Raw genomic sequence first — 115,343 nt, 5'->3', positions numbered from 1 at the left:
AGGAAGTCATCGGATCCTGAAAAATCATACCGATCTCTTTACCACGAATCTTCTGCATTTGCTTTTCAGTCTTACCGATCAAATCTTGTCCATCAAATAAAATTTGTCCACGTTTATATTCTCCTGGCGGCGTTGGAACTAGCTTCATTACCGCTTGTGAAGTTACACTTTTACCGGAACCGGATTCCCCAACAATCGCTAGAGTTTCACCTTTATCTACATGGAAGCTAACACCACGGATCGCTTGTACTTCTCCACCGTGTGTTTTGAATGATATCGCTAGATCTTTTACCTCTAAAAGGCGCTCCATCTTGTCACCCTCTCATTTCCTCGTCAATTATGATAATGATTCTCACCAAGTTGTAAGCAATAAGTATTATTTTATCTAGTTCTAAGGGTTCTAGTCAAGATTTTTCTGAAAAAGATATGGTCAGCAGCAGCCTTATGTACTAGTTCTGTTTAATGCGAGCTCTATTCTTCACTAACAACCACAATATTGGCGGAAGCAGCAAAAGAACTAACAGTAGAGACCATCCGATATCTCCAAGGGATACCAAGTTGTCATTCAATAGTCGATAATACGCATAAAGAGAATAGGGAAGAACTACTAGTACTGCTGTAACTACCCCTGGTGCATATACCTTTAAATATATCGTCTGTCCTAGATGAGTAAATACATGTAAGAAAAATACCGCAAGCACTGCCAGGTACAATAAATAATTAGAAAAGAAAACTGCAATACAAGTTACCGTCACTATCAAAATATACACGAATAATACGTCCATTGCAAAATTACGTGTAGTCATTTGTAACATCGAATGATATGTCTTGCGCATAAACGAAGGAATTGCAGCCTCTAACTTGGTTCTATACTTTGCACCCCATGCTTCAATCGTTAATATTTCTTCAAAATCATGAAACATAAATAGGATCGGCAACAGCCACAGCAAACTTACGATATCTATATGTACACTTAGCCACTCAAGCATGTGAATCCTCTCCCTTCTCCTACTCAGCCTCCTTACCTTCTTATGTTGTGATCTTGCTGAAAATGTCCTAACCCATGAAACGGTCCCAACCTTCCAGCAGATTATCATGTGCCCACTGGAAATGGCCTTGGCTATCGTATTTACGCGAATAACACTCAATGAAATAAATTAAATCGATATATAAGTCGTAGAGCTTTTTGCGTGCACATTCATTAGGGCTATCAAAGCTGTCCCCATAACCTCTACAGAAATACTCAGAATTCTCAATATAGCGAAAATAATATTCCATAAGGTGATCGCCCCATAACGCCCGTTCCCAATCGATTAAAGCAACAATGCTTCCCTCTCGTACAAACACATTCCCATCCCATAGATCCCAGTGAACTAAACGTGGCTCAGTCACCACATCCATCACATGTATACGGCTGTTGATCTCCGCCTCAATCGTTTCTAAAGGAATGGGCATCTTTGCATCTAATCGCCGAGCATCATCAAGGAGGTTGCCAATTAAATTTTGAAAGGTTTCCCGCCAAGAAGTCCCCTTTATCTTCGAGGATACATTAAATAATCCGAAATGATCCCCTTGAATTTCATTAATAATCCGGCTATAACGACCTAATTCTTCCTCAATACAACTTCTTTGCTGCGGACTAAGCTCTTCCTTAATTTCATTATAGGGCTGGCCGATTATTTTCTCCATGAAAAAAAAGTCACTCGATATTAAATTTCTGCTGTTATCATAAGCGTATACCTCAGGCACAGGTACCGTTCCTTTAGACTTCATTAGCTGCATTGCCGCAACCTCTGTAGCCATGATATCGTGCTCGTAACTTAGCGTGTCTGTCTCATCAGATGGCGATATCTTAAGAATCGTAGCCCTGCCATCTGACAATAGAAGGTCATAAGCTGCGTTGAAATAACCTCCCGTCAATTCCGTACTTTGAATGATTTTCACATGGCTTCCAAAAGCAGCACCCACCAGGATGTCCTGCTGCTCAACCGTCAATTTTGTTTTAGTCTGACTTTCCAAGACTTCACCACCATACAGAGTTAAGTAAAAATGCAAAAATCCAACCTTTTAAAAGCCCAGGATTTATTGTATTAGATACAAGAAATATAAACAATCCTTCTCCATTGGAATGAAAATTGTTAAAATTAGAAATAACACGTATCATTAGCTGCTTTTCATGAAAGAGAGGAAACTATTATTATGATCATAAAACCTAGAACACGTGGCTTTATATGTACAACCGCACATCCGCAAGGCTGCGCTCGTCAAGTCGAGCGGCAAATTGAGTATATTAAGGCACAACCCGAGATCAAAGGACCACAGAAGGTGCTAGTCATTGGCGCATCCACAGGCTACGGCCTCGCCTCACGGATTACAGCCGCCTTTGGGGCTGGAGCCAGCACAGTAGGCGTATATCGGCCGAGCAGCAGCAATGGAACCCGTACAGCCTCTGCTGGGTGGTACAATTCTGCAGCCTTCGAACAACTTGCGGAGTCTGCTGGCCTGCAATCCTACAGCGTTACCGGAGATGCATACTCCAAAGAGACCAAAGAAAAAACTATCCAGCTGATCCGCAGCGAATTAGGACAAGTCGATTTGGTCATCTACAGTGTTGCTTCTGGGCGCCGTACAGATCCGGAGACAGGTGAAGTATATAACTCTGTTCTCAAACCTATTGGCGACACCTTTACCAACAAAACTGTAAATTTTCACACCGGTGAGGTAAGTCAAATCTCCATTGAACCCGCGACCGATAAGGAAGTTCATGATACCGTACGGGTGATGGGCGGTGATGATTGGCAGCTATGGATAGAAGCACTCCAGCAAGCCGGAGTATTAGCAGATCACGCAACCACTATTGCTTATTCGTATATCGGATCAGAGCTTACTCAAGCGGTATATCGCCAGGGAACCATTGGACTTGCTAAAGACCATCTTGAAGCTACGGCGAGAACACTTAACGAAGCGTTATCTGTTACTCACGGTAGAGCTTATGTAGCGGTCACAAAAGGTCTTGTCACACAGTCCAGCTCGGCGATTCCTGTAGTGCCCCTCTATATTTCCGCCCTTTACAAAGTCATGAAAGAGCACAGTCTTCATGAAGGTTGTATTGAGCAGACCTATCGGTTGTTTGCTGAACATCTCTATGCAGCGAAAGGAACTCCTGTGGATGAAGAAGGTCGTATCCGTATAGATGATTGGGAATTGTCTCCGGCAGTCCAGCAAGAAGTTATCGAAATCTGGGACCAGCTTACTTCAGACAATATCTACGACCTAACGGATCTGCATAGCTATAAACAGGAATTCTTCCAGCTATTTGGCTTCGAGACTGAAGGTGTAGATTACGAAGCTGATACTGATCCAGACGTAACTGTTATAAATCTGCGTTAAAATTTATCGTGTTTTTGGATTATCTTCTGCCTGAGGATAAGGGTTGTTCGAGAGCATACATTTCCTCTTCCAGAGATATCATCTTTTGCTCAATCATTTTTCGTGCATCTGCCAACGCTTGATTGTAAATATAAGGCGAAAGTTCTTTGAGCATAAAATCGAGAAGGTTCTCGCTGGCTAATTGACCAATTTCGTTAGACAGCTCTGTATCAAAATATTCTTGAATACTGGCTGTAATCTGAAGCTTATGTTCTCTCGGTATTTTTAACGGCTGCATGGTAATCCTCCAATCTAATTAGATACAGGAAAATGACGTGCTTTCGCACGTCATTTTTTACACCTATAACCTTCATTCACTGCTGCCTTTGAAACGGTTCCAACCCTCAGTCAAGTTATCGTGCGTCCAACGGACATAACCTTCGTCTGCATATTTGCGTGAATAACATTCAATAGCAAGAATAAGATCAAGATAAAGATCATAAAGCTTCTTCCGCTGAATCTCGTTTGGACTGTCGTAGGTTGTTCCGTACCCCTTATAGAAACTGGCAGAATTCTCAAAATGCCTAAAATAATACTCCATCAGCACATCGCCCCACAGGGCTCTCTCCCAGTCAATCAGCGATACGATGACTCCATCCTTCACAAATACATTCCCATTCCATAAATCCCAATGCACCAGTCGTGGCTCGGTTACAGCATCTAATGCAGGGAGATACTTGGAAACCTCCTGCATAATCTCTTCATAGGACGCAGGGAGCTGTGCATTCAGCCTCTTGGCATCAGCAAGTACACTTTCCATCAGGCATGAAAAGGTCTCTCTCCACGAGGCTCTTGGCTCCTCTGAATCCGTTCCAAAAATGCCAAAACGTTCTCCGCGTATCTCATTGATTATGCAATTGTAACGCCCCAGCTCAGTTTCGATAGCCTCTCTCTCCGGAAGTGAAAGACTCTCCTTCACATCACTGTAGGGCTGGCCCTCCACCTTCTCCATAAAGAAATACGGAATAGGAATGAGCAGCAGACTTTCATCATAATGGTAGACGGCAGGCACGGGCACGACACCCTTATCTGCAACCATTCGGAGAGCTTCCACTTCAGTTCGCATAATGTTCTTCTCGTAACTTAACGTATCTGTCTCTACAGCAGGGGCAACCTTTAGAATGACAGATTTCCCAGTGCTAAGTTCCAAATCATAGGCTGTATTAAAAAAGCCTCCGGTAAGTTCTGAACTAAGGTTAACTGCAGTTTCTGAACCGAAAACCGCTTTCACCAAAATATCCAGCTGTTCATCATTTAATTTAACTTTCGTGAAGCTCTCCATTTCGTTTAAACCCACCACATTTCTGTCAGTGGCTCCTCAATCAATACTTGTTGAAGGTTACTTACAGCTTTGGAGAAACCTTCTTCAATAGACATCAGCCCATCTTCATGCTCGATACTAACCACATAGTCATACCCAACCAAACGAAGTGCACTAATAATGTCAGCCCAAGTCTTAAGATCATGTCCAAAACCGACAGAACGGAACTGCCAAGCACGGTCAAGCATCTTGGTATACGACTGCATATCAGTTAATCCGTGCATGTTGACATTCACAGGATCAATAACGGTATCCTTCGCATGGAAGTGATGGATTGCACCTTGGCGTCCCAAAATATGAATCGCTTGCACAGGATCAATTCCTTGCCACCACATGTGACTCGGATCAAGGTTCGCACCGATCACTTCACCTGCTGCTTCTCTCAGCCGCAGCAAAGTACCTGGTGTGTGTACAGAGAATCCGCCATGCAGCTCAAGACCTACCTTTACATCGTGCTGAGCGGCAAAGGCACCCCATTCTTTCCAATAAGGAATAACCTTGTTCTCCCATTGCCAGTCCAGAATTTCTTGATAATCATTTGGCCATGGAGCTACAGGCCAGTTCGGATATTTAGCACCCTCATGATCTCCAGGACATCCAGAGAAGGTATTCACAACCGGAACCCCTAGCTTCTGCGCCAATTTGACCGAGTTTACGAAATCCTCATGATCCTTTTGAGCAAGTTCTTTTTGCGGGTGCAATGGGTTACCGTGGCAGCTCAAAGCACTGATTGTAAGTCCGCGAGATTCCACAGCATGTTTGAATTCTTGTAAGGCTGTTTCATTCTCCAGCAGCATTTTAGGGTCGCAGTGGCTGTTGCCAGGATTGCCTCCCGTACCGATTTCTACCGCCTTTAGCCCTTTGGATACTACATAATCAAGAGCATCCTCCAGCTTACGACCTCCAAACAAGACCATAAATACTCCAAGTTTCATTGTAGGCCACCTCCTCTTGGAAATAGTTTACTTATTATTTACCGTAGATATCAAAATTCTTCACCACTTGATTACTCTCAGCAGCTTCAAAAATAACTTCAATCAAATTCTGTACCCGCATAACCTCAGCGTTCTTAACGATAGGTTCTGCAGTACCCTCAATGACAGCAGCGAAATTATCATAAAAGCTAGAGCTTAACTCCGACGGCTGAGGTAATTCCTCAGTGATCGTTGCCCCCTCCGATGGAGGTGCCATAGTTTTAGTTAGTCCTACACCTGCACGAATCGGCTTCGGTTCGATTTTTTCACCTGCGTTATTTCTTGTAACCAATCTTCCGGTTAATGACCAGTCTTCAATAATTCCAGTGCCTTCGATACCCTTCACATACCATCTTGGCAATGTAATAAAGTTAGTCGTCCCAACCTCTACGATCGCTTTAATTCCATTCTCAAATTGCAGAATAGCTTCAAAGCCGTCATCGACATCGTTTCCTAAAATAAAGCTTAGACTACTGCTCACACTGGTGATTTTGCTATCAATCATGAATAATAGCTGGTCCAATAAGTGAACGCCCCAATCCAGCAGCATCCCTCCGCCTTGTGCCTTAACATGACGCCAGTCTCCAGGAATTCCGTTCGCTCCATGCACGCGGGATTCGATCTGGAATAGGGATCCAATCGTCTCCTCATCGTACATTTTTTTGATGGTTAAAAAATCTTCATCCCAACGTCTGTTCTGATGCACCATAAACACACGTCCAGCTTCATCAGCGGCTGCCAGTATTTCTTGAAATTCAACCTTCGATAGAGTAACTGGCTTCTCACAAATGACATGTTTGCCAGCTTGTAATGCACGAATCGCAATTTCTTTGTGCACATCGTTCGGTGTGGCAATTAGAATAATTTCGACCGAAGAATCTGCCAATACTTCTTCATAACTTTGGTACGCCTTGTAGCCAGCGTCGTTGGAATTGGTACGACGTGCTTCAAGCACATCGTACGTTCCAACTACGATTAAGGTAGAGGTCTCTTTTATCAATCCTGCGTGATAACTTCCCATTCCTCCAAAACCAACAATGACTACAGAATGTCTGTTTGAACTCATGAACTTCACACCTGCTTCTCGTTTAGTTATCTGATGTTCCGTCAAAATACACAGCACGACCTGTACGGGAAGATTCGTAAATAGCCTCCAAAATTTGGGTAACGACAAGGGCTTGTTCAGGTTTAACTACTGGTTCTTTATCTTCCCTAACTGCCTCAAGCCACAAGCGAGCTTCACGATCGGATTCACTCTCTTGTCCTCCGTTAAAGAAAGCTACTCCCCCTGCGGACAAGTCAATTTTAGTCTCGTATAGACGGCCACCACGGTCACCATTTAAGCGTAACCCGTCCTTCATATCTGCGCCACCCTCTGTACCTGCGAGGAGCGTCTTCGCTTCTCCAAATTCCGATACATTAAGAGCCCAGCTTGATTCCAGTACAATTGTAGCACCATTTTCCATGGTAATAAATCCAAATGCTGAATCTTCTACTTTAAATTGTTCAGGGTCCCATGGACCAAAGGCATTTCCGCCGTTTTTACGGTTACCTAGCTTATGAAAAGTCGAGCCCATAACACTACGCGGTTTATAATTGTCCATCATCCATAATGTTAGATCAAGCGCATGCGTACCGATATCGATCAGTGGACCCCCACCTTGCTTTTCTTCATCCAGGAATACGCCCCATGTAGGAACCGCACGACGACGTACTGCGATCGCTTTTGCATAATAGATTTCACCAAGCTCACCGTTTTCGCAAACGTCTTTAAGGTATTCACTATCCGCACGATAACGGTTTTGATAAGCTACAGACAATTTCATGCCTGTACGTTTAGCAGCCTCTAACATTTCCTGTGCTTGAGCTGTAGTCTTCGCCATAGGCTTCTCACACATTACATGATTGCCAGCTTCCAATGCTGCGATTGTGATCACGGAGTGACTGTCATTCGGTGTACATACATGCACGATATCGAATCCTCCGGCTTTCAAAAGCTCTTGATAATCTGTATATACAGCCGCGCCTTCAGCACCATAGGTTTTTGCTGCTTCCTGTGCACGTTCTTCGACGATATCACAGAAGGCTACCATTTCAGCATCTGCTTGACGTGACAAACTTGGCATATGTTTTCCATTAGCAATTCCACCGCAACCGACAATAGCAATTCTCAACTTTTTAGACATGAACATTTCCCCCTTGATTAGCGTATGCTTTTACCCATTTCAAACTATCTTCTACACTTTCTAATGGTGAACGGCTGCAATAATCCTGCTCCACTACCGCCCACTCTACCTTTGCCTGTACAGCCGCATCAAGAATTGCTGTAAGGTTTACTTCTCCTTCGCCTAGAACAACCGTTTCTGGTGAACCATCCTCATGTTTCTTCAAATCTTTCAGATGGATGATCGGCAACCGGCCAGCGTATTTGTTGATATATTCTACGGCATCATAACCTGCGTGATGTACCCAGCATGTATCCATTTCAACTTGCAGCAAATCAGCTGGCACTTCTTCAAACAAACCGTCAAACGCTGTACGGTCACCATATCGATCAGTTAGCTCAAAGTCATGATTATGGTACAAAAGAACCGCTCCACGCGCCTTGCACTTTTCTCCAATGATCTTCAGATTCGCAGCAACTTCTTCATAGTTACGTTGTTCTTCTGACAGATACGGCACAATCAGATTATGATTTCCAATCTCTAGGTTGTACGCAATCTCTGCCTCTGTATCATTTAACAACGCGTCATAGGGACGGTGTGCGCCCAGCGCAACTAATCCTAGTTCATCAAGCAGTTGTTTGACTTCTGCTGCGCTACGGCCGAAGTAATGGAAAAACTCCACGCCTTTATAACCAAGGGCTGCCACTTTACGCAGTGTCCCTTCAAAATCCTGTTCCAGTTCTTCTCTGAGCGTATACAATTGCAGGCCTATCTTCAGCATTTTCGAATCACTCCAATTGGATTTAAAGTTAGCTTTCTGTAGTGATAATCACTTGAACAATAATGCTGTAACAGAATTGACTAATCTGATTCTCATCAGTTTCCTTAAACTGTCATTCTTGTAAGCACAGCTAATACCGACTGTTTCTAGCGTTGATGGTCGATTTCTTTCTTTATTGCTTAGCTACATAGTAATATGAAAGCGTATATATTAAAATGAAGAATATGATTAAAACATGAACAATCTGCTTATCATTTCAATACACCTAGGAGGACCTATGACTCATTCTGCTACCTGTCACGTATTATCAGCCGGATTTTCTTTTCATCGCAAGCCTTTTCATATGTCTCAAAGTCAAGGGAACCAGAACTTTCTTATACGTCTGCAAACGGAAGGAAGAAGCCGTGCATTGATCGATGGTGTGATGTCACCTGTGGAAAGCGGGGATATTATGTTATTCGCTCCAAATGATCCTTACTATTTGATCATAGATAAAGAAGAGTACCCTGTAGGCAAGCCACGAATTGAAAGCGGAGATTATCATATTTTTTGTGGGGGAACATGGATTGATGAATGGTGGCAACGTTCACAAAGACCCACTCGCCTAAGTGTGCCGCTTAGTGAGAATTTTCTTGGCTTGTTTCGCCAGTTAATTCTGGAGCACCGTCGACTTTCCGACTTCTCTCCAGAAATATCTGCCTGCTATCTGCAAATTCTATGTATGGAAATCGACCGGCTAATTACAGACCAGCCAGCAATTACTCCAAAAGGTTATTTGGCATACCGAATGAAGCAATATGTTGAGGAGCACGCAACCGTACCCTTTCTATTGGAGGATGTAGCAGGTTTTGTGGGTATATCCGTCTCGCGAGCCGTTCATTTATTTAAAGAAGCCTTTGGGACCAGTATTATTAAATATGTAAACGATGTCCGACTGGAAATGGCCAGAGAACGGATAACCTTCAGTCCCATGCCGCTGGAGCAAGTAGCAGAAACTTGTGGTTTTGCGAACTATACCTATTTTCACCGCGTCTTCCGAAGCCGTTTTGGTATGTCACCAAGAGAATATCGTGTGCACAGCAGAGAACAGGTGTAAATGAAGAAACATGAGAATGAAATTATTCTTTTACAGCCGAAATGATCAGGAACATCGGTCTACGCTCCTCATCCTTCATCCATGGATCATTACTCATTTCTTCTAAAGGCTTTGGTTCTTTAACCGCTTTAATAGTAAAGCCAGCTTCAATCAGGTCATTAAAGTAGGTGGAAATCGTGCGATGGTATTTAATCACATTTTCTGTTAAGAATTTAGTTTCACGAAGTCCTTCTGATTGATAATGATCTACGGGCCAATGCAGGTGGTTACCTTGTTCATCGGTATACCAGTCTTGCTCTTCCCGTGAAGTAAAGATAGGATGCTCCACTGAAAAAATAAAACTCCCACCAGGCTTAAGAAACGCATGGACTTTGCGGCAGATGGCTGTAAAAGATTCAATATAGTGGAAAGCCAATGAACTGAGGACCACATCAAATTGCTCGCTCGTAAAATCAATGTCCTCAATCGGCAGCTGGATATAAGTTATAGCAGGATCGTTCGTTTTTTCACGCGCCTGTTGCAGCATTTTTTCAGAGATATCCACACCTATAACTGAACTCGCCTGCTGCTCACGGGCATATAGGCAATGCCAGCCGAAGCCGCAGCCTAGATCAAGCACACTTTTATTATGTAAGTCTGGAAGAAGTGCCTTTAATACATGCCATTCTCCTGCTGCTGCAAGCCCTCCGATAGATCGAGGCATTTGTTGGTAAGCTGAGAAGAAATTCGAATCGTCATATTTATTTTGTTTCATCTGGGATACATCTCCTATATATTATTTCTTCAATTACTATACGCTGAGCGACGTCCTCTTATCAAATAGCCAATAAAAAAGGAGCATCATCTTGGAAGATCTGCCCCTTATATCTATTCTTATTCAATTGTTCCTGCTTGCTTGGTGTTAACCGTACATGCTGTGAAATGGCTCCATAATCACTATTCGATCTACGACTCTGTGCTGCGCACCAGGCTCCGGAGCGCTCTGCCTTACGCAAGGCTTTTTGTGTCTTGGTTCGTGCCATGTGACACCACTCTCCTATTCATGGGTGAATGATTATTGATCTTACATCTATAAGACAACTTCATTTTAACATATTCCAGACTATGAGCGAAGCAAGAATTCCGTTACACTTAGAGCAAAGCTAGTATTCTATCTTATCTAAATAGATGCGGAGGTTTAAAGGATGAATTACCAGGTTTTGTATGAAGGTGCTTTTGCTATGTTAAAGGTCCAACTAAATCCCGGTGAAAGCGTAAAGGCTGAAATGGGCGCAATGGTCGCGATGTCACCTAACGTAGAATTAAAAGGAACCGTGGATGGTGGTTTAATGCGCGGTCTCGGGAGAATGCTGAGCGGTGAGAAATTCTTCTTTCAAGAACTTAGAGCGACCCGTGGTCAAAGTGAGGTATTGCTGTCACCTGGCTCACTCGGCGATATTCAGGCGATAGAATTAGACGGATCGTATAAACTGTTAGTTCAAAAAGACGGATTTCTCGCCGGAACTGAAGGCATTCAAGTAAATACCAAAATGCAGAATTTAACCAGAGGGCTCTTCTCCGGTGAAGGCTTCTTCATTGTAGAAATCAGTGGCAGAGGAACGGTGTTCCTGTCTTCCTTCGGTGCTATCCATGCGATTAATTTAGGACCTGGTGAAGAAATGATTATCGATAACGGACACCTCGTAGCATGGCCAGATTATATGGACTATAAGGTAGAAAAGGCAGCCTCTGGCTGGCTAAACAGCATAACCAGTGGTGAAGCACTTGTGTGCCGCTTTCGTGGAGAAGGTGTAATTCTCGTTCAGAGCCGTAACCCTGGCAGCTTCGGAACGTGGATCAAATCCTTTGTACCTACTCGAAGCTAGACTTCCTAAAACGCAGTAATCAAAAAAGACACAGGCTTGGACCCTGTGTCTTTAGGTTAGAAAGCGATCTTACGAGACTGCTTTATCTGCTTCTGCTTTTGCTTTTTTGCAGCCTGTACGTTTACATGTTCCATAAGTACCCTTGAAATCAAGGCGATGATCCGTGACGTTAAAGCCATATTCACGTTCCACTCTTCTCTCCAGCTCCACAAGCCAGTCGTCCTTAATTTCCTCCAACCGACCGCATACGCTGCATATCAAATGATGATGCATATGCGAATGATCGTTCCCGCGCAAATCGTAACGGGCAACTCCGTCTCCGAAGTTCATCTTCTCTACAATGTGTAGCTCACATAAAAGCTCAAGTGTACGGTATACCGTTGCCAGGCCCAGATGTGGATAGCTGTTCTTAACAAGCATATATACTTCTTCTACGCTTAGATGATCCTTCTCATTGTCGAGCAGAACGTTCACTATAGCTTCACGCTGAGGCGTTAATTTATATTTTTGCGCCGCAAACAATTGACTGATATTTGATATTTGATCCATTTGGTCTCCTACCTTCCCGGAACGATTTAACATCCGTACCCTCTGAGACGCTCCTATTTATGCAGTTTGGACAAACCATAAATAGTAATCGTTACGATATAATCATAACAAAATTAACCACGAATGAAAAGAGCCTGACATCATTATATCATTTCATGCCACTTATCCAAAGTACTACACCCCAATCTGGCCCATATTTCTATTAAAATCTACTTTTTCGTGAAATAATACAGATTAGACCGCAACCTTTCCATAATTTACAACGTTAAAGGAGTGACAAAGGCTAAGGAGCCTATCCATACAACGAGGTGAAAAGACATGAACATGAAAAAAAGCACACTAGCAGCGATCACAACCGTAGCCATTTTCTCCTTTTCTTTGGGTGGTCAGATGTTTGCAGCTGGGAACACCTTTAAGGATATTGATAACATAAACGGCAAAGAAAAAATCATTTCTTTAAAAAATCAAGGGTTAATTAAAGGTGTCAGCGAATCTCAATTTCTCCCTGGCTCTAAGGTAACTACAGCCCAAGGGATTCAGTTTATCTCCGGCGGTCTCCAGCTTAGCCTCGCGGCCATTGATTTTAACAAAGCTCCTGTTGCCAGCGGCTTGTTCACAAAAGTAAAAGACAAAGCCTGGTACGCTGAAGCCTTTATCAATGCTTATTACAATGAAGTTAAGCTTCCTAAAGACATTGATCCTAACCTCATTATGACCAAAGAGCAATTCACTAACTATCTAGTGCAAGCGATCGAAGGCGTTGGCAATCTGCCGATGATCAATATCGTTCCAGTAGATATCGCTGATGAAGCTTCTCTGACTCCTGCGTATCAAGGCAGTATTCAGCGCTCCCTGAAATACAAGATCAATAGCCTGGATGCTAACGGAAAGTTTAATCCAAAAAGCGAACTCACCCGCGCCGAAGCAGCGATTATGCTCTACAACGCTTTGGAATTTCTGAAAACTGGAGTATAAGCCAAATTTCAGATACTCTTCTCATTTGAATAATCTACACATGAAAAAGCAGCTCCGGATGATTCCCGAGCCGCTTTTTCGTGTATATTGTCTTTCTACTCTTCTTCACCATTCAGTCTGTTCAGAAATTGCAGAGCCCGGGGATTCTTCGGATGCTCCAGCACTTCTTGCGGAGTCCCTTGCTCTAAGATATGACCACCATCCATCAAAATGATCCGGTCCGCTACATCGGCGGCAAATTTCATCTCGTGGGTCACAATCACCATAGTCATACCTTCTGCCGCTAATTGTTTGATAACCTTAAGCACTTCCCCTACCAGCTCAGGATCGAGCGCCGAAGTGGGCTCATCAAACAATAACACTTCTGGATCTACTGCCATAGCCCGGGCGATGGCCACTCTCTGCTGCTGTCCACCTGACAGCTGATGTGGATAGTTATCAGCTTTATCTGCCAAACCCACCTTAGCCAGCAGCTGAAGCCCCCGCTTGCGCGCTTCTTCCTTGGATCGTTTCAGGACAGTTACCTGTCCCTCCATCACATTGCCAAGCGCAGTCATATGCGGAAATAAATTATACGATTGAAAGACCATCCCTGTTTTCTGACGAAGGGCCAATACGGAATTCTGAGGAATTTTCTTATGATCTGTAAAATTGATGGTGATATCACTGAGCGACAGGCTGCCTTGATCCGGGATTTCCAACAGATTAAAACAGCGCAGCAGTGTAGTCTTCCCGGAGCCAGATGGCCCAATAATGACAAGTACCTTTCCATGCTCCATTTTCAGATCAATACCCTTTAACACTTGGAGTGCGCCGAAGGATTTATGCAAATTAATGATTTCAATCACAAGTATCTCTCCTTTAGGTCGCAGAGTAACGATCGAGTCGTTTCTCCAAGTAATTTTGCAGCGCCGACAGCACAGAACAGAACACTAAATAAAACAATCCTGCTTCGGAGTATACCAGCAGAGGCTCATAAGTGGTAGAGGCTACCTGCTGTGCGGTTCTAAACATCTCCGTATAGGTGATGATCGCTGCAAGCGAAGTATCTTTAACCAAGCTAATAAAGGAATTGGATAACGGCGGTACAGAAACGCGCGCAGCTTGTGGCAGAATTACGCGGCGCAGAGCCTGCCCACGAGTCATCCCGACTGAGAAGGCAGCTTCCCATTGGCCTTTATGTATCGACAGGATAGCAGCGCGTACGATTTCCGATGAATAAGCCCCTACGCTAAGAGTAAATCCAATGGTGGCGGCAATGAAGGGGTCGAGTACAATACCAACAGCCGGCAAACCATAAAATATAATAAATAGCTGCACTAACAATGGGGTTCCTCGAATAACCCACACATAAAAACGGGCGATTAGCTTCGGAATTACCCACGGTGAAAGACGTGCCAGCGCGGTTAGGATCGCCAAAATCAATCCAAGCACAAAGGAAAGTAGCGCCAACGGAATGGTAAAAGCCACCCCGGCTTTTAGCAGGGGTAGCAGTGTGTCTAAGAAAATTTGTATTTTGCGGTCATCCATTATTCAGACATCCTTTTTAGCTTCCAGGCTTAATTAGCCTTGCTAGCCTTGTATTATTTTGAAACGTCAGCTCCAAAGTATTTCTCGGAAATTTTCAAGTACGTTCCATCACTCTTCATCTCTGTAATCGCATCACTGACCGCTTTCACCAGCTCATCATTGCCTTTCAGGAATACTGCGGCACTTTGTGATCCTTCAGGAATCTCATCAACCACTTTAATTTTTGCATCTGGTTTTTGTTTTTTTAGATCCAGATAAGACAAGCCATCATTCACAGTTGCATCAATACGTCCCGAAGTCAGCAGATCCATCGCTTGATTGAAACCGTCCGTAGCTACGATTTCAGCATCGTTCTCACGAGCGATGTCGGATAAGTTACTTGTCAGGGATTGTCCGGCTTTTTTACCCTTAAGATCGGCAAAGGTCTTAATATCCTCATTGTCTTCGCTCACGATCAATACTGCTTTGGATACGATATAGGGTTCAGAGAAATCATATTTCACTTTGCGATCTTCGTTAATGGAAACTTCATTAAAGATTACATCAAACCGTTTCGCATCCATTCCAGCGAAAATACCATCCCACTGAGTTTCAAAAAATTCAGCTTTAACACCTAAACGTTTTGCTACTTCTTCAGCAATTTCCACGTCAAAACCAGTCAATTTCCCCGCAGTGTCATGATAAGTAAAAGGCGCATAAGTCCCTTCTGTACCTATCCGCAATTTGCCGCTGGCTTTCACAGCCTCCAAACTGTTTTGCGCTGAAGATGCTGCTCCACCATTCGTTCCAGCTGTAGGTTCAGCAGCCGTATTGGTATTCGAATTATTGCCGCAAGCCGCTATAAGGACCACGGTTAACGCCAATATAATAGTTAAACTCCATTTTTTCATTATTAAATCCCCTCTCTCTACCCGGATTTTTTCCGGTAAATTGAATAGTACACTGCCATCACATGATCGTCAATACTTTTTTCCGATTATATACATCGGAATTATAATATTAACTAGATTCCTACCTATATCTTACCCAATCTTGGATTAATCCTTCACTTCTTTCTCTCTTTACTTCTCAGAAAGATATGGTATATTTATTAACAAATTAATATGGACCTGTTATTTCACTAGGGGAGTCGGCCGACTGAGACGGAGCTTCAAGCTCCGGACCCTTGGAACCTGATCTGGATCATACCAGCGGAGGGAAGTGGAGCAGAATTTTCATCAAGCATGTTAAGTGTTATTATGCAGAATGAACTTTTTGACCCATTCATTTCCTCTGGAAATGGATGGGTTTTTATTTGTTTAGGCGCTCCACAAAAATTTTAGGAGGTTTGATCATCACGACCATTTTATCTATTCAAGGCCTAACCTACTCTTTTCCGGAATCTGAGCAACCCCCTGTATTCGCAGATCTATCCATGGATATCAGGCAAGGGGAATTCGTCTCCGTAGTAGGTGCTAGCGGATGCGGGAAAAGTACATTTTTCAAAACGATTGCCGGTTTACTCGAACCTACTCACGGAAAAATAAAACTCTCTACGCACCCGTCAACCGCTAGTCGTTTAGGTCAGATCGCTTATATGCCTCAGCAGGATTTATTGCTGCCTTGGAGGACAGTGCTCGACAACTGCCTTTTGCCTTGGGAGATCAAGCCCAGATTCAATAAACAAGAAACGATCACTCAGATTCGGGAAATGTTGACCCGCTTCGGCTTAGCAGATGTAGAGAAGGCTTATCCCCATGAACTTTCGGGTGGAATGAAACAGCGAGTCGCATTTCTGCGCACCTTAGTGGCTGGAGGCGGAAGTGGTCTTATGCTGCTGGATGAGCCCTTTGGCGCTCTCGATGCCATGACCAAACGCGAGATACACCGTTGGCTGTTGGAGTTATGGGGTGAATTGAATCAGACGATTATGCTCATCACTCATGATCTGGAGGAAGCACTATTGCTCAGTGACCGGATTTATTTATTATCTGGCGGTGCGCACAGCGAATTACAGGAGATCGTTGTGGATTTACCAAGGCCAAGACATTATAAGATGAACTACGAACCCCGGTTTATAGCACTGCGTGCAGAGCTGGAGCGGAGATTACATGCGACCTATACCTTTTAAAAAACATCTAGACAACTATGGTCCCTTCCTTCTTCTGGTACTGCTCATTCTTGTAATCTGGGAGTCAGCTGTTCGCCTTCACATGATTCCAGCCTTTATTCTCCCTGCACCTTCCTCTATTGGAATCGCATTGATCGAGCACAGGCAATTATTATTTGGACAGCATTTATTGGCGACGTTACAGGAGATACTGGTGGGTTTTGTCCTTTCTGTTATTTGTGGTGTATTGCTGGGCACTGGAATGTTCCTGTATCGCCCCATAGAAAAGGCCATCTATCCCTTTCTTATCATTAGCCAGACGATCCCATTAATTGCGCTATCCCCCATTTTTATTATGTGGTTCGGATATTCGCTGTGGAGCAAAGTGGCTGTGGTGTTTTTGACGGCTTTTTTTCCAGTCGTAGTGAGTACATATGATGGACTTCGTACAAGTGGCCAGACTTACAAGGACTTATTATTAACATTTGGTGCAAACCGCTGGCAGCTGCTTGTCAAAACCCAAATTCCACTGGCGTTGCCTGCTTTTTTCTCTGGCTTAAAGCTGTCCATTGTATACTGCGTCATCGGAGCTACTATCGGGGAATGGCTCGGCGGCAGTAAAGGACTCGGTTACTTCAGCCGCAGAATGGCCGGAAATATGCAGAGCGATGAAATGTTCGCGGCTGTATTTCTGCTGTCCGCGCTTGGTGTGGTGCTTTTTCTGGCGATAGCTTTACTCGAACAATTATTTTTAAAGAAAAGAGGATCAAACCAATGAATCATTTAAAATCCCCACAACGAGGACTTATTTCTGTATTTCTAGTATGCACACTTTTGCTCTTAAGCAGCTGCGGGAAGGCAGACAAGATAAATAACAACTCCCAAACCGATCCCTCCAATACCGAAAATAAGCAGTCACACAAGCTGACGATTATGCTTGATTGGTATCCCAATGCCGTTCATTCCTTTCTATACGCTGCGCAACAGCAAGGTTTTTTCCAAGAGGAAGGTTTGGATGTCGAGATCAAAATGCCTGCAGACAGCAATGATTCCCTAAAGCTTGTTGCAGCGAATCAAATTGATCTAGCGCTCAGTTATCAGCCTCAGGTACTTATGGCACGCGGCGAGAAAATCCCTGTACGTTCGATTGCAGCAATCGTGCGGCATCCACTGAATCATCTGATGGTTCCTCAGGCTGGCAGTATTCATAGTCCAAAAGAGCTCGCGGGAAAACAAATCGGCTATTCCTCCATTCCGCTCTATGAAGCGATGATTCGGACAATGATCCAGAGTGATGGAGGCGATCCTTCATCCGCCAAGCTGATTGACGTAGGTTTTGACCTCATCCCTGCGATCTCTACTGGACAAGTAGACGCAATAATGGGCGGGTTCATCAACCATGAACAACTAATCCTTGAAAAAGAGGGACATCCGGTCACTTCGCTTAATCCAACGGATTACGGAGTGCCTGACTATTATGAGCTTGTGCTGGTGGCCAGCGAACAAGGATTGCAAAATTCTGAAGCCTACTTTAAAAAATTTCTAAATGCCATTACAAAAGGACAGGAATTTGTGGAGCAGAATCCTGAACAAGCCCTGGATTTACTGGTTGCACATGAAGATGCAACTTCACCGCTCGACAAGGAGATTGAGAAAAAAAGTCTTGAGATTCTGCTGCCGCTGATGAATGCTGGCGATCAATCTTTTGGATATCAAGACCCGACATCTTGGGAAAAGGTTCAGCAGTGGTTATCCACCAACAATCTTCTACCAGAGGATATTAAAGCACAGGAAGCTTTTATCAATCTGTAATGTTTAGTTAGTTGTTCATACAAGCTTGAGGAGGAATTATGATGAGTTATTTAGCCAAAGTACGGGAATCCAACCCGTTGATCCACAACATCACTAATATTGTGGTAGCCAATTTCTCAGCCAACGGTCTGTTGGCGCTTGGCGCCTCTCCCTTTATGGCGGATGCCCACGAAGAAGTGATCGACATCGCCGCTATGTCGTCTGCTGTAGTTCTAAATATCGGCACACTCAATGATTACGCCATTCAATCTATGTTGCTTGCTGGTAAATCCGCTAATAAACACAGGGTTCCCCTAGTGCTTGACCCGGTAGGTGCAGGCGCAACTTCTTATCGGACCGCTGTCACTCAAAAGCTAGTGAATGAGATGCAAATCACCGCACTGCGGGGGAATGTGGCTGAAGTCGCTAATGTCATTGGAGAGAGTTGGTCCATTAAAGGGGTGGATGCTGGCGAAGGTGAAGGCGATGTAGTCCTTTTGGCTGAAGCTGCTGCGAGGAAGTTAAGCTGTGTGGTCATCATAACTGGAAAAGACGATGTGATCACGAATGGAAAAAACACCTATATTGCTAGCAACGGTCACCCTATTCTCACGAAGGTTACAGGAACTGGCTGCTTGCTCAGCGCTGTTGTGGGGGCATTTCTCGCGGTAAGTGGCGGTGACTCGTTGGAGGCCGCAGTGGAAGCCCTCTCCTTCTATGGAGTAGCAGCTGAAATCGCCGCTGAACTAACAACTGGTCAAGGGCCGGGAAGCTTTCAGGTTGAGTTTCTAAATCAACTGACATGGGTCACACCAGAAGTCTTCCTAGAAAGATCCAGCATCAAACAGCTCAGTTAATGACCCTCAAAGGAGTGAATTCGATGATTATATCCAAAGCTCTAACCATTGCCGGCTCCGATAGCGGCGGTGGTGCTGGCATTCAGGCCGATCTAAAAACCTTTCAGGAGCTTTCTGTCTACGGCATGTCCGTCCTCACAGCTGTGACAGCGCAGAATACGCTTGGTGTCCAAGGGGTTTATCCAGTGACTCTGGACGCCATAATTCAGCAGCTTGATTCTATAGGACTTGACCTGCAACCAGATGCCGTAAAGACCGGGATGTTATTTAACAGTGACATCATCCGCATTGTGGCAGATAAAATTAAGTATTACGGCTGGTCTAATCTTGTAATTGATCCTGTGATGGTCGCTAAAGGAGGGTCCACACTGCTGCTGCAGGAGGCGGTTCAATCCTTAATCAGCCATCTGCTGCCCTTAGCATTGGTGACGACACCCAATATTCCCGAAGCCGAAATGATCACAAAGATGACGATCTCCACCATCGAAGAACGCAAAAAAGCAGCCAAAATCATTCATGGCATGGGCTCCAAATATGTAGTGCTAAAAGGGGGACATGATACCTCGACCACAGCCGTAACCGATCTTCTATATGATGGCGACGAATATACCTTATTGGAGAGTAGCCGGATTCAGACCAGACATACGCATGGTACAGGCTGCACCTATTCAGCAGCAGTCACCGCCGAGCTAGCCAAAGGCAAATCCGTAGCAGAGGCCATTCAAACTGCCAAAGCATTTATACAAGCGGCGATCGAGGACGAGCTGAGCATAGGGGCTGGGCATGGACCAACCAATCATTTTGCTTATCAGAACAGACTGCGAGGGATAAACAGTGCAACGAATGAACAGTGAACATCTGCGAGATCTATTAAAAGTCTATTTCATTATGGGCAGCGTAAATTGCCGTAAAGCTCCAGTTAAGGTGCTGCAGGAAGCGGTTGCTGGGGGCATAACCATGTTTCAATTCCGTGAAAAGGGTACCGGTTCCTTAAGCGATAAGGCTCGACTTAATCTTGGGAGACGACTTCAAAAGATTTGTCATGCCAATGGCGTGCCCTTTATCGTGAATGACGACATTGATTTAGCGATCGCGCTTGATGCGGACGGAATTCATGTAGGACAGGAGGATACACCTGCATTGGCAATCCGCCAGCTACTTGGAGAGAATAAAATCATTGGTGTATCCGCTCACTCTTTCGTTGAAGCTCAGCAAGCGATTGCCGATGGAGCCGACTATCTGGGCGTGGGTCCCATTTATCCTACGTCATCCAAGGAGGATGCCAAAGCTGTTCAAGGCACTGCGATTATTGAAGAACTAAGAAATAAAGGCATTACCATCCCTTTGGTTGGCATTGGGGGAATCACGCTGCAAAATGTTGCACCTGTATTAGCAGCCGGTGCGGATGGGATCTCTGTTATCTCAGCGATTACCGGAGCTGTAGACATTACCCCAACTGCCAGAGGCTTTGTTGACAAAGTTAGTTTAAGCGGGACATAAGCTCATTCAGCTCTTCACTGCTTAAATGCCGCCATTGTCCTAGCTCCAAGCCGTCTAATGTAATATTCATAATTCTTATGCGCTCCAGCTTTAGTACTCTATATCCTAACTCCTTGCTCATTCTGCGTATTTGCAGATTAAGACCTTGAGTTAGGATAATTCTAAACTGACATTCTGTGATCCGATAGACCTCACAAGGTTTCGTTGTGATTCCAAGAATGTTCACGCCGCTAGACATCGCTTGTAAGAATTCTGATGTAACCGGTTTGTCTACATTAACTACATATTCTTTTTCATGCCCATTCTCGGAACGCATCATTTTATTTACGATCTCTCCATCGTTGGTTAACAAAATGAGGCCTTCCGAGTTTTTATCTAATCTGCCGATCGCAAAGATCCGTGAAGGATACCCTACAAAATCAATAATGTTCCCAACTACATGTGGGGCTGCTGTACAGGTAATGCCTATCGGCTTATTCAAAGCGAGATACACTGGCTCCCCTTTACTGCTTGTTATCGGCTCCCCATCGATCCATACGATATCCTCTGGCTCTATAAGAATGTTCGCATCACAGACGATACCATTCACAGCGATTCGACCTGCAGCAATTAATCGTTTGGTTTCCCTTCTGGAACAAAAGCCTGTTTCGCTTATATATTTATCGATTCTCACTGCTGATCCTACTTTCTCTCTATATACTTACATCTGGTCATAAAAAAACACCTGATTTTAACGATCAAAATCAGATGTTAACCTTCAGGAATAACCCAGTTTATTGGAGCTATTTGGTGCTTCCGCTTTTTTTCACGTTACTGCCCTTGCTTCCACTTGCACCTTTAGCACCTGGAGCCGTCGTTGGGTCACCTTTAGCAGGTTTAACTGGTTTTGCTGTTTTGTTCCAGCGTGTCCAGCCTTTACTCCCCGTACCTCTGCCTGTGCCGCCACCTTTACTTTTTGCACCCATTATATCACTCCGTCAGTCATTCAGAATTCGTATAGTTTATACACTTTACCTATCTTACCACACTCTCAACCTTTCTGTTTAAGTAATAACAAAAGCTTCATCTAACTAGCCACCGTTTAGAATTTAGCATCTTTATTCATTTCATGAATATCAAAGCTATCCTCATGTATTTCGATGGCGATGACGGTGTCCTTTTTTTCAAAAAATTGCACATGCCCTAACCGCTTGTCCTCCAGCTCTATCCATCCATCATCGCTTAATTTATTAAAATAGCTGTCAGGCCGATAAAGACCTTGTTCTCCCCCTATATTATCCAACTCGTACTTTGCTCCAATTTTTATATTAGGGTTATTTGAATTTGTTATCACTTCGATTTCTTTGGCATTCTTCGGAATTGGAATTTCAGCATTTATAGATGACACTCCATACTCTTGAGCTGACGATGTACAACCGCTTGTAAACAGGATTAATGGTAACCAAATAAAAGCTAATAAATATTTATTCAAAGGTATCCTCTCCTTTCATAACTTATTTTACCAAATGTAAAATTAAAATAAAAACACCCCACCAAAGACTAAGCTTTGATGAGGTGTCTATTCACATCAGCTTTGCAGCTCATGCATGGACTTATTTCGGTTGAATATAACCTTCTGCTTTCAGAAGCTCAGCGATCAACACAGCACCGCCAGCTGCTCCGCGCAGCGTGTTATGGGAGAGACCTACGAATTTGTAATCATAGAGGGCATCTTCGCGAAGTCTGCCCGTCGATACGCCCATTCCGTTCTCAATATCACGATCCAGCTTGGTCTGTGGACGATTGTCCTCTTCAAAATAGGTAATGAACTGTTTAGGTGCGCTAGGCAGTTCAAGCTCCTGAGGACGTCCTTTAAAGCTCTTCCAGAGATTCAGAATCTCTTCTTTGGACGGTTTTTTCTCAAAAGAAACAAATACAGCAGCCATATGTCCATCCGCTACAGGCACACGGATACACTGCGAAGTAATCGTTGGCGCTTCACTCTTTACGATACCCTCTTCTTCAACGCTTCCCCAGATCCGCAAAGGCTCTTGCTCACTCTTCTCTTCTTCGCCACCGATGTAAGGAATCACGTTATCCAGCATTTCTGGCCAGTCCGCAAAAGTCTTTCCTGCACCAGAAATAGCTTGGTAGGTAGTGACCACCACTTTAGATGGATTGAAGTCTTTGAGCGCATGAAGTGCAGGCACATAACTTTGAATGGAGCAGTTAGGTTTAACTGCAATGAACCCTGTCTCTGTTCCCAGACGTTTTCTTTGCTGTGCAATAACCTCAAGATGCTCCGGATTAATCTCAGGAATGACCATAGGCACGTCAGGCGTCCAGCGATGCGCTGAGTTATTGGAGATTACTGGCGTTCCGGTGCGAGCATAAGCCTCTTCGAGCGCTTTAATCTCATCTTTTTTCATGTCAACAGCACAAAAGATCAAATCTACATCCGCAGCTACTTCCTCTACCTTAGAAGCGTCTTGGACCATAATATTCTTTACGTTCTCAGGCATTGGAGTAGATAACTTCCATCTGCCCTTGGCCGATTCTTCATACGTTTTTCCAGCAGATCTAGCACTGGCAGCAATCGCAGTTACTTCAAACCAAGGATGATTCTCTAGAAGGGCAATAAAACGTTGTCCTACCATACCTGTGCCGCCAACTATGCCGGCTCTTAGCTTTCTTGACATCAGAAAATACACTTCCTTTTGATTAACTGTCCTATTGTGAATAATAGGCCGATAATTAATGATATACGGCGCGGGAACATTTGGCGAGTGTTAACATCAAAATAACATTAAAAATTTTATTTTTAGCAGATTATATTGAATTTCATTAGTGCGAATAAAAGAAATAGCTGCACTCAGTACAATTATAAGTATATTTTCTGCTTAGACAACTCTTTAACTGCATTCTCTACAACTATTTCCCCGAAAAATAATGGAAATGCCCTCTAAGCGAACTTTTAGATGTAAGAAATGCAACTAAATCGCATCTGCCGAGCATTTTATAGCATATAGTTGTAGGAAATACATCTATTTGCGATTGGTGAGTATAAACAGCAATTGGCGATTAGCAATCAGCGATTAGCGATCAGCGATTAGCTATTCACGTTTACAAGCTGCTTCTGCCAACTAATCGTTTCTTACCCACGCTCATTTAAACCAACCTTTTTCCTTAAATCGAGTGATTGCCTCGATGCGGTTACCTACATCCAGCTTATCTAGTATAACAGAGATGTAATTCCGGACTGTACCCGTGGTAATGTACAATTGGCTGGCGATCTCTTTTGTATTTTTGCCGTCGGCAATGAGTCCAAGTACTTCCTTCTCCCGCTGAGTCAGAGGATTCACTTCACCGCTGTAGGCTTCATCCATTAGCTCCGGTGCATACATGCGTCGGCCTGCCATCACATTACGTATCGAAAGTGCCAGTTCTTCGCTAGGACTGTCTTTCAGCAAATAAGCATGAACTCCCGCCTTGAGCGCACGTTCGAAATATCCCGCACGGGCAAAGGTGGTTAATATCATCGTTTTGCAGCCGCTATTCTTCAGCGCTTCCGCAGCGTCGAGACCACTCATCGCTGGCATTTCAATATCCATAATACAGATATCCGGCTTATGCTGCTGAACCATCGCTACAGCTTCTTCCCCGTTGCTTGCCCGGCCCACTACCTTCATATCCTCTTCTAAATCCAACAAAGATGCCAGCGCTCCAAGGAGCATCCGCTGATCCTCAGCGATTACAATCTTAATCATTATAAGGTTACCTCCTGTTCCGGATGCTTAAATGCATTAGGGACCTTAATCACGATCGTAGTTCCCCCATCTTGCACGATATCCATACAGCCATTCACAAATTCAAGACGTTCCCGCATGCCTTGCAGCCCATGTCCTTTAAAATAAAGATCATTGCCCGGGATGCCGGTTCCATCATCTTTCACTTTAATGATCAGATCTGTACGCGTAGGTTCGATGATAATTGAGCAGGACTGTGCATTACTATGCTTCACAACATTTGTGACAGCTTCCTTAATACACATGCTGAGCACATTCTCCGTAATCAATGAAGTGTTAGAAAGTTTAGGATTGCCTTGCAAAACATAATCGATCTCCGCAGCCGCAAGAAACTGCTGAATATGAACGAGCTCGTCTTCAAGGCGAATGCCACGCATTCGCGTAATCATCTCCCGGACCTCTTTCAGTGCACTTCTCGCCGTCTGGCGTACATCATTGATCTCGGCTTTTGCTTGCGTCGGATTACTGTCGATAAGCTTTCCTGCCAAATCACTTTTCAGACCAATTAACGAAAGCTTCTGACCTAATGTATCGTGTAGATCACGTGAAATCCGCTGGCGTTCCTCGAGCTTAACCAATTCAGAGATTCGCTTATTAGCATCCTCCAATTGGTCTTGCAGCTTCCCTTGATTATTGCGGTTATAGGTACTGATTGGCAGCAGGATCACTGCAATCATACTGACAAGCACAAACGGAAGCTGGCTGATAAATACGGGATTACGCGACAGCAGCTCATAATTGATCGTAATAATCGTAGTCAGCAAATGAATGGAGTATAGGGTGAAAAACCCTACTCGATTCTGGATATTCCCAATAAAAAAGGCTAAAAAAAGCGCAAAATACATATATCCAAACAACAACGTCATCGTTATAGAGACAAGTATCTGCACGCTCGTCCAAAAATAAACTAACCAACCCTTGGAGACAAAAGAAAGCACATAACAAACAAAAAACACAGCGATCATCAAGATTCCCGAAACTACCTGGTAGGGAGAGGAGGACCGAAAGATGAAATAAAACGGTAGAATATAAAATACGACCCATACATAAGGGCTAAGACCTGTACTTTTATGAAAAATATGATGCCACTTCTGCATGTTCGCTCTCCTTTTTGCCATATGCCACTCACCCTATTCTAGCATAAATCCGGTAAAATCCGGTGAACCACAACGATAAAGAGAAAAAAGATTAGAGCGCGAATGAGTTCTCCGGCTCTAACCTTCCATTTTGCTGCTATTTGATTACAATGTGGACCATTATTCTCCCTGGAGTCTGGGCTTATGAACTTGCAGGACCTCGCCTGCTGTTTTAGGTTTATTTAATATGGACTTCATCTCTTTGAAACTGATGAAACGTTTATTTTCCTCATCCCAAAGACGGAAGTGAAGAGCCTTCAAGCTGGTACCAATCGTAATCGTTGTTGCTTTTTGTAGCGGTGGAGTCGCGTTATGCGCTTTTTCCAAATTATAGTTTGGCACCTTTGGACTTAAATGATGCACATGGTGGAAGCCGATGTTGCCCGTAATCCATTGCAGCACCTTCGGCAGCTTATAATATGAGCTGCCTTCAACCGCGGCCATCACATAACTCCATTCGGATTCATTCTCGAAATAAGAGTCTTCAAACTGATGTTGGACGTAGAACAACCATATGCCGAGAAACCCTGATACAAATGCTACAGGCAGCTGCACCATAAGAAATGCCTGCCAGCCAATAGCCCATATCAGCAAGCCATAAAGGGCTGCGATTGAAATATTCGTCAAATAGGTATTCATCCGCTCTTTGCGTCTAGCACCTTTAACATTAAAACGATACTGAATCATAAAAACAGCAATCGGTCCAAGACCAAACATCACGATGGGATTGCGGTAAATCCGGTAATATAGACGTTTCCAGAAGGAAGCTGCTGCGTATTCATCGACCGTCATAATCCAAATATCGCCGATCCCTCTTTTATCGAGATTACTGGAGCTGGCGTGGTGAATGGAATGACTATGTTTCCACTGCCGATAAGGAACCAGTGTCAGTACACCTGTGATCGTTCCGATAATATCATTCGCTTTACGATTCTTAAAAAACGATCCATGTGTGCAATCATGAAAAATAATAAAAGTTCGAATTACAAATCCTGCTGCAGGAATAGCTAACAGAAGGGTGAGCCAATAGGAAACGGATAAAGAGAAATAAGCTCCGCCCCATAACAGCACAAGTGGTCCTAAAGTATTGATGAGCTGTCTTATACTTGCGTTGCGGTCATTTTTCTCGTAAGGGGCTACACTCTTTTTAAGGCTGGAGAGCTGTGATGTCTGTTTTGTAGTCATCTATATCGTTTCCTCCTTGATGTGTCCGGCTAAGGATCTTTTCATCTACTCTAAGTATAGGCGATGAAGTATCATCCTATAAGTCATAAACATCAAGTAGAGAGTATGACAAATGTCATACTCTCATTCTAATCAATTTCCGTCAGCATTGCAGCCAACATCCATCTTCCTTCACTTCATATTGACCTTTGATCTCACCAATTCCATTAAGGATTAACGAATCTTTATTAAAAGTTGGAGGTTCATCTAATACTAAGTGCAGTTTATTAATATTTCGAAGGTCAGCTTTATAGTAGCTAATCACTGGCTTTTCCAGAAAATACTCCGCATCATTGATTTGGATTCGTAAATTATTCTTATGAATACATTTCTCATCTCCACCAATAATACCCATAGGATTAAAACCCGTAGATTTTATATCTCCTTCAATATACAGGTGGTACCCTTCAAGGCTGATAAAATCAATGAATTCCTTCTCCCTGATTGTTTTGACCGATTGCATAATTTCTTCCGTTTCTTTGCTGATGGATATCTCCTCGAAGGGAATGATGACTTGATCCACAAATTGCTTAAAAAACGCATATAAACTTAACTCCGACTTCATAAACTCTTCTTTCCAATCGGTGCGAAGCTCATCCAGCAGCAAACATATAAACAGTCCAGAACCATAGCAGCTTCTTCTAATATTTGCCGATGATTCAAGTTCATCTATTAAATACGAACTGAACTTCTGCAATACCTCCTCATTAGGAAGTGTGGATTTCTCGGCATAGGCATTTAATTCAACATACCAAGCGGGTCCTTCCAGCGTTTCAATAAGATATTCATTTAGCACGTACTCCCCGAGCAGCTGTTCTCTTTGTTGACGTAAGGCAATAAATCTGTACATTGCTTGATTACGCTCTTCAATAGTAGCTGCCATTACACTAAGATATAAATGATGTCTTTCTTGAATCCGCAATTCCATATTTTCGAGGGATAAAGGGTAGGTAATCATCAATAATTCATCTGCATAACGTTCATCTCCCATCAGGAATTGATAACCGTGAAATAATTCGTGTACACAAATGGCGTACAAGTCTTCGAATTCTTCATGTAATTCCAGATTAACGATGGCTGTAGGGTGATCCTCATATAAAATGATTGTATCTCCTGAGAATTCATTACTCCAAGGAAGCAAATGTGGATGATATCCTACCGTTTTAAATTTGGGATGATTGTACAGATACACGTTATCCTTATTATAAAATGCAAAAGAAACAGCCTCGAATCCTTTCCAATATTTCTGCAGCTTGTGGTTCGTTAAACACTTAACAATCATCTCCAAATGAAATTCCATCCCTTACCTCCTTGTTAATGGATCTGCTTAGTATGCTCTTCTCGGTATTCTGTTGGCGTTTGACCACTAGCCTTTTTAAAAACCTGTGTAAAATAACGCGGGTCCTGATAACCGACGAGAGGAGCTATCTGATACACTTTTACGTTGCTGCTCTGCAAAATATACTTCGCCCTCTCCATCCGGCAGTGTGTAACATACTCCAAAAAGGTATAGCCCGTTATTTGTTTATATAAAGTACAGAAATGACTGATACTGAGATCAGCCAGCTCCGCTACTTCCTCAATACTCAAATCTTTATGGTAATTACTCTCAATATAACGTTTCGCTTTCTCGATGGCGCTACGCGTATCCTCGCGATTCACAGGCTTGTTCCCTTGCTCCAATCGCACACCAAATTCTTCTTTCAGAGCAGAGATCACTTCATTTAAAGTGCCAAGATTGTGCATCTTGCTAAGCAATCCATGTAAAGACCAATCTGAATTTATATTCAAATACTCATAATTTCTGTACAACACAACGATCATTTCAACAAGAAGACGTTCAGCCATATCCTTAGGAACAGCTTGTGACTCAATAAATAAAGCAAGCTCATCAAATAAAGACCACATCCGGTCTCTATTTAAGGTACGTATACTTTCAATCAACGCGGTTTCCAGCTCTTTTGGGTATTTCACCTCTTTACTGCTAGGGAACGATATCTCTTCATCAATAAAGACCCCGGCAAGACCCGAATAGAACCGTTGATATAAGGCCTTCGCAGCCAGAGGGTAAACCGTACTTAATTGATCAATGCCTTGTGTGGTGCGGCTGATGCCTACGGAACAAGACTGCTTGGAGTATCTCTTGATCCCCGCTATCAAATGTTCACCAAGTTCTCTCCTGCTGGCGCTTAAAGATCCAGGGAACAGTAGTATCCACTCTCCATTATGAAACGGGAAAACCGTCAGCACTCCATGTTCCAGTGACCATTCTTCCACAATATTGCGGATTGCAAACAGCCATAGCCGTTTTTCTTCTACACTCCATTGATTGCTCAGTGTGGAGTAATCATCTAACTGGACAACAGCCATGAAATATCCGCTCTCCAGTTCACTGTTCTCCAGCCATTTCAGATGCTCAAGCGGCCTTGCATTTCCCAAAGTGATTTCTGCAAACAGACGTTCACGTGCAAGCAGTGACAGCATCTGCACAGAATGAATCAGCTGATCATTTTGCTTCTGTTCATCCAGCTTGGTTCTCGCGCGGTTTAACATTTCAACCAGTTCATCATGATCGATCGGCTTCAATAAATAATCAAAAGCGCCTTGACGTAATGCTTCTCTTGCATATTCGAACTCTCCGTACCCGCTTATAAAAATAAACACCAGCTTCGGATTTTTAGACAATACTTCCTTCATCAACGTAATCCCGTCAATTACGGGCATGCGAATATCACTAATCACGATATGTGGTGAAGTGTCTTCTATTAAGCGAAGAGCTAATTCTCCATTTCGTGCCTCTCCCACAATCTCCATCTGAAGATCATTCCATGGAATGGCTGCTTTTAAGCTACGAAGAATAATCGGCTCATCATCCACGATTATTACTTTATATTTCTCTTGTAACTCATCCATTCCCTGCACCTCCAGGATCATTGTACACTTGAGCTTTGGATCAAATTCCAATATTGAATGGAGGATGCCTGCACTTGCTTTAACGCTTGCTCAGCAGACATTTCTCCATTAATCATCTGTTCTATAACACTCAGGAACGTTTTTTTCACTTCTGGTGACAATACATTATCATAAGGGACAAAGCTCTTGCGGTTAACTTCCATCATATTCATGACTTGCGCGAATACGGGTCCTGTCTTCTCAGGATCAAAGGCGATGCGCATGGACGGAATTCTCAACCCTTCATATACAATCCGTGTCTGAACCTCCTGGGTGTAAAAAGCTTTCATGAGATCGAGCGCAGCCTCCCGCTTCGCTCCGCTTAGTTCGGAGGAAAGGCCGATGCCAAATGTATAACCGCCGGCTATCGAAGGTTGTTCCCCCTTCTTCAATGTGGGAAAAGGAATAACACCTACTTCATTTTGAAAATCCGTAGGAGCAGCTGCGCCGGCAAATAAATTGATATCCCAGTTTCCGTTTAGATACATCGCAGCCTTGCCGCTCGTAAATAGTCCCACCGCATTTTCTGTGGATAACACATTCGATTTCGTGCTGAAGGCACCTTCTTTAATCCATTGCTCCAAGTGCTGAAAAGCCTTTAAATAGGCCTCATTCTGAAAGCTGGCTTGATCTTCACCAGTAATTAGCTTCTCGATCAAGTCGGCGCCGGCATAACGATCCATTAAATAATGTGCAAAAATCCCTGCGGGCCAACGATCCTCGTTGCCAAGTGCAAATGGAATATACCCAGCCGACTTCAGCTTTAGTATGGCTGCATCAAGCTCTTGCAGCGTTTCTGGCGGCTTCAAACCCAGCTTTTCGAATATGGTTTTATTAAAATATAAGGGTTCAGCATTCCCTTCAATAGGCAAGCCATAAATATGGTTGTCAAAGGTCCAGAGATCCAGATCCTTGAATTGATTGGTCAGCGCATTCTCCCTGACGAAATCAGTCAGATCAATCAGGCGCTTAGAGCGCACATATGGCTCAATTTCCGCTCCACCGAACAAAACAAACATATCTGGCGGGGTGCCAGTAACCATCTCGTTCTTCAGCTTTTGATCACGGTGCAACGTCTGATCTAAACCTTCAAAGTTAACTTTCACATTTGGATGTTCTGATTGATATTTGTCCACGATATCTTCATAAATAGTCAACAGTGGCCGATCATGCTCTTTAATCCAGAAATGACGGAAAGTTAATGTGATTTTTTCTGGTGAATCATCTTCAATGGGTTCTTGCTTTCCTAAAGTTATAAATAAAACAGCACCCGAAATCAGCACTAGATATAACCACATCCAGCCCCATTTCAATAACCATTTTTTGATAACAATCTCCCCCTTCTTTCCGCACGGTCGATTACGGCAGTATTTTTGGTATTCGGATTCGGATGGTTGAACCAAAGCCGGGGGAAGAACACACTAGTATGCCGTATGGACTGCCGAATCGAATATTCAAGCGTTCATGCACATTTTTAAGCCCCACGCCGCTATCACTGTATTTCTTCTGAGCACTTCCCTCGTTATCCCAAAGACTCATCATCTTGGCAAGGTCAAAGCCGGGGCCGTTATCTTTTACGATAATGATCATATCCGTGCCCATTTCATAGGCCGTAATCTCAATGATCCCTGGGTCCTCCATCTGCTCAATCGCATGATACAGCGCATTCTCTACAATCGGCTGAACGATCAGCTTTTGTGTCATGAACGTCTTAAGACCATCCGAAAGATCTATGATATACGAGAATTTATCTTCGAAACGAAACTTCTGGATATCCAAATAATGACGGACATGCTCGAACTCCATATGCAGCGGAATCAGCTCCTGATTCTGACTGATGCTGATTCGCAGCAGCTTGCCGAGTGAGATGACCATTTTGCTAATATCTTTATTGCCTTGCAGCACTGCCATCGAATTAATCGATTCAAGTGAATTATAAATAAAATGAGGGTTAATCTGCGCCATTAGCGCTTGCATTTCTGCTTCCTTCTTACGTCCCTGCTCAGTCTCCACCTGCACAAGCAGCTCATTGATCTGCGTGCTCATCCGATTAAAGCCATCAATCAGCAAATCACTTTCATCATCAGCACGATAGGGTGTAGTGATCGGCGTAAATATCCCCTGCTTCACCCGCTTCATCCCGTTAACCGCACTATTAATACTATGAACGAGCCTCCGTACGAAATAGCGGTCGAACAAAATGGCGGACAACAGCGAAACAGTACTTAAAATAATCGCAATATTTCGGATGGATACAGATTCTGACGAGATTAGATTCATAGGTGTAATGGCTACTAAATACCAGGCTGCATTATGAGAAGGTAGGAAGGTTATAAGTGATTTTTCCCCCTGATAGTTGTCGATGTAATAGTCATGTTCTTTAGCATAATCATTTTGTAAAAAGGGGAAATCTGTGCGTTGTCCAATATGTTCACCGGATTTATTAAAAACAATATTTCCTAGCTTGTTGACCAGCAAAATATCTCCCTTCTTGAGGGTTGCTGCTTCCCAGAAAATCTGATCCAATAAATCAGGTTTTACATTAACAACCAGATATCCGATATCTTCGAGAGAATATGAATCTTTGATTACTCTTGCTTGTACAAGTACCGGATTGCCGGAGATCTCCGAGCCATTTTCTCCCGGTCCTGACCACACGGGCCGCCCTTCGGCGCCCTCCATCGCGTCAAACCAGCTTTGTCTCTTCAAGTCCTCAAAGGACATCGATGCATTGTATTGATAAATTAAACGATCTTTACTATAAAAACTAAATGAAGTAATCATCGGATGATCAATAAGATAACTGCTAAGCTCCTGCTTTCGATCATAAGTGATTACAAAGTTCTTCTGCTTCAGTGATTGCTGAACAACCGGCTGCGTAATTTTTGAATTCGTGATCGAGGTGATTTCACTAAGCGCGAATTTAAGCTTTCGATCCGTTTCAAGCAGTGAAATCCAGTAGAAGTTGCTTGATTTTTTCTCCATTGCATTAGAAAAATTAACGTAAGTGACGATCCCCATCAGAATAACCGGAATAAAGACGAGAAGAATAATAGCGAACAAGATTTTACGGCGGAGTTTCATGATATTCCCCTTCCCCCTGCTGTCTCTGTCCTCTAGTATTCTTCACAAAACCGCCTATTCCCTGTAAAGATCAAAAAGTAAGATCAGCTCTTAATAGCTCCAGAAGTAAGTCCAGCAATCACCCAGCGGCTAAATAACAGGAATACAATCAGCAGTGGCAAGGTTGCCGTAAATGTTGCTGACATGATCATTCCGTAGTCTAGACCATCGCGATTGGAGAACAGCTGCTGGAGCGCAATTTGAATTGTGAAATGCTCTTGATTCTTCAGTACCACTAAAGGCCAGAAGAAGTCATTCCAAACGGTCATAAAATTCAGTATACCTAGTGTAGCCATAGCTGGAGTAATGACCGGGATAGCGATGTTCCAGAAGATCCGGAAATGTCCGCCGCCATCGATCCGACCTGCTTCAATCAATTCCGTATGTACAGCTGTAGTGATATACTGCCGCATCCAGAAGATCCCGAAGGCATTAACCATCGCTGGGACAATAAGTGCCTTGAAAGAGTCAATCCAGTGGAGCTTGGCCATAATTACGTAAGTAGGTAATACACCAAGCTGCTGAGGCACAAATAATGTAGCAATTACAAAGTAGAACAGAACATTTTTAAACGGAAATTCATATTTGGCAAAGGCATAACCTGCCAGTGTACAGAAAAACACGACCGATATTGTAACCATAGAAGAGACAAATAAAGAGTTGCCCAAGGCTTGAAAGAAGTCCGTTTTGTCCAGTACCCGCTGGAAATTCTCAAAAAACTGGTCTCCAACCGTAAGTAAAGGTGGCACATGGAATACTGCGCCTCTGTCATTAGTGCCAACTACAAACATCCAATAAAAAGGAAAGATGGACACGAGCGCACCAACAATCAGCAGCAGATAAAATCCTAACTTGCCGATGATCCCTAGATCATCCGGATCTTTTTTAAATACACGCAGCGTACTCACGCTTTACCCCCTCCCGTATCTCCACCCATGCGATTTGAGACCAGCATATTGAGGACAGAGAAAATAATCGTGACCAGGAACAGCAAGACTGCCGTAGCTGCTGCCGTACCAAAAAATCCGTTGCGGAATGCTTCGCTATACAAATAAGTAACCATAGTGATTCCTTCCTGACGTGTAGATCCAGTTCCCGCTTGGCCCAAAAATACATAAGGCTCAGTGAACAGCTGCAAGGCACCTATAGTTGAAAGCAAGGTAACAAATACAATGAATGGCTTCAATAGCGGTAACGTTATAAAGGTTAGCTGTTGTCTTCTGTTCGCACCGTCAATACGTGCCGCTTCATATAGATCCGTAGGGATACTTTGCAAGCCTGATAGAAAAATAATGGCATTATACCCCGTCCAGCGCCACATAACCATCGTAGAAATGGCGATTTTAACGCCCCACCAGCCAGAGTTGAAGGCCATACTATCCAGTCCCAAGCCGTTTAGAATCCAGTTGATCATTCCGTTGTTGCCAAACAGTGTACTGAACACGAGCGTAACCGCAACGATAGACGTAATATTAGGCATAAAAAATAAAACCCGGAACGTCTTCTTAAAGCGAGTCATCGCTGAATTCAGCAAAACAGCAATCAATAGAGCTAGTAATATCTGTGGAACAGTACCCATAAGCCCCATAATTAAAGTGTTGCTAAAAGAAATCCAGAAAGTCGGATCACTTGTGACCAGATCATAGTTTTTCCACCCTACAAATTTCATAGGATTCAGGGCATCCCATTTAAAGAACGAGAGATAGATCGTGAAAAAGATCGGATATAGTCCAAATATCGAGAACAGAATAAAAAAGGGCGAAATAAATGTGTACGCAGTGATGCGGCTCCTTCTTTGTTCAGTTAAAAAGCGGCGCTTGCTCTCGGCATGCGGACTTGAAATAACAGGTTGTGCCATGTCACACCTCCAGGTAATCTAACGTGTAAATCCGAATTCACAGAGAATGTTTCACTCTATGAATCCGGACCTTCTAGAAATTAAATTTCATAAGCTTGAAATCTTAGCTGCGTTCAGCCAATGTTTTCGCTTGTTTTACTGCTTCGTTCCATTCTTTGGTCGGATCTGCTTTTTTCTCCAACACATTTTTCAAGGCGTTTTTGAAGAAAGTATCGGTTTGGTCATGAAGCGGACCGTAGTATACAGGTTTTACCCGGTTTGCTGCTTTACCGAATTCTACAGCGGTTTGTTGTCCACCGAAGAAATCATCTTTGAAATCTACGAATGCAGGATCTTCATACAGTGCAGGAATGGAAGGCATAAGTCCTTTAGTTTTGAACGATTCCAGTTGGTTTTCCTTGTTATCCATCCATGCGATAAAGTCATAAGCTTCTTTCGAGTGTTTGCCTTCTTTTGGCAGCGTCAGGAACGAGCCACCCCAGTTACCAGCACCTTCAGGGAGCTGAGCAATTTTCCATTTCCCAGAGGAGTCTGGAGCATTACTCTTAACATTTCCTGCCATCCAAGCTGGTCCCATAACTACTGCAAATGAACCGTCGTTCATACCTTGACCCCATTCAGGAGACCAGAGCATAACATTGCTGATCCAGCCTTCTTGAATACCTTTAACCGTGAAATCATAAGCTTTTTTGACTTGCGGATTGGTATCTCCAATAAAGCTGCCATCAGCTTTGCTGAAATAGATTTCATCAGCAGATTGGTCACGCAAAGCATTAAAGGTAAGATCCGTAAGGTCTACAAATGGTTTGCCTGTTTTTTCTTTGAAAGCTTTGGCAACAGCTGCGAACTTATCCCAAGTATCAATAGCAGCGCCGAATCCTTCGGAATCACTTGGCAGTCCAGCCTCTTCAGCCAAATCTGTGCGGTAATATACGACCGTTGGGCCGATATCTGTTGGAAGACCCAGCTGGAAGCTGCCATCTACGGAAGATGCTTGTTTCCATTTCCAATCCAGATAGTTGGCTTGAATATCTTTGGCACCCAGATCATTCAGGTTATAGAACTTGTCCTGAGCGTTGATGAAACGTTCCATGAAACCGATTTCAAGTTGGAAAATATCAGGTGCACCCGATCCGGCCGACAAAGCAGTGGTCAAATTATTATGGTGAGCGGTTTGGTCACCGGTATTTTGCACTTTGATCGTAATGTTTGGATGTTCCTTAGTGTACTCCTTCGCTAAATCCTCGTAGTTCACGTTGCCCAGCGTCCAGAAAGAAAGTTCGATTTTCTCAGCCGGTTCTGTTCCCTCATCTTTAGTGGGTTCACTAGTGCTTGCTGCGTTGTTACCTGTATTTTTGTTCGATGTGTTGTTGTTCTCGGCGTTGTTGCCTCCGCATGCTGCCAGTGAACCTACGAGCATGATAGCGACTAACGATAGCGCCAAGTGTTTTACTTTATTCATTCCCCTGTACCCCTTTCAAAGGTTTCTCTTACAAGAATTAGTGTACAGGGTTTAAATTCTTTTTTTGAGGAGGTAAACTTCCGATTTATGGTGGAAATAATTACGAAACGCAGAAAAGCTCAAACAAATATTTCGTACAGGCCTATACCTGCTAAGGAGGGAGTATAGAATTTTGTCCAATTATGTTCCTCACAGGATACATGTACTTCATCTTAAATTGGATTTCTTGTGCTTCCGCAGGTATACTATTTTTATTTCTTACTTCATTACATGATCAAAGGAGTTATTCCCCATGCCAATTAATCGCCCGCTGCTAACCGACAGCGATTTCCAAGAAGCCGTTGACCGCAAATTACCTGTTCGTGTATTTCAGGACGATCATTTAGTAAATTCAGGAGCTACCGTTGTCCGCTTCACTGATTTTGATGTTGTTATTCAATCTAGAGTTAGTGATCTGACTTACTACTCTCGCAAGAGCTGCGAATTTTTTGAGGTCAGACCCTAAAGAAAGCCGGAATGCAATGATCTCTAAGATCATCGCGTTCCGGCTTTCTTTAACAAACATAGGTTATAGCTTTCATACTTAATTTTTGTTGTAGGTGCTGTACACTTTCATTTTCTCATTCAGAACTTCCTGGAAACTCATTCTCTTCTTGTCTGCTTTCCCTTGCTTGGGATTGACCACGGGTTGAGGTCTAAAAAACTGATGATTGTAAGCCATAAGATTATGTACGATCACATTCATTGGATTTCAACCTCCTTCCGTGATGTTCCTGAATTTTGCATTTCTGCTTAATTACTTACGGCTTATTTACCCAGCTTCGCCAAAATTTAAACAGTTTTATCAGATTCATATTAAAAAATGAAAAAGTGCACTCTTTACAATATGCTAAATACATCTTTGTAAATCACGTATGTCTTTCCACGAAATAAGTTTAATCTCCTCATTGATAATCAATTGCTTAATTTCAATATCATTTAGAAGACGATATTCCAATTCTCTTTCTGTATAACATTTCGTCATTGCTATTAATTGATCTGTTATTTTAGATGGATGTATAGTTAACTGTGTTATTCCAGGTTTTAAATTCTTTAACAATTCAGTTAATCTCATTTTCATTTTGCTATATTCCGCAGCAGGGTAAAAACAGTAAGGAAGAGAAATTATATCATCGATTAAGAAAATCCCCCTTTCTTTTGCTGAAAAAATTCTTTTTTGAAACAATCTCAACTGATCATTATTAAAAAAGGGTTGTTCTAATATCCTAATAGGTAAATTAAAGGGTAAGCGGTACTTTTCACACAAATCAAATATTATTTCTAAAAAATCTCGCCCAGTGTATAACCCCATAATACTCCCCCCATGACTATCCAGATGAGTTGGATCAATGTCTTGTACGATTGCACTTTGGATTTGCGATTCTAACTCTATTCTAATCTCGTCATCAGCAGCGTTTCTTTCCAGAAGAGTGGCATCTTGATGAAAATACCCTTCATCAGTAATTAAGCTACTCAAGATTTTTTCTTTGAATACTGGTTGATACGGATATTTCTCGCCGCTCGTTAGCGTTAGATGAATTCCAATATTCTTTATTCCTTTCCAATTAATTATCTTCATAGCGTCACTTGATTCTGTGCAAGGCATCATAATAGATGTAGATGTTATAGCTTTTCCTTCAAATAAGTTAACAATAGCTTCATTAGTTCCTTTAGTTATTCCGAAATCGTCGGCATTAATTATTAACAGACGGTCGTCAGCCGCAAAGCCTAATTTTCGAATCATAAACCTTCCCCCTATTACTGAATGATTTAACAAAAAGAAAATAAAAAATAAGGACGTAGACACCGTGAAGTGTTTGCGTCCTTATTGTGAATAGTGTGTTAAACCAATTATTCGCACCTTAGAGCAGTGGAAACCTTGAATCTAGCGCTGAGACGGGAACCTTGCTTTCCCCTTCGTTTCATTACTATGATCAATCCGACCGCGCATCAGTTCAAGCAAATATTCGGGATCTGAGTTCGTATGCAGCATTTGGAGTGCAGTTTTTGGTGCAAAACCTTCAGCCACACTATGTGAAATCAAGGCTTGCAGTGGATTAAAATAACCTCGAACATTCAGCAGCCCTATAGGCTTCTGATGAATACCAATCTGCATCCAGCACAGAATTTCAAACAGCTCATCAAAGGTTCCAAGACCTCCCGGCAAAGCAATAAAAGCATCCGCCATACCGCTCATTACCGCCTTACGTTCATGCATACTGGAGACCTCAATCAAATTCGTCAATCCGGAGTGTCTGATTTCATCTTGAAAAAGATCCACTGGCATAATTCCTACAGCTTCGCCGCCATTCGCAAGTACCCCGTCCGCAACCTGTCCCATAAGGCCATTCCGCGAACCTCCATAGACCAACCTACAGCCTTGTGCCGCTATATGATAACCTAATTCCCTAGCCATTTCCGTATATTCAGAGTTAAGACCTGGATTCGATCCGGCAAACACACATATTGTAAAAGCCATTCCTATCACTCCAGACTGGTTATTATGGTGCAATTGAGATTAATTCACTTATTGTACCTCAGAATATTAATATAAGTGTTAAATGAAAATCATCTTTTTGTCTGTAATGTTAATTGGTACAGCGTACTATTCCAATCCGCAGAAAGACCTAGAGCTTTAGCCAAAGCTGCTGCTGGAACTAGCGAAGTATAGCTTACTTTAATGGATTCTGCTGACGGTAATGAAATTTTCTTTCCAGCTTTCGTCAACGTCAGTTCCCCCTCCAAAGAGAGGGTATATCCCAGACTTTCTGTTACATCCCTAATCGGTACTTTTACACTACCATCCTTAAAAATAGCGGACTGTACGGAGTCAATTTTTTGACCATCTACAATTACAGTAACAGGCTTTAAAATAGGAGATATAGCAAAAGGACGTGAATCAACAGCACTAATTCCGAGTTGACCAAACATATTCGTTCCCCAAGCCACAGCTGTACCATCCTTCAGGACTGCATACTTACTATTCTCACCCTTGGCAAAAGAAACAGGATCACTTAGTCCTTTTATTAACTTAGGCTGCGTAAAAACCAAACGGTTGTCGGTTGTAGGTTGGGTACTCCAAGTCCACACGGTGCCATCTTTTTTAACAGCTACAAAGTTGCCTAAATCCAGCGTAAGTTTCGAGATCGATTTTACGGCTGTAATCTTTTGCAGACCTTGTAGTGAGGTACCAGCTTTCCATACCCAGTATTCTCCTTTTTTATTGGCAACAAGGTTGAACCCGTTTTTCGTCTGGACAGATACAATATCCGTAAGACCTGGCATCTTGCTCATCGTGACTTCGTTATAATTATTGCTGTCAATTGTTCCCCAGACGCTCCCGCTCTCGGTTAAAGCCAGTATACTGCGATCGCTCATGGAAACAGACTTCACATGGTATAAATCCTTAACTGGGGTCGGTTTCTTCATCACGTTCGTGTTCTCTGTTTGCGGGATAGCACTCCAAATCCACAGGGTACCGTTAGTTCGAATGGCGGCATGATAAATACTGCTTCCGATCCACTTCACTTCGCTTAAACCCTGTACCTTAGTGGCAGCAGGCAGCTCTGTATAGCCCACATCTGAAGCTTCTGGAGGATTCCACTGGAGAAGGCTTCCATCGTTTCTCAAAGCTAATGCACTATGCAATCCTGACGTTATACTAACCACATCTGTCATTCCAGAGATCCCTTGAGGAAGCAGAACCTTGTGTTGTTTAGCACTTGCCCCATTGCCAGCTTCTGCAACACTCTTATCCCGATAATCTCCCCAAGCCTTAACCGTGCCGTCTTCGTTCAGCGCTACATAGTACGCTTCGCCGATCGCCAGCTGTTTCGTATGTTCAAGCCCAGCTATTTTATGGGGAGTAATCGTCCAACCCTCAGGCCCGGCGGCACCATTAGCAAATTGACCAAAAACATTACTCCCCCATGACCAAACAGTTCCATCAGTTCTCACTGCGAAGGAGCTTCCACCCCAGAAACCTGGCGAAGCAACAATCTCCTTAATCCCACTCAACTTCGCAGGTGATGGAGCTGCACTTATAACTTGAGGGACAGACAATGCAGTCACCAGAGTTGAACAAACCAACAAACTAAGCAGCCTTAGCTTCCTTGCAAATAAGTGCATCTTGATTTTCCCTTCTTATGATATTATTGTAATTATTATTTCTATTACACTAAGACGCTATAAAGCTGACAAAAGTTGTACTTTATCTTAAATCCCGGGATTCAGATTGGTTTGAATTATGATATAATTACGCTGCCTTAGATCTGCTCTTATTCAACCGCAATACCGGAACCAAATGATCATGGAGGGAAATCATGCTTAAATTTATAGGTATTATGATGCTTTTCAGATTAGTGGGCAACCCTTTTCTGGCTTTATTCATCCTGCTTGTTATCTTGTATTTCTTAGATCGGAGATACGTAGGGATCTTCCCTAGTATTACAAAGCCCTTCAAACGAGTGCGGCAAATCTCCAAGCTGCGCACAACGGTATCTTTGAATCCAAATGATGTTTCTGCTAAATTTGATTTAGCCCGGAATCTGTCAGAACGTAAAAAGTATAAGGAAGCCAAAGATATTCTGCTACAGATCGAAGACCGTTACGAACAGTCTGCCGAATATTGGGTAGAGCTGGGTCATGTGAATCTTAAGCTGGGCGCTTTGGAAGAAGGCGAAGATCAGATGCTTCGTGGTCTAGAAATCAACCGAAAGGCCCAATATGGTCAGCCATATCTTCGGTTAGCGGAAACCTTTCGCCATACAGATCACGATAAAGCGTTGCATTACGTTACTCAATTTCAAGAGATTCAGTCTTCCTCTAGTGAAGCCTATTATTTAGCCGGCTCCATGTACAAAGCACTGGGCAGAACCGAGGATGCTAAACGTGCTTTCGACGAATCCACCGCCATCTACCGTTCGCTACCCAAATATAAAAAACGGCAAGAACGCGGCTGGGTGTTACGCAGTTTTTTTGCCAAGATGAAATAACCTTTGCACTTATATTTCAACCAAAAAACCTCTAGCCGCCTATTTATTTAGGCGAACACTAGAGGTTTTTTGCTGTGTAGAGTGATTACATGTTTACATCTTGTTTAGTGGGTTCTCCACTTTGTTTGACCGCAAATGGCCACCAGTTCCCACGGCCGAAGATCCGTACCATAACAGGGACAAAAAATGGCAAGAAGATTAGCGCATACAAGGCCAACCCTACGAGCACCACTGTTGCAATCTGCATCATCGACAATACGCCTGAAGGATACATCGATGCGAAGGTGCCGCCCAAAATAACTACCGCTGAAAGAATGACTGTTCCCATATTGCGCATGGCATGCAGGATCGCTTCTCGAACATCCCATGTTTTATATTCGTTAAAGCGGGCCATTAAGAAAATACTATAATCTACACCAAGTGCAATCAGCATAACAAAGCTGAAGAATGGCGTTGTCCAGGTAATCCCTTCAAAGTGCAGAAGGTGAACGAATATAGCCTCTGTAACACCCAATGCCGAAAAATAAGTAATCAAAAGAGAAATAATAAGGTAAATCGGCATTACGATTGAACGAAGCAGCAACACCAAGATGATGAAGATCCCACCCAGCATTAAGATTACTGTACGTGTGTAGTCTTCGTTGGAAATATTACGCAAATCGTTCTGACTGCTTGTAACCCCGCTGATTGCAGACTCCGCATTTTCCAGCTTCGTTCCTTTCACTGCACGATCTACTGCTGCTTGAATATCATCAACACTGTCGATAGCTTCTGAACTATATGGATTCTCAGTGAATACCACATCCAGCGTCATCACCTTACGGTCATCAGACAAGTAGGTATCGAATACCTGCTCTATGCCTTCAGCTTCAAGAGCCTCAGCCGGTACAAAGAATCCACTCAGCTCATCATCCTTAGCCGCTTGAATCTGATTCAAATAATCTTGTGCGGAACCCAGCCCACTGGTAATTTGTTTCAAGCCGTTTGCACTGTCGCTTAATCCAGTAGTTAAGGCTCCTATCTGCCCTGTTAATTGACCAAAACCATCCGCAAGCTGCTGCTGTCCACCTTGCAATTGATCTAGGCCACTAGTAATGGATGGAATTTTATCTACGATCTGTCCTTGGCCTGTTGCGGCCTGCTCCAGCCCAGATTGCAGCTGACCGATGCCCGCAACGAGCTTAGCTAAACCTTGTGCGAGTGCGCTTTGCCCTGCCGAAGCTTTGGCATAACCAGCATTCGCCTCGTTTAAGCCTGCTGCTGCTCCTTTAAGCTGCTCTGAGATCTGCCCGAGACCCGCCGCCAGCTGCGCTGCCCCAGTACCACTCTGCGTTACGGTGCCTTTAATCGTCAGGTAATTAACATCCTGCAGAATTTCCGGATAACTGCTCTCAAGACCCGTAAAAGAACCATCCAGTCCCTTCAATGCTTCTGCCACACCTTGCAGCTGCTGCGGAAGCTGCCCAAGCCCTTGATCTAACGCAGTTAAACCGCTGCCGATTTTTTTATAGCCCTCCAGCAGCTTCGTATTGGCATCCGCAAGCTGCTTAGCACTAGCAGCTGCCTGTTGAAGTCCTGCTTTGATCTCTCCTGCACCTGCTGAGCCGGTTTTTATTCCGTTCTCAATACGTGCCAGCCCATCACCTAACGCGACGATACCATCTTTCAGCTCTGCTGTGCCTTCCGTCAGCTTAGCGCTGCCTTGAGCAGCCTCTGTAAGCTTAGGTGCATTTTCACTCAGCTGTTTACTTGCTTCAGACAATCCCGTTTGAATCTTGGTCAGTCCCTCACTGGTCTGATCCAGACCGTCAGATAAAGTCCCCACCTGATTCGGGATTAAAAAATCACTGATCAGCTCTCCCGTTGGACGAGACATGCTGCGCACCGATTTTACGCTGTCCACTTTTTCCAGCTCGCGGCTGATTTTTTCTGCAAGTCCAAGATATTCTGAAGTATCCATCCGGTCATCATTTTTGATTACGATCTTGCCAGGCATGGATTCACCCGGCCCGAAACTATCCGAAATGATGTTAAATCCTTTTACCGAGGCATATTCTGAGCCAATTTCCTCCAAGCTGTTGAAGGACAGCTTTCCGCTATAGGTAACAAGGAACGGAGCTACGATTACTGCAACAATTAGCAGCGCGGCCCATGGTCTTTTTAAGGAAAAAGAACCTGCTGCTCCCCAAATACGGCTCTCACTGTGCTCCAGCTTGCCGCGTGAAGGCCAGAAGAGCTTTTTGCCAAGTACCGCCATAAAGAATGGAACAATGGTTACAAGCGCCAGCAGCATAACCGCAATCCCCACGGCAACGGCTACCGCCGAGCGATACAGAATGAATTTGGATAATCCAATCGCTACAAAACCTACGAATACCGCAAGTCCGGAATAGAACACCGTCCCACCAGCCTTACGATAGGTTGCAATAATAGCACTTTTGGTATCTTCTGCTGTCATCATTTCTTCTTTAAAACGACTGATCAATAGGATACAATAATCCGTACCAATCCCGAACATGACCGCAACCATAAAGATTTGAGTAAACGTAGATAATGGAAAATCATAACGGTCTACCAAAAAAGCCACAACAGACTGAGAAACAATATAGCTGAGTCCTACGGTCAGTAGCGGAACAAACGGTGCCACGAACGAACGGAACACCACGAACAGGATAAGTAAAATAAATACTACCGTAATATATTCCGATTTCTTAAGCCCGGCTTCCGAGCTAGCAATCATATCCTCAGTAATCAAACCCTCACTGGTTAAATAATGATCCGCCTTAACATCTGAGAGTAATTCATCCACTTTATCAGGAAGTGCGGTGACAGACTCTCCTCCGCCCTTTATAGACAACGCCACCATTATCGTCTTGCCATCCTTGGCAATCAACGTATCCTTAAGTTCACTTTGTGAAAAAGGATCGGTGATGGAACCAATCTGCAGCGTCTCCTTATTCGCAGCCAACTTCTCAACACCCTGCTGGATACTGGCTGTTTCATCGGCTCCGATTCCCTCAGGATTATTGAATACAAGAGCTACCTGATGCAGTGTCTCTCCGCCCTTGTCATTCGCCGCTTCCTTTAAGATCTCTGCCGCTCTAGAAGAGGAATAGCCATCAGGTACAGTAACCTGCCCCTTCTCACGTACAAGATCAGAGAACGAAGGGGCCGTCATGACCAAAACTACGGCCACAGCGAGCCAGATTGCGATAACCGCCCATCTTGCTTTTAGAATCGTCTTCATGGATTCTTCCCTCCATCATCATTCTGAATTAAATTCGCCAGCTTCTCGAACATCATGACGAACATTTCAATATCCTTCTCTTCAAAATGAAACAAATACGGGGAAATCACTTCATGTACCTGCGTCTCCGCTGCTTCAAAAACTCTTTTCCCGTGCTCAGACATCGATAAATACACCTGGCGGCGATCATTCTCGTCACGAGTTCGCTCGATAATACCCGCATGCACCAATCTGTTGATGATTGCTGTAATGGAGCTTTTACCCACGCAAAAAGATTCAGCAAGATATGTAGACGTACATTGTTCCTGAGCATTAATCAACCGAAGAATTTGATACTGATCATTTGTTGTCTCCGCAGCAATACTATCTTTAATTCTTGCTGCTACTTGTCTGGTCACAATCAAATAAGCATCCATGTAGCGATTGATCCAATGTTGCACTTCGTTATCCAAAGCTTCCTACCTCCAAAATATAGTTCAACTGTCGAACAGTTTCATTGTCAAACTATAATACCTGCCTTTATAAAAGTCAATTGGCTTTTTTTCGGGCATTTAAAGGCGAAATGCACAAAAAAACAGGCCGAGATTTCTCTCGACCTGCCATTTTATGACCTCCAAAGACTTTTTAGTCCTCATCCTCGGTCTCTTCAACTTCGTATACACATCTTAACATTTCAATTCCGGCTTCATTCTCTCCTAAGCTGTACACCATGAACCCTAGACTGCGATAAAAATCTGCGGCGATTTCATCCTCAGTCTCAGCTACCAGATAACGCGGCTGACGAGTAGCGAGCAGCTCCAGAATCATCCCCCGTGCATAACCTTTCCCTCTATTCTCTGGCAAGACGGCAATATGCCGAATGTCCAAAGAACCGTCTTCGGTTTCTTCGAAGCCTACAAGACCAAGCAGGAGTTCTTCTTCTTCCCAGCCATATAACTTCAGCCCGGCTTGTTCGTTGTACTCAGACGAAGTCTGCTCCAAAGCGTTGGGGTCATCAATGACCGCATACGTCAACAGCTCGTTCACCGCAGGCGAACCAATAAGGGATTTAAGATCTACCAACATTGTTCACATTCCTCCTTCTCTGTTGCTTCTGTACCCGATTCGAAACATACCGTAGTAACCTGTCCATATCCCTAACATGTTTAACAATAAATCATCAATATCAAAGCTTCCCACATGCAGCAGCATTTGCAGAGACTCCAAAAGCAGGATGCAAGGAACAGCATATAAAGAGATTCTTATCCAAGAAATTGGCCGTGTCTTTGCAAGTGGAATTAGTATACCAAATGGAATAAACACAACAACATTTCCAAGCAGATTCACAAACCGGCTGATCAGCGATAACCCGTTATTCATGTCGAAATAAAGTGACACCGTACGTAATGGGATCAAATTGTACTGAAGCGGGCCACCTGTATGAATCTCACGCCCAAAACCGATGAACATCCAATAGATAACAGTAGCACTATACAGAGTCAGCCCTATCCGTGTCAATGCTCTCAGCTTCCGTAAACTGCTAGATTCTCTAGATCTACGAACGATCAATTGCCCGGTTTAACTTCTATAATTTCAATGCTTCCATCTTTTTTACCCACAATAGCCATAGCTGCAATTTCGATAAATAGGCCGTGTTCTACAACTCCCGGAATACTTTGGATGGCCAGTGCCAGCTTCGGTGCGGACTCAATCGCTTCGAACCGGCAGTCTGCGATGTAATTGCCGTTATCTGTCTTGTACAGCTCTTCTCCACTACGACGCAATTCAGGATTGCAACCCAGCTTGGCAAGTTCAGCCACAGTCCATTCCCATGCAAAAGGAACAATTTCTACAGGCAGCGGGAATTTGCCGAGTGTATTTACCACTTTACTCTCATCGGCGATAACGATCATACGAGTACTGTTACTCGCAACAATCTTCTCCCGAAGCAGCGCGCCGCCGCCGCCTTTAATAAGCTGTAGACTACTATCCAGCTCGTCCGCTCCGTCAATGGTCAGGTCCAGACTATCAATATCTCCAAAAGCTACGATTGGAATCCCAAGTTCACGCGCCTGTTCTTCGGAAGCACGGGAGGTTGCTACAGCGGTAATCTTTAGACCTTCACTGACGCGCTCACCAAGCTTGTTGATCGCCCAATAGGCAGTAGATCCAGTGCCAAGGCCGATCTTCATGCCATCTTTTACAAATTCCACTGCTTTTTCCGCGGCTAATTGTTTAACATTGATACTCATTTTATTACCCCCATGTTATCCGTTATAATGATCTATGATGATGTTGAAATCACCTATTGTTCAGGAGGATTCCGGATGAGAACCGAAAACCAAATTCAATCTAAAATCAACGAATTGACACTGCAGCGCAGATCTCTGGAATCAAGATTAGCTTCATTAACAGAAGACAGTCCACAGCAAGATAACCTACAAACTCAGCTCACTAGAGTAGAAGATATGATCATGATGCTGGAATGGGTGCTTAATGCACCCGTAGGGAGATATCATGCCTAAGTGCTGACTGGCATCCATTATTTTACCAATCAATGTGCCGCGGTAGCTGTGTTTAACATAAAACGCGATTGCTTCCGGCTGTTTGATTCTTTTTTATATCCAAATTTGTATTATGCTTTGCGCAGAGCAAAAAATCAATATCTTTCAACCTACTCTATGTATATTGTAAATTCACTGCATCCTCTAGATTGAGAACCATCTCTTTTTCTGTGTGATTAGCCGTCCTGTGTAAGTAGGCTTTATGCTCAGAATACGCATTCAAAGGCATTGGCCTACTAATCTTGTCAAGCATATTACGCTCAACATCGGCCAGTAAGTAATCACCTTTACCCGCAGCAACTCTGCACAGAATAATCATAGCTACAGGCTTGTTCCCAACAACCGCTCCATTCGACCGCGCAAATACAGTGTATTGAAATAACGGAATGGCCTCAGGTTCTTCAACACCAGCTGCACTAGATTGGTCAAAGATAGAATACATAAGGGAAGGATCACTTGATGCAGTACCGAGTTTCTTCTGATTAGACACCAACTTGCTGTTCTGGTAGGCAAGGAATCCCGCTGCTGCCAGCACAAGCACAAGTAAAATAAGCAATATCGCATACATCATCCCATCCCCACCCCCCACTCCAAAATAACAATTCCGGTTATATATTATCATGGAGGGAGGCCTAAGCCAATCTTATATTATCTGAAATTCAGCGCATACAGGTAATACTGGTTCTATAAAGTTATTTTGAAATATTCAAAATAACAGTTGAAACTTTGATTTGCATGTCTCATAATGTAAATATGAATGTTGCTTGTCAATCCATATGGAAATCAAGGGAGGAAATTTAAAATGAAGTTTTTCTTGGATACCGGAAACATTGAAGAAATCAAACGTATTACTCGCCTGGGACTAGTGGATGGCGTAACGACTAACCCTTCGCTGATCGCTAAAGAAGGAAGATTGTTCAAGGATGTTATCAAAGAAATCGTTGCAATCGTTCCAGGACCTGTAAGCGCAGAAGTAATCGGACTTACAGCAGAAGAAATGCTTAAAGAAGCATACGAAATTGCTGAATGGGCTCCAAACGTTGTAATTAAACTCCCTATGACTGAAGATGGCTTGGAAGCTTGTTATGAGCTTACTAAAAAAGGCATCAAAACTAACGTTACACTAGTATTCTCCGCGGCTCAAGGGTTGATGGCTGCTAAAGCAGGCGCAACTTATATCTCTCCTTTCGTAGGTCGTCTGGATGATATCGGTGTTGATGGAATGAAGCTGATCAAGGATCTGAAGACTATCCTGACTAACTACAACTTGAAATCCGAGATCATTGCAGCAAGTATCCGCAACATTGCACATGTTGAGCAAGCAGCTATTGCTGGTGCTCACATCGCTACAATCCCAGGCTCACTTCTGCCAACCCTCTGGAAGCACCCGCTGACAGATAACGGTATTGAACGTTTCTTGAAGGATTGGGAATCCGTTCCACAAGCATAAGAATATCTTTTATTCTTTTATCAAGAGGGCTATCCCACAAGCTGCGGCAACGCAGCTTAGGGATAGCCCTTTTTTCCATCCAGAGACATTGCAGAGGTTTGGCGAACACGTTTCGGCCAGATCGGAGGAATTATCTTCTCTGTATCTTTAACGCCTGGTTCTCCCTTTTCCCCCTTACTCGGAGTTACCGCAAATAAGGTCAGCAATCCACCAATTGCCCCTACTGTAGCCATCAACGCGAACAATACCCAATGCCCACTGCTTAACAGCAGCGATACCACCGGCGGTCCCAACGCTACCCCTATAAACCTCATACTACTATAAAGAGCGGTTATCGTGCCGCTGTTCTCCTTCTCAATCCCCTCCGTGATTAAAGCGTCCATACAAGGAAGTACAATCCCGATTCCAACACAGCCTAAACCCATAAATCCTACTAAAAAATAAATGCCTTTGTTGAATCCCGCACAAATCATGGCCGCAGTCAGTAACACCATTCCTCCAAAGCCCAGCCATTTCATTAGCGTTTTATTCTGACCAATGATCTTTCCTGTGCCGTAGGAGGACAGACATAAGAGGGCAAGCGGTATCGCCAGCACAAACCCCTTCGTCGCCCCGTGCATTTTATATTTAGTTTCCAGCATTTCTGATAAATAGAATTGGACACCAAAGGTCACAAACATACAAATGCCGCCTATGGCAAAAATAGCATACAGCCAACGCCCTTTTTTACGTAAAACACTCACAATTCCAGCTAAAAACGCTCGGATTTCCTGTTTCTCAGGTTCATCCTTCGCTTCGGGCTTTCGGACGAGAAATAAAACTAACAAAAATGAAATTAGACATAGAATGGGAATCGCAATAAAAGGAGCAAACCAGAGCCATATCCCAAGATAGGCACCAAGAATTGGACTGAGTACTTTACCAAACGTATTGGAGGTCTCAATGATTCCCAGACTTTTGCTCACATCCTCTTCTTCCTTGAACAAATCGCCTACAAAGGGTATTACAATTGGAAAAGCACCCGCTGCACCAATTCCTTGCAACAGACGCCCCGCTAAGATCACCCAATAAGCGCTAACCCCCTTCATAAACCAAGCAGCTACCACGCAGACGGCACCACCAATTGCGGCAATGATTAAACTAGGAAGAATAACCTTCTTTCGCCCAAAACGGTCTGACAGATAACCTGCAATAGGGATCATTACAATTGCCATCAATCCATACACGGTAATCAGCATACTGACTTGAAAAGCACTAATGCCTAGTTCTTTGGAGATCTGCGGCAGAATAGGCAGCAGCATGGAGTTACCGAGGGTCATTATTAGTGGGATTGATGCTAAGGCAAGCAGATCCCATTTTCTTTCCTTCATGAACTGACCACCTTTGTCATTGTGTACAACATTCTTTATTGTGGTTTGTTCGCCCTTCTTTATTCATGAAAACAAAAAAACCGTCCCTCCGCTGCTGCGAAAAGGACGATCTTAAAATGAAGAGATCTATGGTTACAGCGATCCGGCGCTTAAAGATGCCACATTAGCGGACGGAATAAAATGACTAGGTTCACCCAGGCTAAAAATATGCAGTAAGTGCATAGCCCGAGTGCAAGCCGTATAAAACAATTTGCGTTCACTTTCTCTGCCATATTGTTCAGCCGAGCCATCAAAGATGACGACCGCATCAAACTCCACACCTTTTGCTAAATAAGCAGGCAGAACCAGTGTCCCCTTCTGAAAATTCGGCGTTTCCTTTGTAACAAGTCTTACCGGCAGGCTACGATTCAGTTCAGCATGAACCCTTGCGCTTTCCTCCGCTGTTTTGCAGATGACAGCTACATAATGATATCCCTCAGAATGCAGCTTCCGGATATCCTGTTCTACAGCATTCAGAAGCTCCTTCTCGCTGGATACCACACTTAGCTGGGGTTCTTCTCCCCGCCGATTAAACGGTACGATTCGTTCTCCTCCAGGGATCATTGACCGCGTAAACTCCACGATCTCATAAGTTGAACGGTAGCTTTGGGTTAACGAGATCACTTCTGTGTTTTCTTCACCATATATACTTACGAGACTAGACAAATCCCCCAGTACCTCACCTTGTGCATAAATGGCCTGGTTCAGGTCGCCTAATACGGTCATTTTTGCTCTTGGAAATAAACGGCGCATGAACTCTAATTGGAATGGAGAGTAGTCTTGTACTTCATCTACAATCACATGGCGGATCAGTGTGTTGGTCCGGAAGCCTTGGCTTAACTCCTTCAGATAAAGGAATGGCGTAGCGTCTTCATAAGCAAGCTCGTTCACTCCAATAGATTCCAATGTCTGCTCACAGATATCATCCCACACCTCTGGTAAAGGATAATCACCATTGAGGCGCTCCATAAGTTCGCGATCTGTAAATAACGTGCTGTACAAGCCCTTAACGTCCACAAATCGACCCCGTTTAGTCCAACCACGCAGTGGTTTGAGCCGCTGGCTGACTACATAACGAGATAACACTTCTTTTTCGGTATCAAAATCGTCAAAGCTATCCTGCGAAGCTTTCTTCTTCCGGCGCAACATCTGATACGCACGGTGATAATCGCTGGAATCCAGCAGCTCGATCTGATCTTCAACCCACTGTGCATTTCTTTCCTCATGGGTAAAATCTGCGATCTTCTTAAGCAGCCAGCGGATCATCAAATCCACACGATTCGCAAGCTTTATGGCAGGATCGTACGCGTAGAATTGGCGTTCCATTTCTTCTTTACTGACCACTGCTTTCCCTTGAAACATTAAAGGTTTAAAAAGCATGCCCTCCTGTTCCAGCAACGTAGCATATCGCCGAATCACATCTAGGAAAGGTACAGACGATTTATAGGCAATGCCTTCTCTGCGTATAGCCACCTCAGGACCATCAGGAGCATTTAGTAGACTTTCGGTCTGACAAAAGACATCTTCGAGCTGGAATTCATGGCCAAGACGATGTTCCAAATACATTTGAAACGTTGTTTGCTGCATATTTTCTTCGCCTAGCTCCGGGAGCACTGTAGATACATAGCTGTTAAACAGCGGATTCGGTGAGAACAGCAGCATTTGATCTGCTGATAATACTTCACGGTATTTATATAGAAGATAAGCTACCCGCTGCAATGCAGCAGACGTTTTCCCGCTTCCCGCTGCTCCTTGCACAACTAGCATCCTGCTTTTGTCGTTGCGGATTATCGCATTTTGCTCTTTCTGAATTGTAGCAACAATACTTTTCATCCGATCGTCAGCGCTATGACTTAGCACCTGCTGCAGCAGCTCATCCCCGATCGTAACCCCAGTGTCAAACATAACTTCAATTACACCGTCAGCAATAACAAACTGGCGTTTAAGGTTCATTGTTCCGGAGACTAATCCTCCAGGTGTTTCATAAGCAGCGGGACCAGGGGCTCCGTCATAATACAGACTGGAAATAGGCGCGCGCCAGTCATAAATCAAAAAGGTACCATCATCCTCCATCAATGATCCAATTCCTAGATAAATCTTTTCCAGCCCGCCAGTTGGTTCCTCGGTGAAATCAATTCGGCCAAAGTAAGGAGAGACAACCAGCTTTTTATATTTTTTCAGCGCTTTGCTTGATTGCAAATGATGACGTTCCCGTTCATTTAGGATTTGGGACTGTTGGCGAAGACTTGTTGAGGTTTCTCCCAAATCATCCGGGCTACTGAAGTTTACGGTTACCTCTTCCCAGAAGTCTTTCCGCATATCCACTACATCACTGCGATGAAGTCCAAGCTCCTCTGATAAATGGCGAATATGGGCTGACAGAAGTTTGGTTACTCCGTCAACCCGTTGCTGTTCCTCTTTCCACTGACTTTCATTGTTATCCACTACATTTCATCCCCTTTTGGAAGGTTGACATTCCATTTGAATCGTGATATGATAAATTTGCATATTTATGTTTTTAAATGCATGTTTATTCGATATCTTTTCATTTTAGCAATTACAAGTTGAGATTTCAAGTATTCTCTTAAATAGATGATCCGGTCCCTAAGGAACCGGATTTTTTTACTGTTACAAAGCTTATATGTTGCTCTTCACAAGGTTATGTTTAGGCTTCGTGCACAGATTCTTTCTCCTCTGCTATACGATTCATCTGATCGGCCACTTTATCTAAGCGCTCCAATTGATATCCGTAATCATAAATCGCCGCTGCCACAACATATAAACGCAGCTGACCTATTTTCTCTGCATTATACCCCAAAATCGCGGTATTCAGAAAATCATCATTGTCTTCTCCCAAGGGTTCGGAATCATTGGCATTGGGCTTTAATTTGTCTTCAAACTTAAGTAAGATGTGCTGATGATATTTGATTAAATGTTCCAAATGATTATCAAATAGAGCATCTGTATGTTCGGTCCGATCCGCCTGGAAATAATGCCGATCTACAGCCTCGAGAACATCGTAACCTTTTTGCAAAGAAGCTAACAGGTTCTTATACACAACCATTTGTCTAGTCTGGCTATACTTGGCCCGTTTTAACTGCTTCTGCTCCTCCTCAAACAATGCATACTTATCCGCCAACGATTTTATGGATGAATGTAAGGCATTTTTTTCATCACGAAATACACTTTCCTTCATCTCATGAGAAACCGCTGTTCTCAGCAATAAAGAGAGGCTTGAAAAAACATTCTCAATTTGCTTAATGTATTGCTTACGAGGTTTTGGAGGAACGACAATAATATTGATTAGAAATGCAGAAACAATACCTGTCAAAGTTAATAAAAAGCGATTAAGTGCGAATTGCCATTCACCCGAAGCCTCCATCACTGTTATTACAGTAACTAACGTAAGACTTATCGTATCCGCCCGGTTGATTTTCATACTGATCATAATGACTAGAATACAGACCAAACCGACTGCTATTGGGCTATTGGATAACAGCATCCCTCCGAGTAAAGCCAGAACGGCCCCCATTGTACTAGTCGTGAGCTGGTCAAGAAAATAACGCCAAGAGCGATAAATAGAGGGCTGCATAGCGAAAATCGCCGCAATCCCTGCACCCACGGCAGAAGGAAATTGAAGCATTACAGCTAAATACAGGGCTAGCGTAACGGCCAAACCTGTTTTAAATATGCGAGCTCCTAAAGCCAAACCTATCCCTCCTAAAAATTAGCCCACGCTACAATATGAACATCAGCGAACCCTCGTACTTCTAATTACCCCAGCCTGGAGTTGATGAATTTTAAGAACATTTAAGCTCTCACTCATGTTTCTTTCAGCTTTCAGGGAATACTAATCCGAGTAGTGCCTATCACATAACATACGAGGTGAGTGAATGAATAACCATATCAAAAGATTAATGACTTTCACAACCGTTATTTTTCTCAGCCTGTCTCCAGCTCTTGCGCCAATTGGAAGTGCTTCTGCTGAGAAAGTAACCCCCACAGCCACCGCACCTGGTGCCCACCCTTCAGAGAAAGGTCACGGTCACCATCCAGGAAAAGACGGAAAGGTTAGGGCTGGTGGACATTTCATTATTTTTGAAACGGCTAAACTGCTGGAAATGGATCGTACAGAGCTAATCAATAGCCTGAAAGCAGGCAAAACGCTCCCGCAGCTTGCTCTTGAGAAAAAAGGCTGGACGGAAGATCAATATATTCAGAAGCTCTGCGAATCGGCAAACCAACGGCTGGATCAAGCCATCACCGAAGGACGTCTGACAAAAGACGAAGCCCAAAAGCTTAAAGCAGGACTTCCTGCGATGCTGAAGCAAAAAATAAGCAAAATGGGACAATTCCAGGATCGCAAAACATCTGAACAACATGTGACGACCCCTTAACCAATCTTCTTCCACATAAAGACGGATATCTTCATGCGCTATGAAAGATATCCGTTTTTGTATCTATCCTAATTCGTACGCGAGCTCTTGTAGATTTGAAATAAACAAATGGACAACATCAGCCAAGCGCCACTAGCCATATATCCCCCAATAACGTCACTCGGATAATGAACACCCAAATAGATACGACTCCAGCCAATCCCCACGGTCATGAATACAGCGAACATTATTAATAAGACCCGTTCATGCCTCCGCCGCAGATGACGCCACAGTATAAAGGCAATAACGCCGTACAAAGAGAAGGCTGCCATTGAGTGCCCGCTCGGAAAACTATAACCAATCTCTTCGACAATACGATGTAAATTCGGACGTTCTCTGTGAAAACATAACTTCATTATTGTATTCAAGAGCTGCGAGCCTAATCCAACCCATAGGAACAAGATTAATTCAAACCGGTGTTTCAGCAAAAAATAGAGCAGTGCCATGGTAACGATAGATATGCCAATAGCGATCTTAGAGGAACCAATTAGAGATAAACCTTTGGCGAATGAGGTCAACCCCGGTGATTCCGCTGATTGTACCCAATCAATAATATAGTTATCAAAGGTTGATACCTTATTCATACTTACAAGGACAGCTATAACGGCGAAACACGCAGCAAAACCTAAAAAAAAGCGAAAAGCTCTAGACCAGTTCTGATAATAAAGCATAAATACCTCCATGTCTATTCTGGTGACTGTTGATCTCATTTCCAGTGAGGGACTAACCCATGTTATAATTATTGAGAGAAAAAAATTCACAGAAGATGGAGTGCTGCCAAAGTGGAGAGTTTAAAATTGCAAGAACGATTGTTGAACCAGTTCATTTCCACAAAGGTGCCTGTGACGATTTTTACGACGAATGGTGTGAAAATGCAAGGGCTCGTAACCTCGTACGATGCTTTCACAATCACTTTACAAGGTCAAGGTGATGGCAGGCAAAATGTGCTATTCAAATCTGCAGTATCCACTATTGTACCTCTTAAGCCCGTTTCGCTCAAATAGTCTTCTCCCTCATTCACCTCATCAACCAGATAATCACAGGCTTTTATTTTCAAAAAAAAGGGAACACCGGACTTTATATCCGGTGTTCCCTTTAGCATTTCCCAAGATCACTTATTCACTCTTCAAGCGGAGTAACTTTATGCAGGAACAATTACGGGCTTCACACATACCGGTTTGGATACTTCAGCTGTATTTCCAGTAAATTCGAGTCGGCCACTAGCCGCTTCTATTGAAAATACAACCAGGTTATTCGCATCACGATTCGCTACTATAAGATAAGCTCCATCTGGTGTCAATGCGAAGTGACGTGGATGTCCTCCACGAGTAGATACATATTCAAGATGTGTAAGCTTAGCAGAAGCATTATCCACCGCATACACGGCAATATTATCAGCCCCACGGTTTGAAGCGTACAGATATTTCCCATCCTTGGAAATAGCGATTTCAGCGCATGTATTTTCTTCGTCAAAATCATCAGGCAGTGTCGGCACTGTATCTACAGTGTGCAGAGTGCCTGCGGCACTGTCATATGTAAACGATGTAATGGTGGAATCCACCTCGTTAATTACATAAGCAGACTTTCCGTCTGGATGGAAAGTGAAGTGGCGTGGTCCCGCTCCTGGATGCAACGCCGTATCACCATGTACCTCTAGTTTGTTGGTTTCTCTATTGATTCTATAGGCCCGAATTAAATCAAGCCCAAGATCAGATACAAACACATACTGCCCGTCCGGACTGAAAATAGCGGAATGGGGATGAGGGCGGTCCTGCCGTTCAGGATGTTGGCCATGACCTGAATGTACGGCCACATCAACTAATTGATCTGCAGCTTTATCTTCATTTAATTTGATCAAGCCAACACTTCCACCATGATAACTACATACAACCACGTATTCATCATTCAAATCTCTATTGATATGGCAGGTGGTTGTTTGACGATTGCCAGAGGCAGGCATGGAGGGAATGCGTTTCAGTTCACTCAATTTCCCATCCTTTAGATCAATAGCAAAGGAAATAACCTCGCCTTCTTTTCCACCCTCACCATTCGGTTTTTCTCCTATAGCGTATAGACGTTTCTCTGCGGCATCTACATTAACAAAGGTAGGATTAGTTAAGCCCTGCACCGAATCCAGCAGCTTTAGCGTACCACCTGCAGCTCCATCGAATTCAAACACCTGCACTCCGCTTTCTGCGGCACTTGCATAAGAACCTGTAAACAGCAATAACTTATTCTGCTCATTCATCTCTATATTCCTCCTCAAAGTATTGCTACTTCACACTCATTAGATGTGATCATCTATATAATCTACAATTTTTAAACGTTAATTACAAACGATAAAGTTAGAAATGTACGAAACAATTCAAAAATGGGTCTTTCCAACGATTAACTGTTGTGATATAATGAAAGCGCTAACATTAGTCTTTTATTCCGTATAAAGGGGGAACATGAATGAGTAGCATCCTGCTGGAAGCCAGAAATGTGTACGAGGACTTCGAGGTGGAGACAGACATTCTGTTCTTTAAGGTCGGGGACCATGATTTGGTCATTTTTCACGGCAGAAACTATAACATAAAAAAGAGAATGACTGCCGAGCAATTAAATCGATTGTTGTCCAATTCAAGTTATTATCATGTGTACGGTGGCTGTTATGTCAACCTGAACAAGATCAGCTCTATCGCAGATGACTGCATTTATTTCGGTGAAATGGGCCTGTATGCTAAAAACGTACGTGTCCCAAGACGAAAACAAGAAAGCATTCGTCATCTTCTGAAAGGACTGAAGTAGACATCTTATTCCCATTAGCCGGAAGGGCATGTTACTGATGCCATTTCCGGCTTTTTGCTTTTTATTAATAGAAACTTAAAAAGATCCTGCCTTTTTTTATACTTTCTTAAGGTTTAGGATTAGGATTTCTGTTAAAGTTGTAAATAGACAAGCAACACCTATATTGAAGGGAGTCATTACTAATAATGGACAAAAAAGATCTGAATGGAAATGAGAACTTAGAAAACAACGGAACCACGGAAGAAGATTTGAACACTTCCGAGATTATCAATGAAGAGGTTGAAGTAGCGCAAGCAGCTGCTGAGGAACCTGTGAATACAACAAAAGCAGACAGTATTCCAGTAATGAACAAAGTCGGTGCGAACAACGCTACGCCACCTACACCTCCGACTGCTCCTAGAAGCAATAAAGCTTGGATGATTGCCTCTATCGTATTAGCTGCAGCACTAATCATTGTTCTGGTCGTCCAAAAAGACGACAGCAAAAAAGCTGTTGCAACAGTAAACGGAACAAAAATCACAAAAGAACAACTTTATGATAAATTGATCGAAGCAGGCGGAGAAAGCACGCTGCAATCTATGATTACTACTGAGCTTGTTGATCAAGAGGCTAAAAAAGCCAACGTAACTGTTACAGATGAAGACATCAACACTGAACTTGAAGATCTTAAAGCACAATTCGGCGGAGAGGCTGCCTTTAATGCTGCTTTGTCCCAAAGCTCAATGACTGTAGACGACTTGAAAAAGCAAATGCCGCTGCAAGTAAAGCTGCGTAAAATCCTTGAGCCACAAGTCACTGTAACGGATGATGAAATCAAAGAATACTATGACACAAATAAAGCTACTTTCAGTGAAGAAGAACAAGTTCGCGCTTCCCACATTCTCGTTGAGACTAAAGAAGAAGCAGATGCAATTCTGAAACAATTGAAAGAAGGCGCAGATTTCGCTACTCTTGCCAAGGAAAAATCCTCTGATACGGGTTCCAAGGATAATGGCGGAGATCTAGACTTCTTCAAACGTGGCGATATGGTAGCTGAATTCTCTGATGTAGCCTTTAAGCTAAAAGTTGGTGAAACCAGTGATGCTGTGAAATCCGATTATGGTTATCACATCATTAAAGTAACCGACCATAAAGATGCTAAAGACTATACACTGGAAGAAAAGAAAGATGAAATTCGTAAAACTCTAGTTTCGCAAAAGGTTTCCACTCTGTCCTCCACTTGGTTGTCAGAAACAACTGAAAAAGCAAAAATTACGAACACACTTACTGACGCTAAAGAAGATGCAGCTGCAACAGCTGAGCCAACTGCAAGCGCAGCAGCAGGAAATGAATCTACTAAATAATTGTGCCCGTCAAAAAGCAGGACAAGCGTTAATAAACGCTGTCCTGCTTTTTTTATTTCTATGCTCAGGCCTTTGATTAAGCCTTAATGGCCTTTTTTACGGATTTGTTTATCGTGGTTCTCCCCCCACTCTTTCGCCTGCGCTGTGGCAATTGAAATCGCCCGCCCCTCCTCATAACCATCTTCGAGGAGCGCATTCGCAATATCGATTGCCTTATTGCGAACAGGTGCTGTGAAGTTCTTTAATGATTCTGGATAATCCTCTTTGTTCCATGGCATACAAAAAACCTCCTTAACCAGTCTATATACATACTTAGCCTGGTTAAGGAGGTTTCAAACGCTTATCTCACTTATTTAAAGACTTTAACACGATCTTCAACCGGTTGGAATTGTTTCTCACCAGCAGGAGTAACGGTTTTACCAAATGGCAATTGAGCAATCAATTTCCATTCTTGCGGGATCCCCCATGCTTCTTTTACTTCATCATCAATCAGTGGATTATAATGCTGCAAGGATGCACCTACACCTGCTTCAGAAAGTGCTGTCCATACTACAAATTGCAGAATACCAGAGGATTGGTTAGCCCAAATTGGGAAGTTCTCAGCATATAGAGCGAAGTTCTCTTGCAGGCTCTTCACTACCGTTTGATCTTCGAAGAATAGTACGGAACCGTAACCTGCTTTGAAAGACGCTAATTTTTGCGCTGTTCCTTCAAATTGTTCGGCAGGAACGATTTTACGCAATGTTTCTGTAGTGATATCCCATAGCTTATCATGTTGTTCACCAAGAAGAACAACGGCTCTTGAGCTTTGAGAGTTGAATGAAGTTGGGCTATGTAGCACCGCTTGTTCAACGATTTCTACAATTTGTGCATCCGAAATCGTAGTTTCTTTACTGATGGCATATATGGAACGTCTTCCTTTTACTGCTTCAAAGAAATTGTTAGACATAAAATAACTACCTCCATTAATTTTAGTAACTTACTTTTGTATATCTTAGCACCTTTTTTCTGAAAACACAACAGTTATTCACAACTTATTTTGTCGGATATATTCGTTGCCAACTCTTATTGTCGCATTTATGGGCTTAATTATGCACCTGATCTATTAATCATTAATCAATTCATGCGGGCTAGAAACTGCCCTCTTCCTTTTCCGATATACACTACGAGCTAAAATGCGCTACAATAGTGCAGCAAATGTATAGAAGGAAGGTTATAATCATGAATTTTCTGAGCAAGAAAGCCCTTGTTCGACATAAAAAATCAGTCTTTACCTCTTTGTTGCTGCTCCTTTTCCTGAGCTTGGCTCTAACTAGCTGTAAAGACACAAATTCGTCTAATTTGACCTTTACAGAACTAGATCCGACTGATCTTCACCCCCTCACTTTCTGGGTGGCAACGGATACTCACTTCTTAGATAAGAAGCTTCAGGATGGCGGTACAGCTTTTCAGAAATATGTAACTGGCGGTGATGGGAAAATGCTGCCTTACAGTGATGAAATCCTTGAAACCCTGGTTTATGATACTGAGCAGCAGAAGCCTGATTTTCTCATCCTCAGTGGAGATTTAACAAATAACGGAGAACGCAGCAGCCATCAGGAGCTAACCCAAAAACTAAAGCGAATTGAAGCGCAGGGAACCTCTGTTTATGTCATTCCAGGCAACCATGATCTATTTAATCCTTGGGCCAGATCCTTCAGCGGGGATAAGCAGCTCGTTACGGATTCTATTACAGACAAAGACTTTACCAAGATGTATGAGAATTTCGGCTACAAAGAGGCTGTATCACGTGATAAAGAATCGCTAAGTTACATCGTTAAAGCAGCTCCAAATTTATGGCTCCTTATGATTGACAGCAGCCAATATCATAACAATCAGAAATACGGTTTCCCCCAAACGGACGGACGCCTGACCGCCTCTACCCTATCATGGATAGATAATTCTGTTAAACTAGCTGCTAAGGAGCATGCTTCTGTCCTCACGGTTATGCACCACAACCTACTAAGCCACACCTCTATGTCTGTTTCAGGCTTTAAACTTAACAACAGTCAGGAAACAATAAAGTTACTTCGTGAAAATGAACTTAATTTAGTCTTGTCAGGCCATATCCATATGCAGGACATCCAGGTAGACCCGGCAACTTCTTCGGAAGTAATGCCAATTTATGATATCGCAACAAGTGCAATGGCTGTTTATCCACATCAATATGGAGCGATGACCTTCGATCCTCTGAGCAGAACCGTCAATTATGAAGCAATGCCCTTAAATGTAGAAGGATGGGCTAAAGCTAATGGCATTACAGATCAGAATCTTTTAAACTTTAAGACCTATGCTGAGGATATTTTTGCTACAAACTCTTATAACAAAGCTATGGATGGTCTAAAGGAGAGTTCCTTTACGCAGTCTGAAAAGGCATCGATGGCAGAGGTAATGGCCAAGCTAAATGTAAGATACTTCGCGGGGACAGCCGGCAGCTCCTCAGAAGATATTAAAGCGATGCCAGGTTACAAGCTTTGGGAAGGCCTACAAGAAGGTTTCTTAGGTGGATACATCCTAAGTATGACAGAGGATAAAGAGCTTAGTAATATAGCTTTAGAGGTGGTATTAACGAAGCAATAACTGGTTTATGTATTTCATATAAAAAACCCAGCCTCCACTCGCATTTATGCGTCAGATGGAAGCTGGGTTTATTGTGTTAATTAATCGTTAAGATGCAACTAGTTCCGTACAATAGTAATCCAACCATCTTCATCTACCGACACAGTAGCATGAAGCGCTTCAGCAAGCAGACGCAAGGATACATATGCATCGCCATACTCGTCAACAAATACAGGTTGGGCAAGCTTTACAGCCGTGCCGTTAATCAAGGCTTCGGAAGAACCGATTTTGAACACCAGTTTATCTCCGTACACACCATCAGTAACGTTAATTGCACGATTGACAGTATCCCATTCTACAGTACCATCTAAATCTTCTGCCAAATAACGCAGTGGGATATAAGTAGTGTTCTTGTCTACAATCGGGTAATAATATTCGTCATCAGGTTCGATAACAATGGTTCTCTTCGTAATGCCCAGATCATCCTTCAATATACGATATACATCAGAATCTGGGGCAAAGTTTCTCAAAGTCTCTCCAGGTGTAAGCCCGGAAGAAATATCAAGTGCACCTTCAGTGCTGATTGGATCAGCAGTTACAGCACCGCCAATGTTCCAAACCTGACTGGAAGCTTTAAGCGAGAGACTCTTCAGTGGGAAATCCTCGGTACCCGGAAGCGCCACTTTCAGATCAACATTCTGTTTACGCACATGCAGAGCACTATCAACGAAAATATCAACAGATAACTTCGTATCCTTACTCAACACAGTCTTAATCTCAGGAGTTGATTTGTAAAGACTGTCCACTTGATTGTCATATACTAGCAGCAATGCATCAACAGCCAATTTGGCAGCATCATGCAATACAGTTACGACAGCTTCTTTATCATCCAGTGGAATATCTCCGAATCCAAGATTGAAAATATCGCCAGAACCGTCTTCATCCATAGCTTTGATCACAGGGTACAGATAGTCGTAAAGACCACCTACCAATTCAGTAAAAGCTTCTGTGTCTTTGGAGACAGACTTCAGGAAGCCTTTTAACAGTGCAGGAAGCTCATCACCCGTCACTTCTGCATGCAGCTTCGTCATGTTCAACTGCTCGCCATACACAGCATCACTAACCGGTGTAATGTTGATTACGCCAGGATTAGGAAGATTCTTAACAACGAATTTCGTCAACAGCTTACTGACATCTTCAGCTTTTGCCGTATCCAAGCCTACTTCACCTAAGATTTCATCGTATCCTTGTACAGGGAAGTAGAACGGTTGTTTTGCTCCTTCAACTGTAAAAGCAAGTGTTTGTTTGTCCATAAACAAGGTGAATGGAATATCCAATTGTTTATAACCAACAGTTCCTTGGGCCGATAAACTCCCATTATCTTGTAACTTAGCTTTACTAATATTCAAGGAAAAAGAATTAATAAGATCAACCATTTCCTTATCTTCCGTGCTAATTCCCTCTATGGGCTCAGCATTCATGGAAAAAGTCATACTGGATTCTGATGATTTAACATCAACATCCCCAATCAACGCCTTATTAACATCGAACCCCCCTACCGACTGACAGCCGGCAAGAACTAGCATCAGTGCGACAAAAGGCAAAAACCACTTCATTTTTGCTTTAACTCTACTCATAGCATGTCTCCTTCATCTTATTTTGTGAAATCAATCCATTATCTCAGCTAAGGTAAGTTTTGTAAATCAAAGTTCCTTTTATTGTAAAATGTTTAAATATTCAACAAACTTCGCCATTCGATCTGAGCCCATTCCTTGTAAATTACAGCCTTAACTATTGCCAACATCAGTAAATGTGCAGGATAAAATGACCACCACACCCAGCGCGGAACCCGATGCCGCTCCAAGCGATTCCAAATCAAAGGCGTAAAAGCAATCAGCAAGGTAGGTAAAATACTTAGCATCTGTACAACCCAATAATTATAAAACATATAGAATAGATTCAGTGCCAAATGGGCTCCAACAAGCCAGTACGATTTCGTATAACGAAAAATCAATACTAAGAGCAAACCGTACGCGTTATAATCTATAGGGTAATAATCCATTAACACTATAGCAGCAATTACCACAGGTATACCTAGCCATAGTGAAGGCAGTTTGTCCAAAATAACCAGTACGATTGCCGACAGCAATAACGTAAACACCACGTTCCAGCCACCAGAATTTAGCGCTAAATTATAGGGAATCTGAGCAATAATCGCTATCAAGAGCAACCGTAATAAATATTTAGGTCTGGATGAAGTATGAATATGTCCCTGCACAAGCCCATAACAATAAATCGGAAAAGCTATTCTCCCTACATATCTCCAAGCAAGATTCTCCGGGAAAAAGATATAGCCAATATGGTCGATTAGCATCGTCAGCATGGCAATAATCTGCATTACAATCCTCCTTAAGCATGTTGAAATATAAATTCGCCAAGCCCTTCCTCATTTCCTTTACCAATAAGCAAATGAAGAACGCGGAGAAACGATCATCCGCTTTCTGTGCACCTCCCCCCTTGACTTTATCGAATACTATTGAGTAATATTAACTAGCAACAGAATATGGCAATGATCAAAGACATGATTTCCTACACGAACTGTCCAGAGAGAGAAGTCCAGGCTGCAAGCTTCTCCAGTTACCGGTTGTGAAGTTACCCCTTTGTAGCCGTGACGCTGAATCCGTAGAACTTTGTTTTTCGGTAGTATGCGGCACCGATTTATCCCCGATATCGGATACCAATGAGGTCCTGTCCATGTGACAGGTCGAATTAGGGTGGAACCACGAGCTGAACGCACTCGTCCCTTTCTGGGAGAGATGCGTTTTTTTGCGTTCACAACTAACAATATTTGAGAAACGGAGGCTAAAATCATGAAGATCAAGGTAACACTGCAAGATGGAACATTTAGAGAGGTACTGCAAGGAACAACGATTAAAGAAGCAGCAGGTGCCATAAGTACCAGTCTGAAAAAAAATGCTGTAGCTGGAAAAATTGATGGAAAATCTGTTGATCTAAACCAAGCGATCGAACATGATTGCCGGCTCGATATTGTTACGTTGGATAGCAAAGACGGTCTTGAGGTTTATAGACACAGTACTGCACATATCATGGCGCAGGCCATAAAACGTATATATGGAGATAAAGCTGTCCAGCTAGGCATAGGTCCTGTTATCGAAGACGGCTTCTATTATGACATTGATATTGAGAAACCTCTATCCACTGATGATCTTGCTGCAATCGAACAAGAAATGGCGAAAATCATCCAAGAGAATCACCAGATTGTCCGCCGTGTGGTGAGCCGCGCAGAGGCCATTAAACTTTTTGAAGAGTTGAATGAGCCTTTAAAGCTGGAGCTTATTCATGATCTGCCGGCAGACACAGTATTAACTATTTATGATCAAGGTGAATTCTCCGATCTTTGCCGTGGGCCACATCTTCCCTCAACTGGCTTGGTCAAAGCCTTTAAGCTGTTGAATGTAGCGGGTGCCTACTGGCGTGGAGATTCCAATAACAAAATGCTGCAACGTATTTATGGAACTGCCTTTCCTAAAAAAGCGCAGTTAGAGGAACATTTACTGTTTCTTGAAGAAGCTAAAAAACGTGACCACCGTAAGCTCGGCAAAGAACTTGAGTTGTTCATGTTCTCTGAAGAAGCGCCAGGCATGCCCTTCTATCTTCCCAAGGGAATGACAATCCGTACAGAGCTTGAGAACTTTGCCCGGGAATTACAAAGACAGAGAGATTACGATGAAGTTCGTACACCGCTGATGATGAACAATCGGCTTTGGGAGCAGTCGGGGCACTGGGATCACTACAAGGACAATATGTATTTCACAAATGTAGATGAAACAAAATTTGCCCTTAAGCCGATGAACTGCCCTGGGCATATGCTAATTTTCAAAAACAATCTGCATTCCTACCGGGAACTGCCTATCCGTATCTCGGAATTCGGTCAAGTGCATCGCCATGAATATTCTGGAGCACTTAACGGGATGATGAGAGTCCGCACTTTCTGCCAGGATGATGCTCACCTCTTCGTTTTGCCAGAGCAAATCGAGGATGAAATAAGACGGGTAATCTCACTGATTGACCATATTTATCAAGTGTTCGGCTTTGAGTATAAGATTGAATTATCTACTCGGCCGGCAGATTATATGGGATCTGAAGAATTATGGGATCAGGCTGAACAATCTTTACAAAATGTATTAGACAATCTCGGGATCGAATATCGAGTGAATGAAGGGGATGGCGCGTTCTATGGACCTAAGATTGATTTCCATATCTTAGATGCGCTAAAACGAAGCTGGCAATGTGGAACAATCCAACTAGATTGGCAAATGCCAGAGAAATTCGATCTTACTTACATCGGGGAAGATAATCTTAAACATCGCCCGGTCGTAATCCATCGCGCTGTGTATGGATCGATCGATCGTTTTATGGGGATTATTACTGAGCATTTCGCTGGAGCTTTCCCACTGTGGCTCGCACCTGTTCATGCGAAGTTATTGCCAGTCTCTGAGAACTATGTTGACTATGCACTGCAAGTGAAGCATCAAATGGAGAAGGCTGGCATTCGTGTCGAAGTAGATATTCGAAATGAGAAGTTAGGCTACAAAATTCGTGAAGCTCAGCTTGAAAAAGCACCTTACATGCTCGTACTGGGGGAGAACGAAAAAAATTCCGACACTGTCTCTGTAAGAAAACGTGGTGAAGGTGATCTTGGTTCGAAGAGTATCCAAGACATCATTAAACAGATTAATGAAGAGATTATTAGTAAGAGATAAATTTAAGGGGCTGTCTAATCGTAGAAAAACTACGTTTGAGACAGCCCCTTCTTTATAACCTATTCATATTCACATGAACTCTATTTTACGTACAGGCGGCTGCTTTCTTCCCAATATTCGCCTGGTTTCAGGCTGAACAAGCCGATATCATCAGCAGGAAGGTCTACCATTGGCGCATTCACCAAGTTAATTTGTGGCTCAGGGCAGAAGAACTGTTCTGTAGCACCGTTATTCCAGATCATCCATTGTTTGTACGAAGTCCCTACATCGTACACCAAGGTTACTCCAGCTTTGCTATCGGTAAGCTCCATCCGGTTGCGTCCGTTCTGAGGTACAGCCGTGTAGTGATTGTCCATCGATGCAAAATATGGATTCACACCTTCTTCACGAAGCTGAACTTCTCCTGGCTCCAACGCCTGGAATTTGCCTGTTGGCAGCATGCGGTCGTTAAGCTCCCAGCGCTCACCAATAGTAGCTTTTACGCGGTAATCTTGTGCCGAGCTTCCTGGTGCGAATGGTGCGTTAATGGCAGTGTGGAATGCCAGCAAGCAAGGCATCACGTCATCTCCATCATTGTGTACCAGCACCTGTTGAGATAATCCTCCTTCGCCGAGGGTGTAACGCAATTTGATCGTATACTTATGTGGAAAATATTGATAAGAAGGATGATTCTCATCCACCTTGATGAATACGGTTACGAAGCTTTCAGTCTTACCGCTGCCAAATTCTTCGACTTCCCAAGCTGCAGTATGTAAAAATCCGTGTAAATGGTTGCCCGTTGCAACTTCATTTACGGGGAATTGATAAGTTTGACCATTCCATGGAAATTTACCATCCTCATAACGATTTGGAGGAAATAATACAGGAATTCCGTGAATCCCCGGACTTGCCTTGAAGGCTTCCATTTCTTCAGCTCCAGGCTCATGCAGGAAGCGATATCCGTTTTCGGTATCACGGAAACAGATCAGGTTGCCGCCAATGCCTGGCAGAATAGCTGCCTCATAACGACCGGCTTTCAACCAGATAGCTGCTTCTCCTTCATATTGTCCTTCATACGCTGTGATTGACATAATATATTGTTCTCCCTTCCAGTGTCTGATAATTGTCTCCACTTGATAGATTACCACATCTAGTCATGAGGTGACATGCTCTTTTTACAATTGCTCCACTTCTACGCTCATTACATGTTCAATTTTCTTCACATCGTAATAAATTTCTGTTGCGTAATCTCGATCCGGGGCTGAGATCACCATATCGATCATTTGTCTGCCATCTTCCAAATCTTTAATTTTCATTCTTCGAATCGCTCGGGATGGACCTCTAGTACTACGCTGCGAGCTGACCTGAGGCCGCTCGATTTTTTGGATCACTTCTGTAAGCACGAAATTAGCTTCCATAATGATCCTCACTGAAACTTCATGTTTATTCAGTACTTCTGGTCCTAGCGAGCGGATTAAATGAGGAACTAAATTCACAGCAAACATCAGCAGAATAACCGCATATGCTGCTTCAATATAGAATCCCGCACCCACAGCTATACCAATTCCAGAAGCTGTCCAGATGAGTGCTGCCGAAGTAAGGCCCGAAATGGCATCTCCGCCTCTACGCAGAATAACACCCGCACCCAAAAAACCAATCCCGCTGACAATCTGAGCCGCAAGCCGCATTGGGTCCATGTTTGGATGCTCTGGCCCTGCGAACTTATCAAAGGCATGGATAGACACCACTGTGACAAGACAGCTCGCAATGCTTATGACCATACTGGTCCGTATCCCCAGCGGTTTCTGCTTGATCTGTCGGTCAATCCCGATGAACAGCCCGAACAGCATGGCCACTAGTAACTTCATTAATGATTCCAATTGAAAATCCATATCGCAATCTCCTTTCTCCAGAGATACTCCATTATAACGGAAATTGGAGATAATGATTAGCTTTATTTTACAACAAAAAACGGTATAACCATCCTCAGCGCTTATGCTCTTTCGACCCGTGTGGTCCGGCATAGCGACGAGGATGGAATCCGTTATGAGAGGTCAAGATTATGTTGGAAAATTAACCATGCAGAAGCGACTCTGCACCGTCACAATAAATTTCCGTCCCCGTAATATGATCTGAATCTTCCGACGCCAGAAACAGAGCCAGCTTCGCTACTTGATCAGGTCGCCCCGGACCTTCTTCCAGCGGTTGATCTCCCTCAGGAAATTCTACTGGGATTTTCACTTCTTTCAGATCCTCTGATGGAAAAGTGTTGTCATCTATATTGGTCTTTATAGCCCCAGGACAGATCGCATTTACGCGGATTTGAAATTGAGCCAGTTCCAGTGCCGCCATTTTCATAAAAGCAACCTGTCCTGCCTTAGTCGTGCTGTAAGCAGAAAAACCAACATTGGAAAACACACGATTTCCGTTAATGGAGCTGTTGATCAGGATGCTGCCTCCGCTTTCTTTTAGATGCGGTATCGCATATTTTACAGTCGCGAAGGTTCCACGCAGGTTAATATGAATGGTCTGATCCCAAGATTCAATATCCATCGTTTCAATAGGCGTCATCGCCCCATTAATCCCTGCGTTGGCAAAAACAACATCAAGACGACCCCATTTCGCGGCCGCCTTGTTTATCGCCGCTTCCACTTGTGGTGGTTCAGCAACATCACATTCGATAACTAGGGCTTCTCCGCCCTCTTTCTCCACTTGCTGTCTAACCTTTTCAGCGTTCTCCACAGTTCTGTCCAATAATACAACTTTGGCTCCGTTACGTGCGAACTCAAGCACGGTTGCCCGGCCAATTCCTGAGCCGCCTCCGGTTACAACTGCAACCTTACCTACAAGCTTTTTATCTGCCATATCGTGATATCCTCCTTCTTATCATGCAAGTCTTCCAGTTAAGTTCTTTCCTTAACCTTAACCTTGCATACAGAAGTTGAACCGACAGATATTTACTTTTCCTTTAGGATTATTATTCTCCCTGACGAAGATGAATGATGAGATCGTTTAATCCGGCTTCCCGGATCCCTTCCACTATAAGTTCAGCTAGAAGACGAGCCCCTAAAATCTGAAAATGTGTATTATCCTGCACGCCACCTGGATGCGCAATAAATTCTCCTGGATAGCTCCACATGAATAAATCTTTTGAGCCCTCTGAGCCATAAGCTTCAAAGAGCTTGCGGCTCTTCTCGGCTAAATCAATCAGTGAAACCTGCTCGGTATCTGCGAGTTCCCGTATGGCGATTAAATAATCTCCATGCGTGTCTACAATTGCTTCTTCACTATCAAATCTTCGCCGATGTACAGAGCTCACAAGAACCGGATAGGCCCCCGCTTCTCGGGCGACTGTAATCAACCGGAGCAAATGTTCCTTATATGTAGTAAAGGGCTCGGTATGTCTTAAATCATCAGTTTTGGAATCATTATGTCCAAACTGGATGAACAGATAATCTCTGGGTCTGATATCTGCGGCAATGCCCTCCAAATGCCCTTCCTCAATAAAACTCTTGGAACTGCGTCCAGAAAGTGCTCGGTTATCAACAACTATTCCCGCTTTGAAGCAGCGTGGCAGCAGTTGACCCCACCCCGCATAGGGATAACCTTCTTCCCCTTGATCGGTCACCGTGGAATCTCCCGCCAGAAACAAGACTAGCGCTTCATTGTCCATCTGAATGTCCAAGGCGTTAATACGCGGTGCCGCACCCGAGAACGATAGCTTTAGCTGCCCATCCTTAATTCTAATTGCAAAGGATTCGCGTAAATATTGGCCCGCAGGCACATTTAGAGTGTCCAATACGAACTTGCCTTCTCCAGCTTTGATAAATGTGCTGGTCTCTGCCAGAGCATCACCCAACAGCAGCGTAACACGGTAGATCCCATTCGGGAGATCCAGAAGAAAAACTGCTTTCTGTGGGATGCAGCAATCACTTCGCAGTATATCTGTTCCCCCTCTGAAACGACCAAAGACGGTGGAATCAGAAGTGAAACCATACCCTATTTCCTTAGAATAAGATGTGTCCGGCCGAATTTTGGTGTAGCCAGGCTCAGCTTCCTTAATCCCAAAATCAAAACGATAGCTATCCAAATTCAGCCGCACCTTTCTTAATTAGAGATTCAAAACATTTATATTCATTTGCTGAAATCAACCTTTCAAACCACTGGTGCTGATTCCTTCTACAATCTGCTTTTGGAAGATAAAGAAGATAATCATGACTGGTGCCAAACTTAGAACAGACATGGCGAACATTGGACCCCAGTTGGATACGGACTCACTGTCCAGGAACATTTTCAGCCCCATCGAAACTGTATATTTAGAAGGTGAGTTCAAGTACAATACCGGTCCAAGCAAGTCTTCCCAACGCCAATAGAAGGAAAAGATTGCCGCAGTAGCCATAGAAGGACGGATAAGCGGAAGTATAATTCTGAAATAAAGTCCAAATTTCCCACAACCATCGATGGTAGCCGCTTCATCAAGTTCAACAGGAATGGTCCGAATAAACTGCAGCATTAGGAAAATGAAAAACGGGACACCGAAGAACTGTGGAACAACGATCGGTTTGATACTGTCGAGCCATTCCAATTTGGCATAGATAATGTATTGAGGGACGAGCACCACATCGGAAGGAAGCATCAGGGTCATCATCATGATTCCGAACCATAAGCCATGGCCTACAAATTTATTGCGGGCAAAACCAAAGGCAACCAGTGAAGATGAAATGACTGCGCCCAGTGTTGCGACAATGACAATTACGAAAGAGTTCTTGATGAAGACACCAAAGGAGTAACCTGCAATACCTTCCCAGCCTTTAGCATAGTTCCCCCATTCCCATGGATCAGGTATAAGGTGCTGCGCTGTAACAAACACAAGCCGGCTCTCTTTAAAAGAACTCATGATCATCCACAGAATCGGATACAGCATAACGATAGCGAGGCCACCTATAAGGATGTGATAAAGCGGCCATTTCAGTTTAATTTTCGCCATGGATTATTTTCCTCCTTCCGACTCGTAGAAGACCCACGATTTGGATGTCTTGAACAAGATTCCGGTCATGATGCCGACAAGCAACAACATCACCCAAGCCATAGCCGAAGCATAACCCATATTATTAAACATAAAAGCCTGACGGAATAAATAGAGAGAATACAACATAGTGCCGTCCATAGGTCCGCCTTCACCTTTAGAGATAATATAAGCTGGAACAAAGGTCATAAATGCGCTGATCGTCTGCATAACTAGATTAAACAGAATCACTGAACTTAAGAGTGGCATAGTAATCTTGAAGAACTTTCTGAAGAATCCGGCTCCATCCACACTAGCTGCCTCATACATTTCACCAGGAATATTTTTGAGACCTGCCAGAAAGATCAACATGGATGAGCCAAACTGCCACACAGATAGAGTTATCAACATGATAAGCGCAGCGTTCGGATTGCCAAACCAACTTACCGGTCCAATTCCGAAAAAGCCAAGCATGCCGTTAATAATTCCAGTATCACTAAAAATATTACGCCACATGATGGAGACCGCCACACTACCCCCTATAATAGAAGGTAAATAATAAGTTGTCCGATAGGCTCCTACCATACGTGATTTCGTATTTAGAATCATGGCCACAAATAATGCGAAGGTTAGACGTAAAGGCACACCGATAAATACGTAAAGCAGCGTAACCTTTAGTGAATGCAAATATTTCGGGTCATTTGAGAACATTTTGATGTAATTATCAAATCCAATCCACTTAGGTGGAGCGAATAAATTGTATTTGGTAAAAGAAAGATACAGCGAAATGATCATCGGGATCAGTGTGAAGCAAAGGAAGCCAATGACGAACGGACTGATGAAGGCATATCCTGTAAGGTTGCTTCGTAACCGCCGGCCGGTGAGGTTCTTTTTCTTAACAGCCAATGGATTCGAAGGTAGGGGATTCGTTAATGCCAAGGGTCTCCAACTCCTTTTTATGTGAATAATATGGGAAACGGGATGCCGCCTAGCGAAATGGCACGCCGTTTCCCATGTGAGACGCAGTATAGTTATCTGTTACCCTACGATTAACGGCTGGAGAGAATAGAGTTCGCTTCTTTTCGGAACTGTGCTGCTGCTGCTGCTGGATCGATTTTTCCGAAGTTCATTTGTTCAGCAAGGTCTGTAAGCAGGGCTACAACCTCTGGTGATCCTACCGGTGGACTCATAGGTGAAGTAGTAGGCTCCATGTCAGCAACAAACTTAAATACTTGCTTACCGGAATCAGTTAATTGTGTAGCTACAGATTCTTTGATTTTGCTTGAAATCGGTACTCCGCGTTCGCCTTTGATCAGGTTGTTAGCTTCCACATCATTAATCCAGAAATCAACGAACTTCGCTGCTTCTTCCTTCACTTTAGAGTTAGAAGTAATTGACCAGTACATACTTGGCTGCATGTAAAGCCCTTTATCCATATCTGGACCAGGCATTTGTGCCAGCTCCATAGGACGATTTACAGCGATTTGCAAAGCAACGTATTGGTTCGACCATTGCCATACACCGATACCTGTCCCTTTAACAATATCCGACTCTTCAATAACCCCTTTATTTTGGCTCAGTTTGTCTTGTGATGGGACCGCTCCATCTTTAATCAAACCAGACAACATTCCGAAAAAGTCAGTGAACAACGCATCGTCCTCATAGCCAAGTGCGGAACCATCATTGTTATAGAGTGCCAGCCCTTTTGTACGCAGATAATAGTTGAAGAACACGTCTGCTGCCATGGAACCGTCCATATACAGTCCAGCCGACTTAGCTTTTGCGGCGATTTCCTTGTATTGATCCCAAGTCCAATTCTCTGGGATAGAATCAACACCTGCCTTTTTCAGCAATTCTGGATCATATTGAAAACCAAGTACGTTAACCCCTAACGGAATTCCGTATTGCTTCTCACCGATCACTCCAGTACTCAGCACGTTCTCATTCACATCGCCGACTTGAATCTGAGAGTTCAAATAAGGTTTCAAGTCTTCGAGCTGTCCGTTAGATCCATATTGATTGATATAAGAAATATCCATTTGAACGATATCAGGAAGCCTATTTGCAGCGGCTTGCGGAGCAAGCTTTTTCCAGTAATCATCAAAGGATGCATATTCAGGCTCAATGGTTACATTCGGGTATTTGGCTTCATACATATCGATAACTTGTTGTGTATAAGAATGTCTTGTATCTCCACCCCACCATGCGATTCGCAAGGTTACTGGTTCTGCTGAGGTCGTAGCCGCAGGTTTCGTTTCCGAAGGAGTATTTGTAGCGGAATCCGTAGCGGCAGCATTGTTATTGTTGTTACCTCCACCGCAACCAGCTAACATCGACGACAGCAATAATGGTACGGCTAGTAAAGCGAATCTCTTTTTCAATTTCATGTCCCCTTTTCCTATGATAGTGTAAAGGCTCTGATCCCTTTAGGTAGCGCTTTCATTGGTTAAATTTTCTCAAATATTCCGTGATTATTGAATACAAAAAACCGTCTTGTTTGTTCAATAATCAGTTCGCTTGAGGGGGTTTCATGAAATCTGTAGGGGTCTGGCCGGTTACTTTTTTAAAAACCTGACTGAAATATTGTGCATTTCCACCGAAGCCGAACATTTCAGCCAGCTCAAATACTCTCACATCCCCACTTCTCAAAATATGCTCCGATGCTTTAGCAATCCGGTAATTGGTTACATAATTCGAGAATTTCTCCCCGGTAATTTTTTTGAATATTTTGCCGAGATAGTCGGGATTCATATATAACATTTCAGCAGCGACCGAGCTAAGCGACAGCTCTGCATTCTTGTAATCCTCTGCGATAATTTTGAACATTTTGTCTACAATAAGTGATTGCCGGGAACTAAAATGTCGGTCATACATCGCTGTTAAGCGAACCGCTGCCTCTTTGACGTATGCTTTTAAACCTCCCAAGGTTCTAATTTCGGCAAGCTCCGCCAAGCCCGATGTGAAGCTATTTCTTTCATCAGGGACTGCTAAACGAATCATAGCGGAATATAACTGTAAAACATAAGAACGCGTCACGTTAATATCTAACCGCTCATCTGCGAGCAAGTTGAATAATCGTTCCAATTCCAGCTCAACCGTATTTTGATCGCCTGCTTTTATAAGTAGACAAATATGCTCTTCATCTAGCTCGATATCATTTCTTCCACTTAGCTCATCACTTGGGATATCACTCCCGGTAATCAAACCGCCCGCCTCCAAATAAAAACGATGGTTCAGGCACTGCAAGGTCTGACGATACAATCTCCGGGAATGAATCATAAGGTCAGCATCACTAATCGCGATTGTCACATCCATTTTATAAAACTTGCAGAATACCTCTCTTACTTCAGCGATACGTTTAAGCAGGGGGCTATTCTGCACCGTATTTCCTTCGTCTTCTAGTAAAATTAATAAATGACCGCCTATCGTCGCACTCAGGAGTGTTTCCTGAAGTACGTCCTGGGCAATATTTTGCAGAGCGAACAGTTGCTCATATTCGTAAGAACCTTCTAGTCGGAACAGGAGCAAGCGCACCGTTTTGTCATTAAGTTCAATGCCGAATAGTTCCTGATAATACTCTAGATCCTGACTTCCATAAGTTTTATTAGAGATCCATTCCTTCAAAAATTGTTCTTTCACATGGGGCAATACCTTCTGAAGACGTTGTTTCATACGATTTACGAATTCGCCTCTGCTCTTTTGCTCATCGAGTTCCGCTACCAGCTCAATCAGTGCTTCATGGATCTGATTCTCATTGCACGGCTTTAAAAGATAATGTTTGACCCCGTTCTGCATAGCAATACAAGCATAATCAAAATCCTTATAACCAGTCAGCATAACGAATTTCACTTCTGGAAATCGTTCACTGCATTTTTGCACCAGTCCCAGGCCATCTAGACCAGGCATAGAAATATCCGTGATCACAATTTCAGGGTTAAGCTCCTCAATTTTCACCAAAGCTTCAATCCCGTTCCGCGCCGTGCCTACAAGCTCTGTTCCCGCTCTTCCCCAGTCCACAACCTGCGATATCCCTTCCAGAATCAAGCGTTCATCATCCACCAGCAGCAGTTTATACATTCTCTAGCACTCCTTTTAAGTAAGGTATACGCACATGTATAGTTGTTCCTTGACCCGGCTCACTTTCTATGACTGTGCCCCATTCAGGGCCGAAGACGATTTGAATACGCTCCGCGATGTTAGCTAAGCCGATGCCTTCTCCACGTGTCTTAACTCTCCCCATCTGTAAATCTTTGATAAATTCAGCGCTCATCCCCGGTCCATTATCACTGACTTTGATATCGAGGCCCTGATCTTCTTCACTAACTGTTATAGAAATGGTGCACGGCTCAATATTAGGCTCTAGCGCATAGCGAATAGCATTTTCGATTAAAGGCTGCAAGGTCAGCTTCGGAATTAATGCATCATGCAGATTTTCAGGTACATCCATCCGGAAATCAAGCCTCTCATCAAACCGTGTTTTCTGGATAATGACATAATTTCGCACGATAGTGATCTCTTTTTCAAGTGTAATTAGCGGATCCTTGAGACCAATAGAGCTGCGGAACAAGTAACCGAGCGCTTCTACCATTTCTGAGATTTTGGCTTGTTTGTTCATTTTGGCTAACCAATTGATCGATTCCAGTGTATTGTACAAAAAATGCGGATTAATCTGTGCCTGTAATGCTTTCAGCTCGGTCTCTCTAATAATCAGCTGCTTCGCATAGTTCTCATCAATAAGCTCTCTGATCCTGCGGATCATCATTTTAAAAGTCCGGTTTAGCTGACTAACCTCGTCCTGCGCAGTCTGTGAAACCACACCTAATGACTGTTCCTCCAGATTGTCCAGATCGCCCTTCTCGATTTGCTTCATTTTTTTGGTCAGCTTAGAGATCGGACGTACAATACTACGAGCAAGCCTGTAGCCTAAAAGGAGACCAATTAATAAGATTAGTGCGAATATGATGACAACCAGTTTTTTGACAAAAGTAATATGTTTGAACATCTCATTAAATGGAGTTGCATTGATGTAGATCCAATCTATATAAGATGATTTCGTCTTGGTTATAAAATAAGTACCTTCTTGATATTTGGCCGTGCGATATAGCTCCGGACGTTCTGTCTCTTCTTTAAGCTCTTCTGGCAAAAGAATCGGTGCTTCAGGATAGATCGCCTGTCCCGTCGTGGCATCAACAGCTATTAATTGGTCGGTATCGCTCGTACTATCCGCAATGATTAGATCGATCCGAATACGGATCACGAGTGTTCCCAGATCATCCAGCGTAAACGTTGACCCTGTATAAGATTTAATCTGCCGAACCGCCAAAAGTGAATTTCTGTTTCCTTGCGGATACCACACTATACTCCCGCTAGCTTCCGCAGCTAACGGCTTTAACTGATCCTGCAGATCCTGTGATACCCCTTCACGATTGCCCGCAGTCATTACTCCGCCACTCGTATCCATTAGCATCATGGAATAAACGTATTTCTCTGCCCCTGCAAAAGCAACCAGCCTGTTTATGATCTTGTTATGTAGAACTTGTCTTTCATAAGGCTGTGGATCATTCTGCAATTGGCGCAGGCATTCTTGGATTTGCTCATCAGACACCACTGTAAAAGAAAGCTGATCCAATTCTCTTAGGGCATTCTCGATGCTAATGGAGGACATCCCCAATACCTCAGAGGCCTTTTCATAAATTTGCTTGTCATAGATACGATACACATATTGCAAAACGGTCAACGAGAATAAAAAGGAAAGTAGAAGCAAAAAGGAAATAATCAGTATCATTTTGTTGAAAATGCCCGAACTTCTGTAAGCGCTAACATTTTTCCAAATCATCTGTTTTCTCCGCTCCCTAAATATGATAATTTTCATTTATTATCACTATAATTCCATTATAAACCATAATGTTCCATTTGGGTAAATTTACGTGAACTGAAAGATAAGGATAGTATAATGGCTCGGCGAAAAAAATCCTATGTAAAAAAGGGCTCGAAATGAAATCCAGAATCAGAGTTCACTTCAAGCCCTTATATTGAGCTACCTTCACACCTACAACAGACTAACCAAGCATCATTCGGTCATCTGCCAATTTATGTCCGCTGATTGTCTCGAATTCTCCGAGCAGCCGTTCTACGGTAAGATCTTTTTTACGAACCTCGTCGATATCCAAAATAATACGCCCCTTATCCATCATGATCAGACGATTGCCAAGACGAATGGCCTGCTCCATGTTATGGGTAACCATTAGGGTGGTTAACTTCATCTCACGGACAATGGACTCTGTCAGTTTAGTAATCAGCTCCGCACGAGAAGGGTCAAGGGCTGCTGTATGTTCATCTAAAAGTAAAATTTGCGGTTGAGTAAAGGTCGCCATTAGCAGACTTAGCGCTTGTCTCTCTCCACCTGACAACAACCCTACTTTTGCCCGCAGGCGATCCTCCAGCCCAATCCCCAGACGGCTTAGCTCGTCGCGAAATAAAGCTCTTTTTGCTTTATTTACTCCAAAGGTTAACCCTCTGCTTTTGCCTCTTTTATAAGCCATAGCTAAATTTTCTTCAATCGTCATATGTGGAGCCGTACCCGCCATTGGGTCCTGAAAGACCCGGCCGATCCAGCGACTCCGTTGAAATTCCGCCAAATGGCTGATTGAATTTCCTTCAATGCTGGCTGTACCCAGATCCGGCTTCATGACACCGGAAATAATGTTCATCAACGTAGATTTACCAGCTCCATTACTTCCAATGATGGTGACAAAATCACCGGGAAGAAGCTCCAAGTCAATGCCGAGCAGCGCTATTTTCTCATCTGGTGTTCCGGGATTGAACAGCTTAGATACGTTCTCCAGTTTAAGCATCGATGGTGCCTCCTCTCTTGCTGCTTAGCGCTTGCTCAGCTAATTCAACGGAACGCCTCCGCGCCATATTCTTCTGCTTCAGGAAACGCTGAATCGACGGGAATACAAGAGCGAAAATAACGATAATTGCTGTGATCAGCTTAAGATCCGAAGCTTTCAGCCACGGTACCCGCAAGGCAAGTGCAACTACGATCCGGTAAACTATGGATCCGAGCACAACAGCCAGTGTGGCCCGAAATACATTTTTGGCACCAAATATGGCTTCACCGATGATCACCGAAGCTAACCCGATTACAATCATCCCAATACCCATGGAGGAATCCGCAAAAGTAGAATACTGAGTAATTAACGCTCCCGAGAGCGCCACCATTCCATTGGATAAACTGACACCAAGAATAGTGGTATTATCCGTGTTTACACCCAGACTACGGATCATTCTTGCATTATCTCCGGTAGCCCGCAGCGCAAGTCCAAGATCCGTACGCAGGAATAAATCCATTACTATTTTCACAAAAATAACTACAAACGGCAGTACGAGCAGAGGATCAATGGAAGTGAACAAGGTAGTGACGCCCATTAAAGACCAGTTGGGTTTGCCACCAAATATCCGCAGATTAATGGAATAAAGTGCAATCATCATCAAAATACCGGATAACAGTCCATTAATCTTGCCTTTCGTATGTAATAGGCCCGTGCACATTCCTGCCAGCATTCCACCAGCAATAGCGGCCAAGGTAGCAAGCCATGGTGCATAACCGTTAGTAATCATAACAGCGGCAATGGCGCCACCAGTGGTAAAGCTCCCATCTACAGTCAAATCAGGGAAATCAAGAATACGAAAGGTAATGTATACACCTAAAGCCATAAATGCGTAAAGCAAACCCATTTCAACGGCCCCGAGCATCGAATTTAACATAGATGACTTCCTCCTTCGAGCGGAAAGGGGCGTTCTCACGAAATCGCCCCTATATAATGGCTTATTGAATAATATTGTTAGCTTGATCGGCAACTTCTGCCTTCATTGCATCAGTCACTTCTATGCCTTGTGCTGCTGCAGATTTCAGGTTAAGAATGAGATCAAGTTTTTCTTGCATGGTTACTTTCATATCAGCTGGCTTTTTACCATTTTTCAAGATATCCACGGCCATTTGACCCACTTGATAACCATGATCGAAATATTTAAAACCAACGGTGGCAAAAGCGCCCTTTTCAACCGTATCACGGTCACTGGAGAAGAACGGGATTTTCTTGTCATTAGCCGTTTGAATAATGGTATCCACTGCACTTACGACTGTGTTATCCAAAGTAATGTAGAATGCATCTACACGACCCACAAGTGATTCCGCAGCTTGTTTGACTTCAGAGGTATTCGTGATGGCAGCCTTCACTAGCTCAATTCCATGCTTATCCAATTCTTTTTTAGCAATCTCAGCCATAATTACTGCATTGGGTTCACCTTCATTAATAACGATGCCCAGCTTTTTCACGTTAGGAAATTGGGTAGCTATAAATTGCATTAATCTGTTAATCGCTTCGGGATTGGTGTCCGATACACCTGATACATTTCCACCTGGATGCTCCAGATCCGTGACAATCTTCGCGTCGAGTGGGTCAGTTACTGCTGCGAACAAAATCGGTGTATCCTTACTTGCTTTGCTGAGTGCTTGAACAATTGATTGAGCGGAAGGCGTTGCAATTGCCAATACCAAATCATTTGAGTCAGCGGCAATTTTTTGAGCAATGGACAAGTTATTCGCTTGGTCAGCCTGAGCATTCTCAAGGTCAACCTTCAGGTTCTCGCCTTCAACGATTCCTGCATCCTTCAAAGCAGCGAGAATTCCTTCGCGTGTAGCATCAAGTGAGGGGTGTTCCACATATTGTGAGATCGCAATTTTGTACGTTTTTGAATCTGCTGCTCCTGCATTCGTAGGGGAATTACCGGAATTCACTGCATTTCCTGAGTTTTCAGCGGTGTTATTGTTGCCACAACCAGCTGCTACGAGCATGAAGCATAAGCTTAATCCCGCCAAAATGTTTCTCTTTTTCATCAAAGTACCCCATTTCATTAGTTTATTAACGCATACATCAAGGTGAGCGACTCAGCATTATCACTTTTATCGATAAAAGCATTAAAGCATAAGCTTACACGTACCTCACATTAATGATAGAAATCTATTAAACCTATATTATATGGAGGTTGTTTATCCGTCAATCACTTATCATATTTCCATAGATTTCAAATTCTGAAGAATATATGACATCAAAAGAGGTAATGCTTGGTTGTCTCTTACAGCGATTGCCTTCGTTTCTTTTACATAAAAAAAATCGCCCTGCACAAACTTAATTTACAGTTTGAAGATGGAGCGTGTTAAATGGCTAATAATCACAAAAGACTACTAACCACCGCTACTGTATTGCTTGCTGTCGCTTTAACGAGTTCATCCTGCGGTTATTCTTCTCAATCGCAAAAACCTAAGGTTAACGCGCTAACTCCTGATGGTAAAAATGCCTCCAGTTATTATGAACAATCTGCAATTACTGACGCTCAGGGAAAGTACTGGATTCCACTCAAGCCTGCGGTTACTTCGCTCGGATATCGGATGAAGGATGATGGTTCTAGTGATGGATACACTAAAATCGGTTATAGCGATGTTATGTATATGCTGCGCCCTGGCTCTCCACAGGTATTCTCACTTGGGGAAAAAATCACACTGCCACAAGCCCCTAGACGGCAAGAAGGGCAAATCTATATCACCCCTTTAGCCTTGTCCAAATTTTTGCAAACAGAAGTAGGCTGGAATCCCCAGTCGGGTGAGATAAACATTGCTACACCGTCCGAACGTAAGACTATCGAAAAATTATCGACGGTCGAATCCACGAGTGAATCTAAATCTTTACGCATTCAAAGTATTTCTGAAGCGGATAAACAGGAGTTAATCTCTTTTGCCAAAAATTTCTTGGGTGTTCCCTACGACTTTGGCGCTGGATCTTATGAAGAAACCAAAAAATTTGATTGCTCTTCTTTTACAAGGCATGTATTCAAAAAATTCGGAGTCAGCTTACCTCGTTTAGCTAAAGATCAGGACAATTTAGGTACCCGTGTAAGTCGAAGCGAACTGGATGTAGGAGATCTTATCTTCTTTACCGTTCCCGGTCGATTTGAAAGTGATGCTATACCTGGTCATGTCGGTATTTACATTGGAGACGGAAAGTTTATCCACACCTGGGGTGAACCCGGAGTTCAGATCAGTGACCTCGACTCAGGTTATTGGAGTAATGTAATCCTCCATATGCAACGTGTTTTATAAGCTTCCCATACTTTAAAAGAAATCATTCAAAAAGCCTGAATCCCTATTGATGGGGTTCAGGCTTTTTGACTATAACTTTTATCCAGTTTCTTAATCCCAGCTCTTGCCCCTTCCGCTCATCCGGACAAACAGCTTTACAAGTTCAACTATAACAATAATCGCTACGGCCGCTGCACATACTATTCCCCACTGTAATCCACTTAAATGTGAAACACCAAACCAGTCGTTTAAGCCCGGGATGATGATCACAAGCACAAGCATTAGTATAGAGATCAGCGAAGCCCATAACATATAGCGATTGCTGAACCAACCGATCTGGAATAGCGATTTTTTATTGGATCTGACGTTAAAAGCATGAGCGATTTGCAGTAATCCTAATGTACCAAAGGCCATTGTAACCGCAATACCTTCATTGTAATGCGTATGCGCCCATTGATACACGATCAACGTAAGCGCCGCTTCTATAATCCCTTGATATATAATCCCGATCCCCACGCCGCCCGCAAAGATGCTACTGCTTGCTTTACGCGGCTTCTTCGCCATTACATCCTCGCCGGCTTTCTCAAGTCCGAGGGCAAGTGCAGGTAAGGTATCCGTAACGAGATTAATCCACAGAATATGGATCGGCTCTAGAATACGCCAGCCAATCATAGTGGCAATAAATAATGTCAGCACTTCCCCAAGATTAGCGGAGAGAAGGAACTGGATAGCCTTGCGGATATTGCTGTAAACCTTCCGTCCTTCTTCTACGGCAACAACTATAGTCGTAAAGTTATCGTCGGCAAGCACCATATCTGATACACCCTTGGCAACATCCGTTCCGGTTATTCCCATGCCCACGCCGATATCGGATGATTTAAGTGCAGGAGCATCATTTACACCATCTCCGGTCATCGCCACAATTTTTCCTTTTTGTCGCCAAGCCTTAACGATACGAACCTTGTGTTCAGGAGAGACGCGTGCATAAACCGAATAATCGGTAACCTTCTCCGCAAATTCCTCTTCGCTGAATTTATCCAGCTCACTACCCGTTAATACACCTGATTCATCTTCAATAATCCCTAATCTTTTTGCAATAGCCGCTGCTGTATCACGATGATCGCCTGTAATCATTACAGGTCTAATTCCCGCTTTACGGCAGATAGCTACCGCATCCCGTACTTCCTCACGCGGCGGGTCAATCATACCGACCAAACCAATAAATATTAACTCTTTCTCCGTGGTATCTGGTGAGAGATCGGTCGGCAGCTGCTCCTCATCTCGGAAAGCAAATGCCAAGACTCGAAGTGCATCATTCGCAAGTAATTTATTACTTTCCATGATATTCCGCTTATGTTCGTCTTGTAGAGTTACAATTTCTCCATCCACATAGATATGGCTGCATTTGGACAAAAGTACATCTGGTGCACCCTTTGTCAGCACACGATAACGTCCAGCTTCGACCTCATGAACCGTTGTCATCAGCTTGCGATCGGAGTCAAAAGGCAGCTCATTTTTACGTGGGTATTTCTTTTCCAGCTCCCTTTTGTCAGTGCCTATACTAAGCGCATAATCGACTAACGCAGTCTCCGTCGGATCGCCGATGATTGCTTTTCCGCTCTTGGTTTGTGGGTCCTTAGCTCCAGCTTTTGCTTCAGGTTCACTAGGAGTCTTTCCTTCGTCAATACTGGAGTCATTACAAAGCGTCATAGCTTGAAGCAATAACTCGCCACCAGGAATCCCTTCAAGCCCTGCACTGGAATCAGTGGTCTTTCCGTTGACATGCACTTTTTCGACAGTCATTTTATTTAATGTTAAAGTACCTGTCTTATCGGAGCATATAATCTCTGTACTTCCAAGTGTCTCCACGGCGGGAAGCTTGCGAATAATCGCTTTTCGTCCCGCCATTCGCTGCACACCAAGCGCGAGAATGATCGTAACAATTGCTGGCAGCCCTTCCGGGATAGCCGCTACCGCGAGTGAGATCGAGGTAAGTAGCATATCCAGCAGCTCTCTTCCTTCGAAGATCCCAACGGCAAAGATAATCACGCAGACGCCAAGAATAATAAAGGTAAAATATTTACCTAGCTCATCCAGCTTTTTTTGCAGCGGTGTTACATCTGTATCTTCTTCCGAGATATAACCGGCAATTCTACCGACCTCCGTCTGCATTCCTGTAGCTGTAACTACACCAATTGCTCGGCCATAAGTTACACTGCTGCTCATATAAGCCATATTGGTGCGGTCGCCGATTACAATGTCGCTACCCTCAAGCACACCGGCCCGCTTTTCAGAGGGCAATGATTCTCCGGTAAGCGCGGCTTCCTCCGTCTTCAACGAAGCGGCTTCCAAAAGTCTTATATCCGCCGGAACTACATTTCCAGCTTCCAGCAATACGATATCCCCGGGCACAAGGTCTTCACTTTTTATCTCAGTAACCTGGCCGGAACGTCTTACTCTGGCGTGTGGAGAGGACATACTTTTTAGCGCATCGAGTGCTTGCTCAGCCTTATTTTCCTGAATAACTCCAAGCACCGCGTTCAAAATGACTACAAGCAAAATAATGATCGTATCCGTCCATTCCCCCAAGACTCCTGACAATACAGCTGCTACTAGCAAAATAAAGATCATTACATTTTTAAATTGTTCGATAAACTTTCCTAATAGCGATTTGGTCTTCGCTTCTTGAAGTACGTTCTTCCCATATCGCTCCACAAGTTTGGACGCTTCATCGGAAGATAAACCCTCTTTCCGAGTTTCCAGCCTATTCAGCACTTCTTCCTCGCTCAGTGTATGGAAGGGTACCAGCCCTTGCGATTGTGGATTATTTGAATTCAAACCATAGCCTCCTTCCAGAATTGAGATCTGGTAAAACCTCTCATATGAGTTTTACCCAAAATAGGCATGGTGATTCTTGAATGGTATGTACTTTTTTAGAAATTTAGATGTTCTTTCTTCAAATCGCGATTGAAGCTTTTAAACCTGGTCCCTTGATACAGGAGTTCGCCTCGATCCCCTTCCACAATCAGACCAAAATCCTGATCTCTTACCTGCAACTCCAATCGAGAGCCATCGGCAAACTCAAACGTAACAAAATAGCTAGTATTTGCTCTCGATTCACCGGATCCCCCCCATACCTCGGTTCGTTTGGTGACCGCTGTGCAGTTTGCTTTTATCAAAGGACTTGCGTTATTGGATATCCAGATTCTCACTGATTTAACAATTATAAAAACAAAAAGGCCAAGAAAAAGCAAAGCAAATAATTTAAAAAACAGTGGCATCTCATGAATGAAACTTCCGAAAAAGCTGCGCTCATCAAAACCGTTAAAATCCTGCCATTCGCTCAAATTTATCCCTCCTGACTGAAACAAGATAATAAAAGTTATCTATGCTGCGAAATACGTCATTTTTCCCGTTCGGTTTCATGTTTTCATCATCTATATATGAATTTTTTTCACAAAACAATTTGGATTCAATGGAAAAGGTATGGTATGCTTTTTATACTACATGCAGTTGGGAGGTGTTATTTCGGTGCAATATATAGCGCGTTTGTCATTACTTTGGTTTCTTCGTATAGTCCTAATCCTGGGGATGATATTTTCTTTTCCACCTGCCTGGTCTGGAGGATCATTCACTACGGAGCAAGAATCAACGACATCCGAAAATGAACGCTACGAGCGAAAGTTCACACCTCCCGTAAGGATTGCACCTCAAATAACCCCTCAGGTAGGAGCCATCAAAATAGCTGAACAGTGGGGAACGAAGTCTATTGCGGTAGCTGCAATACTCCCTGTACTTTCTTTACTGTTCCGCCCAGTGATTTATAAATTCCTGCTTCGACTTCGGCTGTACCTGTTAAAATTCACTTCTCATTTTCTAATATCACTCCCCTAGCGAAGTTCACCTCTGCCCTAATTGAATGTCTGCTGAAGGGATTTTAGAACTTCGATTGATAAATAATCTTATGATTCATGAATATAGAGAAGCGGATTTACCGGTTGGTATACATGCTCGCATTGCTCATCCTCCACCGGAAGAAAGCAAGTATTTTGGCTGAAACGTGTCCTGAATATCTCTTCCGGTGAGCTTTTTGCATTAGTAATATTCGCAGCACTATTCCTGATTGCTGGATTCTCCGAGACCATTCATCTAGCAGACAGAAGTTATTGGCGCACTACTAGTGGACTTGTCCTCGCTGAAACCGAACATGTGAAACGGATTGATAAATCTGGTGATCCTGTTTCGTGATTTCTTCAGTGTCATCTTCTGCTTCAGCTTCGGACTGACATAGATCCACTCACCTTAGGCAGTGAGGCGCTCTGGTACTCCCTTGCAGCAGTTATCGTTACGCTAAATGGCAACTTTATTGCAGGCTTGCTGGCCGGACGTAGCGTTGGTCACAGCCTTCATGCTTCATCATCCAACATTCGATGCCCATAGTCGCGCGGGATGAATTTTCAATAATTATGGCCAATTTGGGTAAAGCATTGCGGAGTGCTGGCTATTCTTCACTATTTGTAGCCATTCGCAGCCACTTGGAGCCTTTGCAACATTCTCCGTCATTTGCAACCATTTGCGGCCCTTTGCAGCTATTTGCAGCCATTTTCAGCCTTTCGCAGCCTTTCGCAGACATTTGCAGATATTTGCAGCCATTTACGTGCTGATCCTTGTTCTCCTTGGACATTGTCTGACGAAGGAATCTAAATAGATTTATAAATAATGGATAAAGTATTCAACTTTGAGAAACGACATGATGCACGAATATCCAAAAAATCTGCCATAGCCACTGAAAATGAGTAAGGTCGTTTCCCCTGTTGAAGGAGGAAAAACTATGCAGAACAAAATAAATCAACGTCAACAGCTACAAAGAAGCTCTACCTTCCGAGTTCTTACCGTCATTGCCGGCGCATTGCTTGCTGCTGTAGGATTGGAATTATTTTTAATGCCACATGGCCTTGTTGTCGGCGGGATTACAGGCTTATCCGCATTATTCGCTCATACTACTGAAATGCAGCTTGGATTGTTTCTATTTCTATTCAATCTGCCCTTTATATTTATGTCGCGAAAACAAGTAAATCTCCGCTTTGCTCTTTACACTGTTCTGGGATTAACCTGCCTAACCATCGCGTCTCTTGCGCTGCATCGTTTTCCTGCTGTGATTAGCGATCCTTTACCTGCCGCAATGGCAGGAGGCATCTGTCTTGGAGTAGGTATTGGAATATCTGTGAGATTCGGCGGTGTAAATAAACAAGCCAGTGACCAGGGGTATTCTCTGCTGAGCGGCGGACCTCCAAAATCAACGGAAGTTGTGATTATGATCCTGAACTGTGCAATTCTGCTTTTTGCAGGTACATTGTTCGGTTGGGAGCAAGCGATGTATTCTATTATTGCCTACCTGCTGGCTTTCGAAGGTGTTCGTATCTCACTACGGGGATTATCCCACTCCCGCACTGCTTGGATTACCAGCAGCCGATGTTTGGACATTCAGCAAGCAATCGCAACCTCTCTAAACCGAGAAGCTGCGATTGCCGAAGGTTCAGGGCAAGATGGAGAGGTTAGCACGTTGTTTTGTCTGACAAACAGAATGGAAGAAGATCATCTTCGGGCAATCGTTCTACAGTGTGATTCAGAGAGCCAAATCGTGTTCAGATCAGCCACTAAAGATCATAGACAAACACGCTTACACGAATAAAAAAAGGGAGCGCCCTTAAGCCATGAAAATGGCTGGAGCGCTCCCTTCTTTTTGAATTTAGCCTTTGATCGCAACCAATTTTTCTGAGCGAGGCCTCAAACTTCTTGTTCGAGACCCCAAACTTCTTGCGAGAACTCAAATTTCGCATTATTCGAAGACGTTTACGCGCATGAGGCAGCTATCGGACACAGCGGACCTTATATGCAGAATTTCCCGGAATTCTGAATGCATTCGGACCGCATAGCCCCTATTGGCACAAAAAACGCCAACTACGAGCCTATTTCTTATGAATAGCTGCACTGGGGTCCGAAACCTTGCTCCAAAGGCGATATATTTGCGAATAACGTCATTGGAGTCCGAAAGCTTCAGCGGATGTACATGATTCGGTGGGATCGGACGATGGATGAATATGATTCGGTGGTATCGGACGATGGATGAAAGTGATTCAGCGGTATCGAATAAGCGGAGAGCTATGATTCGGTGGCATCAGACGGCGGTTGACTATGATTCGGTGGTATCGGACACAGCGGACCTTATATGCAGAATTTCCCGGAATTCTGAATGCATTCGGACCGCATAGCCCCTATTGGCACAAAAAACGCCAACTACGAGCCTATTTCTTATGAATAGCTGCACTGGGGTCCGAAACCTTGCTCCAAAGGCGATATATTTGCGAATAACGTCATTGGAGTCCGAAAGCTTCAGCGGATGTACATGATTCGGTGGGATCGGACGATGGGTAAATGTGATTCGGCGGTATCGGACAGTGGATGAACATGATTCCGTGGTATCGGACGATGGAGCGATGTAATTCGGGGGCATCGACGATGGATGGATGTGATTCGCCGGGATCGGACGACAGATGACCATGATTCGGTAGCGTCCGAAGATGGTTGAATGTGATTCAGCGGTATCGGATAAGCGGAGCTATGATTCAGTGACATCAGACGGCGGTTGACTATGATTAGGCGTTACCGGACGACGAATGACTATGTTCGGTGGCATCGGTTTATCCGGATTAGAGACATATTGCAGCATGCCGTAACTACGGCCAAAAACGCAAAGCAGCGATCCTCCAGTAATAGGAGGATCGCTGCTTGCAGACTGTCTCATACGATGAAAAAAACACCCATGGACAACCCCTACTTTTCATTTAATCCGCTACTTAACGGAACATTCCCCACAAGCGGATTAAATGAAAGGTGTTGTTCGGATCGATTTTCTGCGCGATGATAAACTTTACAATTTGTTCTTCCTGTGTCGAGGTCAGTTTCTCGTTCAATACACCTGACGCTTTCCGTACCAATCTGCGAACAACCGCAGGATCCTGCAGCTCCTGTTTCGAGATGCCCTCAATCATACTTTTGATACGATCCTTCACAGTCGAGTTTTTCATCTTCAGCTTGATGCGATCCACCAACTGAGGGCTAATTCCGAATTGTTGATAACCCAAGTGTAGCACCTCCCGTCATATCCAATCTTTCACAGTATATGAGCCTTCGGTGCTACATGTGCCTAGTTAGTCAATTAATTCTCCTTGGAAGATCTGTTCACTCTGTAAATAATGCCGAAGAGATGCATATTCAGGTGATGTCCAAAAGGCTTCATCCTTAAGCAGCTCTGCGACATCATCACGCGCCTGCTCCAGAATTTCAAAGTCAGCCGTCATATCTGCCAGCCGAAACTCCGGTAATCCACTCTGCTTTGTCCCAAAAAAATCCCCCGGTCCACGCAGCTCCAAATCCCTTCGGGAAATCTCAAATCCGTCATCCGTATCGGTCATGGCAGTCATTCGCTCACGTCCGATTTCAGATTTTGGATCAGCTACCAACACACAAAAAGAGGCATGCTGCCCTCTTCCTACCCGTCCACGCAGCTGATGCAGCTGTGACAGGCCAAAACGATCCGCATCCATAATGATCATCAATGTAGCATTAGGAACGTCTACACCAACCTCTACCACCGTAGTGGACACAAGCAGCTGCAGCTCATTGTTATAAAACGCCCGCATCACTTCATCTTTTTCAGCGGGAGTCATTTTCCCATGCAAAAGCCCAACTTTATAGCTAGGGAAAGCTTGGCTCATCTGAATATGCAAATCAATAGCATTCTGCACATCCAGCTTCTCTGACTCTTCAATGAGCGGACAGATCAAATAAGCCTGACGACCCAGATCAATTTCACGCTTAATCAGATTCAGCACACGATCCATGAGATCATGTTTTACCCAATAACTAGTTATAGGAACTCGGCCTTTCGGCCTTTCAGATAAAGTGGATACATCCATATCGCCAAAAACAGAGATCGCAAGTGTACGTGGAATAGGCGTCGCAGTCATCGTCAGTACATCCGGATTATATCCTTTTCGCCGCAATACACCACGCTGATTCACACCAAAACGATGCTGCTCATCAGTTACCACAAGACCCAGATCACGGAAAAATACATCCTCCTGAATCAAAGCATGTGTTCCTACCACGATATCAAGCATCCCCATTTGCAACGAGGCCAATAACTCTTTACGTTTTCGGCCAGTCACACTGCCCGTCAGGAGTCCTACAGTAATCCCAAACGGCTCAAACATCCTGGTAAGTGAACGCATATGCTGTTCTGCTAAAATCTCTGTGGGCACCATTAGTGCGCCCTGAAAACCAGATCTTACCGTAGCAAAAAGCGCCACAGCCGCAAGCACTGTTTTACCCGAGCCAACATCTCCTTGCAGCAGACGATTCATGCAATATGGTGAACGCAGATCATGTAAAATCTCCAGCTCTACACGTTTCTGTGCATCTGTAAGCTCAAAGGGCAGACTGCGCACGAACTGGCGTACCGTCGCGTTATCCACTGTGTGGACTACCCCATCCATCCGCCCGCGGTTCAGAACCCTGAACGCTTGCATCTTCAACTGGAACAGGAATAGTTCCTCATATACCATCCTACGGCGCCCCTGCTGCCCCTCACGAGTGTCCTCAGGCCTATGGATAGTGGCAATGGCCCGTTTACGCGGCATGAAGTCATATTCCCTCATAATAGAATGCGGTAAAATCTCTGGAATCAGATCCCCATACTGCTGAAGTCCCTGATTAATAACCTTCCTGATCCAGGACTGAGTGATCTTACCACCTACCGAATAGACTGGCTGCAGTGTTCCCGTCTTCCCTTCACCACGATCCGGAAATTCATAATCAGTCACTGTAATCTGATTGCGCTTCTGATCCCATTTTCCGGTCAGCACAATTTCCCGTCCCACAGTGAGTTGCTCTCTTACGTAATGGCGGTTAAACCAGGTTGCTGTGAACATCCATGGCTCTGCAACCATCTTACAGCTAAGACGTGACTTGCCGCCAAAACGCTGCAGTACAGGGATACCGATTACTTTTGCCTCAACGGTCACTTTATCCCCGTGTTTAGTCTCACTCAGCGAGCGGGGCCGATAATCCTCGTAGCGGAACGGATAATACTCTAATAAATCCTTTACTGTAAAGACGCCAAAGGCGTGAAGCTCGCTTTGCTTTTGAGCACTCACGCCAGTTATGTTTTTTACTTCAATTTGATTTAATGCCAGTGTCATATTTATCCCTCATTTTGCAGGCCAAATGAACACAGCTAATGTACCGTTACCGACATGGCTGCCCACGACAGGGCCGACGTTCGTCAGCACTTTTTCTTCCAAGGTGAAGTGTCCTGCAAGCTCATTCAGGAACTCCTCGCCGGAAGCCGGTTCAGCCGTATGACCTACGGCCACATTGATTTTGTTTACACCCTGCAGATCCCGCTTGAACAGTTCAATCATACGGGCGACAGCCTTCTTACGGCCTCTAACTTTCTCCACCGCATAAATAATACCTTCTGCATCAATGGACAATATCGGCTTAATATTCAGAAGTGTCCCCAGAATAGCGGAGGCTTTTCCAATTCTCCCGCCTTTTTGTAAATATTCAAGTGTATCTACTAAGAAGTAAAGCTTACGCGATTGACGTAGGCTTTCTACAGCCTCAAGTATCTCTTCAGGTCCTTTGCCTTCAGCAGACATTCTGGCAGCTTCCACTACCATAAATCCAAAACCATAAGAAGCGGAGAGAGAATCCACAACAGTGATCCCTTCTCCCTCTTCCTCCAGCATCGATTTAGCCAGCAATGCAGATTGATAAGTCCCGCTCAGTCCAGAAGAAATATGAAAGGAAAGGATAGAACAGCCCGGGTTACGCTCCAGAATACTGCGGTACACATTCATATATTCAACCGGTGAGGGTTGAGAAGTAGTCGGCAGCTGTGAGGTACGGGGAAGACGCTCATAGAACTGCTCCGGAGTCATATCCAGATTGTCCCTAAAAGCCTCTTCGCCGAACATTAAGGTCAACGGTACTACCTCAATTCCGTACGTTTCCGCCATTGCTGGCGGGATATCTGAAGTGCTGTCGGTGACGATAATGGTACGATTCATGGATTTTCTCCCCCAAGCTATAATTTTGCCAACTACGCAATAACAAATTTCTACTCCATTGTTAAAGAACCATTAATTCCTACCTATGGCTCTACAGAGAACAGATAATAATACAGGGGTTGGCCACCCTCATGAATCTCAACTTCCACATTCGGATAAGTCTCTTCCAGCCACTCACTCAAAGAATCAGTAGCCTCGGATTCTGTTTCTGCACCAATAAGGATCGTAACGATTTCGTCGCCATTCTCCAGCATATTGGATAACAGCGCCTGACTTGCAGCCAAAAGATCATCTGCAGCAGCAACAATTTTGGAATTAGAAATCCCAATAAATTGGCCCGATTTAATCTCCAGCTCATCAAAGCTTGTATCACGCACAGCGTTCGTTACTTGTCCGGACTTCACATGAGAGATTGCTTCCAGCATATTCTCAGAATTAGTCTCCACTGCATCTTCCTCTTGGAATGCAAAAGCTGCTGCTATTCCCTGCGGAATACTTTTACTTGGAATCACCGTAATCTCACGTTCGCCCTCTAGAAGATCTTTAGCTTGTTGAGCGGCAAGAACAATGTTCGAGTTATTTGGCAAAATATAAACATGCTTCGCAGATATGGAAGAAATCGCGTTCACGAAATCCTCAGTGCTAGGATTCATTGTCTGACCGCCAGCTAGGACTACGTCCACTCCAAGGCTTTTGAAAATGTCAGCAATACCTGCGCCAGATGATACCGCGATGAAGCCGTAAGGCGCCAAATCATCGGCCGGTGGTTCAGCAGGAGACATTTGCACTGCGCTCTTCTCATTCGGCATATCAGCGAATACATCAGGCATTGGTGCAATATCCATGCCCGCAGTCAGCAGGTCACGATGCTGCTCTCGCATATTAAGAATGTGAATCTGCGTGATCTCCCCATAAAGAAGAGCCAAGTTCATCACTTCACCTGGAGCCTTAGAGTGCACATGCACTTTAATCGTCTCATCATCCGAAATAACAATAATGGAGTCGCCATTAACTGACAACGCTTTCCTAAAAGCTTCCTCATCAAAATTGGTTCTCACGTTAACGCCTAACTGGCGATTAATGAAAAACTCCATATCATATAGAAATTCTATATCTTCAGTAGATAGCTGTGACTGCGCAGAAGACTGTACAGAAAACAGTTCACTTTCAGGTTTCGTTAATACGGGTTTAGGCGCTGGTGCAACTGGTGTGTGGGTTTGTCCTTGCACAGATTCAGACAGACCGGTAGTACTTCCATTCGTCAGATGCTGGTGAAACCCTTCATAAATGTAGACCAAACCTTGGCCGCCAGAATCTACAACACCGACTTGCTTCAATACAGGCAATTGCTCAGGCGTATAAGCTAAGGCTTCTTTTGCTTTGGCTAATACCTCTGTCATCAGCTCCACAACGTCAGTAGTACGGCGGGCATAATAAACAGCATGTCTTGCAGCCTCTTTAGCTACAGTAAGAATAGTTCCCTCTACGGGCTTTACAACTGCTTTATACGCAGCGTCCACTCCGGTTTGCAGCGCAGCAGCGAACTGCTGTGTATTAAGCTCATCATGTTGAGCCGCATACCTGCTAAACCCTCTGAATAACTGGGACAAAATAACGCCGGAATTCCCACGAGCTCCCATTAATAAGCCCTTGGAGAGTACACCTGCACATTGGCCCACAGAAGTGGTGTTATTTTTCTTTAATTCATTCGCACCTGCGGTCATCGTCAAATTCATGTTTGTGCCGGTATCTCCATCTGGGACCGGAAAAACATTTAGGGAATTGACGTGTTCTGCATGCTGTTGCAGCTTATCCGCTCCAGCCAATACCATAGCGGTAAAATCTGTTCCGTTTATAGAACGCTTACTCAATTGAGAATTCCCCTTCCTAACTTCATGCCTAATCATTCTATGATTAACAGGACATAATGCACTAATTTACATTGTACTATAAGTATTAAAAGAAATAAATGTTTTTGAATCGGTTGACGTAGCAAAATTTGCTGTGATATTATAGATAAGTATTGTTTATGCAGGTGTTAGGAATAAGGAGGTGTAATCTATGTCCCGCAAATGTGCAGTAACAGGCAAGAAACCGAGCAGCGGCAACCACGTGTCTCACGCTAATAACCGCAACCGTCGTTCTTGGGGAGTTAACGTTCAGAAGGTCCGTATCCTCGTGAACGGTAAACCAAAACGCGTGTACGTCAGCACCCGTGCTTTGAAAGCCGGTAAAGTTGAACGCGTTTAGTCTTTAGCAATTTTAAGACCGAACGATAACTTATATGAAGCAAAAAGCACCCTTTACATTTGTAAGGTGCTTTTTTTCATGTTTTCTTTTCTGTTAGCGGCTTAACTCTTCTGAAATGTGTTCAATATTGCTTTAACAAAACCTCCCAAAAACCTTGGCAGCTTAAACGTGTAAAATTTCATGATTTACCCTCCCATCAATTCATGCCGTACGCAGGAGACTTTCCTCTTGTCAATAACGGAAACGAACTGCAGTCCTCCCTGCCAAAACAAAAAAGGCTACATGAGATTTCTGCTCATGTAACCATATTTATGCACCGAGGACTTGGCCTATACCTCTAGTCTCAATAGCCTATTTTTTTAACGCAGTGCAGATTCGGCTGCTTCTCGAATTCCGCGGATCGCCGCAGCACGATCACTCCGGCCAAAAACTGCATTCCCCGCTACCAAAACATCGGCTCCAGCTGCCACAACTAAGGGTGCTGTCTCTTCCGAGACTCCACCATCTACTTCGATCAATAAATCTGGATTCACTTCATTCGCCCATTCTCGAATTTGAATGATTTTGCGCAAAGTGTTAGGAATGAATGCTTGACCACCAAAGCCTGGATTAACGGTCATCACCAGAATCATATCCACATCCTCCAGCACCTCACGCACCGCTGAAGCCGGAGTACCCGGATTAATTGCTACACTTGCCTTCAGCCCCAGCTCCTTGATCTGATGAACCACACGATGCAAATGAACGCATGCCTCAGCGTGAACGGTGATCACACTTGCACCTGCTGCAGCAAAATCAGGGATATAACGTTCTGGTGACTCAATCATCAAGTGAACATCAAGTGGCAGCTTGGTATGTAACGATACAGCTTTTACAATAGGTGGACCCAATGTGATATTCGGCACAAAATGACCGTCCATTACATCCACATGTATCCAATCTCCACCACTGGCTTCCGCCTCTGCTACTTCTGGACCTAAACGCGCGAAATCCGCCGACAATAAAGATGGTGCTATTCGTATCATGATGTTAGTACCTCCGCTTTTTATCTTTCATTTCATTAAAAAACAGTTTGTAATGATCATAGCGACTATCCGCAATTTTCCCTGCTTTCCAAGCCTCTATTACACGGCAGCCTGGTTCATGCTGATGACTGCAGCCCCGGAACTTACAATCGGATGCATATTGAGCAAATTCACGAAAACAAGTGGACAGCTCTTCTACACCAAGCTCTAAGAAATCAAGCTGACTAAAACCTGGGGTATCTGCAACAAAACCTCCACCACCAATATCCATCAGCTCCACATGACGGGTCGTATGGCGACCACGTCCCAATCGTAAACTGATCTCTCCAGTCTCCAGTTTAAGCCCTGGAACAATACGATTCAATAAGGTGGACTTACCAACCCCCGATTGACCCGCAAATACGCTAATACCACCAGTAAGCCGTTGTCTTAGCTCATCGCTTCCGGCACCAGTAAGTGAACTTGTGACCATCACTTCATATCCGATATCCTCATAAAGTTCTTTAACATAACGAGTAGCTTCACCATCATCATCCGCCAAATCCTGTTTAGTCAGAACAATTAGGGGTTCCAGACCCGAATGCTCAATATGAACTAGAAACTTGTCCAACAGATTCAGGTTCATATCGGGCTCTCGAACGGAGAATAAAAGGACTGCGAGCTTAACATTCGCTACAGGTGGACGAATCAGTTCAGATTCTCTAGGTAGAAGTTCATCCACCATTCCTTCTCCATGCTCAGTAAGTATATAAATAACCCGATCTCCAACTAGCGGAGCGATCCCTTTTTTCTTGAGAATTCCTCGGCCTCTGCATTGAACAGAATGCTCTTCAGTCGCAATTAATCCTTCGCGGAGCGGTTTCACATAATAATAACCGCTTAACGCCTTAACAATTATACCTTCAGGCATACATAGTGAGCCTTCCTCTCCTGATTTTGCGAAAATGACCCAAGTCTGATATCCCCGGGTCATTTCGCTACGCCAACCGTTCAGGTTAAACCCTGTTTAGTTGTTGTTTTTATCTTTAGATTTATCCTTGCCTTTATTGTTGTGCTTATTATTGCCATTATTAGTCGATTCACTATTTATAGAACTATTGTTTACGAACCCTGTCTGATTCACCGCCCCGTTATTCCCTCCGTCATTCTCTGAACCTGAACCTGGCAAGATCTCCGGTTCAATCGTAGGTTCAATTGTAGGCGTAGGTTCAGCAGAAGGTGTTGGAGTTGGCTGTGGTGTTGCTATAACTGGTGGTTCAGGCTCCTGAACGGTTCCGTTCTTAGCATCGATATAAGGAATGACATAAGTATCCAAAAGCACACCGTCACGGGTAACAATAACTGAACCATCTTTATTAGGAGCCAATACTAGATTCACAGATAACACTTGGCTCTTTCCAATGGTACGTGTTCCCCAATCCTGCTTCTCTCCATTATTGCGCGCATCCACGAATTCGATACGAATCTTGCTCTTTTTCCCATCCTGAGCAGGAGCGACTGGCACATTAAAGGTATAATTCAGGGCTTCAGGTGGATAACCTGTACTTAAGTAAATCGTAATCGCTGTTCCAGGTGGAACAGAAGTACCTGTCCCCTTATCAAATGCCCAAGTCTTTGTTACTTTACCTTCTTCAATGCTGAAGCTGGATTCTTGTTTAACTTCTCCAAGAACAAGCTTGGCACCTTCCAGCAGCGCCTTTGCCTCACTCTCCGTCTTACCGATGAGATCTGGCAACAGTACACTTTCTTCTCCTTTACTAACGTAAAGGGTGATTTGAACCGTCTCAGGATCGAATTCTGTATTTAATGCAGGGTCAGATTTTACAATGAGACCTTCATCTGTATTTTCGTCATAGAGAGGTTTATTATCAATCCGGTCCTGGGCTACACCCAGCGCCATCAATGCTTTAACCGCATCATCAAAGCTCTTGTTAACTACATCTGGCATCTTGGGTAGTGGCTTAGCCGTATTCACAGTGAGTATTAGGGACGCTCCTTTTTTCACTTTGGCATCCTTTTCCCTACTTTGCTTAATGACCACATTCTCTTCAAAATTCGGACTGTAGTCATACAGAATAGGATCAGCAACCTCAAGCCCCAAATCCTCAAGCTCAGTTTGTGCTTGTTCTATCTGTTTACCTACTACATAAGGAACGGAAACCTCAGGAACAACTAGCTGTGATTTAACGTACCATACGAGACTGGCCATAGCCAACAGCAACAGCAAGGTAAGCCCAATCCATAATGTGGGTTTTGCCCATTGTTTTTTACCTTTGCTTGAAGGCACCGGTTCATCATCTTCATCACGAACCATCCGTTCCTCACGATGATTACGATTACCATTGCTTCTTTGAATCGGTTTTATCGCCGGGATAACCCGCGTACGATCCTCATCTTCTTCATCGTTGAACAGAATCTTCGCCTCACTGCGGCGCTCCGGCAATAAGCATGTTTCCAAATCCTGCAACATTTCTTTGGCAGAGTCGTACCGCTCCTCCGGATTTTTACGCATTGATCTCAGAATTACATTCTCAACGCTTTGCGGAATGAGTGGATTCAGAAGTTTTGGTTCTTCAAACTCTTCTTGCAGATGTTTTAAAGCTACACTAATCGGACTCTCTCCCAAGAAGGGCAGGCTTCCGGTAAGCATTTGATAAAGTACAATACCTAATGAATACAAGTCAGACTTTTCTCCTGTAGAGACACCTTTGGCATGCTCTGGCGAGAAATAATGTACTGAACCAACCACAGAACCGGTCTGTGTAATGGTTGTTGACGTAACTGCGCGGGCAATCCCAAAGTCGGTTACTTTCACCCGGCCGTTGCGTCCGATCAGGATATTATGTGGTTTTATATCACGATGAATAATTTGATTCTGATGCGCATGATCTAGGGCATCACAGATTTGTGAAGCGATCCGTACGGATTCATCAACCTGTAATGGCGCTCGTTCTTTTATAATTTCATTAAGATTCTGACCCTCAATATACTCCATGACAATGTAATGAATTTCGTCTTCTTGTCCTACATCGTATATGCTGACGACATTCGGATGAGACAAAGATGCGGCAGATTGCGCCTCACGCCTAAAACGGCGAATAAATTCCTCGTCATGCACAAACTGATTGCGCAATACTTTGATGGCGACATTTCGGTTTAAAAGAATGTCATGTGCTCTATAGACGAGCGCCATTCCACCTCCGCCGATCCGTTCGATGACTTGGTAACGGCCGCCCAATTCGTGACCGATCATCAATCCCACTCCTTTGTTTCGGGCACAGCGGCCTCTCCATGATGTTCTAACAAAGCGACGCTAATATTATCGCCACCGCCGGCGAGCAGTGCCAGCTGAAGTAAACGGTCCGCTCTTTCCTCTAACGATATCTCATGTATACCTGCTACTTTGCCTAAATGCTCATTTGTGACAAAGTTGCTTAAACCATCGCTGCATAGAAGCAAAATTTCCCCAGGTAGCAGAGCTATAGGCGCCATATCAACTTCAACCTCAGCATCTGTTCCAAGTGCCCTCGTCAGCACATTACGACGCGGATGATTATCCAATTCCTCCACACTGATCTGACCGTTCTTGAACAGCTCATTGACTAGCGTATGATCCTCGGTTAGTTGAACTGCCGCACTGTCTTTTATTAAATAGGCTCTGCTGTCTCCGATATGGCCAATATATCCGTTTGATCCATTCAAAAGAACAGCAACGACAGTAGTACCCATATTATGATACTTATCGTCACCGGAAGCCTCCCTGAACACAGTGCTGTTAGCTTCCAAAATAGCAGCTGACAACGCATCACGCAGAGCTTCGTCTTGAAGTCCAGACTCTAACCCGTCTAGGTTATTCCTCATTGTCTCCAAAGCGAGCCTGCTTGCGGTTTCACCAGCCTGATGTCCACCCATCCCATCGGCAATAATACCGAGTGTATAACCGTGGCGCGTCGCGCCGATCCAGACCGAATCCTCATTGACAGAGCGCACTCGGCCAATATCGCTGGCATGAACTGTTCTGATCAAATATCCTCACCCCAACTCCATATGTTTGGCACGCAGCTGTCCGCATGCGGCCGCGATATCATGGCCTTGCTCACGGCGAATAGTAACATTCACCCCGTTATCAGCCAAAATACGTTGAAACTCAAAGATATCATTGCGTGAAGTACGTACATATTTTCGCTCAGGCACATGGTTTACCGGAATCAAATTGACGTGGCACAGCATGCTCTTAAGCACCCCAGCCAATTCCTCAGCATGCTCCGGTTGGTCATTTACCCCGCCGATCAAGGCATATTCAAAGCTGACACGTCGTCCCGTCTTAGCTTGATAATAACGCAAGGATTCAATTACATCATCAAACGGAAAACGGCGGTTAACAGGCATTAGCTTTGAACGCAAGGCGTCGTTAGGTGCATGAATTGAAATCGCCAAATTAATCTGGGTATCTTCTTCTGCAAATTTATAAATGCTCGGTACAATACCGCTGGTGGAAACAGTAATATGCCGTTGTCCGATATTTAGGCCCTTCTCATGAATCATTAGACGCAGGAATCTCATTGTTGCATCATAGTTCTCAAACGGCTCACCAGTACCCATGATAACAATGCTGCTGACACGTTCGCCGCGCGCATCCAGGATTTGTTGGGAACGAACTACCTGAGCTACAATTTCTCCCGCTGTCAAATCCCGTTTTAATCCACCTAGTGTGGAAGCGCAGAAAGTACAGCCGATTCGGCACCCTACTTGGGTTGTTACACAAACGCTATTGCCATAATTATGTTTCATGATAACTGTTTCGATAGCATGATCGTCATGCAATCCAAACAGGAATTTTACAGTTCCATCTTTAGATTCCATTTTAGTAATTTCAGTTAGCGCTGCAATAGAGAATTGTTCATTCAGCTTCTGGCGAAGCCCTTTGGACAAATTGCTCATTGCTTCAAAGTCATTTACACGTTTTACATACAGCCAATCAAAAATTTGTCCACCACGAAAAGCAGGCTCACCATTGTCTTTCGCCCACTGTTGTAACTCTTCTAAAGAAAAATCATATATTAAAGGTTTCATTATTATCTACACCTGTTCTTTCATAAGGATATGCGTATTATTTCTCATTCTTCCTATTTTAACACAAATTTCAGAGACGGTAAAAGAAAACGCCCGCCGTACGGTAGCCCGGCGGGCGGAGGATACTACAATTGTCAGAAAATTTGCTATATTACAAGACTCTCTGAAGCTTGGAAATATAGAACCCGTCGCTCCCATAATGATGAGGCAGCAGCTGAATTCCTTCACCCTCAGCCAGCGCAGTACCCTCCAGCCTGTCCCATAATGGGGAGGCAAAAGTTACAGCAGTGAAGTCAGGATTCTGCTTCAAAAATTCAGCTACTACTTCACTATTTTCTGCTTGTTCAGTCGTACAGGTACTATATACCAGAATGCCACCCGGTTTCAACAGTTTAGAGACCGACTGCAGCAATTCCCGTTGCAATGACGCTACGCTAGCCACATCTTCCGGCTGCTTACGCCATTTGAGGTCTGGCTTACGGCGAATTACGCCGAGTCCAGAGCAAGGTGCGTCGAGAAGAATTCTATCAAAGGATTGATGCTCTAAAGTGTGCTCCAGCTCCAGCGCATCTGCACTGCCTGTAGATACGCAATCAAGACCTAAACGTTCTGCTTGATCTGAGATCAATTTCGCTTTATGCAAATGCAGATCATTAGCGTAAATCGATCCTTCATCTTTCATGAGCTCGCCCATATGTGCTGTTTTGCCCCCAGGAGCAGCGCAGCAGTCAAGCACCCTCATGCCAGGCTCCGGAGCTACCGCTTCAGCTACTAGCATAGAACTCTCATCCTGAACGGAGATATATCCATCACGATACCAGGAGGTGAGTGCCAGGTTTCCGCCGCCTTTCACAACAATGCCATAGGGACTAACATCAGATGCTGAAGCTTGCAGACCTTGTTCAATCATCTGGTTCAGCAGAGCTTCACGACTGATCATCGTTGTATTCACGCGTACACTGACCGCAGGCGGCTCATTGTTTGATGCACAAATAGCTTCCGCCGTGTCGACACCGTACTCGGTAATCCAACGTTCCACTAACCACAACGGATGTGAATATAATATCGATATCCGCTGCGCTTGACTTAGCCCCTCAGGCAGAACTGGCAGATCACCAGCACGCAATACACTGCGCAGCACGCCGTTAACCATCCCTGAGATTCCCTGGTGGCCTTTTTTCTTCGCTATATTAACAGCCTCATTTACAGCTGCATGGGACGGTATACGATCGAGATACATAATTTGATATAAACTAAACCGCAGTAAATTACGGACCCATGGCTGTAGTTTGGCTATCCCTTTACTAACAAATCCTTCAAGCACATAATCCAGGGTGTTCATCCGCGAAATAGAGCCATAGACAAGTTCTGTGACCAGTCCGGCATCTTCTCTGCTAAGCGTTGCCTTCTGTAGACTGCTGTTGAGCAGCAAATTGCTATAAGCACCTTGCTGCTCAACTTTAACCATTATATCAAGCGCGATTTCCCGGGCAGAAGCAGGGGTAACCTTACCCTTGTTGCCAGCTCTGCCGTTGTTGCCAACTGCTTTAGAGTTATTCCCCTGTCTCTTACCAGCGCTAGGATTTACTGCTGATCGGCCAACACCATTTCCACCGCCGCTCAACCTAACACCGTCCCTGGCTTCATAACAGCACCACGGCTAAAATCGGCCGCACTCATTGCTTTTTTGCCAGCAGGTTGAACCGTTGTCAGCAGCAGACTTCCGTCACCTGTTTTCACTTCGACACCTCGTTCAGTTACAGAAAGCACCGTTCCTGGAGCACTATCGCTTGCTTTCTGCGCTTCAGGCAGCTTAGAAGCCCAAGCTTTAAAGGTCTCACTATTCCAGAGCGTAAATGCGCCGGAAAAAGGAACTAATCCACGAATTCGATTATAGTTGTCACGTGAGCTAGCGTTCCAATCCAAGCGTTCATCCTCGCGATTAAGGTTAGGGGCATAAGTTGCCTCACTATCGTCTTGCTGAACAGCTTGAACTTTTCCGCTTACTAAACGTGGCATTTCAGACTTTAACAGATCTCGTCCAGCCAGGCTCAGCTTCTCAAAAAGAGTTCCAGAGGTATCCTCATCCTCAATAGCCACTTCGACACGAGAGATCATGTCACCGGTATCCAGCCCCTCAGCCATATACATCAAAGTAACGCCGGTCACTTTCTCACCATTGATGATACTGCGCTGAATCGGAGCACCTCCCCGATATTTAGGAAGCAACGAACCGTGTACATTCACACAACCATTCCGCGGTAAGTCCAACACAGCTTTAGGCAAAATTTGACCATAAGCAGCCGTGACGATCAAATCCGGCTCATAAGCTGCCAGCTCGGCGACTGCCTCAGGACGACGCATGCGTTCTGGCTGAAGCACAGGTAATCCGAGAGCTAATGCGGCTTCCTTAACTGGTGAAGGAGCCAAGATCTTTTTTCTCCCCTGCGGACGATCTGGTTGGGTGATGACAGCTACAACTTCATAGCCTTCATCTACCAGCATTTGCAAGCTTGGCACCGCAAAAGCTGGAGTTCCCATGAATACAATCTTCATATTCCTCACTCCTCAGTCTCGTTAGCAGTCATCTCGTATACTTTTTCAGCGATATCTGTAAATAGAACTCCATTCAAATGGTCAATCTCATGCTGAAAAGCCCGGGCAAGTAAACCACTGCCGGTTATCGTAATCTCTTTTCCCTCACGGTTAAGGCCACGAACAGTTACAGTCTCCGCACGGCGTACATCACCATTCAAGCCAGGAATACTAAGGCATCCTTCTGGTCCTAGCTGTTCACCTTCCATGCTGATGATTTCAGGGTTAATCATTTTGATCAATCCATGCTCTTCATCCGCATCCACCACAATTAAACGTTTCAAAATTCCGACTTGGGGTGCCGCCAGCCCTACTCCTTCAGCGTCATACATCGTATGTGCCATATCATCCAGCAATTTTTTAACATTAGGAGTAACTACAGCTACTTCTTTAGCTTTTTTGTGCAATACTTCATCCGGTTCTTTAACGATCAAACGTATAGCCATTACAAAACACCTTCCCGTTCTGAACATTTCTATATTTAAAGTCAATTGATAAAGCTCTTTTTTTACATTGTAACATGATACGGATTTACATCAACATCTGCGGATCCACATCAATGCTGATCTGAAGACCGGTATCCCGCACAGAATCCTCTAACTCTTCAGCCACTTGGCGGACAAGTCCAATCACATCGATGGCGCCGCGCCATTTTATCATACACTGGAATCTATATCTACCCTTTAATCGAGGGATAGGTGATGCCACAGGACCCAACAGATCTAACACATCGCTGGTTAGCTTATCGAGACTTCCATACCACCTTAGCTGTCTGGCCTTTCCCTGAAGATTCAGAGCATAATTCTCTGCCATCCGCAGTAGAAGCGGCAGCTGTTCATGAGACAATGTGACCAGGATGAGTCTGCAATATGGCGGATAATGGAGGCCTCTGCGATGCTTCAGCTCTTCACGTACAAAAGAGAGATAGTCATGTCCGCTGGCATGAATAATAGAATAATGCTCTGGCGTATAGGACTGAACGACCACTTCGCCTGGAAGCTGGTGCCGGCCTGCTCTGCCTGCAACTTGTGTAAGCAATTGGAATGTCTTCTCTGCTGCGCGAAAATCGGGCAGGTTCAAAGCTGAATCTGCTGTGATTACACCAACAAGAGTGACATCTGGAAAATCCAGTCCCTTTGCTACCATCTGAGTGCCCAGGAGAACATCCGCTTTTTTGTCTCTAAATTGGTTCAGCAGCTTCTCATGCGAGCCCTTTTCTGTTGTTGTGTCCACATCCATACGAATCACTCGTATGCCTGGGAATAGCTTACCAAGCTCTTCCTCCACCCGCTGTGTACCCGTTCCGAAAAACCGGATATGCTCACTACCACACTCCGGACAAAGCTTAGGTGCTGGTTCAGCATGTCCGCAATAATGACAACGCAAATTGTCACTACGGCTATGATACGTTAGTGAGATATCACATTCTGGACAACCGGCTACGTAACCACAGCTACGACACATGACAAAGGTTGAGAAACCTCTACGGTTAAGCAGCAGCACCGTCTGTTCTCCGCGTTCCAGCCTCTCTTCCAGTGCTGAATGAAGCTTTCGGCTGAACATCGAACGGTTGCCTTCTTTAAGCTCTTCCCGCATGTCTACTACGTTCACCTTTGGAAGTTCATTTCCAAGCGCACGGGTAGGCATCTCTAGCAGTACCGGTGAAAAGTGAATATCACTCTGCGATCTTGCAGCATGATAGCTTTCCAGCGAAGGCGTAGCAGAACCTAGAATCACAGCTGCGCCACACTGTTCCGCTCTACGAATAGCAGCATCACGGGCATGATATTTCGGATTCTCCTCCTGTTTATAAGAGGTTTCATGTTCTTCATCCATAATAATCAACCCTAGGTTGGAGAAAGGAGCAAACACGGCCGATCTTGCGCCTACAGCGACTGTGGCCTTTCCTTCACGGATTTTACGCCACTCATCGTATCGCTCACCAACAGACAGCCGGCTATGCATAACCGCGACACCGCTGCCGAACCGCCCCTTAAACCGCTCCACCATTTGTGGTGTTAAAGCAATCTCTGGCACAAGAACAACAGCCTGTCTGCCCTGATCTAAACAGCGTTTAATACATTGCAAATAGATCTCTGTCTTACCACTACCCGTAACTCCATGAAGCAGAAATACTTCGTGAAGCTGCTCCTCTAAGGTTCGAGAAATTCTTGTATATACGACCTCTTGTTCCGCTGTAAGCGGCAGAGGTGTGGTAGGTTTAAAATCTCGTCCTTGATAAGGATCGCGATAGACTTCAATTTCACTGATCTCGATAAAACCTTTTTCCTCCAAGGCCTTTACAGTACTTGCCGTTACTTGGAGTGCAGACAAAACTTCTTTAAGGGCCATAGGGAGTGTAGCTTCCATATCAACTAAAAAGCTCAGAACTTCCTTCTGGCGTGCGGATTTTTTTGGGAATTTGTTCAAAGCCTCACGGGCAGCAGTGACACCTATCGCCAGATCGACTGCCTTGAGCTTTTTCTTGCCCATTTTATCCTTAATGGATTGACTCTCTATAAGTACTCCACGCCGCAGCATGAACTTCACCGTCTCAGCAGCCTCAGGAAATGCACGAGTAAGCTGCTTCATGGAAACTTCGCCACTACGTCCAATAAATTCTGTGATTAGTCGTTCCTCATCCCCTGTGTCGGCAAACATTGGGAACAATTCATCCTCTGGAAATGCTGTCTCTTCCTGCACATCTCCAAGTGAAATCAGCCGTTCTGCCTTCCCTTTTAGAGCGGTGGGCAACATCGCCTGCAGTGCTGAAATTCGTCTACATGCATATCTTTTACTCATCCAGTCCGCAAGCTCAACTAATTCAGGAGATAAAGGCGGAAGCAAATCCAACACTTCTTGAATAGGCTTCAGGCTAGGACTCACTAGGGTCTCGCCTGATTCTAAAGATACTACAAAACCTTGGACTGTCCGGTGCCCAAACGGAACGGCTACCCGACTGCCCACTTCAATCCATAACTTCAGGGATTCTGGAATACTATAATCAAATGGCCGGTCAGTGCTGCGTACAGGCACATCCACAATGACCTTGGCGATATCCATTATAATGAAGCTCCAGTAATCCGCTCTGCCACGAGCGTCAACAAACGACGAGCAACCTCATCCTTCGACAATTGTGGCAATTCAAGCACCAATCCATTCACATCATATATCGAAACGATATTCGTATCCGCTCCAAATCCGGCTCCTGCAGCCGCTACATTGTTAGCAACGATGAGATCGCAGTTTTTGCGGACCAGCTTGTCCTTAGCATAAAATTCCGTATTGCCCGTTTCCGCAGCAAAGCCGACCAAAAACTGCTTGTTTTTGGTCTTACCGAGTGTTTCCAGAATATCCGTTGTCTTCACAAGCTCAAGCGTCATCGTCTCTCCGCTTTTTTTAATCTTGGAAGGCTCACTATGCTTCGGACGGTAATCCGATACAGCAGCCGCCTTGATCATAATGTCGCAGCTGTCCCACAGTGCGGTAACTGCTTCATACATTTCCTGTGCAGATTGAACACGAATAACTGAAATCTCTGGTTCCAGTGGAGGAGCCTCATCTGTACGCGCAGCAATCAACGTTACCTCAGCACCCATTGCACGTGCAGCACGTGCTAGCGCGAAGCCCATTTTACCGGATGAATCATTGGAGATATAACGCACTGGATCAATCCGTTCTACCGTTCCACCCGCTGTGATGACGATTTTTTTACCCGCAAGAGGTTTGGATGCGACGCTTGCTTGGTGTGCAAAAAAATTCTCAACCACACTCACAATAGCCTCTGGCTCTTCTAGCCGACCTTTGCCAACGTATCCACATGCCAGCAGTCCTTCACCAGGCTCAATAAACTGAATGCCCCGGCTAGCGAGAATATTCAAATTATTAAGTACAGCTGGATGCTGATACATATGAACATTCATAGCTGGTGCAACCATAATAGGAGCCGTAGTAGCAAGCAGTGTAGTAGATAACATATCATCGGCGATCCCGTGTGCCATTTTGGCAATTATATTTGCGGTTGCGGGTGCTACCAGCACAAGATCCGCAGCATCTGCCAGATCAATATGTGAAATGGAGGATGGATCTCTCTCCTGGAATGTATCGCTATATACTCGTTGCTTCGATAGTGACTGTAGAGTTAATTCTGTAATGAACTGCTTCGCCGAAGCTGTCATAATGACATGAACCTCGGCTCCTTTTTGGACAAGCTTACTGGTCAAGGACGCCGCTTTATAAGCAGCAATGCCTCCTGTGATCCCAAGTAAAATAGTCTTCCCCTTCAAGCTCTTCAACATGATCTCCCCCCTGTTCCCTACTCTTACAACGAATGGCTATCTTTACGACGAGAAAAAAATAACAACCTTCCGGTTGTCATAAAGAGCCCGGTTCTGGGCTTTCATCATAAATTTAAGACCCGTAATTGCTCCATAACCCAAGAAGAAACGGCAGCGCCTCAAAACAAATAGGCGGCATCCGTTTCTACAATAGGTCATTATTACTTATACTTGAGACTACTCTTCACCGCGGGTTAGAGTAATGCGATCTTCGTAAATTTCCTCAAGAGCAACACCAACAAATTTATGCGATCTAGGATTCTTCACATCTGTCTTGCCACCCTCACGCAATTGTCTAGCACGACGTGCAGCAGCGACAACGAGCGAATACTTACTGTCAACCTTGGTCATCATTTCATCAATGGATGGATATAGCACTGGGACACCTCTTCATAGTTTACTGTTAATACCATTTGACCTTCAGCATAAATTATCTGACTTTACAATGTTCGGCGATAATAATGCTTTCTATTCTCTTACAAGCCAGATCAATCTCATCATTCACTACAGCATAATCATAATGCTGCATTAAGTTGATCTCATCTTCCGCTACAGTCATGCGGTGATCGATCACATCTGGATGCTCAGTACCCCGTCCGCGAATGCGGTCCTTCAACTCGTCCATGGATGGAGGAAGAAGGAACACAAAAATCCCTTCAGGAAATTTCTCTTTGACTTTGAGAGCTCCTTGAACCTCAATTTCGAGAATAATGTCTTTGCCGCTATTGAGAGTTCTCTCTACAAAATCACGGGGAGTACCGTAATAATTACCTACGTACTCCGCGTATTCAAGCAATTGATCGGCTTCGATCATTGTCATAAATTCCTCTTTGCTTTTGAAAAAATAGTTGACGCCATCTTCCTCACCCGCACGCGGACTGCGAGTAGTAGCAGAAACTGAGTAGACAAGTTCGGGCATCTTCGGACGTAGTGCAGTACAAACAGTACCTTTACCCACGCCGGAAGGTCCGGATAATATGATGAGCAATCCTTTTGACATAATACACTCCATTTAGTTGTTATTCGTCGTTGTCGTCATCTTTACTGGATAAGCGATGCGCCACAGTCTCCGGCTGTACAGCCGATAGGATGACATGATCACTATCTGTAATGATTACGGCACGAGTCCGTCGGCCATAGGTGGCGTCGATCAACATATGCCGATCACGTGCCTCCTGGATAATACGTTTGATTGGTGCAGATTCCGGACTGACGATAGAAATAATGCGGTTGGCAGACACAATATTTCCAAAGCCAATGTTAATAAGTTTGATTGCCATGTTCCGGTAGTTCCCCCCATAAAGTTCTATGCTATTACCTATTCCCGATTACTCTATGTTCGCAGCTTGTTCTCGAATCTTCTCCAGTTCTGCTTTCATATCTAGCACAAGACCCACGAGAGTTAGATGATTGCATTTCGATCCGATTGTATTCGTCTCACGGTTCATCTCCTGAATGAGAAAATCCAGTTTGCGTCCTACCGGTCCTTTCCCCTTCAGGAGGGCTCTGCATTGCTCGAAATGACTATACAACCGGGTCAACTCTTCATCAATATTACAGCGATCTGCAAAAATAGCGATCTCCATCCCGAATTTATGCTCATCAAAAGCGAACGTCCCATCATTTAGTTCATTCAATCGATGTCGAAGTTTCTCACGATATTCAATGATTACGACAGGTGCAAGTTCAACCATTTCAGCATGCATGTTCTCAAGATGGTTCAGGCGCTGTTCAATATCTGCGGCTAGATAACTGCCTTCACGGGCGCGCATCTCCAGCAGAGACTGCAAACACTGCTCAAGTCCCGCCTCCAATACTTCGGAGTAGTCTTCTAATGTCGCAGACACGGCACCCGCAGCCTCGTCTTTGCTGTCCATAATACCGGGTATAGAAAGTATATCACGTAAAGTCAACTCACCAGTCAAACCATATTCGTTCTTAAGCTGCTCTGCTGCCTTTAGATAGGTCATTACAGCAGAGTGATTCAGAACCGGTCTAACTGTCGACTCATCGTGCTCTCTATTGATGGTAACATCTATTCTTCCCCGTTTGATGTGCTGTTGAACCTTTCTTCTCAACACATCCTCATAACCCGTCCAATCCCGGGGCATCCGCAGTACAACTTCGCAGTACCGGTGATTCACCGATTTCACTTCGAACATAATCTTGTAGCCGCCGAATTGCAGGGACGATTGACCGTATCCGGTCATGCTAAATGACAACGGAATCACATCCATTACACTATTGTAATTGATTATTACTAGCGAAACAAGGGGGACAATTTGCGTCCTGATTTCTCCCACACATACTCCATTAGCTGTGCGCTCATATCATAGAACATGAACGGAGTCATCAGATAGATTCCATTAAAATGGGCAGTAGCAACATCTAACAGTTCCTTAGCGATAGCGACACCTTCTGCTCTTCCAGCTTCCCCTTCAAGTCCCTTCATGCGGTTGCGGACATCGTCCGTAAGCTGAATACCCGGAACCTCATTATGTAGAAACTCTGCATTACGTCCGCTTGCCAGTGGCATAACACCAATGAATACGGGGATTTCCAGATGTGCTGTTGCCTCAGCTATCTTCACGATAAGTTCCTGATCATAGACAGGCTGGGTCATAATATAGTCGGCACCAGAGGCAATTTTCTTCTCCAGACGTTGCACTGCCTTATCCAAATGTTTAACATTCGGGTTAAATGCAGCTCCGATTACAAAATTCGCTTTCTGTTTCAAAGGTTTACCTGAGAAGGAAATCCCGTCATTCAGCTGCTTGATCATTCTAATAATCTCAAAAGAGGTTAAATCATAAACCGAGCTTGAGCCGGGAAGATCTCCAAATTTCGCAGGATCACCTGTTACAGCCAGCACATGATCAATTCCAAGCGCATCAAAACCCATCAAATGGGATTGAGTACCAATCAAATTACGATCCCGGCAAGCAATATGCACTAGCGGACGAAGTCCAGTTTTAGCGTGCACCAAATGTCCCAAAGCCATGTTGCTCATCCGTGTGACAGCCAGGGAGTTGTCGGCGAGTGTCAGCGCATCCGCGCCTGCTCTTCTCAAAACTTCTGCGCCCTGCATAAACTTTGCAATATCCAATTCACGAGGTGGATCAAGCTCGACAATAACCGTATGTCGTTCCTTTACCAGATCAACCAGGTTCGGCTCTTTACCATCTCTATCCTCATCGCCAAAATTCTCTTGCAGCGATACACGCTCCACTGCAGGTGGCAACGGTTTAGGAAGCGGTTGCGGTACATAATTCTTCAGTGCAGAGGAGATTTCTGCGATATGCTGCGGAGTTGTACCACAGCAACCACCGATTATCCGGCAGCCCATCTCCGCGAAAGTCTGTGCCATTTGGCCAAAATATTCTGGTGAAGCCCCGTACCGGTATTCTCCGTCTACATAATCCGCCACACCCGCATTTGGATACACAGAGGCTGGCAGAACCAGATTCCCTTGTACAGCTTTGAGCGCTCGCATCATTCCGTTCGGGCCTGTGTTACAGTTAAATCCGATAACATCAGCGCCATCGCCTTCCAGAATACGAAAGGCTTCTGGCAAAGTTAATCCATCTAATGTGCGTGCCGTTTCATCGACAGCTAATTGGCAAACTACAGGAAGCGAGCTGATCTTGCGGAGCGTTCTTAGAGCTAAATGCAGTTCCTCAACATCGTAAAAGGTTTCCAGCATAATGCCATCTACGTCCTCTTTTAGCAATGCAGCAATCTGCTGTGTAAAATATTTTTTCAGCTCTGTGGAAGAGAGATTCGCACGTTTGCCCGCACGAATAGATCCTACAGCTCCTAATACATACCCATGATCTCCAGCAGCCTGGCGAGCGATTCTAACCCCGGCTCGATTTATTTCCTCAACCTTGGATTCTAGACCATATTTGGACAGCCTGTCATAGTTCGCCGAGAAGGTGTTGCTTTCCAGCAGCACTGCCCCTGCCTCAATATAGCTGCGATGAACATCTTCGATTACCCCCGGAGAGGTCAAATTTAATTCTTCATAGGAAATGCCGACCGGGAAACCCTTCTGATATAAGTAGGTCCCCATCGCTCCGTCTCCGACTAATACTTTATTTCCCCATGCGGAACGTAAATCCGGCTTCACAACAAGATCCTCCCCTGCCACATTAGTTTCTAACTTTAGTTTCATACTAATGTAACATAAATCGGTATGGATGATAAGCTTTACAAAAGAAAAGCATTTAGACCAAAATATCACCATGCATGTTCATATGTAAAAAGCTTCATACTAACGTTAATGCCGTTATTTCCATAAAGGAGAGAATACTTTGAAGAAAAAAACAAGAAAGTTTCTGATCCGAAAATACGCTGTAACTTTACTGCTAGCCACTCTCTGCTTGCTGTATATTTATTTGCTAGATTGGCTGTATGGCTATGGGCTGGGTAACGTCGGGTATATCCTTAACTATCTATTCTATACCGCCTCTGAGAAAGCTACTGCTTGTATTTTGCTGCTCTGCTTGTTCATCCCCGATATCTATTACTGGAAAACAGGACATCAACCAGAACGTGGCGGGGAAAGATGACTTCTTATCGCCGCAACGATGATAAGAATTACAGGGATCAACACCATAAAGAAGGGAAAAATCGTATATAACAATCTCCCCCCCTCATTAATATGTTCAGTAAAGCTCCGCGCATTCAACATCGAGCTGAACAGAATGATCAGAGCACAGGGATAGACCATTCTCCGGTAAGGAATCTTGAACAATTCCGAAATTCCTATAAGTGCGGCCGCAAAAAACACAGACATTTTGAAAAAAACGCCGATAATCAGCACCATAACAATTAGAATATCCACACGTTGAATAAAATCGGAGATTGAAATCTTGCTAATCGTGGGCATCAGAGGGAGGGGTGACCGTTTCACTATATCTGTGCCAAGCACGGAAATATTCAGCATCATAGTCAGACTTAAGAGCAAACCTGAAACAAATATCCCCGCGGCGATGACCCAAGGACCTTTTTTAACATTGTTCAGATAGGGCATCAGCATGGTAAAACAAATCATTTCACCAAAAGGGAACATATAGTTCTGGCGAATAACAGAATCAATCACAGGCTGGAACCCATTCTCAAAAATAGGAAGTAATCGATTCAAATTAATTGAGCCCGATAACATCAGCATGATCGAGCAAAATATTCCTATCAGCATTACAAGAGTTGCGAATACCAATGAAGTTCGGGATAATACCTCTACTCCTTTATGCAAAACATACGCAGAAGATAAGATCATCAACGTTGAAATAATAAACAAAGGTGTGCGGTGCATAGTAGCCATAACCAGCATGGAACTGCCATCCCGTAAATCACGACCCGCTAAATTGAGGAATAGGGTAATGTAGAGAACGGAAATCACCGTACCTAAGGATTTTCCCAATAGCTTGCGGGTATAAGCCGTTAAGGGGAGATCCGGAAACTTTCTGTACAAATAAGTGTACCCCGAAAATACAATCAAACCGATCAAATTTCCGAGGAGTATGGAAATCCACGCATCTTTACCAGACTCCATCCCAAGATTCACTACCAGCGCTGTTCCCAGCTCAAACAACAAAGTCAACGTGAAAAATTGGAGTAGTCCTATTTTTATCTTTCCCATAGCTGTCCCTCCTTTATTGTCATTACTTATTCTTGGATTGAAAGGAATCACTTCGCATATCCGTATGCCTGATCACAGCATCAGCCTCGATATTAATCTGGCAGGTTTCAAATATACTCTCCCAATGATCTTTTACTTGTTTCCAGCCACGTGGATTAGCTCTTTCTACTGCTTCACCGAAACCTAGATAATCACTTTTTAATGAACGGGCAGTTGCTATGGCAGCGCGGATCTGTTCTTGAATATTCTTTTCCAAAAGCTTCGAAAGATCGTTTAACACTGTTGGATCTGTTAGATCCAAGCCATTGGGCGATTCCTTTAATCCAGCCTGCTGAGTGACATTAACCGTGAAGATAGGATGCTCTATATCTTTCGCATCCGCGTGGATATGTACCTGTGATAAATACACATTAAACGATATATAGTCCTTCTCCCCTATCGAGACCAATACCGGCATCTGAGATATTTTATTCTTAAGTAGAACGGTACCGATCGCCTCTTCGCCGAGCAGCCATCCTTTAAGCTTGTCTTCTTTAAAAGCTGCAAGACCGGTAACCTTTATTATGGTCTTCGGACTTACGTTCTTTAAATTATCGTTGCTCTCCCTCTGGTCCAAATCTCCAGTCACTAGCACGCCATTGATCACAGGCCCCCCACCCGGAACCTGAATCCCCCGGATAATATCATCCACTTCCATCCGATAGTTATATCCGAATTGTTTAGAGGTTGTCTGCAGCTTCTCCACCAAATCATTGGCTGGAATCCTTCCGAACACGGTCATAGTCGTCATACATTCACTTGCAGGCTGTCCCTTGGAAATAAAAATCAGGCTTGTCAGCCGGGTTTCGCTTTCCCTTTCCAGCACATCCATGATATCCTTGATGCCTTCTTGAGCGAACTTCTCGGAAATGATGACCACCCTAATATGTCCTAAAGACAAAAAACGTGCAGTCTGACGCGAGGCATTAGCTAATGCTTCAAACATAGTGCGGCCGCTACCTTTATAAACCGAAACAGGTGAAGTTCCTCTAGCGTTCTTCCCAGAGATTTCGTCAGCAACGATAACCTGAAAGGATAATACATATTTCTCTTCTTCTGTAGGTCCTCTATCTATGGACACACCGGAAACGATGGCTCTTCTGTTTAATTCCACACTATCCCAGCAGCCTGTGAGACTAAGACAGATCAATACGCAAGGTAAAAGTCCTGCTAAGAAAAAATTGCATTTACTCAGAATCTTGCTTTCCTTTCTTATGCGGCTGTGTCCCTTTAGTCTTATCAAGAATTTTTGGAGATAGGTTCTGTTCATGTCCGGTTGTGATCTCCTTCCCTTCTGAAATGTTCCCTTGCTGCGCAGTAGCAGGAGCTGGTTCTGCTGTGCCAAGCGCCCACAAAGGCAGCCTTAAGACGGCATCCTTCTGACCTCTGGATGACAAAGGCACTATTGGAGACAAATAAGGAACGCCAAAAGAACGCAGACTGTTCATATGTGCAACCAGTACGATTAAACCTAAAGTAATCCCGTAAAAACCAAACATACCGGCCAATATCAAAAAACCAAAACGGATAATTCTGCCCGCAATCGCCATGTTATACGCTGGAATGGCAAAGCTCGCAATCCCGGTCAACGCGACCACAATCACCATAACGGGCGTAATAATTCCAGCCTCTACCACGGCCTGACCAAGAATCAGAGCACCTACTACAGATACGGTCTGCCCAACTGCACGCGGCATTCTTACTCCCGCTTCCCGGATGATCTCAAACGCACCTTCCATTAGAATAGCTTCGACAAAAGCGGGGAAAGGCACATTTTCCCGTTGCGATAAAAGGTTGATCAGCAAAGTCGTAGGGATCATCTCATAATGAAACGTCGTCAAAGCTATATACACGGAAGGCCCTAGAATAAGCACGATAAAACTGATATACCGAATAATTCGCATCAGAATAGCAATATCGAACCTTTGCGCATAATCCGAAGCTGACTGAAAAAAAAGAGTGAAAACCGCAGGCAAAATCAATACAAAGGGGGTGCCATCTACGACAATCACTACCCTCCCTTCTAACAGATTCGTTGCAGCAACGTCTGGCCGCTCGCTGTTATTGATGGTTGGAAAAGGGGTAAAGGTCTTATCCTGAATCAGCTCTTCGATATAACCGGATTCCATGATGGCATCTACATTAATCTGCTGCAGCCGTTTTCTAACTTCTTCAACCAGCTTCTCGTCCGCAGTATCCTTGATGTACATTAAAGCCACATCGGTCTGAGTTACCGACCCGATCTTCACATGCTCGAGTCTTAGTTTGGGTGATCTTATTCTTCTGCGTATTAATGAGACATTCGTAGCCAAAGATTCAACAAAGCTATCCTTTGGACCACGCACAACTAGCTGAGTGGAGGGTTCAGTGACAGAACGTGCTTCCCCTCCTTCAGTCTCACACATGATGCCACTGTCATAACCTTCAATGAGAATCAGTGTCTTCCCAGAAAGAATTCCGAGCAGCACCTCGTTCCAATCCTCCTGCAGCTGCGCTTCACCTATTTCCAGGGCACGGTTTAAGATGAGGTCATTCAGATTATTTGCTGCAGTATTGCTTTCCTTGAGCATCTCATCCGTAATGGAGAGCAATGAACCCATTACAAATTGATTAACGGTTTCTGTCTTAGCTAGACCATTAAGATGTACCGCAGCAGCCTCAACAACGGATTCCTCACCAAGCTTTACCTGGCGGATTCTAAGATCCGGACTATCTCCCAGCTCGGTTATGATATTGTTTAGCGTCTGCTCCAGATAAATGGTTAATCTCACTCCAGAACCTGGACCTGCCGGGTCAGCTTGCTGTCCCTTACCGGATTTATTTTTTTTAGTTAACCCGTTGATGTTCAACAAGCTCCCCTCCTTTTTTTCATAAACATTGTAGTATTATTCTCGGTTACTCCTTCCATTATTCGGCTGCTTAAAGTCACCTCAGGTTAGAAACACAAAAAAGGCAGTCCAAGAATGCGCTCTTGGACTGCCTTTTTATTATTTTTCTATATTGCTACACTGCCCGTGAATACGA

At 44.0% G+C, this 115,343-nt stretch carries 112 protein-coding genes and 1 riboswitch (2 of these 113 cut by a window edge); of the genes, 24 read left to right on the top strand and 88 right to left on the bottom strand.

The window, feature by feature from the left end:
• The 3 genes from NSQ66_RS12820 to NSQ66_RS12810 form a co-directional block, all read right to left on the bottom strand.
• Positions 1 to 310, bottom strand: partial view of an ABC transporter ATP-binding protein gene (locus NSQ66_RS12820; protein WP_036686331.1) — the 5' portion only. Its footprint begins 758 nt before the window's first position; the window shows 310 of its 1,068 coding nt (coding positions 1–310); the start codon lies at positions 308 to 310; its stop codon lies off the left edge, out of view.
• A 139-nt stretch (positions 311 to 449) separates the two neighbouring features.
• Positions 450 to 989 carry an HXXEE domain-containing protein gene (locus NSQ66_RS12815; protein ID WP_076141500.1) on the bottom strand — a complete coding sequence of 180 codons (540 nt, stop codon included), beginning with the start codon at positions 987 to 989 and terminating at the stop codon, positions 450 to 452.
• Positions 990 to 1,056: 67 nt separating this feature from the next.
• The gene (locus NSQ66_RS12810; RefSeq protein ID WP_052096993.1) at positions 1,057 to 2,019 is read right to left on the bottom strand and encodes an aminoglycoside phosphotransferase family protein; all 963 of its coding nucleotides are present in this window, start codon (positions 2,017 to 2,019) and stop codon (positions 1,057 to 1,059) included.
• Positions 2,020 to 2,199: 180 nt separating this feature from the next.
• On the opposite strand from NSQ66_RS12810, the gene fabV reads away from it, so the two are divergent.
• Entirely contained in the window at positions 2,200 to 3,390 is a 1,191-nt protein-coding gene (gene fabV, locus NSQ66_RS12805) for an enoyl-ACP reductase FabV (protein WP_036686328.1), read from the top strand.
• Positions 3,391 to 3,409: 19 nt separating this feature from the next.
• Here the strand turns inward: fabV and NSQ66_RS12800 are convergent, their stop codons facing one another.
• The 6 genes from NSQ66_RS12800 to NSQ66_RS12775 all read right to left on the bottom strand — a co-directional run bounded on the left by NSQ66_RS12800 (position 3,410) and on the right by NSQ66_RS12775 (position 8,670).
• Positions 3,410 to 3,667, bottom strand: a complete 258-nt coding sequence (locus NSQ66_RS12800) for a DUF2164 domain-containing protein (protein ID WP_076101696.1) — start codon at positions 3,665 to 3,667, stop codon at positions 3,410 to 3,412.
• Positions 3,668 to 3,739: 72 nt separating this feature from the next.
• Complete coding sequence (locus NSQ66_RS12795) at positions 3,740 to 4,729, bottom strand: aminoglycoside phosphotransferase family protein (protein WP_249267716.1); 990 nt, start codon at positions 4,727 to 4,729, stop codon at positions 3,740 to 3,742.
• On the bottom strand, positions 4,717 to 5,685 hold the full coding sequence (locus tag NSQ66_RS12790) for a sugar phosphate isomerase/epimerase (protein ID WP_076101695.1): 969 nt from the start codon (positions 5,683 to 5,685) through the stop codon (positions 4,717 to 4,719). Before NSQ66_RS12790 ends, NSQ66_RS12795 begins: the two co-directional genes overlap by 13 nt.
• 34 nt (positions 5,686 to 5,719) lie before the next feature.
• A complete protein-coding gene (locus NSQ66_RS12785) occupies positions 5,720 to 6,790 on the bottom strand; it encodes a Gfo/Idh/MocA family oxidoreductase (protein WP_038570443.1) in 1,071 nt (356 codons plus the stop codon).
• Positions 6,791 to 6,812: 22 nt separating this feature from the next.
• The gene (locus NSQ66_RS12780) at positions 6,813 to 7,910 is read right to left on the bottom strand and encodes a Gfo/Idh/MocA family oxidoreductase (protein WP_036686323.1); all 1,098 of its coding nucleotides are present in this window, start codon (positions 7,908 to 7,910) and stop codon (positions 6,813 to 6,815) included.
• Positions 7,903 to 8,670 (bottom strand): sugar phosphate isomerase/epimerase, encoded by a 768-nt coding sequence (locus NSQ66_RS12775; protein ID WP_036686321.1) that lies wholly within the window; start codon positions 8,668 to 8,670, stop codon positions 7,903 to 7,905. The genes NSQ66_RS12780 and NSQ66_RS12775 overlap by 8 nt, the downstream gene beginning before the upstream one ends.
• Before the next feature lie 277 nt (positions 8,671 to 8,947).
• Here NSQ66_RS12775 and NSQ66_RS12770 point away from each other — a divergent pair, with 277 nt between their 5' ends.
• The gene (locus NSQ66_RS12770) at positions 8,948 to 9,766 is read left to right on the top strand and encodes an AraC family transcriptional regulator (protein WP_036686319.1); all 819 of its coding nucleotides are present in this window, start codon (positions 8,948 to 8,950) and stop codon (positions 9,764 to 9,766) included.
• Between the two features lie 22 nt (positions 9,767 to 9,788).
• On the opposite strand, the gene NSQ66_RS12765 is transcribed toward NSQ66_RS12770, so the two are convergent.
• Together NSQ66_RS12765 and NSQ66_RS12760 are read right to left on the bottom strand one after the other, a co-directional pair.
• Positions 9,789 to 10,520 carry a class I SAM-dependent methyltransferase gene (locus NSQ66_RS12765; RefSeq protein ID WP_038570441.1) on the bottom strand — a complete coding sequence of 244 codons (732 nt, stop codon included), beginning with the start codon at positions 10,518 to 10,520 and terminating at the stop codon, positions 9,789 to 9,791.
• Between the two features lie 61 nt (positions 10,521 to 10,581).
• Positions 10,582 to 10,788 carry a hypothetical protein gene (locus NSQ66_RS12760; protein ID WP_036686317.1) on the bottom strand — a complete coding sequence of 69 codons (207 nt, stop codon included), beginning with the start codon at positions 10,786 to 10,788 and terminating at the stop codon, positions 10,582 to 10,584.
• Positions 10,789 to 10,950: 162 nt separating this feature from the next.
• Between NSQ66_RS12760 and NSQ66_RS12755 the strand changes: the two genes are divergently transcribed.
• Complete coding sequence (locus NSQ66_RS12755; protein WP_036686316.1) at positions 10,951 to 11,631, top strand: TIGR00266 family protein; 681 nt, start codon at positions 10,951 to 10,953, stop codon at positions 11,629 to 11,631.
• Between the two features lie 69 nt (positions 11,632 to 11,700).
• Here NSQ66_RS12755 and NSQ66_RS12750 read toward each other — a convergent pair whose 3' ends face one another.
• A complete protein-coding gene (locus NSQ66_RS12750; RefSeq protein ID WP_036686314.1) occupies positions 11,701 to 12,180 on the bottom strand; it encodes a transcriptional repressor in 480 nt (159 codons plus the stop codon).
• A gap of 318 nt (positions 12,181 to 12,498) precedes the next feature.
• Between NSQ66_RS12750 and NSQ66_RS12745 the strand changes: the two genes are divergently transcribed.
• Complete coding sequence (locus tag NSQ66_RS12745; RefSeq protein ID WP_038570438.1) at positions 12,499 to 13,155, top strand: S-layer homology domain-containing protein; 657 nt, start codon at positions 12,499 to 12,501, stop codon at positions 13,153 to 13,155.
• A 95-nt stretch (positions 13,156 to 13,250) separates the two neighbouring features.
• Here NSQ66_RS12745 and NSQ66_RS12740 read toward each other — a convergent pair whose 3' ends face one another.
• The 3 genes from NSQ66_RS12740 to NSQ66_RS12730 are packed head-to-tail and all read right to left on the bottom strand — an operon-like array spanning position 13,251 to position 15,575.
• Positions 13,251 to 14,003, bottom strand: a complete 753-nt coding sequence (locus tag NSQ66_RS12740; RefSeq protein ID WP_036686311.1) for an amino acid ABC transporter ATP-binding protein — start codon at positions 14,001 to 14,003, stop codon at positions 13,251 to 13,253.
• 13 nt (positions 14,004 to 14,016) lie between these two features.
• Positions 14,017 to 14,685 carry an amino acid ABC transporter permease gene (locus tag NSQ66_RS12735; protein ID WP_036686309.1) on the bottom strand — a complete coding sequence of 223 codons (669 nt, stop codon included), beginning with the start codon at positions 14,683 to 14,685 and terminating at the stop codon, positions 14,017 to 14,019.
• Between the two features lie 53 nt (positions 14,686 to 14,738).
• The gene (locus tag NSQ66_RS12730; RefSeq protein ID WP_076141501.1) at positions 14,739 to 15,575 is read right to left on the bottom strand and encodes an amino acid ABC transporter substrate-binding protein; all 837 of its coding nucleotides are present in this window, start codon (positions 15,573 to 15,575) and stop codon (positions 14,739 to 14,741) included.
• Positions 15,576 to 15,797: 222 nt separating this feature from the next.
• Positions 15,798 to 15,901: riboswitch (TPP riboswitch) on the top strand.
• A 111-nt stretch (positions 15,902 to 16,012) separates the two neighbouring features.
• Here NSQ66_RS12730 and NSQ66_RS12725 point away from each other — a divergent pair.
• The 6 genes from NSQ66_RS12725 to thiE are packed head-to-tail and all read left to right on the top strand — an operon-like array spanning position 16,013 to position 20,922.
• Positions 16,013 to 16,795, top strand: coding sequence for an ABC transporter ATP-binding protein (locus tag NSQ66_RS12725; protein ID WP_249267717.1), 783 nt, complete (start codon positions 16,013 to 16,015; stop codon positions 16,793 to 16,795).
• Positions 16,776 to 17,552, top strand: a complete 777-nt coding sequence (locus NSQ66_RS12720; protein WP_081383570.1) for an ABC transporter permease — start codon at positions 16,776 to 16,778, stop codon at positions 17,550 to 17,552. The genes NSQ66_RS12725 and NSQ66_RS12720 overlap by 20 nt, the downstream gene beginning before the upstream one ends.
• Positions 17,549 to 18,586: an ABC transporter substrate-binding protein gene (locus NSQ66_RS12715; RefSeq protein WP_038570429.1), complete on the top strand. Its 1,038-nt coding sequence runs from the start codon at positions 17,549 to 17,551 to the stop codon at positions 18,584 to 18,586. The genes NSQ66_RS12720 and NSQ66_RS12715 overlap by 4 nt, the downstream gene beginning before the upstream one ends.
• A gap of 41 nt (positions 18,587 to 18,627) precedes the next feature.
• Positions 18,628 to 19,422 carry a hydroxyethylthiazole kinase gene (gene thiM / locus NSQ66_RS12710; RefSeq protein WP_038570426.1) on the top strand — a complete coding sequence of 265 codons (795 nt, stop codon included), beginning with the start codon at positions 18,628 to 18,630 and terminating at the stop codon, positions 19,420 to 19,422.
• Between the two features lie 23 nt (positions 19,423 to 19,445).
• Positions 19,446 to 20,276, top strand: a complete 831-nt coding sequence (thiD, locus tag NSQ66_RS12705) for a bifunctional hydroxymethylpyrimidine kinase/phosphomethylpyrimidine kinase (RefSeq protein ID WP_170914225.1) — start codon at positions 19,446 to 19,448, stop codon at positions 20,274 to 20,276.
• A complete protein-coding gene (gene thiE / locus NSQ66_RS12700) occupies positions 20,266 to 20,922 on the top strand; it encodes a thiamine phosphate synthase (RefSeq protein ID WP_038570424.1) in 657 nt (218 codons plus the stop codon). The genes thiD and thiE overlap by 11 nt, the downstream gene beginning before the upstream one ends.
• Here the strand turns inward: thiE and NSQ66_RS12695 are convergent.
• The 14 genes from NSQ66_RS12695 to NSQ66_RS12630 all read right to left on the bottom strand — a co-directional run bounded on the left by NSQ66_RS12695 (position 20,903) and on the right by NSQ66_RS12630 (position 36,462).
• The gene (locus NSQ66_RS12695) at positions 20,903 to 21,595 is read right to left on the bottom strand and encodes a pseudouridine synthase (RefSeq protein WP_038570422.1); all 693 of its coding nucleotides are present in this window, start codon (positions 21,593 to 21,595) and stop codon (positions 20,903 to 20,905) included. The genes thiE and NSQ66_RS12695 overlap by 20 nt on opposite strands.
• A gap of 109 nt (positions 21,596 to 21,704) precedes the next feature.
• Positions 21,705 to 21,887 carry a DUF3934 family protein gene (locus NSQ66_RS12690; protein ID WP_076141502.1) on the bottom strand — a complete coding sequence of 61 codons (183 nt, stop codon included), beginning with the start codon at positions 21,885 to 21,887 and terminating at the stop codon, positions 21,705 to 21,707.
• 116 nt (positions 21,888 to 22,003) lie between these two features.
• On the bottom strand, positions 22,004 to 22,393 hold the full coding sequence (locus NSQ66_RS12685) for a hypothetical protein (protein ID WP_076141503.1): 390 nt from the start codon (positions 22,391 to 22,393) through the stop codon (positions 22,004 to 22,006).
• A gap of 121 nt (positions 22,394 to 22,514) precedes the next feature.
• Positions 22,515 to 23,600, bottom strand: coding sequence for an aspartate-semialdehyde dehydrogenase (asd, locus tag NSQ66_RS12680; RefSeq protein WP_038570412.1), 1,086 nt, complete (start codon positions 23,598 to 23,600; stop codon positions 22,515 to 22,517).
• Positions 23,601 to 24,065: 465 nt separating this feature from the next.
• Positions 24,066 to 24,668, bottom strand: coding sequence for a response regulator transcription factor (locus NSQ66_RS12675; RefSeq protein ID WP_036686291.1), 603 nt, complete (start codon positions 24,666 to 24,668; stop codon positions 24,066 to 24,068).
• Positions 24,668 to 25,804 (bottom strand): sensor histidine kinase, encoded by a 1,137-nt coding sequence (locus tag NSQ66_RS12670; protein ID WP_036686290.1) that lies wholly within the window; start codon positions 25,802 to 25,804, stop codon positions 24,668 to 24,670. The genes NSQ66_RS12675 and NSQ66_RS12670 overlap by 1 nt, the downstream gene beginning before the upstream one ends.
• A gap of 159 nt (positions 25,805 to 25,963) precedes the next feature.
• Complete coding sequence (locus NSQ66_RS12665) at positions 25,964 to 27,028, bottom strand: fatty acid desaturase (RefSeq protein WP_036686288.1); 1,065 nt, start codon at positions 27,026 to 27,028, stop codon at positions 25,964 to 25,966.
• A gap of 142 nt (positions 27,029 to 27,170) precedes the next feature.
• Complete coding sequence (locus NSQ66_RS12660) at positions 27,171 to 28,367, bottom strand: hypothetical protein (RefSeq protein WP_076213033.1); 1,197 nt, start codon at positions 28,365 to 28,367, stop codon at positions 27,171 to 27,173.
• Positions 28,368 to 28,381: 14 nt separating this feature from the next.
• A complete protein-coding gene (locus tag NSQ66_RS12655) occupies positions 28,382 to 29,980 on the bottom strand; it encodes a response regulator (RefSeq protein WP_036686284.1) in 1,599 nt (532 codons plus the stop codon).
• A gap of 17 nt (positions 29,981 to 29,997) precedes the next feature.
• Positions 29,998 to 31,317, bottom strand: a complete 1,320-nt coding sequence (locus tag NSQ66_RS12650) for an extracellular solute-binding protein (protein ID WP_076144067.1) — start codon at positions 31,315 to 31,317, stop codon at positions 29,998 to 30,000.
• Between the two features lie 61 nt (positions 31,318 to 31,378).
• Entirely contained in the window at positions 31,379 to 33,103 is a 1,725-nt protein-coding gene (locus NSQ66_RS12645) for a sensor histidine kinase (protein WP_036686283.1), read from the bottom strand.
• 83 nt (positions 33,104 to 33,186) lie between these two features.
• Positions 33,187 to 34,050 (bottom strand): carbohydrate ABC transporter permease, encoded by an 864-nt coding sequence (locus NSQ66_RS12640; protein WP_036686280.1) that lies wholly within the window; start codon positions 34,048 to 34,050, stop codon positions 33,187 to 33,189.
• Positions 34,047 to 35,000 (bottom strand): sugar ABC transporter permease, encoded by a 954-nt coding sequence (locus tag NSQ66_RS12635; protein ID WP_036686279.1) that lies wholly within the window; start codon positions 34,998 to 35,000, stop codon positions 34,047 to 34,049. Before NSQ66_RS12635 ends, NSQ66_RS12640 begins: the two co-directional genes overlap by 4 nt.
• A 103-nt stretch (positions 35,001 to 35,103) precedes the next feature.
• Positions 35,104 to 36,462 carry an extracellular solute-binding protein gene (locus NSQ66_RS12630; protein ID WP_036686277.1) on the bottom strand — a complete coding sequence of 453 codons (1,359 nt, stop codon included), beginning with the start codon at positions 36,460 to 36,462 and terminating at the stop codon, positions 35,104 to 35,106.
• A 292-nt stretch (positions 36,463 to 36,754) separates the two neighbouring features.
• Here NSQ66_RS12630 and NSQ66_RS12625 point away from each other — a divergent pair, with 292 nt between their 5' ends.
• Positions 36,755 to 36,967 carry a hypothetical protein gene (locus tag NSQ66_RS12625; protein ID WP_036686275.1) on the top strand — a complete coding sequence of 71 codons (213 nt, stop codon included), beginning with the start codon at positions 36,755 to 36,757 and terminating at the stop codon, positions 36,965 to 36,967.
• Positions 36,968 to 37,045: 78 nt separating this feature from the next.
• On the opposite strand, the gene NSQ66_RS12620 is transcribed toward NSQ66_RS12625, so the two are convergent.
• The 4 genes from NSQ66_RS12620 to NSQ66_RS12605 form a co-directional block, all read right to left on the bottom strand.
• Positions 37,046 to 37,207 (bottom strand): hypothetical protein, encoded by a 162-nt coding sequence (locus tag NSQ66_RS12620; protein ID WP_169744764.1) that lies wholly within the window; start codon positions 37,205 to 37,207, stop codon positions 37,046 to 37,048.
• Positions 37,208 to 37,351: 144 nt separating this feature from the next.
• Positions 37,352 to 38,245: a polysaccharide deacetylase family protein gene (locus NSQ66_RS12615; RefSeq protein WP_076179015.1), complete on the bottom strand. Its 894-nt coding sequence runs from the start codon at positions 38,243 to 38,245 to the stop codon at positions 37,352 to 37,354.
• Positions 38,246 to 38,386: 141 nt separating this feature from the next.
• Positions 38,387 to 38,980, bottom strand: coding sequence for a TIGR00730 family Rossman fold protein (locus NSQ66_RS12610; RefSeq protein ID WP_036686273.1), 594 nt, complete (start codon positions 38,978 to 38,980; stop codon positions 38,387 to 38,389).
• 89 nt (positions 38,981 to 39,069) lie between these two features.
• Positions 39,070 to 40,629, bottom strand: coding sequence for a hypothetical protein (locus NSQ66_RS12605; protein WP_076144050.1), 1,560 nt, complete (start codon positions 40,627 to 40,629; stop codon positions 39,070 to 39,072).
• Positions 40,630 to 40,823: 194 nt separating this feature from the next.
• Here NSQ66_RS12605 and NSQ66_RS12600 point away from each other — a divergent pair, with 194 nt between their 5' ends.
• The gene (locus tag NSQ66_RS12600; protein WP_076213030.1) at positions 40,824 to 41,495 is read left to right on the top strand and encodes a tetratricopeptide repeat protein; all 672 of its coding nucleotides are present in this window, start codon (positions 40,824 to 40,826) and stop codon (positions 41,493 to 41,495) included.
• Positions 41,496 to 41,580: 85 nt separating this feature from the next.
• Here NSQ66_RS12600 and NSQ66_RS12595 read toward each other — a convergent pair whose 3' ends face one another.
• From NSQ66_RS12595 to rpiA, 5 genes are all read right to left on the bottom strand, one after another.
• A complete protein-coding gene (locus NSQ66_RS12595) occupies positions 41,581 to 44,742 on the bottom strand; it encodes an MMPL family transporter (RefSeq protein ID WP_076213027.1) in 3,162 nt (1,053 codons plus the stop codon).
• The gene (locus NSQ66_RS12590) at positions 44,739 to 45,194 is read right to left on the bottom strand and encodes a MarR family transcriptional regulator (RefSeq protein ID WP_036686266.1); all 456 of its coding nucleotides are present in this window, start codon (positions 45,192 to 45,194) and stop codon (positions 44,739 to 44,741) included. Before NSQ66_RS12590 ends, NSQ66_RS12595 begins: the two co-directional genes overlap by 4 nt.
• 172 nt (positions 45,195 to 45,366) lie before the next feature.
• The gene (locus NSQ66_RS12585; protein ID WP_326046654.1) at positions 45,367 to 45,807 is read right to left on the bottom strand and encodes a GNAT family N-acetyltransferase; all 441 of its coding nucleotides are present in this window, start codon (positions 45,805 to 45,807) and stop codon (positions 45,367 to 45,369) included.
• Positions 45,808 to 45,810: 3 nt separating this feature from the next.
• Positions 45,811 to 46,290: a VanZ family protein gene (locus tag NSQ66_RS12580; RefSeq protein WP_326058325.1), complete on the bottom strand. Its 480-nt coding sequence runs from the start codon at positions 46,288 to 46,290 to the stop codon at positions 45,811 to 45,813.
• The gene (rpiA, locus tag NSQ66_RS12575) at positions 46,287 to 46,967 is read right to left on the bottom strand and encodes a ribose-5-phosphate isomerase RpiA (protein ID WP_143760539.1); all 681 of its coding nucleotides are present in this window, start codon (positions 46,965 to 46,967) and stop codon (positions 46,287 to 46,289) included. The genes NSQ66_RS12580 and rpiA overlap by 4 nt, the downstream gene beginning before the upstream one ends.
• Positions 46,968 to 47,048: 81 nt before the next feature.
• Between rpiA and NSQ66_RS12570 the strand changes: the two genes are divergently transcribed.
• Positions 47,049 to 47,246, top strand: coding sequence for a hypothetical protein (locus tag NSQ66_RS12570; RefSeq protein WP_036686261.1), 198 nt, complete (start codon positions 47,049 to 47,051; stop codon positions 47,244 to 47,246).
• A gap of 154 nt (positions 47,247 to 47,400) precedes the next feature.
• Here the strand turns inward: NSQ66_RS12570 and NSQ66_RS12565 are convergent, their stop codons facing one another.
• A complete protein-coding gene (locus tag NSQ66_RS12565; RefSeq protein WP_038570375.1) occupies positions 47,401 to 47,856 on the bottom strand; it encodes a hypothetical protein in 456 nt (151 codons plus the stop codon).
• Between the two features lie 231 nt (positions 47,857 to 48,087).
• On the opposite strand from NSQ66_RS12565, the gene fsa reads away from it, so the two are divergent.
• Complete coding sequence (gene fsa, locus NSQ66_RS12560; RefSeq protein ID WP_036686257.1) at positions 48,088 to 48,735, top strand: fructose-6-phosphate aldolase; 648 nt, start codon at positions 48,088 to 48,090, stop codon at positions 48,733 to 48,735.
• Positions 48,736 to 48,791: 56 nt separating this feature from the next.
• Here the strand turns inward: fsa and NSQ66_RS12555 are convergent, their stop codons facing one another.
• The 3 genes from NSQ66_RS12555 to NSQ66_RS12545 form a co-directional block, all read right to left on the bottom strand.
• Positions 48,792 to 50,105 carry an MFS transporter gene (locus tag NSQ66_RS12555; protein WP_081393389.1) on the bottom strand — a complete coding sequence of 438 codons (1,314 nt, stop codon included), beginning with the start codon at positions 50,103 to 50,105 and terminating at the stop codon, positions 48,792 to 48,794.
• Positions 50,106 to 50,237: 132 nt separating this feature from the next.
• The gene (helD, locus tag NSQ66_RS12550; RefSeq protein WP_076179011.1) at positions 50,238 to 52,589 is read right to left on the bottom strand and encodes an RNA polymerase recycling motor HelD; all 2,352 of its coding nucleotides are present in this window, start codon (positions 52,587 to 52,589) and stop codon (positions 50,238 to 50,240) included.
• Between the two features lie 220 nt (positions 52,590 to 52,809).
• On the bottom strand, positions 52,810 to 53,853 hold the full coding sequence (locus tag NSQ66_RS12545) for an aromatic acid exporter family protein (RefSeq protein ID WP_038570371.1): 1,044 nt from the start codon (positions 53,851 to 53,853) through the stop codon (positions 52,810 to 52,812).
• Positions 53,854 to 54,037: 184 nt separating this feature from the next.
• On the opposite strand from NSQ66_RS12545, the gene NSQ66_RS12540 reads away from it, so the two are divergent.
• The gene (locus NSQ66_RS12540) at positions 54,038 to 54,541 is read left to right on the top strand and encodes a hypothetical protein (protein ID WP_076101670.1); all 504 of its coding nucleotides are present in this window, start codon (positions 54,038 to 54,040) and stop codon (positions 54,539 to 54,541) included.
• 68 nt (positions 54,542 to 54,609) lie between these two features.
• Here the strand turns inward: NSQ66_RS12540 and NSQ66_RS12535 are convergent, their stop codons facing one another.
• Positions 54,610 to 55,164, bottom strand: coding sequence for a phosphatase PAP2 family protein (locus NSQ66_RS12535; RefSeq protein WP_256717292.1), 555 nt, complete (start codon positions 55,162 to 55,164; stop codon positions 54,610 to 54,612).
• 198 nt (positions 55,165 to 55,362) lie between these two features.
• On the opposite strand from NSQ66_RS12535, the gene hfq reads away from it, so the two are divergent.
• Positions 55,363 to 55,584, top strand: a complete 222-nt coding sequence (gene hfq, locus NSQ66_RS12530) for an RNA chaperone Hfq (protein WP_036686247.1) — start codon at positions 55,363 to 55,365, stop codon at positions 55,582 to 55,584.
• Between the two features lie 137 nt (positions 55,585 to 55,721).
• On the opposite strand, the gene NSQ66_RS12525 is transcribed toward hfq, so the two are convergent.
• Complete coding sequence (locus NSQ66_RS12525) at positions 55,722 to 56,828, bottom strand: lactonase family protein (RefSeq protein ID WP_038570362.1); 1,107 nt, start codon at positions 56,826 to 56,828, stop codon at positions 55,722 to 55,724.
• A 206-nt stretch (positions 56,829 to 57,034) separates the two neighbouring features.
• On the opposite strand from NSQ66_RS12525, the gene NSQ66_RS12520 reads away from it, so the two are divergent.
• Complete coding sequence (locus tag NSQ66_RS12520) at positions 57,035 to 57,370, top strand: hypothetical protein (RefSeq protein ID WP_036686243.1); 336 nt, start codon at positions 57,035 to 57,037, stop codon at positions 57,368 to 57,370.
• 185 nt (positions 57,371 to 57,555) lie between these two features.
• The gene (locus tag NSQ66_RS12515) at positions 57,556 to 58,713 is read left to right on the top strand and encodes a peptidylprolyl isomerase (protein WP_038570359.1); all 1,158 of its coding nucleotides are present in this window, start codon (positions 57,556 to 57,558) and stop codon (positions 58,711 to 58,713) included.
• An 83-nt stretch (positions 58,714 to 58,796) separates the two neighbouring features.
• Here the strand turns inward: NSQ66_RS12515 and NSQ66_RS12510 are convergent, their stop codons facing one another.
• Positions 58,797 to 58,991 (bottom strand): hypothetical protein, encoded by a 195-nt coding sequence (locus NSQ66_RS12510; RefSeq protein WP_036686240.1) that lies wholly within the window; start codon positions 58,989 to 58,991, stop codon positions 58,797 to 58,799.
• Between the two features lie 71 nt (positions 58,992 to 59,062).
• Positions 59,063 to 59,662, bottom strand: a complete 600-nt coding sequence (locus NSQ66_RS12505) for a nitroreductase family protein (protein ID WP_038570356.1) — start codon at positions 59,660 to 59,662, stop codon at positions 59,063 to 59,065.
• 272 nt (positions 59,663 to 59,934) lie between these two features.
• Here NSQ66_RS12505 and NSQ66_RS12500 point away from each other — a divergent pair, with 272 nt between their 5' ends.
• Complete coding sequence (locus tag NSQ66_RS12500; protein WP_076179010.1) at positions 59,935 to 61,332, top strand: metallophosphoesterase; 1,398 nt, start codon at positions 59,935 to 59,937, stop codon at positions 61,330 to 61,332.
• Between the two features lie 98 nt (positions 61,333 to 61,430).
• Here NSQ66_RS12500 and NSQ66_RS12495 read toward each other — a convergent pair whose 3' ends face one another.
• Both NSQ66_RS12495 and NSQ66_RS12490 read right to left on the bottom strand, forming a co-directional pair.
• Entirely contained in the window at positions 61,431 to 62,948 is a 1,518-nt protein-coding gene (locus NSQ66_RS12495) for a copper amine oxidase N-terminal domain-containing protein (RefSeq protein ID WP_339279702.1), read from the bottom strand.
• Positions 62,949 to 63,040: 92 nt separating this feature from the next.
• Positions 63,041 to 63,709 carry a TraX family protein gene (locus NSQ66_RS12490; protein WP_036686237.1) on the bottom strand — a complete coding sequence of 223 codons (669 nt, stop codon included), beginning with the start codon at positions 63,707 to 63,709 and terminating at the stop codon, positions 63,041 to 63,043.
• A gap of 472 nt (positions 63,710 to 64,181) precedes the next feature.
• On the opposite strand from NSQ66_RS12490, the gene thrS reads away from it, so the two are divergent.
• Entirely contained in the window at positions 64,182 to 66,095 is a 1,914-nt protein-coding gene (gene thrS, locus NSQ66_RS12485; protein WP_076141504.1) for a threonine--tRNA ligase, read from the top strand.
• 80 nt (positions 66,096 to 66,175) lie between these two features.
• On the opposite strand, the gene NSQ66_RS12480 is transcribed toward thrS, so the two are convergent.
• The 12 genes from NSQ66_RS12480 to NSQ66_RS12425 form a co-directional block, all read right to left on the bottom strand.
• Complete coding sequence (locus NSQ66_RS12480; RefSeq protein WP_076141505.1) at positions 66,176 to 67,165, bottom strand: aldose 1-epimerase; 990 nt, start codon at positions 67,163 to 67,165, stop codon at positions 66,176 to 66,178.
• 84 nt (positions 67,166 to 67,249) lie between these two features.
• Positions 67,250 to 67,966 (bottom strand): MgtC/SapB family protein, encoded by a 717-nt coding sequence (locus NSQ66_RS12475; RefSeq protein WP_036686231.1) that lies wholly within the window; start codon positions 67,964 to 67,966, stop codon positions 67,250 to 67,252.
• Positions 67,967 to 68,147: 181 nt separating this feature from the next.
• Positions 68,148 to 68,939 (bottom strand): SDR family NAD(P)-dependent oxidoreductase, encoded by a 792-nt coding sequence (locus NSQ66_RS12470; RefSeq protein WP_036686230.1) that lies wholly within the window; start codon positions 68,937 to 68,939, stop codon positions 68,148 to 68,150.
• A gap of 112 nt (positions 68,940 to 69,051) precedes the next feature.
• Entirely contained in the window at positions 69,052 to 70,164 is a 1,113-nt protein-coding gene (locus NSQ66_RS12465; RefSeq protein ID WP_038570350.1) for a rhamnogalacturonan acetylesterase, read from the bottom strand.
• Between the two features lie 57 nt (positions 70,165 to 70,221).
• Entirely contained in the window at positions 70,222 to 71,061 is an 840-nt protein-coding gene (locus NSQ66_RS12460) for a carbohydrate ABC transporter permease (protein WP_038570347.1), read from the bottom strand.
• A 3-nt stretch (positions 71,062 to 71,064) separates the two neighbouring features.
• A complete protein-coding gene (locus tag NSQ66_RS12455) occupies positions 71,065 to 71,985 on the bottom strand; it encodes a sugar ABC transporter permease (RefSeq protein ID WP_076105030.1) in 921 nt (306 codons plus the stop codon).
• A 143-nt stretch (positions 71,986 to 72,128) separates the two neighbouring features.
• On the bottom strand, positions 72,129 to 73,466 hold the full coding sequence (locus NSQ66_RS12450; protein WP_036686225.1) for an extracellular solute-binding protein: 1,338 nt from the start codon (positions 73,464 to 73,466) through the stop codon (positions 72,129 to 72,131).
• A 121-nt stretch (positions 73,467 to 73,587) separates the two neighbouring features.
• Positions 73,588 to 75,156 (bottom strand): response regulator, encoded by a 1,569-nt coding sequence (locus NSQ66_RS12445; protein WP_076141506.1) that lies wholly within the window; start codon positions 75,154 to 75,156, stop codon positions 73,588 to 73,590.
• Positions 75,149 to 76,915 (bottom strand): sensor histidine kinase, encoded by a 1,767-nt coding sequence (locus NSQ66_RS12440; protein WP_038574396.1) that lies wholly within the window; start codon positions 76,913 to 76,915, stop codon positions 75,149 to 75,151. The genes NSQ66_RS12445 and NSQ66_RS12440 overlap by 8 nt, the downstream gene beginning before the upstream one ends.
• A gap of 223 nt (positions 76,916 to 77,138) precedes the next feature.
• Complete coding sequence (locus NSQ66_RS12435) at positions 77,139 to 77,933, bottom strand: ABC transporter ATP-binding protein (protein WP_036686220.1); 795 nt, start codon at positions 77,931 to 77,933, stop codon at positions 77,139 to 77,141.
• Entirely contained in the window at positions 77,926 to 78,849 is a 924-nt protein-coding gene (locus NSQ66_RS12430) for an ABC transporter permease (RefSeq protein ID WP_076141507.1), read from the bottom strand. The genes NSQ66_RS12435 and NSQ66_RS12430 overlap by 8 nt, the downstream gene beginning before the upstream one ends.
• A 61-nt stretch (positions 78,850 to 78,910) precedes the next feature.
• Positions 78,911 to 79,981 carry an ABC transporter substrate-binding protein gene (locus NSQ66_RS12425; protein WP_076141508.1) on the bottom strand — a complete coding sequence of 357 codons (1,071 nt, stop codon included), beginning with the start codon at positions 79,979 to 79,981 and terminating at the stop codon, positions 78,911 to 78,913.
• Positions 79,982 to 80,305: 324 nt separating this feature from the next.
• Here NSQ66_RS12425 and NSQ66_RS12420 point away from each other — a divergent pair, with 324 nt between their 5' ends.
• On the top strand, positions 80,306 to 81,241 hold the full coding sequence (locus NSQ66_RS12420; protein WP_036686216.1) for an NlpC/P60 family protein: 936 nt from the start codon (positions 80,306 to 80,308) through the stop codon (positions 81,239 to 81,241).
• 90 nt (positions 81,242 to 81,331) lie between these two features.
• Here the strand turns inward: NSQ66_RS12420 and NSQ66_RS12415 are convergent, their stop codons facing one another.
• From NSQ66_RS12415 to NSQ66_RS12405, 3 genes are all read right to left on the bottom strand, one after another.
• Complete coding sequence (locus NSQ66_RS12415) at positions 81,332 to 84,028, bottom strand: calcium-translocating P-type ATPase, SERCA-type (protein ID WP_076141512.1); 2,697 nt, start codon at positions 84,026 to 84,028, stop codon at positions 81,332 to 81,334.
• Positions 84,029 to 84,153: 125 nt separating this feature from the next.
• The gene (locus tag NSQ66_RS12410) at positions 84,154 to 84,567 is read right to left on the bottom strand and encodes a DUF2500 domain-containing protein (RefSeq protein WP_249267720.1); all 414 of its coding nucleotides are present in this window, start codon (positions 84,565 to 84,567) and stop codon (positions 84,154 to 84,156) included.
• A 1,154-nt stretch (positions 84,568 to 85,721) separates the two neighbouring features.
• Entirely contained in the window at positions 85,722 to 85,904 is a 183-nt protein-coding gene (locus tag NSQ66_RS12405) for a hypothetical protein (RefSeq protein ID WP_170914228.1), read from the bottom strand.
• Positions 85,905 to 86,051: 147 nt separating this feature from the next.
• Between NSQ66_RS12405 and NSQ66_RS12400 the strand changes: the two genes are divergently transcribed.
• On the top strand, positions 86,052 to 86,912 hold the full coding sequence (locus NSQ66_RS12400; protein WP_051491444.1) for a YitT family protein: 861 nt from the start codon (positions 86,052 to 86,054) through the stop codon (positions 86,910 to 86,912).
• A 927-nt stretch (positions 86,913 to 87,839) separates the two neighbouring features.
• Here the strand turns inward: NSQ66_RS12400 and NSQ66_RS12395 are convergent.
• From NSQ66_RS12395 to NSQ66_RS12375, 5 genes are all read right to left on the bottom strand, one after another.
• Positions 87,840 to 88,025, bottom strand: a complete 186-nt coding sequence (locus tag NSQ66_RS12395; protein WP_141118525.1) for a hypothetical protein — start codon at positions 88,023 to 88,025, stop codon at positions 87,840 to 87,842.
• Positions 88,026 to 88,077: 52 nt separating this feature from the next.
• Complete coding sequence (locus tag NSQ66_RS12390) at positions 88,078 to 88,365, bottom strand: stage VI sporulation protein F (protein ID WP_036686212.1); 288 nt, start codon at positions 88,363 to 88,365, stop codon at positions 88,078 to 88,080.
• A 66-nt stretch (positions 88,366 to 88,431) separates the two neighbouring features.
• Entirely contained in the window at positions 88,432 to 90,483 is a 2,052-nt protein-coding gene (gene recG / locus NSQ66_RS12385; RefSeq protein WP_036686210.1) for an ATP-dependent DNA helicase RecG, read from the bottom strand.
• A gap of 9 nt (positions 90,484 to 90,492) precedes the next feature.
• The gene (locus NSQ66_RS12380; RefSeq protein WP_036686209.1) at positions 90,493 to 91,356 is read right to left on the bottom strand and encodes a DegV family protein; all 864 of its coding nucleotides are present in this window, start codon (positions 91,354 to 91,356) and stop codon (positions 90,493 to 90,495) included.
• Between the two features lie 83 nt (positions 91,357 to 91,439).
• A complete protein-coding gene (locus NSQ66_RS12375) occupies positions 91,440 to 93,227 on the bottom strand; it encodes a DAK2 domain-containing protein (protein ID WP_038570325.1) in 1,788 nt (595 codons plus the stop codon).
• A gap of 190 nt (positions 93,228 to 93,417) precedes the next feature.
• Here NSQ66_RS12375 and rpmB point away from each other — a divergent pair, with 190 nt between their 5' ends.
• The gene (gene rpmB / locus NSQ66_RS12370; protein ID WP_036686205.1) at positions 93,418 to 93,606 is read left to right on the top strand and encodes a 50S ribosomal protein L28; all 189 of its coding nucleotides are present in this window, start codon (positions 93,418 to 93,420) and stop codon (positions 93,604 to 93,606) included.
• A 101-nt stretch (positions 93,607 to 93,707) separates the two neighbouring features.
• Here the strand turns inward: rpmB and spoVM are convergent, their stop codons facing one another.
• From spoVM to NSQ66_RS12290, 16 genes are all read right to left on the bottom strand, one after another.
• Positions 93,708 to 93,788 carry a stage V sporulation protein SpoVM gene (gene spoVM, locus NSQ66_RS12365; protein WP_020431362.1) on the bottom strand — a complete coding sequence of 27 codons (81 nt, stop codon included), beginning with the start codon at positions 93,786 to 93,788 and terminating at the stop codon, positions 93,708 to 93,710.
• A 177-nt stretch (positions 93,789 to 93,965) separates the two neighbouring features.
• Positions 93,966 to 94,631: a ribulose-phosphate 3-epimerase gene (gene rpe, locus NSQ66_RS12360; RefSeq protein ID WP_036686202.1), complete on the bottom strand. Its 666-nt coding sequence runs from the start codon at positions 94,629 to 94,631 to the stop codon at positions 93,966 to 93,968.
• Positions 94,632 to 94,635: 4 nt separating this feature from the next.
• Positions 94,636 to 95,541, bottom strand: a complete 906-nt coding sequence (gene rsgA, locus NSQ66_RS12355) for a ribosome small subunit-dependent GTPase A (RefSeq protein WP_036686201.1) — start codon at positions 95,539 to 95,541, stop codon at positions 94,636 to 94,638.
• Between the two features lie 96 nt (positions 95,542 to 95,637).
• Positions 95,638 to 97,884 (bottom strand): Stk1 family PASTA domain-containing Ser/Thr kinase, encoded by a 2,247-nt coding sequence (gene pknB, locus NSQ66_RS12350; RefSeq protein WP_036686199.1) that lies wholly within the window; start codon positions 97,882 to 97,884, stop codon positions 95,638 to 95,640.
• Positions 97,884 to 98,657, bottom strand: coding sequence for a Stp1/IreP family PP2C-type Ser/Thr phosphatase (locus NSQ66_RS12345; protein WP_076099575.1), 774 nt, complete (start codon positions 98,655 to 98,657; stop codon positions 97,884 to 97,886). The genes pknB and NSQ66_RS12345 overlap by 1 nt, the downstream gene beginning before the upstream one ends.
• Before the next feature lie 6 nt (positions 98,658 to 98,663).
• Positions 98,664 to 99,704, bottom strand: a complete 1,041-nt coding sequence (gene rlmN / locus NSQ66_RS12340; RefSeq protein ID WP_036686196.1) for a 23S rRNA (adenine(2503)-C(2))-methyltransferase RlmN — start codon at positions 99,702 to 99,704, stop codon at positions 98,664 to 98,666.
• Between the two features lie 151 nt (positions 99,705 to 99,855).
• A complete protein-coding gene (gene rsmB / locus NSQ66_RS12335; RefSeq protein WP_256720278.1) occupies positions 99,856 to 101,187 on the bottom strand; it encodes a 16S rRNA (cytosine(967)-C(5))-methyltransferase RsmB in 1,332 nt (443 codons plus the stop codon).
• 137 nt (positions 101,188 to 101,324) lie between these two features.
• The gene (gene fmt, locus NSQ66_RS12330) at positions 101,325 to 102,260 is read right to left on the bottom strand and encodes a methionyl-tRNA formyltransferase (RefSeq protein WP_076141708.1); all 936 of its coding nucleotides are present in this window, start codon (positions 102,258 to 102,260) and stop codon (positions 101,325 to 101,327) included.
• Positions 102,261 to 102,265: 5 nt separating this feature from the next.
• The gene (gene def / locus NSQ66_RS12325; RefSeq protein WP_036686193.1) at positions 102,266 to 102,745 is read right to left on the bottom strand and encodes a peptide deformylase; all 480 of its coding nucleotides are present in this window, start codon (positions 102,743 to 102,745) and stop codon (positions 102,266 to 102,268) included.
• Between the two features lie 85 nt (positions 102,746 to 102,830).
• Positions 102,831 to 105,362 (bottom strand): primosomal protein N', encoded by a 2,532-nt coding sequence (gene priA / locus NSQ66_RS12320; protein WP_036686191.1) that lies wholly within the window; start codon positions 105,360 to 105,362, stop codon positions 102,831 to 102,833.
• Positions 105,362 to 106,597, bottom strand: a complete 1,236-nt coding sequence (gene coaBC / locus NSQ66_RS12315; RefSeq protein WP_076141709.1) for a bifunctional phosphopantothenoylcysteine decarboxylase/phosphopantothenate--cysteine ligase CoaBC — start codon at positions 106,595 to 106,597, stop codon at positions 105,362 to 105,364. The genes priA and coaBC overlap by 1 nt, the downstream gene beginning before the upstream one ends.
• Positions 106,598 to 106,813: 216 nt before the next feature.
• Positions 106,814 to 107,014 carry a DNA-directed RNA polymerase subunit omega gene (rpoZ, locus tag NSQ66_RS12310; protein ID WP_036686188.1) on the bottom strand — a complete coding sequence of 67 codons (201 nt, stop codon included), beginning with the start codon at positions 107,012 to 107,014 and terminating at the stop codon, positions 106,814 to 106,816.
• Positions 107,015 to 107,066: 52 nt separating this feature from the next.
• Positions 107,067 to 107,636: a guanylate kinase gene (gmk, locus tag NSQ66_RS12305; protein ID WP_036686186.1), complete on the bottom strand. Its 570-nt coding sequence runs from the start codon at positions 107,634 to 107,636 to the stop codon at positions 107,067 to 107,069.
• A gap of 19 nt (positions 107,637 to 107,655) precedes the next feature.
• Positions 107,656 to 107,916: a DUF370 domain-containing protein gene (locus NSQ66_RS12300; RefSeq protein WP_006209218.1), complete on the bottom strand. Its 261-nt coding sequence runs from the start codon at positions 107,914 to 107,916 to the stop codon at positions 107,656 to 107,658.
• A gap of 48 nt (positions 107,917 to 107,964) precedes the next feature.
• Positions 107,965 to 108,858: a YicC/YloC family endoribonuclease gene (locus NSQ66_RS12295; protein WP_036686185.1), complete on the bottom strand. Its 894-nt coding sequence runs from the start codon at positions 108,856 to 108,858 to the stop codon at positions 107,965 to 107,967.
• A gap of 38 nt (positions 108,859 to 108,896) precedes the next feature.
• Positions 108,897 to 110,765: a bifunctional homocysteine S-methyltransferase/methylenetetrahydrofolate reductase gene (locus tag NSQ66_RS12290; protein WP_076141710.1), complete on the bottom strand. Its 1,869-nt coding sequence runs from the start codon at positions 110,763 to 110,765 to the stop codon at positions 108,897 to 108,899.
• A 184-nt stretch (positions 110,766 to 110,949) separates the two neighbouring features.
• Between NSQ66_RS12290 and NSQ66_RS12285 the strand changes: the two genes are divergently transcribed.
• Positions 110,950 to 111,207: a hypothetical protein gene (locus NSQ66_RS12285; RefSeq protein ID WP_036686181.1), complete on the top strand. Its 258-nt coding sequence runs from the start codon at positions 110,950 to 110,952 to the stop codon at positions 111,205 to 111,207.
• Here the strand turns inward: NSQ66_RS12285 and NSQ66_RS12280 are convergent.
• The 4 genes from NSQ66_RS12280 to dapF form a co-directional block, all read right to left on the bottom strand.
• Positions 111,180 to 112,280: a GerAB/ArcD/ProY family transporter gene (locus tag NSQ66_RS12280; protein ID WP_036686178.1), complete on the bottom strand. Its 1,101-nt coding sequence runs from the start codon at positions 112,278 to 112,280 to the stop codon at positions 111,180 to 111,182. The two genes, NSQ66_RS12285 and NSQ66_RS12280, sit on opposite strands and share 28 nt — an antisense overlap.
• 22 nt (positions 112,281 to 112,302) lie before the next feature.
• Positions 112,303 to 113,589: a Ger(x)C family spore germination protein gene (locus NSQ66_RS12275; protein WP_081390148.1), complete on the bottom strand. Its 1,287-nt coding sequence runs from the start codon at positions 113,587 to 113,589 to the stop codon at positions 112,303 to 112,305.
• Positions 113,507 to 115,168, bottom strand: a complete 1,662-nt coding sequence (locus NSQ66_RS12270) for a spore germination protein (RefSeq protein WP_063829831.1) — start codon at positions 115,166 to 115,168, stop codon at positions 113,507 to 113,509. Before NSQ66_RS12270 ends, NSQ66_RS12275 begins: the two co-directional genes overlap by 83 nt.
• A gap of 146 nt (positions 115,169 to 115,314) precedes the next feature.
• Positions 115,315 to 115,343 carry the final stretch of a diaminopimelate epimerase gene (gene dapF / locus NSQ66_RS12265; protein ID WP_038570307.1) on the bottom strand. Its footprint extends 808 nt past the window's final position, so 29 of the gene's 837 nt are visible here — the last part of the coding sequence; its start codon lies beyond the right edge, outside the window; it ends in the stop codon at positions 115,315 to 115,317.

It is taken from the genome of Paenibacillus sp. FSL H3-0329 (assembly GCF_037963285.1).
Taxonomy (GTDB): domain Bacteria; phylum Bacillota; class Bacilli; order Paenibacillales; family Paenibacillaceae; genus Paenibacillus_AQ; species Paenibacillus_AQ odorifer.
Note: the sequence above shows the minus strand (reverse complement) of the source record. Positions and strands in the feature narration are given on the sequence as shown.

Excerpts from the sequence above, each read along its gene's own strand:
- NSQ66_RS12815 (WP_076141500.1), bottom strand. The coding sequence starts at position 989 with ATGCTTGAGTGGCTAAGTGTACATATAGATATCGTAAGTTTGCTGTGG.
- fabV (WP_036686328.1), top strand. The coding sequence starts at position 2,200 with ATGATCATAAAACCTAGAACACGTGGCTTTATATGTACAACCGCACAT.
- NSQ66_RS12800 (WP_076101696.1), bottom strand. The coding sequence starts at position 3,667 with ATGCAGCCGTTAAAAATACCGAGAGAACATAAGCTTCAGATTACAGCC.
- NSQ66_RS12790 (WP_076101695.1), bottom strand. The coding sequence starts at position 5,685 with ATGAAACTTGGAGTATTTATGGTCTTGTTTGGAGGTCGTAAGCTGGAG.
- NSQ66_RS12785 (WP_038570443.1), bottom strand. The coding sequence starts at position 6,790 with ATGAGTTCAAACAGACATTCTGTAGTCATTGTTGGTTTTGGAGGAATG.
- NSQ66_RS12780 (WP_036686323.1), bottom strand. The coding sequence starts at position 7,910 with ATGTCTAAAAAGTTGAGAATTGCTATTGTCGGTTGCGGTGGAATTGCT.
- NSQ66_RS12775 (WP_036686321.1), bottom strand. The coding sequence starts at position 8,670 with ATGCTGAAGATAGGCCTGCAATTGTATACGCTCAGAGAAGAACTGGAA.
- NSQ66_RS12770 (WP_036686319.1), top strand. The coding sequence starts at position 8,948 with ATGACTCATTCTGCTACCTGTCACGTATTATCAGCCGGATTTTCTTTT.
- NSQ66_RS12765 (WP_038570441.1), bottom strand. The coding sequence starts at position 10,520 with ATGAAACAAAATAAATATGACGATTCGAATTTCTTCTCAGCTTACCAA.
- NSQ66_RS12760 (WP_036686317.1), bottom strand. The coding sequence starts at position 10,788 with ATGGCACGAACCAAGACACAAAAAGCCTTGCGTAAGGCAGAGCGCTCC.
- NSQ66_RS12755 (WP_036686316.1), top strand. The coding sequence starts at position 10,951 with ATGAATTACCAGGTTTTGTATGAAGGTGCTTTTGCTATGTTAAAGGTC.
- NSQ66_RS12750 (WP_036686314.1), bottom strand. The coding sequence starts at position 12,180 with ATGGATCAAATATCAAATATCAGTCAATTGTTTGCGGCGCAAAAATAT.
- NSQ66_RS12745 (WP_038570438.1), top strand. The coding sequence starts at position 12,499 with ATGAACATGAAAAAAAGCACACTAGCAGCGATCACAACCGTAGCCATT.
- NSQ66_RS12735 (WP_036686309.1), bottom strand. The coding sequence starts at position 14,685 with ATGGATGACCGCAAAATACAAATTTTCTTAGACACACTGCTACCCCTG.
- NSQ66_RS12730 (WP_076141501.1), bottom strand. The coding sequence starts at position 15,575 with ATGAAAAAATGGAGTTTAACTATTATATTGGCGTTAACCGTGGTCCTT.
- NSQ66_RS12720 (WP_081383570.1), top strand. The coding sequence starts at position 16,776 with ATGCGACCTATACCTTTTAAAAAACATCTAGACAACTATGGTCCCTTC.
- NSQ66_RS12715 (WP_038570429.1), top strand. The coding sequence starts at position 17,549 with ATGAATCATTTAAAATCCCCACAACGAGGACTTATTTCTGTATTTCTA.
- thiM (WP_038570426.1), top strand. The coding sequence starts at position 18,628 with ATGAGTTATTTAGCCAAAGTACGGGAATCCAACCCGTTGATCCACAAC.
- thiD (WP_170914225.1), top strand. The coding sequence starts at position 19,446 with ATGATTATATCCAAAGCTCTAACCATTGCCGGCTCCGATAGCGGCGGT.
- thiE (WP_038570424.1), top strand. The coding sequence starts at position 20,266 with ATGAACAGTGAACATCTGCGAGATCTATTAAAAGTCTATTTCATTATG.
- NSQ66_RS12690 (WP_076141502.1), bottom strand. The coding sequence starts at position 21,887 with ATGGGTGCAAAAAGTAAAGGTGGCGGCACAGGCAGAGGTACGGGGAGT.
- asd (WP_038570412.1), bottom strand. The coding sequence starts at position 23,600 with ATGTCAAGAAAGCTAAGAGCCGGCATAGTTGGCGGCACAGGTATGGTA.
- NSQ66_RS12675 (WP_036686291.1), bottom strand. The coding sequence starts at position 24,668 with ATGATTAAGATTGTAATCGCTGAGGATCAGCGGATGCTCCTTGGAGCG.
- NSQ66_RS12670 (WP_036686290.1), bottom strand. The coding sequence starts at position 25,804 with ATGCAGAAGTGGCATCATATTTTTCATAAAAGTACAGGTCTTAGCCCT.
- NSQ66_RS12665 (WP_036686288.1), bottom strand. The coding sequence starts at position 27,028 with ATGACTACAAAACAGACATCACAGCTCTCCAGCCTTAAAAAGAGTGTA.
- NSQ66_RS12660 (WP_076213033.1), bottom strand. The coding sequence starts at position 28,367 with ATGGAATTTCATTTGGAGATGATTGTTAAGTGTTTAACGAACCACAAG.
- NSQ66_RS12655 (WP_036686284.1), bottom strand. The coding sequence starts at position 29,980 with ATGGATGAGTTACAAGAGAAATATAAAGTAATAATCGTGGATGATGAG.
- NSQ66_RS12650 (WP_076144067.1), bottom strand. The coding sequence starts at position 31,317 with ATGTGGTTATATCTAGTGCTGATTTCGGGTGCTGTTTTATTTATAACT.
- NSQ66_RS12645 (WP_036686283.1), bottom strand. The coding sequence starts at position 33,103 with ATGAAACTCCGCCGTAAAATCTTGTTCGCTATTATTCTTCTCGTCTTT.
- NSQ66_RS12635 (WP_036686279.1), bottom strand. The coding sequence starts at position 35,000 with ATGGCACAACCTGTTATTTCAAGTCCGCATGCCGAGAGCAAGCGCCGC.
- NSQ66_RS12630 (WP_036686277.1), bottom strand. The coding sequence starts at position 36,462 with ATGAATAAAGTAAAACACTTGGCGCTATCGTTAGTCGCTATCATGCTC.
- NSQ66_RS12625 (WP_036686275.1), top strand. The coding sequence starts at position 36,755 with ATGCCAATTAATCGCCCGCTGCTAACCGACAGCGATTTCCAAGAAGCC.
- NSQ66_RS12620 (WP_169744764.1), bottom strand. The coding sequence starts at position 37,207 with ATGAATGTGATCGTACATAATCTTATGGCTTACAATCATCAGTTTTTT.
- NSQ66_RS12615 (WP_076179015.1), bottom strand. The coding sequence starts at position 38,245 with ATGATTCGAAAATTAGGCTTTGCGGCTGACGACCGTCTGTTAATAATT.
- NSQ66_RS12610 (WP_036686273.1), bottom strand. The coding sequence starts at position 38,980 with ATGGCTTTTACAATATGTGTGTTTGCCGGATCGAATCCAGGTCTTAAC.
- NSQ66_RS12605 (WP_076144050.1), bottom strand. The coding sequence starts at position 40,629 with ATGCACTTATTTGCAAGGAAGCTAAGGCTGCTTAGTTTGTTGGTTTGT.
- NSQ66_RS12600 (WP_076213030.1), top strand. The coding sequence starts at position 40,824 with ATGCTTAAATTTATAGGTATTATGATGCTTTTCAGATTAGTGGGCAAC.
- NSQ66_RS12595 (WP_076213027.1), bottom strand. The coding sequence starts at position 44,742 with ATGAAGACGATTCTAAAAGCAAGATGGGCGGTTATCGCAATCTGGCTC.
- NSQ66_RS12585 (WP_326046654.1), bottom strand. The coding sequence starts at position 45,807 with ATGTTGGTAGATCTTAAATCCCTTATTGGTTCGCCTGCGGTGAACGAG.
- NSQ66_RS12570 (WP_036686261.1), top strand. The coding sequence starts at position 47,049 with ATGAGAACCGAAAACCAAATTCAATCTAAAATCAACGAATTGACACTG.
- NSQ66_RS12565 (WP_038570375.1), bottom strand. The coding sequence starts at position 47,856 with ATGATGTATGCGATATTGCTTATTTTACTTGTGCTTGTGCTGGCAGCA.
- fsa (WP_036686257.1), top strand. The coding sequence starts at position 48,088 with ATGAAGTTTTTCTTGGATACCGGAAACATTGAAGAAATCAAACGTATT.
- NSQ66_RS12555 (WP_081393389.1), bottom strand. The coding sequence starts at position 50,105 with ATGAAGGAAAGAAAATGGGATCTGCTTGCCTTAGCATCAATCCCACTA.
- NSQ66_RS12540 (WP_076101670.1), top strand. The coding sequence starts at position 54,038 with ATGAATAACCATATCAAAAGATTAATGACTTTCACAACCGTTATTTTT.
- NSQ66_RS12535 (WP_256717292.1), bottom strand. The coding sequence starts at position 55,164 with ATGAATAAGGTATCAACCTTTGATAACTATATTATTGATTGGGTACAA.
- NSQ66_RS12525 (WP_038570362.1), bottom strand. The coding sequence starts at position 56,828 with ATGAATGAGCAGAATAAGTTATTGCTGTTTACAGGTTCTTATGCAAGT.
- NSQ66_RS12520 (WP_036686243.1), top strand. The coding sequence starts at position 57,035 with ATGAGTAGCATCCTGCTGGAAGCCAGAAATGTGTACGAGGACTTCGAG.
- NSQ66_RS12515 (WP_038570359.1), top strand. The coding sequence starts at position 57,556 with ATGGACAAAAAAGATCTGAATGGAAATGAGAACTTAGAAAACAACGGA.
- NSQ66_RS12510 (WP_036686240.1), bottom strand. The coding sequence starts at position 58,991 with ATGCCATGGAACAAAGAGGATTATCCAGAATCATTAAAGAACTTCACA.
- NSQ66_RS12505 (WP_038570356.1), bottom strand. The coding sequence starts at position 59,662 with ATGTCTAACAATTTCTTTGAAGCAGTAAAAGGAAGACGTTCCATATAT.
- NSQ66_RS12500 (WP_076179010.1), top strand. The coding sequence starts at position 59,935 with ATGAATTTTCTGAGCAAGAAAGCCCTTGTTCGACATAAAAAATCAGTC.
- NSQ66_RS12495 (WP_339279702.1), bottom strand. The coding sequence starts at position 62,948 with ATGAGTAGAGTTAAAGCAAAAATGAAGTGGTTTTTGCCTTTTGTCGCA.
- NSQ66_RS12490 (WP_036686237.1), bottom strand. The coding sequence starts at position 63,709 with ATGCAGATTATTGCCATGCTGACGATGCTAATCGACCATATTGGCTAT.
- thrS (WP_076141504.1), top strand. The coding sequence starts at position 64,182 with ATGAAGATCAAGGTAACACTGCAAGATGGAACATTTAGAGAGGTACTG.
- NSQ66_RS12480 (WP_076141505.1), bottom strand. The coding sequence starts at position 67,165 with ATGTCAATCACAGCGTATGAAGGACAATATGAAGGAGAAGCAGCTATC.
- NSQ66_RS12475 (WP_036686231.1), bottom strand. The coding sequence starts at position 67,966 with ATGGATTTTCAATTGGAATCATTAATGAAGTTACTAGTGGCCATGCTG.
- NSQ66_RS12470 (WP_036686230.1), bottom strand. The coding sequence starts at position 68,939 with ATGGCAGATAAAAAGCTTGTAGGTAAGGTTGCAGTTGTAACCGGAGGC.
- NSQ66_RS12460 (WP_038570347.1), bottom strand. The coding sequence starts at position 71,061 with ATGGCGAAAATTAAACTGAAATGGCCGCTTTATCACATCCTTATAGGT.
- NSQ66_RS12450 (WP_036686225.1), bottom strand. The coding sequence starts at position 73,466 with ATGAAATTGAAAAAGAGATTCGCTTTACTAGCCGTACCATTATTGCTG.
- NSQ66_RS12445 (WP_076141506.1), bottom strand. The coding sequence starts at position 75,156 with ATGTATAAACTGCTGCTGGTGGATGATGAACGCTTGATTCTGGAAGGG.
- NSQ66_RS12440 (WP_038574396.1), bottom strand. The coding sequence starts at position 76,915 with ATGATTTGGAAAAATGTTAGCGCTTACAGAAGTTCGGGCATTTTCAAC.
- NSQ66_RS12435 (WP_036686220.1), bottom strand. The coding sequence starts at position 77,933 with ATGCTTAAACTGGAGAACGTATCTAAGCTGTTCAATCCCGGAACACCA.
- NSQ66_RS12430 (WP_076141507.1), bottom strand. The coding sequence starts at position 78,849 with ATGTTAAATTCGATGCTCGGGGCCGTTGAAATGGGTTTGCTTTACGCA.
- NSQ66_RS12425 (WP_076141508.1), bottom strand. The coding sequence starts at position 79,981 with ATGAAAAAGAGAAACATTTTGGCGGGATTAAGCTTATGCTTCATGCTC.
- NSQ66_RS12420 (WP_036686216.1), top strand. The coding sequence starts at position 80,306 with ATGGCTAATAATCACAAAAGACTACTAACCACCGCTACTGTATTGCTT.
- NSQ66_RS12405 (WP_170914228.1), bottom strand. The coding sequence starts at position 85,904 with ATGTCCAAGGAGAACAAGGATCAGCACGTAAATGGCTGCAAATATCTG.
- NSQ66_RS12400 (WP_051491444.1), top strand. The coding sequence starts at position 86,052 with ATGCAGAACAAAATAAATCAACGTCAACAGCTACAAAGAAGCTCTACC.
- NSQ66_RS12395 (WP_141118525.1), bottom strand. The coding sequence starts at position 88,025 with ATGAGACAGTCTGCAAGCAGCGATCCTCCTATTACTGGAGGATCGCTG.
- recG (WP_036686210.1), bottom strand. The coding sequence starts at position 90,483 with ATGACACTGGCATTAAATCAAATTGAAGTAAAAAACATAACTGGCGTG.
- NSQ66_RS12380 (WP_036686209.1), bottom strand. The coding sequence starts at position 91,356 with ATGAATCGTACCATTATCGTCACCGACAGCACTTCAGATATCCCGCCA.
- rpmB (WP_036686205.1), top strand. The coding sequence starts at position 93,418 with ATGTCCCGCAAATGTGCAGTAACAGGCAAGAAACCGAGCAGCGGCAAC.
- spoVM (WP_020431362.1), bottom strand. The coding sequence starts at position 93,788 with ATGAAATTTTACACGTTTAAGCTGCCAAGGTTTTTGGGAGGTTTTGTT.
- rpe (WP_036686202.1), bottom strand. The coding sequence starts at position 94,631 with ATGATACGAATAGCACCATCTTTATTGTCGGCGGATTTCGCGCGTTTA.
- rsgA (WP_036686201.1), bottom strand. The coding sequence starts at position 95,541 with ATGCCTGAAGGTATAATTGTTAAGGCGTTAAGCGGTTATTATTATGTG.
- pknB (WP_036686199.1), bottom strand. The coding sequence starts at position 97,884 with ATGATCGGTCACGAATTGGGCGGCCGTTACCAAGTCATCGAACGGATC.
- rlmN (WP_036686196.1), bottom strand. The coding sequence starts at position 99,704 with ATGAAACCTTTAATATATGATTTTTCTTTAGAAGAGTTACAACAGTGG.
- fmt (WP_076141708.1), bottom strand. The coding sequence starts at position 102,260 with ATGAAGATTGTATTCATGGGAACTCCAGCTTTTGCGGTGCCAAGCTTG.
- def (WP_036686193.1), bottom strand. The coding sequence starts at position 102,745 with ATGGCTATACGTTTGATCGTTAAAGAACCGGATGAAGTATTGCACAAA.
- priA (WP_036686191.1), bottom strand. The coding sequence starts at position 105,362 with ATGGATATCGCCAAGGTCATTGTGGATGTGCCTGTACGCAGCACTGAC.
- coaBC (WP_076141709.1), bottom strand. The coding sequence starts at position 106,597 with ATGTTGAAGAGCTTGAAGGGGAAGACTATTTTACTTGGGATCACAGGA.
- gmk (WP_036686186.1), bottom strand. The coding sequence starts at position 107,636 with ATGTCAAAAGGATTGCTCATCATATTATCCGGACCTTCCGGCGTGGGT.
- NSQ66_RS12300 (WP_006209218.1), bottom strand. The coding sequence starts at position 107,916 with ATGGCAATCAAACTTATTAACATTGGCTTTGGAAATATTGTGTCTGCC.
- NSQ66_RS12280 (WP_036686178.1), bottom strand. The coding sequence starts at position 112,280 with ATGGGAAAGATAAAAATAGGACTACTCCAATTTTTCACGTTGACTTTG.
- NSQ66_RS12275 (WP_081390148.1), bottom strand. The coding sequence starts at position 113,589 with ATGAACAGAACCTATCTCCAAAAATTCTTGATAAGACTAAAGGGACAC.